This is a genomic window from Pseudomonas umsongensis (assembly GCF_012647205.1).
Classification (GTDB): Bacteria; Pseudomonadota; Gammaproteobacteria; order Pseudomonadales; family Pseudomonadaceae; genus Aquipseudomonas; species Aquipseudomonas umsongensis.
In genome coordinates this window covers 5,825,446-5,939,359 of record NZ_CP051487.1, presented here as the reverse complement: position 1 = coordinate 5,939,359, position 113,914 = coordinate 5,825,446, and the positions used below count along the sequence as shown (strand labels likewise).

General features: G+C 59.0%; 102 protein-coding genes, 5 tRNA genes, 3 rRNA genes and 1 pseudogene (1 of these 111 cut by a window edge). 54 read left to right on the top strand and 57 right to left on the bottom strand.

Annotated features, from left to right (window positions below):
* Positions 1–27 precede the first annotated feature (27 nt).
* Positions 28–104, top strand: a tRNA-Pro gene (locus HGP31_RS26860).
* Positions 105–299: 195 nt separating this feature from the next.
* Here HGP31_RS26860 and HGP31_RS26855 read toward each other — a convergent pair.
* Genes HGP31_RS26855 through HGP31_RS26840 form a run of 4 tightly spaced genes read right to left on the bottom strand, consistent with a single transcriptional unit; the run spans position 300 to position 3,035 of the window.
* A complete protein-coding gene (locus HGP31_RS26855; protein WP_020798623.1) occupies positions 300–1,598 on the bottom strand; it encodes an NAD(P)/FAD-dependent oxidoreductase in 1,299 nt (432 codons plus the stop codon).
* 60 nt (positions 1,599–1,658) lie between these two features.
* Positions 1,659–1,832, bottom strand: a complete 174-nt coding sequence (locus HGP31_RS26850) for a DUF3094 family protein (protein ID WP_020798622.1) — start codon at positions 1,830–1,832, stop codon at positions 1,659–1,661.
* A gap of 52 nt (positions 1,833–1,884) precedes the next feature.
* Positions 1,885–2,412, bottom strand: coding sequence for an MOSC domain-containing protein (locus HGP31_RS26845; protein WP_033039503.1), 528 nt, complete (start codon positions 2,410–2,412; stop codon positions 1,885–1,887).
* Positions 2,409–3,035 carry a DUF1780 domain-containing protein gene (locus HGP31_RS26840; protein ID WP_003228301.1) on the bottom strand — a complete coding sequence of 209 codons (627 nt, stop codon included), beginning with the start codon at positions 3,033–3,035 and terminating at the stop codon, positions 2,409–2,411. Before HGP31_RS26840 ends, HGP31_RS26845 begins: the two co-directional genes overlap by 4 nt.
* Positions 3,036–3,256: 221 nt before the next feature.
* On the opposite strand from HGP31_RS26840, the gene HGP31_RS26835 reads away from it, so the two are divergent.
* From HGP31_RS26835 to HGP31_RS26825, 3 genes are read left to right on the top strand one after another with little or no spacing between them, the layout of a single operon-like run.
* Entirely contained in the window at positions 3,257–4,624 is a 1,368-nt protein-coding gene (locus HGP31_RS26835; protein ID WP_020798620.1) for an aromatic acid/H+ symport family MFS transporter, read from the top strand.
* Positions 4,621–5,838, top strand: a complete 1,218-nt coding sequence (locus HGP31_RS26830) for a benzoate/H(+) symporter BenE family transporter (protein ID WP_020798619.1) — start codon at positions 4,621–4,623, stop codon at positions 5,836–5,838. Before HGP31_RS26835 ends, HGP31_RS26830 begins: the two co-directional genes overlap by 4 nt.
* 17 nt (positions 5,839–5,855) lie before the next feature.
* Positions 5,856–7,124 carry an OprD family porin gene (locus HGP31_RS26825; RefSeq protein ID WP_020798618.1) on the top strand — a complete coding sequence of 423 codons (1,269 nt, stop codon included), beginning with the start codon at positions 5,856–5,858 and terminating at the stop codon, positions 7,122–7,124.
* Between the two features lie 13 nt (positions 7,125–7,137).
* Here HGP31_RS26825 and HGP31_RS26820 read toward each other — a convergent pair whose 3' ends face one another.
* The gene (locus tag HGP31_RS26820) at positions 7,138–7,380 is read right to left on the bottom strand and encodes a DUF2790 domain-containing protein (protein WP_033039509.1); all 243 of its coding nucleotides are present in this window, start codon (positions 7,378–7,380) and stop codon (positions 7,138–7,140) included.
* Between the two features lie 120 nt (positions 7,381–7,500).
* On the opposite strand from HGP31_RS26820, the gene HGP31_RS26815 reads away from it, so the two are divergent.
* Entirely contained in the window at positions 7,501–8,433 is a 933-nt protein-coding gene (locus tag HGP31_RS26815) for a LysR family transcriptional regulator (protein ID WP_020798616.1), read from the top strand.
* Positions 8,434–8,509: 76 nt separating this feature from the next.
* A complete protein-coding gene (locus HGP31_RS26810) occupies positions 8,510–9,199 on the top strand; it encodes an energy-coupling factor ABC transporter permease (RefSeq protein WP_020798615.1) in 690 nt (229 codons plus the stop codon).
* 20 nt (positions 9,200–9,219) lie between these two features.
* On the opposite strand, the gene HGP31_RS26805 is transcribed toward HGP31_RS26810, so the two are convergent.
* On the bottom strand, positions 9,220–9,561 hold the full coding sequence (locus HGP31_RS26805) for a hypothetical protein (protein ID WP_020798614.1): 342 nt from the start codon (positions 9,559–9,561) through the stop codon (positions 9,220–9,222).
* Between the two features lie 180 nt (positions 9,562–9,741).
* On the opposite strand from HGP31_RS26805, the gene HGP31_RS26800 reads away from it, so the two are divergent.
* Genes HGP31_RS26800 through HGP31_RS26780 form a run of 5 tightly spaced genes read left to right on the top strand, consistent with a single transcriptional unit; the run spans position 9,742 to position 14,757 of the window.
* A complete protein-coding gene (locus tag HGP31_RS26800; protein WP_168758961.1) occupies positions 9,742–11,202 on the top strand; it encodes a cytochrome c oxidase subunit II in 1,461 nt (486 codons plus the stop codon).
* Between the two features lie 48 nt (positions 11,203–11,250).
* Positions 11,251–13,026: a cytochrome c oxidase subunit I gene (gene ctaD, locus HGP31_RS26795; RefSeq protein ID WP_168759234.1), complete on the top strand. Its 1,776-nt coding sequence runs from the start codon at positions 11,251–11,253 to the stop codon at positions 13,024–13,026.
* Entirely contained in the window at positions 13,023–13,715 is a 693-nt protein-coding gene (locus tag HGP31_RS26790; RefSeq protein ID WP_168758960.1) for a cytochrome c oxidase subunit 3, read from the top strand. The genes ctaD and HGP31_RS26790 overlap by 4 nt, the downstream gene beginning before the upstream one ends.
* 6 nt (positions 13,716–13,721) lie before the next feature.
* Entirely contained in the window at positions 13,722–14,426 is a 705-nt protein-coding gene (locus HGP31_RS26785; protein ID WP_033039518.1) for a heme-copper oxidase subunit III family protein, read from the top strand.
* Positions 14,427–14,439: 13 nt separating this feature from the next.
* Entirely contained in the window at positions 14,440–14,757 is a 318-nt protein-coding gene (locus tag HGP31_RS26780) for a cytochrome C oxidase subunit IV family protein (RefSeq protein WP_168759233.1), read from the top strand.
* 21 nt (positions 14,758–14,778) lie between these two features.
* Here the strand turns inward: HGP31_RS26780 and HGP31_RS26775 are convergent, their stop codons facing one another.
* The 5 genes from HGP31_RS26775 to HGP31_RS26755 all read right to left on the bottom strand — a co-directional run bounded on the left by HGP31_RS26775 (position 14,779) and on the right by HGP31_RS26755 (position 18,466).
* Positions 14,779–15,339 (bottom strand): hypothetical protein, encoded by a 561-nt coding sequence (locus HGP31_RS26775; protein WP_020798607.1) that lies wholly within the window; start codon positions 15,337–15,339, stop codon positions 14,779–14,781.
* Between the two features lie 218 nt (positions 15,340–15,557).
* Positions 15,558–15,758, bottom strand: coding sequence for a DNA gyrase inhibitor YacG (gene yacG, locus HGP31_RS26770; protein ID WP_020798606.1), 201 nt, complete (start codon positions 15,756–15,758; stop codon positions 15,558–15,560).
* Positions 15,755–16,378 (bottom strand): dephospho-CoA kinase, encoded by a 624-nt coding sequence (coaE, locus tag HGP31_RS26765; RefSeq protein ID WP_033039521.1) that lies wholly within the window; start codon positions 16,376–16,378, stop codon positions 15,755–15,757. Before coaE ends, yacG begins: the two co-directional genes overlap by 4 nt.
* Complete coding sequence (locus tag HGP31_RS26760; RefSeq protein WP_168758959.1) at positions 16,375–17,247, bottom strand: prepilin peptidase; 873 nt, start codon at positions 17,245–17,247, stop codon at positions 16,375–16,377. The genes coaE and HGP31_RS26760 overlap by 4 nt, the downstream gene beginning before the upstream one ends.
* Position 17,248: 1 nt before the next feature.
* Positions 17,249–18,466: a type II secretion system F family protein gene (locus HGP31_RS26755; protein ID WP_168758958.1), complete on the bottom strand. Its 1,218-nt coding sequence runs from the start codon at positions 18,464–18,466 to the stop codon at positions 17,249–17,251.
* Positions 18,467–18,778: 312 nt separating this feature from the next.
* Here HGP31_RS26755 and HGP31_RS26750 point away from each other — a divergent pair, with 312 nt between their 5' ends.
* A complete protein-coding gene (locus HGP31_RS26750) occupies positions 18,779–19,198 on the top strand; it encodes a pilin (protein WP_020798602.1) in 420 nt (139 codons plus the stop codon).
* Positions 19,199–19,509: 311 nt separating this feature from the next.
* Positions 19,510–19,863 carry a BON domain-containing protein gene (locus tag HGP31_RS26745; protein WP_168758957.1) on the top strand — a complete coding sequence of 118 codons (354 nt, stop codon included), beginning with the start codon at positions 19,510–19,512 and terminating at the stop codon, positions 19,861–19,863.
* 162 nt (positions 19,864–20,025) lie between these two features.
* On the opposite strand, the gene HGP31_RS26740 is transcribed toward HGP31_RS26745, so the two are convergent.
* The 14 genes from HGP31_RS26740 to dksA form a co-directional block, all read right to left on the bottom strand.
* Entirely contained in the window at positions 20,026–22,980 is a 2,955-nt protein-coding gene (locus HGP31_RS26740) for a DUF748 domain-containing protein (RefSeq protein WP_168758956.1), read from the bottom strand.
* Between the two features lie 93 nt (positions 22,981–23,073).
* Positions 23,074–24,090, bottom strand: a complete 1,017-nt coding sequence (locus HGP31_RS26735) for a class I SAM-dependent rRNA methyltransferase (RefSeq protein ID WP_168758955.1) — start codon at positions 24,088–24,090, stop codon at positions 23,074–23,076.
* A gap of 169 nt (positions 24,091–24,259) precedes the next feature.
* Entirely contained in the window at positions 24,260–25,129 is an 870-nt protein-coding gene (locus HGP31_RS26730; RefSeq protein WP_033039530.1) for an oxygenase MpaB family protein, read from the bottom strand.
* Positions 25,130–25,166: 37 nt separating this feature from the next.
* Complete coding sequence (gene acs / locus HGP31_RS26725; RefSeq protein WP_020798597.1) at positions 25,167–27,104, bottom strand: acetate--CoA ligase; 1,938 nt, start codon at positions 27,102–27,104, stop codon at positions 25,167–25,169.
* 160 nt (positions 27,105–27,264) lie between these two features.
* Positions 27,265–28,929, bottom strand: coding sequence for a glucose-6-phosphate isomerase (gene pgi / locus HGP31_RS26720; RefSeq protein ID WP_020798596.1), 1,665 nt, complete (start codon positions 28,927–28,929; stop codon positions 27,265–27,267).
* Positions 28,930–29,150: 221 nt separating this feature from the next.
* On the bottom strand, positions 29,151–30,011 hold the full coding sequence (gene panC / locus HGP31_RS26715; protein WP_020798595.1) for a pantoate--beta-alanine ligase: 861 nt from the start codon (positions 30,009–30,011) through the stop codon (positions 29,151–29,153).
* Positions 30,008–30,808, bottom strand: coding sequence for a 3-methyl-2-oxobutanoate hydroxymethyltransferase (panB, locus tag HGP31_RS26710; RefSeq protein ID WP_020798594.1), 801 nt, complete (start codon positions 30,806–30,808; stop codon positions 30,008–30,010). Before panB ends, panC begins: the two co-directional genes overlap by 4 nt.
* 365 nt (positions 30,809–31,173) lie before the next feature.
* The gene (folK, locus tag HGP31_RS26705; protein ID WP_020798593.1) at positions 31,174–31,659 is read right to left on the bottom strand and encodes a 2-amino-4-hydroxy-6-hydroxymethyldihydropteridine diphosphokinase; all 486 of its coding nucleotides are present in this window, start codon (positions 31,657–31,659) and stop codon (positions 31,174–31,176) included.
* 3 nt (positions 31,660–31,662) lie between these two features.
* Positions 31,663–33,063 carry a polynucleotide adenylyltransferase PcnB gene (locus HGP31_RS26700; protein ID WP_020798592.1) on the bottom strand — a complete coding sequence of 467 codons (1,401 nt, stop codon included), beginning with the start codon at positions 33,061–33,063 and terminating at the stop codon, positions 31,663–31,665.
* A gap of 699 nt (positions 33,064–33,762) precedes the next feature.
* Complete coding sequence (locus HGP31_RS26695) at positions 33,763–35,202, bottom strand: sigma-54-dependent transcriptional regulator (RefSeq protein WP_020798591.1); 1,440 nt, start codon at positions 35,200–35,202, stop codon at positions 33,763–33,765.
* A 22-nt stretch (positions 35,203–35,224) separates the two neighbouring features.
* Complete coding sequence (locus HGP31_RS26690; protein WP_162276369.1) at positions 35,225–38,179, bottom strand: sensor histidine kinase; 2,955 nt, start codon at positions 38,177–38,179, stop codon at positions 35,225–35,227.
* Positions 38,163–38,339, bottom strand: a complete 177-nt coding sequence (locus HGP31_RS26685) for a hypothetical protein (protein ID WP_003176118.1) — start codon at positions 38,337–38,339, stop codon at positions 38,163–38,165. The genes HGP31_RS26690 and HGP31_RS26685 overlap by 17 nt, the downstream gene beginning before the upstream one ends.
* Positions 38,340–38,416: 77 nt before the next feature.
* Positions 38,417–39,313, bottom strand: a complete 897-nt coding sequence (gluQRS, locus tag HGP31_RS26680) for a tRNA glutamyl-Q(34) synthetase GluQRS (protein WP_168758954.1) — start codon at positions 39,311–39,313, stop codon at positions 38,417–38,419.
* 202 nt (positions 39,314–39,515) lie between these two features.
* The gene (gene dksA, locus HGP31_RS26675; protein WP_008058386.1) at positions 39,516–39,959 is read right to left on the bottom strand and encodes an RNA polymerase-binding protein DksA; all 444 of its coding nucleotides are present in this window, start codon (positions 39,957–39,959) and stop codon (positions 39,516–39,518) included.
* Positions 39,960–40,292: 333 nt separating this feature from the next.
* On the opposite strand from dksA, the gene HGP31_RS26670 reads away from it, so the two are divergent.
* Complete coding sequence (locus HGP31_RS26670; RefSeq protein ID WP_020798588.1) at positions 40,293–41,465, top strand: pyridoxal phosphate-dependent aminotransferase; 1,173 nt, start codon at positions 40,293–40,295, stop codon at positions 41,463–41,465.
* Positions 41,465–42,178 (top strand): DNA/RNA nuclease SfsA, encoded by a 714-nt coding sequence (gene sfsA / locus HGP31_RS26665; RefSeq protein ID WP_020798587.1) that lies wholly within the window; start codon positions 41,465–41,467, stop codon positions 42,176–42,178. The genes HGP31_RS26670 and sfsA overlap by 1 nt, the downstream gene beginning before the upstream one ends.
* On the opposite strand, the gene HGP31_RS26660 is transcribed toward sfsA, so the two are convergent.
* The 5 genes from HGP31_RS26660 to HGP31_RS26640 all read right to left on the bottom strand — a co-directional run bounded on the left by HGP31_RS26660 (position 42,175) and on the right by HGP31_RS26640 (position 46,137).
* Positions 42,175–42,492 carry a Rieske (2Fe-2S) protein gene (locus tag HGP31_RS26660; RefSeq protein WP_020798586.1) on the bottom strand — a complete coding sequence of 106 codons (318 nt, stop codon included), beginning with the start codon at positions 42,490–42,492 and terminating at the stop codon, positions 42,175–42,177. The genes sfsA and HGP31_RS26660 overlap by 4 nt on opposite strands.
* Before the next feature lie 312 nt (positions 42,493–42,804).
* Positions 42,805–43,614: a Crp/Fnr family transcriptional regulator gene (locus HGP31_RS26655; protein WP_020798585.1), complete on the bottom strand. Its 810-nt coding sequence runs from the start codon at positions 43,612–43,614 to the stop codon at positions 42,805–42,807.
* A 16-nt stretch (positions 43,615–43,630) separates the two neighbouring features.
* On the bottom strand, positions 43,631–43,903 hold the full coding sequence (locus tag HGP31_RS26650; protein WP_007971093.1) for a TfoX/Sxy family protein: 273 nt from the start codon (positions 43,901–43,903) through the stop codon (positions 43,631–43,633).
* Between the two features lie 242 nt (positions 43,904–44,145).
* The gene (locus HGP31_RS26645) at positions 44,146–44,490 is read right to left on the bottom strand and encodes a pentapeptide repeat-containing protein (protein ID WP_020798584.1); all 345 of its coding nucleotides are present in this window, start codon (positions 44,488–44,490) and stop codon (positions 44,146–44,148) included.
* A 90-nt stretch (positions 44,491–44,580) separates the two neighbouring features.
* Positions 44,581–46,137 carry a bifunctional aminoglycoside phosphotransferase/ATP-binding protein gene (locus HGP31_RS26640; RefSeq protein WP_033044038.1) on the bottom strand — a complete coding sequence of 519 codons (1,557 nt, stop codon included), beginning with the start codon at positions 46,135–46,137 and terminating at the stop codon, positions 44,581–44,583.
* A gap of 115 nt (positions 46,138–46,252) precedes the next feature.
* Between HGP31_RS26640 and mrcB the strand changes: the two genes are divergently transcribed.
* From mrcB to HGP31_RS26625, 3 genes are read left to right on the top strand one after another with little or no spacing between them, the layout of a single operon-like run.
* Positions 46,253–48,577 (top strand): penicillin-binding protein 1B, encoded by a 2,325-nt coding sequence (gene mrcB / locus HGP31_RS26635; RefSeq protein ID WP_033044039.1) that lies wholly within the window; start codon positions 46,253–46,255, stop codon positions 48,575–48,577.
* 16 nt (positions 48,578–48,593) lie between these two features.
* Positions 48,594–49,343 carry a tetratricopeptide repeat protein gene (locus HGP31_RS26630; protein ID WP_020798581.1) on the top strand — a complete coding sequence of 250 codons (750 nt, stop codon included), beginning with the start codon at positions 48,594–48,596 and terminating at the stop codon, positions 49,341–49,343.
* A complete protein-coding gene (locus HGP31_RS26625; protein WP_020798580.1) occupies positions 49,343–49,678 on the top strand; it encodes a YqcC family protein in 336 nt (111 codons plus the stop codon). The genes HGP31_RS26630 and HGP31_RS26625 overlap by 1 nt, the downstream gene beginning before the upstream one ends.
* Positions 49,679–49,776: 98 nt before the next feature.
* Here the strand turns inward: HGP31_RS26625 and HGP31_RS26620 are convergent, their stop codons facing one another.
* Entirely contained in the window at positions 49,777–50,199 is a 423-nt protein-coding gene (locus HGP31_RS26620) for a DUF4124 domain-containing protein (protein ID WP_168758953.1), read from the bottom strand.
* Positions 50,200–50,599: 400 nt separating this feature from the next.
* On the opposite strand from HGP31_RS26620, the gene HGP31_RS26615 reads away from it, so the two are divergent.
* The 14 genes from HGP31_RS26615 (at position 50,600) to HGP31_RS26550 (ending at position 66,002) form a co-directional block, all read left to right on the top strand.
* Positions 50,600–52,324: an acetolactate synthase 3 large subunit gene (locus HGP31_RS26615; protein WP_020798578.1), complete on the top strand. Its 1,725-nt coding sequence runs from the start codon at positions 50,600–50,602 to the stop codon at positions 52,322–52,324.
* A 2-nt stretch (positions 52,325–52,326) separates the two neighbouring features.
* Complete coding sequence (ilvN, locus tag HGP31_RS26610; RefSeq protein ID WP_003176102.1) at positions 52,327–52,818, top strand: acetolactate synthase small subunit; 492 nt, start codon at positions 52,327–52,329, stop codon at positions 52,816–52,818.
* Between the two features lie 45 nt (positions 52,819–52,863).
* Entirely contained in the window at positions 52,864–53,880 is a 1,017-nt protein-coding gene (gene ilvC / locus HGP31_RS26605; RefSeq protein WP_007909969.1) for a ketol-acid reductoisomerase, read from the top strand.
* A 144-nt stretch (positions 53,881–54,024) separates the two neighbouring features.
* Positions 54,025–54,882 (top strand): CDP-diacylglycerol--serine O-phosphatidyltransferase, encoded by an 858-nt coding sequence (gene pssA / locus HGP31_RS26600; RefSeq protein ID WP_020798577.1) that lies wholly within the window; start codon positions 54,025–54,027, stop codon positions 54,880–54,882.
* Between the two features lie 63 nt (positions 54,883–54,945).
* Positions 54,946–55,959: a protein-methionine-sulfoxide reductase catalytic subunit MsrP gene (msrP, locus tag HGP31_RS26595; RefSeq protein ID WP_168758952.1), complete on the top strand. Its 1,014-nt coding sequence runs from the start codon at positions 54,946–54,948 to the stop codon at positions 55,957–55,959.
* A complete protein-coding gene (msrQ, locus tag HGP31_RS26590) occupies positions 55,959–56,579 on the top strand; it encodes a protein-methionine-sulfoxide reductase heme-binding subunit MsrQ (RefSeq protein WP_042955491.1) in 621 nt (206 codons plus the stop codon). Before msrP ends, msrQ begins: the two co-directional genes overlap by 1 nt.
* 486 nt (positions 56,580–57,065) lie before the next feature.
* Positions 57,066–58,602 (top strand): 16S ribosomal RNA (locus HGP31_RS26585).
* An 81-nt stretch (positions 58,603–58,683) separates the two neighbouring features.
* A tRNA-Ile gene (locus HGP31_RS26580) sits at positions 58,684–58,760 on the top strand.
* A 28-nt stretch (positions 58,761–58,788) separates the two neighbouring features.
* Positions 58,789–58,864, top strand: a tRNA-Ala gene (locus HGP31_RS26575).
* Between the two features lie 245 nt (positions 58,865–59,109).
* Positions 59,110–62,003: ribosomal RNA gene (locus HGP31_RS26570) — 23S ribosomal RNA — on the top strand.
* Positions 62,004–62,171: 168 nt separating this feature from the next.
* Positions 62,172–62,287: ribosomal RNA gene (rrf, locus tag HGP31_RS26565) — 5S ribosomal RNA — on the top strand.
* The 16S, 23S and 5S rRNA genes sit together here with 2 tRNA genes alongside, the layout of an rRNA operon.
* Positions 62,288–62,436: 149 nt before the next feature.
* A complete protein-coding gene (locus HGP31_RS26560) occupies positions 62,437–63,096 on the top strand; it encodes a paraquat-inducible protein A (protein ID WP_020799716.1) in 660 nt (219 codons plus the stop codon).
* On the top strand, positions 63,083–63,706 hold the full coding sequence (locus tag HGP31_RS26555; RefSeq protein WP_020799717.1) for a paraquat-inducible protein A: 624 nt from the start codon (positions 63,083–63,085) through the stop codon (positions 63,704–63,706). The genes HGP31_RS26560 and HGP31_RS26555 overlap by 14 nt, the downstream gene beginning before the upstream one ends.
* Positions 63,699–66,002 (top strand): PqiB family protein, encoded by a 2,304-nt coding sequence (locus HGP31_RS26550; protein WP_168758951.1) that lies wholly within the window; start codon positions 63,699–63,701, stop codon positions 66,000–66,002. The genes HGP31_RS26555 and HGP31_RS26550 overlap by 8 nt, the downstream gene beginning before the upstream one ends.
* 184 nt (positions 66,003–66,186) lie before the next feature.
* Here HGP31_RS26550 and mksF read toward each other — a convergent pair whose 3' ends face one another.
* From mksF to mksB, 3 genes are read right to left on the bottom strand one after another with little or no spacing between them, the layout of a single operon-like run.
* Entirely contained in the window at positions 66,187–69,027 is a 2,841-nt protein-coding gene (gene mksF / locus HGP31_RS26545; protein ID WP_168758950.1) for an Mks condensin complex protein MksF, read from the bottom strand.
* Positions 69,024–69,725 carry an Mks condensin complex protein MksE gene (mksE, locus tag HGP31_RS26540; RefSeq protein WP_020799720.1) on the bottom strand — a complete coding sequence of 234 codons (702 nt, stop codon included), beginning with the start codon at positions 69,723–69,725 and terminating at the stop codon, positions 69,024–69,026. Before mksE ends, mksF begins: the two co-directional genes overlap by 4 nt.
* The gene (gene mksB / locus HGP31_RS26535) at positions 69,715–70,992 is read right to left on the bottom strand and encodes an Mks condensin complex protein MksB (protein ID WP_162276381.1); all 1,278 of its coding nucleotides are present in this window, start codon (positions 70,990–70,992) and stop codon (positions 69,715–69,717) included. Before mksB ends, mksE begins: the two co-directional genes overlap by 11 nt.
* A 236-nt stretch (positions 70,993–71,228) precedes the next feature.
* On the opposite strand from mksB, the gene HGP31_RS26530 reads away from it, so the two are divergent.
* Positions 71,229–71,969 (top strand): energy transducer TonB, encoded by a 741-nt coding sequence (locus tag HGP31_RS26530; protein WP_168759232.1) that lies wholly within the window; start codon positions 71,229–71,231, stop codon positions 71,967–71,969.
* On the top strand, positions 71,962–72,414 hold the full coding sequence (gene rimI / locus HGP31_RS26525) for a ribosomal protein S18-alanine N-acetyltransferase (protein ID WP_007978046.1): 453 nt from the start codon (positions 71,962–71,964) through the stop codon (positions 72,412–72,414). Before HGP31_RS26530 ends, rimI begins: the two co-directional genes overlap by 8 nt.
* 48 nt (positions 72,415–72,462) lie before the next feature.
* On the opposite strand, the gene HGP31_RS26520 is transcribed toward rimI, so the two are convergent.
* The gene (locus HGP31_RS26520; RefSeq protein ID WP_033039044.1) at positions 72,463–72,867 is read right to left on the bottom strand and encodes a hypothetical protein; all 405 of its coding nucleotides are present in this window, start codon (positions 72,865–72,867) and stop codon (positions 72,463–72,465) included.
* A 167-nt stretch (positions 72,868–73,034) separates the two neighbouring features.
* Here HGP31_RS26520 and can point away from each other — a divergent pair, with 167 nt between their 5' ends.
* The gene (can, locus tag HGP31_RS26515) at positions 73,035–73,679 is read left to right on the top strand and encodes a carbonate dehydratase (RefSeq protein ID WP_008055619.1); all 645 of its coding nucleotides are present in this window, start codon (positions 73,035–73,037) and stop codon (positions 73,677–73,679) included.
* Between the two features lie 82 nt (positions 73,680–73,761).
* Here can and HGP31_RS26510 read toward each other — a convergent pair whose 3' ends face one another.
* From HGP31_RS26510 to HGP31_RS26500, 3 genes are all read right to left on the bottom strand, one after another.
* Positions 73,762–74,934, bottom strand: coding sequence for a hypothetical protein (locus HGP31_RS26510; RefSeq protein ID WP_168758949.1), 1,173 nt, complete (start codon positions 74,932–74,934; stop codon positions 73,762–73,764).
* 150 nt (positions 74,935–75,084) lie between these two features.
* Positions 75,085–75,405, bottom strand: a complete 321-nt coding sequence (locus HGP31_RS26505; RefSeq protein ID WP_168758948.1) for a hypothetical protein — start codon at positions 75,403–75,405, stop codon at positions 75,085–75,087.
* 167 nt (positions 75,406–75,572) lie between these two features.
* On the bottom strand, positions 75,573–76,991 hold the full coding sequence (locus HGP31_RS26500; protein WP_033039034.1) for a short-chain fatty acid transporter: 1,419 nt from the start codon (positions 76,989–76,991) through the stop codon (positions 75,573–75,575).
* 200 nt (positions 76,992–77,191) lie between these two features.
* Here HGP31_RS26500 and HGP31_RS26495 point away from each other — a divergent pair, with 200 nt between their 5' ends.
* The 4 genes and pseudogenes from HGP31_RS26495 to ddlA all read left to right on the top strand — a co-directional run bounded on the left by HGP31_RS26495 (position 77,192) and on the right by ddlA (position 81,132).
* Entirely contained in the window at positions 77,192–78,505 is a 1,314-nt protein-coding gene (locus tag HGP31_RS26495; protein WP_042955697.1) for an MFS transporter, read from the top strand.
* 128 nt (positions 78,506–78,633) lie between these two features.
* Positions 78,634–79,410 (top strand): annotated as a pseudogene (locus tag HGP31_RS31065) (PAS domain-containing protein); the annotation flags it as partial.
* Positions 79,390–79,950, top strand: coding sequence for a methyl-accepting chemotaxis protein (locus HGP31_RS31060; RefSeq protein ID WP_420850702.1), 561 nt, complete (start codon positions 79,390–79,392; stop codon positions 79,948–79,950). The pseudogene HGP31_RS31065 and the gene HGP31_RS31060, both read left to right, overlap by 21 nt.
* 87 nt (positions 79,951–80,037) lie before the next feature.
* On the top strand, positions 80,038–81,132 hold the full coding sequence (gene ddlA / locus HGP31_RS26485) for a D-alanine--D-alanine ligase (RefSeq protein WP_020799729.1): 1,095 nt from the start codon (positions 80,038–80,040) through the stop codon (positions 81,130–81,132).
* Between the two features lie 51 nt (positions 81,133–81,183).
* Here the strand turns inward: ddlA and ggt are convergent, their stop codons facing one another.
* Complete coding sequence (gene ggt / locus HGP31_RS26480; RefSeq protein WP_168758947.1) at positions 81,184–83,016, bottom strand: gamma-glutamyltransferase; 1,833 nt, start codon at positions 83,014–83,016, stop codon at positions 81,184–81,186.
* 154 nt (positions 83,017–83,170) lie between these two features.
* Between ggt and HGP31_RS26475 the strand changes: the two genes are divergently transcribed.
* On the top strand, positions 83,171–84,280 hold the full coding sequence (locus tag HGP31_RS26475; protein WP_168758946.1) for a DUF2817 domain-containing protein: 1,110 nt from the start codon (positions 83,171–83,173) through the stop codon (positions 84,278–84,280).
* Between the two features lie 182 nt (positions 84,281–84,462).
* On the opposite strand, the gene HGP31_RS26470 is transcribed toward HGP31_RS26475, so the two are convergent.
* A tRNA-Met gene (locus HGP31_RS26470) sits at positions 84,463–84,539 on the bottom strand.
* Between the two features lie 242 nt (positions 84,540–84,781).
* On the opposite strand from HGP31_RS26470, the gene HGP31_RS26465 reads away from it, so the two are divergent.
* Positions 84,782–85,999, top strand: coding sequence for an MFS transporter (locus HGP31_RS26465; protein WP_168758945.1), 1,218 nt, complete (start codon positions 84,782–84,784; stop codon positions 85,997–85,999).
* A gap of 100 nt (positions 86,000–86,099) precedes the next feature.
* A complete protein-coding gene (locus HGP31_RS26460) occupies positions 86,100–88,301 on the top strand; it encodes an OsmC domain/YcaO domain-containing protein (RefSeq protein ID WP_020799733.1) in 2,202 nt (733 codons plus the stop codon).
* Between the two features lie 64 nt (positions 88,302–88,365).
* Here the strand turns inward: HGP31_RS26460 and ychF are convergent, their stop codons facing one another.
* From ychF to HGP31_RS26420, 8 genes are all read right to left on the bottom strand, one after another.
* A complete protein-coding gene (gene ychF / locus HGP31_RS26455) occupies positions 88,366–89,466 on the bottom strand; it encodes a redox-regulated ATPase YchF (protein ID WP_168758944.1) in 1,101 nt (366 codons plus the stop codon).
* A gap of 22 nt (positions 89,467–89,488) precedes the next feature.
* Complete coding sequence (pth, locus tag HGP31_RS26450) at positions 89,489–90,073, bottom strand: aminoacyl-tRNA hydrolase (protein WP_020799735.1); 585 nt, start codon at positions 90,071–90,073, stop codon at positions 89,489–89,491.
* A gap of 169 nt (positions 90,074–90,242) precedes the next feature.
* Entirely contained in the window at positions 90,243–90,842 is a 600-nt protein-coding gene (locus HGP31_RS26445) for a 50S ribosomal protein L25/general stress protein Ctc (protein WP_007981839.1), read from the bottom strand.
* A 142-nt stretch (positions 90,843–90,984) separates the two neighbouring features.
* Positions 90,985–91,926 carry a ribose-phosphate pyrophosphokinase gene (locus HGP31_RS26440; RefSeq protein ID WP_003171603.1) on the bottom strand — a complete coding sequence of 314 codons (942 nt, stop codon included), beginning with the start codon at positions 91,924–91,926 and terminating at the stop codon, positions 90,985–90,987.
* Between the two features lie 45 nt (positions 91,927–91,971).
* A tRNA-Gln gene (locus HGP31_RS26435) sits at positions 91,972–92,046 on the bottom strand.
* A gap of 37 nt (positions 92,047–92,083) precedes the next feature.
* Positions 92,084–92,935 (bottom strand): 4-(cytidine 5'-diphospho)-2-C-methyl-D-erythritol kinase, encoded by an 852-nt coding sequence (gene ispE, locus HGP31_RS26430; protein ID WP_168758943.1) that lies wholly within the window; start codon positions 92,933–92,935, stop codon positions 92,084–92,086.
* 1 nt (position 92,936) lies between these two features.
* Positions 92,937–93,554, bottom strand: coding sequence for a lipoprotein insertase outer membrane protein LolB (gene lolB / locus HGP31_RS26425; RefSeq protein ID WP_033041357.1), 618 nt, complete (start codon positions 93,552–93,554; stop codon positions 92,937–92,939).
* A gap of 4 nt (positions 93,555–93,558) precedes the next feature.
* Positions 93,559–95,283 (bottom strand): tetratricopeptide repeat protein, encoded by a 1,725-nt coding sequence (locus HGP31_RS26420; RefSeq protein WP_033041358.1) that lies wholly within the window; start codon positions 95,281–95,283, stop codon positions 93,559–93,561.
* A 314-nt stretch (positions 95,284–95,597) separates the two neighbouring features.
* Between HGP31_RS26420 and hemA the strand changes: the two genes are divergently transcribed.
* The 6 genes from hemA (at position 95,598) to HGP31_RS26390 (ending at position 100,966) form a co-directional block, all read left to right on the top strand.
* Positions 95,598–96,887, top strand: a complete 1,290-nt coding sequence (gene hemA / locus HGP31_RS26415) for a glutamyl-tRNA reductase (RefSeq protein ID WP_020799740.1) — start codon at positions 95,598–95,600, stop codon at positions 96,885–96,887.
* A complete protein-coding gene (gene prfA / locus HGP31_RS26410; RefSeq protein WP_020799741.1) occupies positions 96,884–97,966 on the top strand; it encodes a peptide chain release factor 1 in 1,083 nt (360 codons plus the stop codon). The genes hemA and prfA overlap by 4 nt, the downstream gene beginning before the upstream one ends.
* Positions 97,967–98,797, top strand: a complete 831-nt coding sequence (gene prmC, locus HGP31_RS26405; protein WP_083349750.1) for a peptide chain release factor N(5)-glutamine methyltransferase — start codon at positions 97,967–97,969, stop codon at positions 98,795–98,797.
* Positions 98,791–99,546, top strand: coding sequence for a molybdopterin-synthase adenylyltransferase MoeB (locus HGP31_RS26400; protein WP_020799743.1), 756 nt, complete (start codon positions 98,791–98,793; stop codon positions 99,544–99,546). The genes prmC and HGP31_RS26400 overlap by 7 nt, the downstream gene beginning before the upstream one ends.
* Entirely contained in the window at positions 99,539–100,330 is a 792-nt protein-coding gene (murI, locus tag HGP31_RS26395; RefSeq protein WP_033044016.1) for a glutamate racemase, read from the top strand. Before HGP31_RS26400 ends, murI begins: the two co-directional genes overlap by 8 nt.
* 117 nt (positions 100,331–100,447) lie before the next feature.
* Positions 100,448–100,966, top strand: a complete 519-nt coding sequence (locus tag HGP31_RS26390) for an acyloxyacyl hydrolase (RefSeq protein WP_020799745.1) — start codon at positions 100,448–100,450, stop codon at positions 100,964–100,966.
* Between the two features lie 60 nt (positions 100,967–101,026).
* Here HGP31_RS26390 and HGP31_RS26385 read toward each other — a convergent pair whose 3' ends face one another.
* The 6 genes from HGP31_RS26385 to HGP31_RS26360 form a co-directional block, all read right to left on the bottom strand.
* Entirely contained in the window at positions 101,027–101,332 is a 306-nt protein-coding gene (locus HGP31_RS26385; RefSeq protein ID WP_033044015.1) for a YkgJ family cysteine cluster protein, read from the bottom strand.
* An 85-nt stretch (positions 101,333–101,417) separates the two neighbouring features.
* Positions 101,418–102,200: an SDR family NAD(P)-dependent oxidoreductase gene (locus tag HGP31_RS26380; RefSeq protein WP_020799748.1), complete on the bottom strand. Its 783-nt coding sequence runs from the start codon at positions 102,198–102,200 to the stop codon at positions 101,418–101,420.
* A gap of 72 nt (positions 102,201–102,272) precedes the next feature.
* Positions 102,273–103,718 carry a deoxyribodipyrimidine photo-lyase gene (gene phrB / locus HGP31_RS26375; RefSeq protein ID WP_033044014.1) on the bottom strand — a complete coding sequence of 482 codons (1,446 nt, stop codon included), beginning with the start codon at positions 103,716–103,718 and terminating at the stop codon, positions 102,273–102,275.
* Between the two features lie 34 nt (positions 103,719–103,752).
* Positions 103,753–104,694 (bottom strand): MerR family transcriptional regulator, encoded by a 942-nt coding sequence (locus HGP31_RS26370; RefSeq protein WP_033044013.1) that lies wholly within the window; start codon positions 104,692–104,694, stop codon positions 103,753–103,755.
* Positions 104,694–105,653, bottom strand: a complete 960-nt coding sequence (locus HGP31_RS26365; RefSeq protein WP_033044012.1) for a YbgA family protein — start codon at positions 105,651–105,653, stop codon at positions 104,694–104,696. Before HGP31_RS26365 ends, HGP31_RS26370 begins: the two co-directional genes overlap by 1 nt.
* Before the next feature lie 148 nt (positions 105,654–105,801).
* A complete protein-coding gene (locus HGP31_RS26360; RefSeq protein WP_033044011.1) occupies positions 105,802–106,788 on the bottom strand; it encodes an NAD(P)/FAD-dependent oxidoreductase in 987 nt (328 codons plus the stop codon).
* Between the two features lie 198 nt (positions 106,789–106,986).
* Between HGP31_RS26360 and HGP31_RS26355 the strand changes: the two genes are divergently transcribed.
* Both HGP31_RS26355 and hemH read left to right on the top strand, forming a co-directional pair.
* Complete coding sequence (locus tag HGP31_RS26355; protein WP_033044010.1) at positions 106,987–107,889, top strand: TIGR01777 family oxidoreductase; 903 nt, start codon at positions 106,987–106,989, stop codon at positions 107,887–107,889.
* Between the two features lie 13 nt (positions 107,890–107,902).
* Positions 107,903–108,928 (top strand): ferrochelatase, encoded by a 1,026-nt coding sequence (gene hemH / locus HGP31_RS26350; protein ID WP_168758942.1) that lies wholly within the window; start codon positions 107,903–107,905, stop codon positions 108,926–108,928.
* A gap of 97 nt (positions 108,929–109,025) precedes the next feature.
* Here the strand turns inward: hemH and HGP31_RS26345 are convergent, their stop codons facing one another.
* Both HGP31_RS26345 and upp read right to left on the bottom strand, forming a co-directional pair.
* Positions 109,026–110,300 (bottom strand): uracil-xanthine permease family protein, encoded by a 1,275-nt coding sequence (locus HGP31_RS26345; RefSeq protein ID WP_020799756.1) that lies wholly within the window; start codon positions 110,298–110,300, stop codon positions 109,026–109,028.
* A 2-nt stretch (positions 110,301–110,302) separates the two neighbouring features.
* A complete protein-coding gene (gene upp / locus HGP31_RS26340; RefSeq protein WP_008060213.1) occupies positions 110,303–110,941 on the bottom strand; it encodes a uracil phosphoribosyltransferase in 639 nt (212 codons plus the stop codon).
* Between the two features lie 162 nt (positions 110,942–111,103).
* Here upp and HGP31_RS26335 point away from each other — a divergent pair, with 162 nt between their 5' ends.
* The 4 genes from HGP31_RS26335 to HGP31_RS26320 all read left to right on the top strand — a co-directional run bounded on the left by HGP31_RS26335 (position 111,104) and on the right by HGP31_RS26320 (position 112,991).
* Positions 111,104–111,661 (top strand): hypoxanthine-guanine phosphoribosyltransferase, encoded by a 558-nt coding sequence (locus HGP31_RS26335; RefSeq protein WP_168758941.1) that lies wholly within the window; start codon positions 111,104–111,106, stop codon positions 111,659–111,661.
* 3 nt (positions 111,662–111,664) lie between these two features.
* The gene (locus HGP31_RS26330) at positions 111,665–112,138 is read left to right on the top strand and encodes a WbuC family cupin fold metalloprotein (RefSeq protein WP_168758940.1); all 474 of its coding nucleotides are present in this window, start codon (positions 111,665–111,667) and stop codon (positions 112,136–112,138) included.
* A gap of 16 nt (positions 112,139–112,154) precedes the next feature.
* On the top strand, positions 112,155–112,640 hold the full coding sequence (locus HGP31_RS26325) for a hypothetical protein (RefSeq protein WP_020799760.1): 486 nt from the start codon (positions 112,155–112,157) through the stop codon (positions 112,638–112,640).
* Positions 112,641–112,703: 63 nt separating this feature from the next.
* Positions 112,704–112,991, top strand: a complete 288-nt coding sequence (locus HGP31_RS26320) for a PA4642 family protein (RefSeq protein WP_008060216.1) — start codon at positions 112,704–112,706, stop codon at positions 112,989–112,991.
* Between the two features lie 87 nt (positions 112,992–113,078).
* On the opposite strand, the gene mqo is transcribed toward HGP31_RS26320, so the two are convergent.
* Positions 113,079–113,914: the 3' portion of a malate dehydrogenase (quinone) gene (gene mqo, locus HGP31_RS26315; protein WP_168758939.1), read on the bottom strand. 673 nt of this gene lie beyond the right edge of the window; the window shows 836 of its 1,509 coding nt (coding positions 674–1,509); its start codon lies beyond the right edge, outside the window — the gene reads right to left on this strand; the stop codon is at positions 113,079–113,081.

Here is a 113,914-nt window from a genome sequence, read left to right as displayed (position 1 = left end):
CGCCTTTCAAAGGTGCCTTTTTTTTACCGGGGTATAGCGCAGTCCGGTAGCGCGCCTGCTTTGGGAGCAGGATGTCAGGAGTTCGAATCCCCTTACCCCGACCATATTAAAAATCCTCGTATCGAAAGATACGGGGATTTTTTTTGCCTGCTAATTGCTTGCCGCGGATCAACTGTAGGAGCAGCCGGTCGACGCTCGAATGCTCGCGAAGATCGTTAACGAAAACGCAGCGTTTCTGGTTTAACGCGGCGCTCTCAGGTTCTTCGCGAGCATGCTCGCTCCTACAGAAAGCAGCTTGATCAGTGCAATTTCAGGCGCGGCTCTGTCCCGCGTCCAATCTTGCTGCCCAGCATCAGCATCGCCGTTCGAAATGGCCCGTATAGCGCCATCTGGTGCATGCGGTACAGCGACACGTAGAACATCCGCGCCAGCCAACCTTCCAGCATGACGCTACCCGTCAGGTTACCCATCAAGTTACCCACAGCCGAAAAACGCGACAGCGAGATCAGCGATCCGTAATCGGTGTACTTGTAAGAAGGCAGAGGCTTGCCTTCGATCCGCAGTTTCAGTGACTTGGCGAGCAACGACGCCTGTTGATGCGCCGCCTGGGCGCGTGGCGGCACATTGCGATCAGTGCCCGGTTGCGGGCAGGCCGCGCAGTCACCGAAGGCGAAGATGTTCTCGTCACGAGTGGTTTGCAGGGTCGGCAGCACTTGCAGTTGATTGATGCGGTTGGTTTCGAGGCCATCGATGTCCTTGAGGAACCCTGGCGCACGAATCCCGGCGGCCCAGACTTTCAAGCTGGCGTTGATCACTTTGCCATCTACGGTGATCAGGCTGTCGGCCGTCACCTCGCTGACGGCGGCGTTGGTCATGACATTGACCCCGAGTTTTTCCAGGGTTTTATGCACCGGGCCGCCGATTCGTTCCGGCAGGGCCGGTAGCACGCGAGGCCCGGCTTCGATCAGGGTGATGTGCATGTTTTCCGGTTTGATCCGATCCAGGCCATAAGCCGCCAGTTCATGGGCTGCGTTATGCAGTTCGGCGGCCAGTTCGACCCCGGTGGCACCGGCACCGACAATGGCGACACTGATCTGCTCGACCTTGTCGGTCTGCCCCGCATGGGCGCGCAGGTAGTGGTTGAGCAACTGCTGATGGAAGCGCTCGGCCTGTTTGCGGGTATCCAGGAACAGACAGTGCTGCGCTGCACCCTGGGTGCCGAAATCGTTGGTGGTGCTGCCGACGGAAATCACCAACGAGTCGTAAGGCACTTCCCGGGCAGGCACCAGTTCCAGGCCGGCGTCATCATAAGTGGCGGCCAACTGGATTTTTTTATTGGCGCGATCAAGCCCGCTCATGCGCCCCAGTTGGAATTGGAAGTGGTTCCATTTTGCCTGGGCTACATAGTTGAGTTCGTCTTCGGACGAGTTCAACGACCCGGCCGCGACCTCGTGCAACAGCGGTTTCCATATGTGGGTCAGGTTCGCGTCGACCAGCATCACGCTGGCCGTGCCGCGTTTGCCCAGAGTCTTACCCAGACGGGTAGCCAACTCCAGACCGCCGGCGCCGCCGCCAACGATGACAATACGATGAGTCATGGGGATATCTCGCAAGGCTAAAAGAAATCGGTGCAATTACCCGAGCGAGCGCCAAGCAGCTCATAGCGTCAGGTAACTGATAAGTCGGCTCAACAGGCCCAGGCCAATGGTCACTGCCAATACCAGCACAAGGAGCATCCACGGCCGGAAAGGCCGGCGCTCGACTTGGTGTTGGGACAGTTGCAGATACGCTTCGACATGCTTTTGGTCTTCGGGGTTCAGGCGGCTGGTCATAAAAGGCCTCGTCAGGTAGACGTTGCTGAAGGTGAAGAAGCTACAGGCAGACTCAACGAACGTTGAACGGAGCATAGCCGCTGTCAGTTAGGGGCTCGACGCTCACCCTGTCGTCCAGGCGAATGATGCCACTTTGTAGCACTCGGGCGGTGATTCCGCCATGCCCGCGCACGGCCTGAAAGGTCCCCGGGCCCAGGTTGTTCTGCAGGCGTGCGCAGGGCTGGCACCAGCCAGTGGTTTCGAAAATCGCCTGGCCGATGCGGAAACGCCGGCCCTTGAGGCTGAACAAGTTGATGCCACTGATAACGAGGTTGCGCCGCAAATCTTCAGGCTTGACCGGTTGATCGTCCGGGCGGCCCATCAGCGAACTGATCACTGCCAGATGCTCCCACTGAATCAGCGTCACCTGCCGCGCATTGCGCACGCCGGGGCGGGCGCGATCGCCCGTCAAGCCGGCCTCCAGTCGCGCTTCCACGGCCTCCAGTTCGATCATTGGCACGTGACGTTCCGGGCGCACGCCAATCCAGCGTACGCGGCCGATCTGCGGTACTTCGGCAATCAGTTCCTGCAATGGGCTCACAGGCTGATCCCGACGTCGAACACGATGCTGCGTCCCAGGTTGCTGCGCAGGAAATCCGGCGCATCGGGATGAGCGAACAGCACGCGGGCGAAGGTCGGGCCCACCAGTGACAGCGAGCGCCAGCCCTGGCGCAGGTATTCGGTGGGCGGTGGGAAATGACTGTTGAGGTCCAGCACTTCACGCTTGAGGCTGGCGAAGGCAATGATGTCAAGCTCGCCCAGGTCCATGCCGCGCTCTTTGTAGTTGTGTGCTTTTTTGCGCAAGGTCGGCGCCAGCCGCAACAAGAACTCGTTGGCCGGTATGCGGCGGGGCTTGGCTTCGCGCCGTACCAGCTGGCTCAGGGAGAACGCACTGCGCCGCCTCTGCAATTCGTCGCGCCATTCATCATTGAGGCGTCGGCCCTCGTCGAGCACGAAGAACACCTCGAAATTGGCGTCGCGAAACAACACGTCCGGCGGTTCTCCCGCCGGAGCAAATTCGTCGGCCCGGTAGGGAATGTTCAAGCCTTGCAGCAGGCGTTGGCAGACCCAACGCTCGCGCTCCCATTTGCGGGCATTGGACAGGAACGCGTTGGCTTGCTCGGCCGCAATGGTCAGCAGGCGTAAGTAATCTGAATCATCCATACGCCCAAGCTTAGCGCTCAAATGCGATTGTAAAGAAGACAGTTTATCGGAGAGGGGCAATTGCGCGCGCCTCCCAGCCCGGTTCAGGGCGCTGCACAAAACGGATAGTGGTCTGCGCGATGCGGATATTGACCCGAGCCTGTTGACTCTACCCTCGGCTGTACGGACGTGAGCCGTGCTTCCGCTGCTCCTGAAAAAAACAACAACAAGAGATGAATGCCATGCGCAAGATCGACGTACATGAGGTTATCGACAATGCTCGGTTCAACCGCTTCCACTGGATGGTGCTGTTCTGGTGTGCCCTGATCATCATTTTCGACGGTTACGATCTGGTGATCTACGGCGTGGTCTTGCCGATGCTGATGAAAGAGTGGGGGCTCAGCCCTCTGCAAGCGGGGGCGTTGGGCAGCTATGCACTGTTCGGCATGATGTTCGGTGCGCTGTTCTTCGGTCCGCTGTCGGACAGGATCGGCCGCAAGAAAGCCATCACGATCTGCGTGATGCTCTTCAGTGGTTTCACCGTGCTCAACGGGTTCGCCCGAAACCCCACTGAGTTTGGTCTTTGCCGCTTCATTGCCGGACTGGGCATTGGTGGCGTGATGCCCAATGTCGTGGCGTTGATGAACGAATACGCGCCGAAAAAAATCCGTAGCACCCTGGTAGCGATCATGTTCAGCGGCTACTCGGTGGGCGGCATGCTGTCCGCCGGCCTGGGTATAGTGCTGATCCCGAGTTTCGGCTGGCAGTCGGTGTTCTATGTGGCGGTCCTGCCGTTGCTGCTGTTGCCGCTGATCATGTATTTCCTGCCCGAGTCAGTGGGGTTCATGCTGCGCCAGGGGCGCAATGACGAAGCTCGCAACATTCTCCAGCGGATCGACCCGGCCTACGTCGCAGAGGCCGATGACCAGTTGCACATGAGTGAAGTGAAGGGCACCGGGACCCCGGTGTTGCAGTTGTTCCGCGAGGGCCGTGCACTGCGTACGTTGATGTTGTGGCTGGCGTTTTTCTGCTGCCTGCTGATGGTCTACGCCTTGAGCTCCTGGCTGCCGAAACTGATGGCCAACGCCGGTTACAGCCTGGGCTCGAGCCTGTCGTTCCTGCTGGTGCTGAATTTCGGCGCGATCTTCGGCGCAGTTGGCGGCGGTGTGCTGGGTGACAAGCTCAATCTGCCGCGTGTGCTATCGGTGTTCTTTGCCATGGCGGCGGTGTCGATCACCCTGTTGGGCTTCAATAGTCCGATGCCGGTGTTGTACTTGCTGATCGCTGTCGCGGGTGCCACCACCATCGGCTCGCAGATTCTGCTTTACGCCTGCGCTGCCCAGTTCTACTCAATGAACATTCGGTCCACCGGTCTTGGCTGGGCTTCGGGCATCGGGCGCAATGGTGCGATCGTCGGACCACTGCTGGGTGGCGCTTTGCTCGGGATCAGCCTGCCGCTACAACTGAACTTCATGGCGTTTGCTTTGCCTGGTGCGATTGCCGCCATTGCCATGACGGTGTTCGCCATCAGCAGTCGGCGCAGTGCCCGACAATCCCTGTTGGATGATCAGCAGGGCTCGTCTGGCGGAGCTGTCGGCGAGGCTTCATGAAAACCTTGCTGCGGGATTTTTCCCTGTCTGCGGCCGTCGCCGGGTTCATCGCCACCGTGATTTCCTACGCCGGCCCCCTGGTGATTATTTTCCAGGCCGCCGAGGCAGCGCACCTGTCGCGCGAAGTGCTGTCGTCGTGGGTCTGGGCGATTTCCATCGGCAGCGCCGTGCTTGGCATCGGTCTGAGTTTGCGTTACCGCGTGCCGGTGATCATCGCGTGGTCGGCACCCGGTTCGGCGTTGCTCGTGGCGCTGTTGCCAGGGATCTCCTTGCCGGAAGCGGTGGGCGCCTATCTGGTCAGCAGCCTGATCATTTTCCTGGTCGGGGTGTCGGGGGCGTTCGACCGGATCATCGGCAAGCTGCCGGCAGCGGTGGCGGCAGCGATGCTGGCGGGGATTCTGTTCAGCTTCGGCACCGGGTTGTTTGTCTCGTTGCAGGGTAAGCCGTTGCTGGTGCTGGCGATGTTTGCCACGTACCTGATCTGCAAACGACTGATGCCGCGTTATGCGGTGCTGATGGTCCTGCTGGTGGGCTGCTCGATGGCATTGCTCGCCGGAGATCTGCATGGCGAGGCGTTGGTCGTCGGTATGGCCACGCCGGTGTGGATCACTCCGGCGTTCAGCCTCAGCGCGACGCTGAACATCGCCTTGCCGCTGGTGATGGTGGCGCTGACTGGCCAGTTCGTTCCTGGCATGGCGGTGCTGCGCGCCAGTGGTTACGCCACGCCATCGGGCCCGATCATCGCCAGCAGCGCATTGGGCACGGCCCTGCTGGCACCGTTCGGTTGCCACGGGCTGAACCTGGCAGCGATTACCGCGGCTATTTGCACTGGCCGCGAAGCCAACGAAGACCCTGGCAAGCGTTACGTGGCCGGGGTGATGGGTGGTCTGTGTTACCTGGTGCTGGGGATCTTCGGCGCCACCCTGGTCTCACTGTTTTCGGCATTCCCCAAGGAACTGATCGCGGCCCTCGCCGGATTGGCGCTGTTCGCTGCGATTGCTGGAGCGCTAGCGGGCGCGATGGCGGTGCCAACCGATCGCGAAGCCGCGCTGGTGACCTTTCTCACCACAGCCTCGGGTATGTCGCTGTTTGGGTTGTCCGCGGCTTTTTGGGGACTGATTTTCGGCATGGCCACCCACTTGATATTGAACGCCCGCCGCTCCGTCTCGCGCAGTGAGTCCACTGCAGAAGCACTTCAACCTGTCGATCAATAAAAATAAGAGAAAAAACGATGAAACAGATTCTCCCAACAACCGGTTCAGTGTTGTCCATGGCTGTCGTCTCGAGTTTCTCCACCGGCACGATGGCCGCCGAGAGTGGTTTTATCGAAGACACCACGGCCACCTTGCAAGCGCGCAATTACTACTTCAGCCGGGACTATTCCGACATCGTCGGGGCCAATCAACAATCGAAGGCCGAGGAATGGGCGCAGGGATTCATTCTCAACGTCAAATCCGGTTATACCCAGGGCACCGTCGGCTTCGGCGTGGATGTCATCGGCCTGCTCGGCCTCAAGCTCGACAGCAGCCCGGACCGGGTCAATACCGGTTTGCTGCCAGTGCAGGATGACGGGCGTGCGGCGAACGATTACAGCCGCCTGGAGGGCGCCTTGAAGGTGCGCTACTCCAAAACCGAACTGAAGGCGGGTGAATTGCAACCCAACCTGCCGGTGCTGGTGTTCAGTGATATCCGGCTGCTACCGCCCAGCTATCAGGGGGCAAGTATCAGCTCCAATGAGATCAATGGCCTGACATTGCAGGCCGGCCATTTGATTTCGACCAGCCTGCGCAACGAAGCCGGTGACGAAAAGATGCAAGCCATGCTCGGCCATGTGCCGCAGCGTCAAGTCAGCAGTGACGGTTTCAACTTTGCCGGGGCCGATTACGCCTTCAACGATAAACGCAGCTCGGTCAGCGCCTGGTACGGGCAGCTGGAAGATATCTACAACCAGCGCTTCCTGGGGCTCAAGCACAGCCAGCCGACGGGCGACTGGATATTGGGGGCGAACCTCGGCTACTTCGATTCGCGCGAGGACGGCAAGAAATTGCTGGGCAACATCGACAATCAGGCATTCTTTTCGCTGCTGTCGGCCAAGCGTGGCGGTCACACTTTTTATGTCGGCTATCAGGGCATGTTCGGAGACAGTGCCTTCCCGCGGGTATTTGCCAACATTTCGCCCTTGGGCAACGAAGTACCGACCTACGAGTTTGCCTCCACCGACGAGCGCTCCTGGCAGGCGCGTTATGACTATGACTTTGCGGCTCTGGGAGTACCGGGGTTGACCAGCACCCTGCGCTACATCAGCGGCAACAATGTCGATACCGGCAAGGGCTATGAGGGAAAGGATCGTGAGCGTGACCTGGACATCGGCTATGTGCTGCAGAGCGGCAGCCTCAAGGGCCTCGGTATCCGTGTGCGCAATGCAATGGCGCGTTCCAACTACCGCAGTGATATCGATGAAAACCGCTTGATCCTGAGTTACACCTGGACGCTGCTCTAATTGCCAAGGTGGATCACAGGCTGCTGGTGCAATCACCGATGACGTTGTACGTCACGCGGCGGGTCTGGCCCTGATGATCGATATAGACCATGGTCGCTGGTACAACCCCGCAGGCGGTCGCAGTGTCTGACACCGAAACCACCTTGGCGATGTCCAGCGGCTGCGCCGGGTTGTACAGGACAGCGAGGGGCTCGTTTTCAGCGGCCATGGCCGAGGTGGCGACGAGGGTCAGAAACAGGCTGATCAAGGTTTTCATTATGGCGAGTTCCATGTGGATTCGATGGGTAAAGTCTAGTCTTTGCCACCGCTGGATAAAGGGGCGAACGCCTGATACAGCCTTACATGAAACGTAACAGTCACCCAGCCTGGAGGGCTCATGGATTTGCTTAACAACTTGCGCGTGTTCGTCCGTGTCGTCGACTGCGCAAGTTTCACCGCCGCGGCCGATGCGTTGGAGTTGTCCACCGCGCAAGTCTCGCGCCTGGTCGCGGACTTGGAGCAGCATGTGCAAGCCCGCCTGCTGCAGCGCACCACACGGCGCTTGAGCCTGACCGAGGCCGGCGAGCGATTCCTGCTGCGCAGTCGTCTGATACTTGAGGAAATGGAGGAGGCGACCGCAGAGGCTCGCGGTGCGCATCTCAAGCCAAGCGGTCGGTTGCGGGTGCATAGCATGAACGGCCTGGGGGTGCTGATCACGCCGCTGATTGCTCGCTACAGCGAGCTTTATCCCGATGTGGTGTTCGAGCTAACCCTGTCGCAGCGCAATCCCGATCCGTTGGAGGAAGGGCACGACGTGGTGATTTCGACTGCCCACGAACTGGCCGATTCGCAATTGGTCGCCCAGGCCGTCGGGCAGTTCTACAGCGTGCCCTGTGCTTCCCCGCAATACCTGCAACGCCGGGGTGTGCCGGACCATCCGCGGGTGCTGGACGATCATCAGTGCTTGCGCATGCTCGACCCGTTGTACAGCGATCAGTGGGTGTTTCAGGACGAGGAGGGCGAGCATGCGGTCAGCCCGTCCAGGACTTTTCAGTGCAATGTTGCCGAGTCGATGGTCAAGGCTTCGGAAGCCGGCATGGGCATCAGCCTGATTCCGTTCTACACCGCCACGCGGCCCTTGAGCGATGGCACCTTGTTGCGTTTGCTACCGGACTATCGGCCGCGTCAACGCAATGTGTATGCGGTGTATCCGTCGCGACGCTTTCTCGATGCCAAAGTTCGTACGTGGGTGGATTTTCTCAAGGCTGAGCTGCCCAAGCTGTTCGCCGAACATGAAGCGGTGATTAACGATCCCCGGCATTGGGCATGAAATCGAGGGGGCGGCAAAGGGCGGTGTAGACTGAAGGCCTGTTCTCTATTGGCAAGCCAAGGGAGTGTGTCCTGTCATGATCGGTGCCGAGTTGCTGTCACCTGAAACCCTCACGGTGGGGTGGCTGATCTATGTGCCGGTGCTGATCTGGGCCGTTGCGCGAGTGTCCTGGGTCGAGCTGTTCAGCGACAGCCGTCGCCAGCACTTGCTGTTCGGCACGGTGTTTGCGCTCTTTGCGTTGTGGCTGGTGCGGCGCGATTTCGATACCGGCGTGTCTTATCACTTCATCGGCATGACCGCGGTGACGCTGTTGCTCGACTGGCCGCTGGCGATCGTCGGTGGATTGGTGGCGCAGACGGGACTGGTGCTGCTGGGCCGTCAGGACCTTGTGGCCATGGGGGTCAATGGCGCGCTGTTTATTTTATTGCCAGTGTTGATCACCGAATGCTGTGCGATTCTGGTGGAGCGCGCGCAGCCCAGAAATCCCTTCGTGTACATCTTCGTTTCCGGTTTTTTCGCCGCAGCCCTTACAGCGTTGCTGTGCCTGGTGCTATCGCTGACATTGTTGTGGTACGACGAGCGTTTTGCCATGCCTTACTGGCTCGAAGACTTCATCGGCTACCTGTGGCTGCTCATTTTTCCGGAGGCGTTCATCAACGGCATGGTGGTCAGCGCGCTGGTGGTGTTCTCACCCGAGTGGCTCGAAACTTTCAATCGCACGCGCTACCTCTCGGCGCCCTGGAAGGACGACGATCCCAAGTCTTGAGTCCTTTCAAATCCGCCGTTTCAATCGATCAATTGATCAATCAGAACCACGTTGGAATAGATCAGGCTGCCATCGCTCGCCCGGTGTCCGACCAGATGGAACTGACCACGCTCGTAGTGCAAATACACGCGCATCTGACAGTCGGACAAGGGGCCGTAACCCTCTGGCAAGACCAGGTTCAATGTGTCCATGTCGACATCGACCATGACTTCTTTCAACCCAGGGGTCTTCTGCAAGCGTTCTTCCGCTTCCTCCAGCCGTAGATGAAGAGGGCCGTCGACGTAAAAACGTATCTCACCTATTGGTTCGGATTTTTGGTCGGCGCTGGGTTTCCACCTGCCTTCGAGCGTCAGGTCACTCATGACGAATCCTCCATCGGGGCTGCTGGACTGCAATTGAGTATAGCCGCCAACCGGGTTTCGCTTGCCGACCTATACTTTGCAATGACTTTACCACCACGGGTGGTAGTTGCCTGTCGTGCCTGGACGTCAGTGGCGATGCTTGCGCATAACCAACGAACAACAGGAATAGGATGAAGAGAAATGGCGATAGCAATTATCTTGATTCTAATCGTTATTGCCTCAGTGCTCTTTCATGTACTAGCGCCTTGGCATGCAGCACCGCCCGCTTCCAACTGGGGATCAATAGACACCACACTGTTCATTACTTTGATCATTAGCGGAATATTTTTCATCGCCATTACGGTATTCATGGCAGTCGCCATAATGCGGTATCGCCATAAGGAAGGCGCCAGGGCGCACTACCAGCCGGAAAGTAAAAAGTTGGAGTTCTGGTTGATTGTAGTGACCTCGATCGGTATCGCCGCCATGTTGGCGCCAGGCCTGGTTGTCTACAACGAGTTCATCCGGGTGCCGAAAGAGGCTTATGAACTTGAAGTCGTTGCTCAACAGTGGCAGTGGACCTATCGTTTTCCCGGGCAGGATGGGAAGCTGGGTAGGTCGGATATCAAGTTTGTCGATGCCATCAATCCCCTCGGCATTGATCCCAAGGACCCTGCCGGACAGGACGATATACTTATAAAAAATAATGAAATCCGATTGCCGCTGAATAGGCCGGTAAAAGTCTTACTTCGTTCTAAAGATGTGTTGCATGATTTCTATATCCCGCAAATTCGCAGCAAGATGGATATGGTGCCAGGGATGGTGTCTTACTTCTGGTTTACTCCAACTAAAACCGGCAAATATGAGGTCCTGTGCGCTGAGTTTTGTGGCGTAGGCCATTACAACATGCGCGGCCAGATGATCGTGGAGGAGCAGGGCGCCTTTGATCAATGGCTGAGCGGCCAACCGACCTTTGCGCAGACCTTGGTGAGCACAGCGAAACCAGGTCAGGACAGCGTGCTGGAAAAAGGTCGCCAGTTGGTCGAACAATACGGCTGCAGTGCCTGCCATAGCCAGGATGGCAGTACCCGTCTTGGTCCGACCTGGAAGGGGCTGTACGGTCGCACAGAGCAGTTTGCCGACGGCAGCAGTGCGCTGGTCGATGAGGCTTACCTGAAAGAGTCGATTCTCAAACCGCAGGCCCGTCTGGTGCAGGGCTACCCGCCGGTGATGGTGGCCTATACTCTCAATGACGATGAGCTGACGGCTGTCGTCGCCCTGATCAAATCACTGGGCGGCGCGCAGCAGGAACCTTCTGCCAGCGAAAAGCTGGCCAGGGGGGACGACTTGGCGACTCAGGGGCAGCGGCTATCCGAGTCGCTCGGCTGTCTGGCCTGCCACAGCGTCGATGGCAGCAAGGGTGTCGGCCCCAGCTGGCAGGGCCTGTATGACTCGACAGTGACGCTTGCCGACGGATCGAGTATCAAGGTCGACGAGGGTTATCTAAAGGATTCGATCCTCAATCCCGGCGCCAGGATCGTCAAAGGCTATGCCGCCGTCATGCCGGCCTTTACGCCGACTGATCAGGAGTTGAACGCACTGATCGCCCTTATCAAATCCAAAGCCAATGCCGATGCGAGCAAGGCGCAACCAGGGAAGTAGCCGTAAACAGCCAGGAATGCACTGAAACTTCGACAGGAGGATGACGTGATGGCTTATGCGGAGCAAGCCGAAACAGAAGCACTGCACGAACCCAAGAGTTTCCTGACCAAATACATCTGGAGTCAGGACCACAAGGTCATCGCCGTCCAGTATTCCTTGACGGCGCTGTTCGTGGGGCTTATCGCCGTGGTGTTGTCCGGCTTGATGCGCATGCAGATAGGCTTCCCCGGCAGTTTGGCGTTCATGGATGCCAGTACTTACTATCAGGCGATGACCATGCACGGCATGATCATGGTCATTTACTTGCTGACGGCCTTGTTTCTGGGGGGCTTCGGTAACTATCTGATCCCGTTGATGGTGGGCGCCCGCGACATGGTCTTCCCCTACGTCAACATGCTCAGTTACTGGTTCTACCTGTTGGCGGTAGTGGTGTTGCTTTCCAGTTTCTTTGTCCCGGGCGGCGCCACCGGTTCGGGCTGGACGCTTTATCCGCCGCAGTCGATCAGCCAGGGCACACCTGGGTTCGAGTGGGGCATCGTGCTGATGCTCATCTCATTGGCGATCTTTATTGTCGCCGCCACCATGGGTGGATTGAACTATGTCACCACGGTGTTGCAGGCGCGCACGCACGGTATGACGTTGTTTCGCATGCCGCTTTCGGTGTGGGGCATCTTCATGGCATCGATCATGGCCTTGCTGGCGTTCCCGGCGTTGTTTGTCAGTGCGGTCATGATGCTGTTCGACAAACTCCTGGGCACCAGTTTCTTCATGCCGGCGATGGTCTCGCTGGGGCAGCAACTCGATCACCAGGGCGGCAGCCCGATATTGTTCCAGCACCTGTTCTGGTTCTTCGGCCATCCGGAGGTCTACATCGTTGCGCTCCCCGCGTTTGGCCTGGTCTCCGACCTGATCAGCACCCATGCGCGTAAAAATATCTTCGGTTATCGAATGATGGTGTGGGCCATCATTGCGATCGGCGTACTCAGCTTTGTGGTCTGGGCGCACCATATGTATGTCAGCGGCATGAACCCCTACTTTGGCTTTTTCTTCGCCGTCACCACCTTGATCATCGCCGTGCCGACGGCACTGAAAGTCTACAATTGGGTACTGACCCTGTGGCGGGGCGACATCCATCTCACCGTACCGATGCTGTTCGCCCTGGCCTTTATCGTCACCTTCCTGGTCGGCGGCCTGACCGGATTGTTCCTGGGTAATGTGATCGTCGATATTCCGCTCTCGGACACCTATTTCGTCGTCGCCCACTTCCATATGGTCATGGGGGTCGCACCGGTGTTGGTGGTGTTCGGCGGCATTTACCATTGGTTCCCGAAAGTCACCGGGCGCATGTTTAACGACACCTTGGGCAAGTTGCATTTCTGGATAACTTTTCTGGGCACCTACGCGATCTTTTTCCCTATGCACTATCTGGGCTTCCAGGGGATGCCGCGCCGCTACTACGCCTATGACAACTACGCGTTCATTCCACAGTCGGCGCACGAGTTGAATGCCTTCATTACGGTGGTTGCATTGACCGTCGGTGTTTCCCAACTGCTGTTCGTGTTCAACATGGCCTGGAGTGTATTCAAGGGTAAACCCGCAGGCAGTAACCCCTGGGGCGCGGCCAGTCTGGAATGGCAAACACCGGACACACCGCCGGTACACGGTAACTGGGGCGAGAAACTGCCAGTCGTGCATCGTTGGCCCTATGACTACAGCGTGCCAGGGATAGACCAGGATTTCGTGCCGCAAACGGTCTCCGCCGAGGAACTGGAGCACATGCGGCAACGCAGCGAGGGCACCAGGATAGCGGACGTCAAGACATGAACAGACTGCTATTGAGAAATGCCGATGGCGCTGACCCCGGCGGCAGTTGGAATCGCGATCCTGAAGGTATTCAGGCCGGCGAGGGTGCCGATAGAAGCCACGTTACAAAAACCGGCCTGCGCCTGTTTCTGGCAGTAGTGAGCTCGCTGTTCTTTCTCTTCCTGCTCGCCTTTATCGCCCGCTCGCAAATGGCCGACTGGCTACCCCTGACAGAGCCCATGGCGCCGTTGGCCAATCCTTGGCAATTGTGGGTGAATTCGGCTTTTCTGGTATTGAGTTGCATCTCTCTGCAGTGGTCGCGCATGGCCGCCCGCCGGGTTCGAATGGACGCAACGGTCATTGCTTTTGTAGTAGGGGGAGGATTTGCCATTGCCTTTCTGGCGGGGCAACTCTGGGTCTGGCAGCAGTTCGTCGCCTGGGGCTACTTTGTCGCCAGTAACCCAGCCAACAGTTTTTTCTACCTGCTGACTGGCGTGCACGGCCTCCACCTGTTGGGCGGGTTGGTGGCCTGGGGCAGGACCGTCGGCAAGTTCCTGCGTCAGGTGCCGTTGCCGCAACTCAGCGCCAGCGTAGAGCTCTGTGCCATCTATTGGCACTACCTATTGGGTCTTTGGTTCGTGCTGTTCGCGCTACTGACCAGCACGCCGCAAACCTATGAAACCATCGCCAGACTCTGCGGCCTGAGGTGAAAAATCATGGCAGCGCATCCACAAGCCCCAGTCGAGTCGGATCCAACAAGCCCGTTGCCTGCACCGGGATGGCAGGGCATCGCCAGCGACTGGGCCTCGGATAAAGACGCCTTCAAACAGGTCCCCTGGGGCAAGGCGATGATGTGGATATTCCTGCTGAGCGACACGTTCATATTCACCTGTTTCTTGACCGGCTACATGTCGGTACGCATGACCATCACCGACGCCTGGCCCAATCCCAGTGAAGTGTTTGCATTGACGATCGGCGGTAGGGAAATCCCGCTTATCCTGATCGCCATCATGACTTTTGTGCTGATCAGTAGCAGCGGCACCATGGCCATGGCCGTCAATTTCGCCTATCGCCGTGATCGCGTGAAAACCACGGCCCTGATGCTGGCGACCGCTGCCTTGGGGGTGACCTTCGTCGGCATGCAGGCCTTTGAATGGAGCAAGCTCATCGCAGAAGGGGTGCGCCCTTGGGGAAACCCCATGGGGGCGGCGCAATTTGGTGCCAGCTTTTTCATGATTACCGGTTTTCACGGACTGCATGTATCCATCGGCGCCATCTACCTCAGCATTGTGGCGATGAAGGTATTGCGCGGAGATTATGAGCGCTCCGGCAACTATCAGAATGTCGAGATAGCCGGGCTTTATTGGCACTTCGTGGATTTGGTGTGGGTGTTTATTTTTGCTTTCTTCTATTTATGGTAGAGGAGCGCGGATGATGGCGCATGCTCAAGGTCAGCAACATCCAATCAGTTTGTACCTGAAAATTTGGGGGCTGTTATTTGTCCTCAGCACACTCTCGTACCTTGTCGACTATTTCCATTTTCACGGCTATCTCAGGTGGGCCCTGATTATTACGTTCATGTTGTTGAAGGCAGGCTTGATCGTCTCCATCTTCATGCACATGGCTTGGGAACGGTTGGCACTGGTCTACGCCATATTGGTGCCACCGTTGTGTCTGCTGGTACTCGTCGGACTGATGGCCACCGAGGCAGACTATGTTTTCCTCAGTCGGGTCATCTTCTTTGGCCAATAAGCGGCCATCAGTCTTCGGCAGTTAACCTGATATCACTCGCTTGAACTGATGCCATTTGTGCTGCCAGGCTACTGTCCAGTGGGGTGCTGCCGCTCCCGTGCCAGCGATTTCCAGCATGGGATGATGTCCGATGACCTGGTCCAGTACCGTTTCCTGATTCGGCTCAACATCCACGAAGAAGATGTGCTTGCCCTCATGCACCGCCTGCTTGAAATTGCGGAAGTGAGAGTTCGGCACCTGGAATCCAAAGAAGCCGCCTTCCCAGATGCAGAAGCCCAAAACAACCACGGCAAGGAAGACGAAGGGTGTCCAGCCTGCGGCGGATTCGGTCCAGCCCATCCAATAGGCGCCACCCAGGACCACTGCTGCGAGTGGGATACCGACCACCGCACCAATCTCACCAGAGTGAACGGCGTCCTGTTCCATTAACGAGCTGATTTCGTGGAGGTGATGTTGTTCAACATCAGCAACCTGTTCACTGAGCACATGAATTTGTTCGGAATTGATGCCGCTGGCTTCCAGCTCATTTTCAACGGCTTCAAGATCGTCGAGATTGTCACTGATGTAATAGTGTCGATTCATGCCACACCTCCCATCTCGTGTTGGCGGTGAACCTCCTTTGTCCTGCAGCCAATAACCGAGATTTTGCCGTCGGTAACGGTACCCGTGGGGAACGTTGCACATTCATGCAATTCGAGAGAAGTATAGCATTCGCTAATAAGCCGGATTTCGGGGCGCAAGCTCTAAAAGTCAAGGCCTGGCTCACTCCCTGGCACAGGCCAGGCCCCTGATGATCCGGATCAGTGGCGCGGGTCGAAATCGCCGCTGAACATTTCGTCCTCGGCATCCGGGGCCACTGGAATCTTGTGCTCTTCCGACGCCCAGGCGCCCAGGTCGATCAGCTTGCACCGGTCCGAGCAGAACGGCCGGAATTTGCTCTCGGGGCTCCATTCGACAGGGGCACCACAGGTTGGGCATTCGACGGTTGAAATCTGGCTCATGACTGGCCTCCACGCAAAGTAAGGTAAAAGTGATGCAGGCGTTCGACCTCGCTGTGCAGCCAGGCGAGGTCGCGGTCGTTGACCACTACGTCGTCGGCATGGCTTAGGCGATCCTGACGGCTGGACTGGGCCTTGAGTATCGCCTGGACCTGCTGTTCGCTGGTCTGGTCACGCCGCAGGGTGCGTTCGATCTGCAGCTGTTCGGGGGCATCGATCACCAGGACCCGTTGGGTCATGGCGTACTGGCCGGATTCAATCAGCAGTGGCGAAACCAGGATCGCGTAAGGTGATTTTGCCAGCGCCAGGTGATGGGCAATCTCTTCGGCGATCAGCGGATGCAACAAGGCTTCCAGCCAGAGGCGTTGCTCCGGTACTTCGAAGATCAGTTTACGCAACGCGGCGCGGTCCAGTTGCCCATCGGCTTGCAACACCCCCGGACCGAAGTGTTCGGCAATCTTTGCCAGCGCGGGCCGACCGGGTTCCACCACCCAGCGAGCGGCATGATCGGCATCGACCGCATGCACGCCCAGGTCGATGAAATGTTGGGCCGCCGCACTTTTGCCGCTGCCAATGCCGCCGGTCAAGCCGAGAATCCAGGGTTTTTCCACAGGGTTATTCATTTCAGACCGACAAACTGCCAATAGAAGGCGGTTATTTGACCACCCCAGAGCAAGGCAATCCAGCCGGCAATGGCCAGATAGGGGCCAAAAGGGATAGGCGTCGCTGTTTGTGCCTTGCGAAGGCGCAGGTAAATCGCGCCGATGATCGCACCCGCCAGGGATGACAAGACGATCGTCAGCGGCAGGATCTGCCAACCGCCCCAGGCGCCAAACATCGCCAGCAGCTTGAAATCCCCATGCCCCATGCCGTCCTTGCCGGTGATCAGCTTGAACACCCAGAACACCGTCCACAGCGCCATGTAGCCGGCAATTGCACCCCATAACGCTTCAGGCAATGGGACGAACAGATCGAGGCTGTTGACGATCAGCCCCAGCCACATCAGCGGTAGCACCAGTACATCGGGCAATAGTTGATGCTCGACGTCGATCAGGCTCATGGCCAGCAAGCCCCAGGTCAGGAGCATTGCCATGCCGGCTTGCCAGCCGAAGCCGAAGTGCCAGGCAATGAACGCCGACAGGAGGGCGCAGGCCAGCTCAGTCAATGGATAGCGTTTGCTGATCGGCGTTGCGCAGGCGGAACAGCGCCCGCGCAGGAACATGAAGCTGAACACTGGAATGTTTTCCCAGGCGCGAATCCGGTGGCCGCAATGTGGGCACTGGGAATGCGGCAGCATCAAATTGAAAGTCGGCAGCGACGTTTCGCCGGGCAGCCCGAGGATCTCATGGGCCTGCACGCGCCACTCGCGCTCAAGCATCTTCGGCAGGCGCCACACCAGTACGTTGAGGAAGCTGCCGACCAGCAGGCCGACCACCCCGGCGATGACGACGAAAGCCAGTGGGTAGTGGGTAAGCATATCGTTCAAGGGCATGTCAGATCGCTGAGCCGAGTTGGAAGATGGGCAGGTACATTGCGACCACCAGGCCGCCGACAATAACACCCAGCACCACCATGATGAACGGTTCCATCAGGGTGGTGAGGGAGTCGACCACATTGTCGACCTCGTCTTCGTAGAAACCTGCCACCTTGTCGAGCATGTCGTCGAGTGCGCCCGACTCCTCGCCTATGGCGGTCATCTGAATGGCCATATTCGGGAAAATACCGGAAGTGCGCATGGAAAAATTCAGCTGCATACCCGTCGCAACGTCCTGTCGGATGCGCAACACCGCGCGTTTGAACACGATGTTGCCGGTGGCGCCGGCCACCGATTCCAAGGCCTCGACCAGCGGCACGCCAGCGGCGAAGGTCGTCGACAGCGTGCGGGCGAAACGGGCCACGGCGGACTTGTACATCAAGGTCCCGACCAGCGGCAGTTTCAGCAGCCAGGTGTCCATTCGGTCACGAAAACCTTGCGAGGTTTTCAGGGCATGGCGTACAGCGAAAGCAGCCGTGACCAGTACGCCCAGCAGCATCCACCACCATGCTTGCATGAATTGCGACAGGTCGATGACCATCAAGGTAAAGGACGGCAATTGAGCGCCAAAGCCCTTGAACACCGATTCGAATTGCGGCACCACCTCGACCAGCAGGATGCCAGTCACGATGATCGCAACACACACCACGATCAGCGGGTAGGTCATGGCTTTCCTGATTTTCGCCTTGAGACTTTCGCTTTTCTCCTTGTAGGTCGCCACCCGTTCCAGCAGCGTGTCCAGCGCGCCAGCCTGCTCCCCGGCGTCTACCAGGTTGCAGTACAACTCATCGAAATATTGCGGTTTTTTACGCAGGGCGGTGGCGAAGCTATTGCCCGCCGCCACTTCCTGTTTCACCTCATCAACGAGCTTGCGCATGGCCGGGTTATCGAAGCCTTCACCGATGATGTCGAAAGACAGCAACAACGGCACGCCGGCTTTCATCATGGTTGCCATTTGCCGGGTGAAGAGGGCGATGTCCTGGGCCTTGATACGTTTGCCCAGATTGAAAATCGACGTGGTTTTCCTGCGCACCTTGCCGGGGTTGATGCCCTGCTTGCGCAATTTCGTCCTGATCATTGCCGGGTTCTGGGCGCTCAATTCGCCCGTCACCTTCGTACCTTTCCTGTCTGTGCCTTCCCAGGTGTACACACTGGTTCTTGCTGCCTTGACTGCCATGTTCAGTCCTTGCTGACCCGGTTATAACCGCCGTTGCATTGATTGCAATCGACCGCCTCATAGATCGTGAATGTGCCGATGCGTTCCTCGGGGTTCCGGGCGCAAGCAATTGAAGACTTATAGCCTAGTCAAGCGGGGGAACAAAACCTGCGGTCTTGAGGTGACAAAAAGTGTCAGATAGTGCGTTTTCTGGGGCTAGGAAGGGCTTCGTGGCAACGATTGGACCCCGGAATAGGGCACGCCGGGCTTGGCATGGGCTGTGCTGCAGCAGGTGCAGATCATGAGATTTCGACTCATGCACGGAGGCTGTCATTGAATAATCAAAAAGGCTTTACCCTGATCGAGTTGCTGATAGTCGTGGCGATCATCGGGATCCTGGCGACGTTTGCGATCCCTGCTTACTCCAAGTACCAGGCGCGGGCCAAGGTCACGGCAGGTCTTGCCGAGATTTCAGCATTGAAGGTGGCGTTTGAAGACTTGATGAACCAAGGAACAGATCCGGACCTGACGCAGGTGGGAGGCTCCGCCACCACGTCCAACTGCGCCACGACCGCAGTGGGCAAAGCAGCAGAAGGTACTGGCACAATTGGTTGCACAATCCTCAATGCTCCGGCGCAGGTGTTGAATAAAACCATTACCTTGACCCGCTCGTTGACTGGCTGGACGTGCACCACCGGTGTCGAACAGGAGTACGCGCCGAAAGGCTGCAAGGGCGTTGAGCCAAAAGCCTGATCCATACGCTTGTTGCCCCGATACCCCGCTCAGTGCGGGGTATTTTTTTGCTCGCCGTTCAGAAATTTCGAGTAATTGAGAAAACTTCCAAAAATTCATGGCCTTAGGCCTTCTTCAAAACCCGCAACTTGCATGTAGATAATTTCCAACTCATGCATTTTGCATGATTGTGAAAAATGACTGATTTTATAAGTTATTGATTTATAAGTAATTGTTGTTTGTTTCAAAGTTGGCACAGCGTTCGCAATATCTCTGGTAACCCTGCTGACACGCTAACCAGCAGACTTTCCAGAAAAACAGGAGTTACTCGTATGAAGAAGTTCGCTATTGCTGCCGCTACTGCTACCGCGTTGACCCTGACGATGGCCAACGCTGCATTTGCCCAGGCTCAGGCCACACAAGCACCCATGATGCTGGCCGCCGGTGAAGTCACCGAAGCGAAAGAGGATGTTTCCGATACCTGGATCACTACCAAAGTCAAAGCAGACCTGGTCACCGAAAAAGGCATCCCAGGTACCGATATCAAAGTAGAAACCAACAAAGGCGTTGTGTCCCTGTCGTCCACCGTTGCGGTAACGGACGCGCAGAAAGCCACTGCAGTGGCAATCACCAAGAAAATCAAAGGCGTCAAGGCGGTCTCCGCTGACGGCCTGAAAGCCGAATAAGGCAAGACTTCTCGCCTGGACTGGGAGAAGGCGCGGCAGACGGGCTGAGTCATACGTCTGCCGCAACCTGGTAGTTCATGCGACCGGCCACAAGGATGTGGCCATTACAGGCCCTGGCATTCGTGTCGGGGCCTGTTCTATTCAAGGCAAAAGACGTTTAGTTCACTCGGCGTCCAGATGCAGGGGCGTAACGACCTTGCCGTCTTTTTCCGCTTCGCCCAACTGGGCATCGATGAAGTACACACGGTCATCGGCGAGCTGGCCTTTATCGACCAGATAGTCCTTGATGCTGCTGGCGCGTTCCTGGCCCAGCTCACGCAACAGCACTTCGCTGGAACTCCAGAACTGGATCACCTGCTCGCGCATTTTCGCGGTGCGTTCTTCTTTGCCCAGGTCTTTCCATTCAGCAGGTGGCTGGACCTTCAGGCGTGTGCGGTAGATCCCTTCCAGCAGCGGACCTTTCTCGCTATCGGGTACCTCCAGCAAATTTGCCTTGGCCGGAACCTTGTCGCCACGGCGCTGGAGCATTTTGTAGTAGTTGTACTGATATTCCCGTTCCAGGCGTTGCTCGGCGAGCAACGGGCCATCACTGCTCTTGGCGGCAGTGCCTTCGATTTCCAGGCGCAGGGCCGGACGTTCCTTCAGGGCTTGGGACAGTTTGACCAGTGCCGCTTCAGCGTCCTTGTTCAGTTCGCTTGACCCCGGGGCGAATGCCACGGTACCCAGGTCTTGCGAACCACCACCGGCCACCAGGCCACCAATGAGTTTGAACGGCGCGGCAGCGGCCTTGACGATCAGGTTGCGCAGGGTCTGCCAGACAATCGGCATCACGCTGAACTGTGGATTGTTCAGGTCACCGCTGACCGGCAGTTCAATGGAAATCTTGCCATCGACATCCTTGAGCAAGGCGATGGCCAGTTTCAATGGCAGGCTCACGGCGTCCGGGCTGTCGACCTTTTCGCCCAGTTGCAACTGTTCGACCACCACTTTGTTCTCAGCCTTGAGCTGGCCCTTGACGATCACGTAATGCAAATCGAGGTTGAGTCGGCCCTTGCGGATGCGATAACCGGCGAACTTGCCGGAGTAGGGGGTTAATGTGGTCAGTTCCACACGTTTGAAGCTGGTGGCGATGTCGAGGCTGGCCATCGGGTCGAACGGGTTGACCGCGCCTTTGATGGTCACTGGTGCATAGCGGTCAACCTTGCCTTTGATGTCGACACTGGCCGGTTTCGCCTGACGGCTGTCGATGGTGCCGATCGAACCGTTGAGCTGTTGAATGGCGGTGGCGAAGTTCGGGGTCAGGCTGAAGTCGGCGAAGTTCGCAGAACCGTCGTTGATGGCGATGCCGCCGATGTGGATGCCCAGGGGCTTGTCCTTGCTGGCGGTGGGTTTGGCGGCGGCGGGCTTGGCGCCGGCGTCGGCCGGTTGCGGGATCAGCAGGTCATCGATGTTGGTGGTCCGGTCATCGTTGATCATGAAGCGCGCATAGGGTTGCAACAGATTGATCTTGTCGATCGACAGGCTGTCGCCGTGTTGGTAGTTCAGGCCTTCTACCACCAATTGTTGCCACTTGAGAAAGTCGCGGGTTTTCAGGGTGTCGAGGGTATGCAATTGATCGACCTGGGCGCGGCCGGTGACGCTGAGCGCCAGCGGATCGGTGCTTTTCAGGTTGACCGCCAGATCGCTGCCGAGCATGCCACTGCGCAGTTCCAGGCGAATGAACGGGCTGATGTAGGACTGGGCGACGCGCAGGTCGATGTCCTTGGTTTGTACGTTGAGTCGGGCGCTGACCGGGGCCAGGTTGACCTCGCCATCGGCCGTGAGCTTGCCCTGTTTGCCTACGCCGGTGTCGAGCTTGAGGAGGAAGGGCGAGCCATTGAGACTGTCGAACTTCTGCAAGTCGAGATTCAGCGGGCTAAGTTCCAGTTCCACCGCAGGTTGTGCTTTGCGGTCCGCCAGATGCACTTTGTAATCGCGCAATTGCACATCATTGAGAAGCACTTGCCACGGTTTGCCTGGCGTCGCGGGTTCGGGTTTCGGCGAATCGGCCGCCGCCGGGGTGCTCGGCGGTTCGGCGTTGGCCTTGGCCGCTGGTTTGGACGGTTGGCTGGCGAACAGTTTCTGCCAGTCGAGTTGCCCGTCGGCTTCCAGGGCTGCCCAGGTTTCCAGCTTGTGGCTGCGGATCTTGCCGACCACCACTTGTTGCTTTGCCAGGTCGACAGTGGTTTCGCTGATGTCCAGGCGTTCGAGTCTCGCCAGCGGCCGTCCATCCGGGGCCTTGATCGCGAAGGGGGCGATACTGACCGCGACATTGTTTAGCAGCAGTTCGGTTTGCTTGGACAGGTTGAGTTTGTAATCGGTACTGAGGCTGACTACGCCGCTTTCGAGGTCCAGCGGCACGGCGTCGCGCACATAGGGCCAGAAAGCTTTCATCTTGCCGTCGGTGATTTTCAGCTTACCTTCGGAGGCGAGGGGGATCAGGCTGAAGTTGCCGATCCAGTCGATCTGACCGCCGTTGGGACCAATTGCCACCAGCGTCATGTCGGCACTGTCTTCCGGCAGGGTGCTGAGGTTCTTGAGTTCGAAATCGAGCTTGTCGTAGAGGAATTCGATGGCTTCGCTGGGGCGTGCATCCTTGAAGTGCAGCGATCCGTCCACCAGTTTGATGCGGTCGATGCGCAGCGGGAATGGCTTGGCGTCAGGGTCGACGGGTGTCGGTTCGCTGGTCGGCAATTTGAACAACCCGATCAGGTTGAGCTTGCCGTCCTTGCCGAAGAGCACCTCGGTCTTGGATTTTTCCAGCTCGATATCCGACAGGTGCAGCGCTTTGGTCCAGAGGCTGTCGAGTTGCAGGTTGGCGTACAGGCGCTCGAAGCCGACCTGCTCCTTTCCGGGCTCGCCAATGTTCAGGCCCCAAAGGGTTACTTCAAGGCTGAACGGGTTGAGTTCGATCCGTTGGATCGTGGCGGGCGTCGTGGCGTAGTTGGCCAGTTGCTGGTTGGCAACGCGCAACGCGATGCCGGGCAAAATGAGAAAGCCCAGCAGACTGTAGAGGGCCAGAGCAGTCAACAAGGCGCCGATGGCGCGAATCAATCCTTTGTACATGTATGGCTTCATCTGTCTGGATCGGAGTGCCTTGGAGTATGGCACGCGATTTCGGTTCCGAAGCCCTTACATCGAGCGGGATTTATCTGAAAACAACGGCGACTTTCAGAACTGCAGAATCAGGGTTTTCAGCGGGGGCTGCTGGTCCATCGACGGGAAGTCATCGCCGGGTTTCATGACTGTCCACTCCCGTACCGGCCGGCCAGCCTTCTCGGCGCAACGCAAGACCTGCTCGCGCCAGTCGTCCATGCTGACTTTTGCCAGGTTGTTGCAGCAGATCAGCGCGCCATTGTCAGCGGTGGTCAGCAATGCCGGCTTGAGCAGGCTCTGGTAGTCGCGAAGCAGGTCGACGGTACCAAAGGCACTCTTGGCCCAGGCAGGGGGATCGAGCAGCACCAGGTCGTACTGGCGCTGTTCCAGGCGTTGATAGCTCGGCAATTTCTGCCCACGACGCTGGCTGACAGGCAGGCCGGCCAACTGGCGAATGGCCGGGAAGTAGTCGGACTGGATGAACTCCATGGTTGGCAGTTGCGGGTTGAGCAAGCCATTCTCGCGCCCGACCGCCAGGTTGCCTTCGGCGAAATCCAGGTTGCACACCTGGCTGGCGCCACCGGCTGCGGCGCTGAGGCCGACCCCGCAGGTGTAGGCGAACAGGTTCAGCACGCGCTTGTTCTTGCTGTGCTCCTTGACCCAGCCACGGGTGTTGCGCAGGTCGAGGAACAACAGCGGGTCTTGCCCGGCATGGCGCCCGCGTACCCGGTAATTCAAGCCCCACTCGTGGCCAACCAGGTCTTGCAGTGCGGCTTCTTCGGCGCGGTAGACGGTGTCTTCACGGTCGATGCGCGAGTTGCCGCGGGAGCGGTCGTTATAGACCAGCAGGGTTTCCAGCCCCAGGTATTGATTGACGATTTCATGCAAGTGCAGCAACGCCTCGCGGTCCAGCGACTGATGGAAGCTTTGCACCATCAGTTGTGGGCCATAGCGGTCGATCGTCAGCCCCCCGGCGCCTTCCTGGCTGCCATGGAACAGGCGATAGCAGTCGGTGCCCTGGCTGTGCAACTCGGCCAGCAGGTCCTGGCGATGTTCAAGGGCGGCGCGCAGCGCCTGATTCAAGGAAGACATGCTGGGCGCCTACAGGAGGAATTGGGCGCGGGAGTTTAACAGCTTGAGCGCAGTAACACTTGTAGGAGCGAGCATGCTCCGGGCGGCGTTCCGACGATGATCGTCAACGATGACGCTGGGTGCCTGACACTCCGCGCAGTATTCAAGTCCATCGCGAGCATGCTCGCTCCTACGACAGGCCCATACGCCGTTTCGCACGATGCACCGAGCCATTACGCACCGCCCAGCGCAGCATCGGCGCACTGCGATTGACACTGGCGCGGATCAGTTTGCGTTGCAGCGGCCCCTGGCTCACACCGAGCATGTCACTGGCCCAATCCGGCAGCAGGTCGATCCCGGCCTGCATCATCAACCCGCCGAAAGGCCGGGCTAAACGGCTGGGGGAGGGAGCGTTCAACAACAGGCGAAGTACTTCACGACTGCGCTCGTCGCACAACAGTTGCGGGCGAACGCGCTCAAGATAAGCGGCAATTTCCTGCCGGGAGCGCGGCACGTCACGGGCGCCCAGGCGCTCGGCGACTAACGCGATCTCTGCGTAATAACGATCCTGATCGGCCAGGGACAGCTGCGGATTTCGATAACGCAGGTGCGCTGCTAGGAAGTTGCTGACCTCGGCGACGTGCACCCAGGTCAGCAGGTCGGGATCGCTGGCGGCATAGAGCCGGCCATCGGGCGCGGTGCCGGTGATTTGCAGGTGGATGGTGCGCACCTTTTCGATCAGCCAGTCGGCGTCCTGTCGTGAGCCGAAGGTGGTGCCGGAGATGAATTGCCCGGTGCGGCGCAAGCGACCGAGCATATCCTCGCGGAAATTCGAATGGTCCCACACACCGGCCAAGGCCAGCGGGTGCAGCGCTTGCAGCATCAGGGCGCTGATACCGCCGATCAACATGCTGCTGAAGTCGCCGTGGACTTGCCAGCTCACTGAATCCGGTCCGAACAGCCCAGGATCGCCCTTGGGGTTTTCCAGGTCGAGCTTGCCCAGGGACAGGCCGGTCAGGCTCATGATCTGGGTTTCGATACGGCTGCGAATGAATTCCATGGTGTCCCGGTGATTTTCCGTAGGCGGCGGCAGTACGTTATTGGTTCAGGCGCTTGTCGATCAAGCCCTGGACCACGCTCGGGTCGGCCAGGGTCGAGGTATCTCCCAGGCTGTCCAGTTCGTTACAGGCAATCTTACGCAGAATGCGCCGCATGATCTTGCCCGAACGGGTTTTCGGCAAGGCCGGCGCCCATTGGATCAGGTCGGGCTTGGCGAAGCTGCCAATCTCCTTGCTGACGTGGGCCAGCAAGGTTTTCTTCAGTTCTTCGTTGGGCTCGACGCCGTTCATGGGAGTGACGAAGGCGTAGATGCCCTGGCCCTTGACGTCATGGGGGTAACCGACCACGGCGGCTTCGGCGATGCTGTCGTGCAGCACCAGGGCGCTCTCCACTTCGGCAGTGCCGATGCGGTGCCCGGAGACATTGATGACGTCGTCGATGCGCCCGGTGATCCAGTAGTCACCGTCTTCGTCGCGGCGGGCGCCATCGCCGGTGAAATAGTAGCCGGGGTAGGGCTTGAAGTATGTGTCGACCATCCGTTGCGGATCGCCATAGACGCTGCGGATCTGCGCTGGCCAGCTTGATTTCAGGGCGAGCACGCCGCTCCCGGCGCCTTTGATTTCCTTGCCATGTTCGTCCAGTAACACCGGCTGCACGCCGAACATCGGTTGTGTCGCGCAGCCTGGTTTGATCCGTTGCGCACTGACCAGCGGGCTGAGCATGATGCCGCCGGTTTCGGTCTGCCACCAGGTATCGACAATTGGGCAGCGTTGTTCGCCGACGACATTGAAGTACCACTCCCACGCTTCCGGATTGATCGGCTCACCGACGGTGCCGAGCAATCTGAGGCTGGAGCGGGACGTTTCCTGCAACGGTTCTGCGCCCTCGCGCATTAGAGCGCGCAATGCGGTGGGGGCGGTGTAGAAGATATTCACTTTGTGCTTGTCGATCACCTGCCAGAACCTCGAGGTGCTCGGGTAGCTCGGCACGCCTTCGAAGATCAGGGTGGTGGCGCCATTGGCCAGGGGCCCGTAGACGATGTAGCTGTGGCCAGTGACCCAGCCGACATCGGCGGTGCACCAGAAAACTTCGCCATCGCGGTAGTCCAGGACATATTTGAAGGTCATTGCCGCTTGCAGCAGGTAGCCCCCCGTCGTGTGCAGCACGCCTTTGGGTTTACCGGTGCTGCCGGAGGTGTAGAGGATGAACAGCGGGTCTTCGGCGTCCATCGGCTCGGGCGGGCAGTCGTCGCCGACGTCACGCAGTGCCTGGTGATACCAGAGATCCCGGCCCTCGACCCAGTTCACCGGGTTCTGGGTCCGTTCCACCACGACCACGGTGCTGACATCCGGGCAGCTTTGCAGCGCCTTGTCGACATTGTGCTTGAGCGGCACGAACTTGCCTCCGCGCACGCCTTCATCGGCGGTAATCACTGTGCGACAGTCGGCGTCGAGGATCCGGTCGCGCAACGAATCCGGCGAGAAGCCACCGAACACCACCGAATGCACTGCACCGATGCGTGAGCAGGCGAGCATGGCGTAGGCGGCTTCAGGGATCATCGGCATGTAGATGCATACACGATCGCCTTTCTTCACGCCACGGCTCTTGAGCACGTTGGCCAGGCGGCAGACGTAATGGTGAAGCTTCTTGTAGGTGATTTGCGTGGATTCGGCGGGGTCGTCGCCTTCCCAGATGATCGCGGTCTGATCGCCGCGTGTTGCCAGGTGACGGTCGATGCAGTTGTAGCTGACGTTCAGCCTGGCGCCGGCAAACCAATGGGCTTCACCGGTTTTCAGATCGTAGCGCTGGACGGTTTGCCACGGTGTGCTCCAGTCGAGGAAGCGGGTGGCTTGTTCGGCCCAGAAGGTGCTGGGGTGCTCGATGGATTCGCGGTACAGGCGGTGATAGTCGTCCTGACTCAATTGTGCAGCCCGGCGCACGGCATCGGCTTTGGGGAACGTGCTGATATCGAACATGACGGTTCCTTCTTCTTGTTTTGAGGACAAGAGGGGAGCTGCGCGACCCTCGTAGGAGCTGCCGAAGGCTGCGATCTTTTGACTTTGCTTTTAGAAGATCAAAAGATCGCAGCCTGCGGCAGCTCCTACAAGGTTAGTTCCCCGCAGGAACGGTGTCAGATCAACCGCGGTGACGCCCGCGGAAGTAGTTGATCAAGCCCTGGGTAGACGCGTCGTCAGCCGGGGTTTCTTCGCTGCCGACCAGGCGGTTGTAGACGCCTTTGCCCAGCTCCTTGCCCAACTCCACACCCCATTGGTCGAAGGCGTTGATGCCCCAGATCACGCTTTGTACGAAGACTTTGTGCTCGTACATCGCCACCAGCGCACCCAGGCGCCGCGGGCTGATACGCTCGACCACCAGGGTATTGCTCGGACGGTTGCCCGGGATCACCTTGTGCGGCGCAAGGCTCTGCACCTGTTCTTCGCTCATGCCTTTGTCACGCAGCTCGGCCTGGGCTTCGGCCAGTGTCTTGCCGAGCATCAGCGCCTGGCTTTGCGACAGGCAGTTGGCATACAGCCACTGGTGGTGGTCGGCCACCGGGTTGAAGCTGACGATCGGCACGATGAAGTCGGCCGGGATCAGTTGGGTGCCCTGGTGCAGCAACTGGTGGTAAGCGTGCTGGCCGTTGCAGCCTACACCGCCCCAGATCACCGGGCCGGTATCGGTGCTGACGGGCGTACCGTCCTGGCGCACGCTCTTGCCATTGGATTCCATGTCCAGCTGTTGCAGGTGCTTGGTAATGTTCCGCAGGTAGTGGTCGTACGGCAGGATCGCGTGGCTTTGCGCACCCCAGAAATTGCCGTACCAGACGCCGAGCAGGGCCAGCAGCACCGGCATGTTCTGTTCGAAAGGGGTGTTGAGGAAGTGCTGGTCCATGGTGTAGGCACCGGACAGCAGTTCCTTGAAGTTCGACATGCCAATGGCCAGGGCGATCGGCAGGCCGATGGCCGACCACAGCGAGTAACGCCCGCCGACCCAGTCCCACATCGGGAAGATGTTTTCTTCGCGGATGCCGAACGCCACGGCGGCAGCGTTGTTGCTCGATACCGCAATGAAGTGGCGATGCAACTCGGCTTCCGAACCACCTTGGGCCAGGTACCAGGCGCGTGCGGCCTGGGCGTTTTTCAGGGTTTCGAGGGTGTTGAAGGATTTCGACGAGACGATGAACAAGGTGGTCTCGGCGCGCAGTTTCAGCGCCAGTTCGTGGAACTCACTGCCATCGATGTTCGCCAGGTAGTGGCAGCGCACGCCTTTCTGGGCATAGGCCAGCAGGGCTTCGGACACCAGCTCGGGGCCGAGGAACGAACCGCCGATGCCGATGTTGACCACGTCAGTGATCGGCTTTTCGGAGTAGCCGCGCCACAGGCCGTCGTGGATGCGGCCCACCAGGTCAGTGATCTGGTTCAGCACCTTGTGCACTTCAGGCATCACGTTGACGCCGTTGACCGACAACTTGTCGCCAACCGGGCGACGCAGGGCGGTGTGCAGGGCGGGGCGTCCTTCGGAGGCATTGACGATTTCGCCATCGAACAGCGCCTTGATCGCGCCCTTGAGGTCGACTTCGTCGGCCAGGCCTACCAGCAGGTCACGGGTCTGGGCGTTGATCAGGTTTTTCGAATAGTCGAGAAACAGGCCGCAGCTACTGAGAGTGAATTGGGTAAAACGCTGCGGGTCGGCGTTGAACGCCTCGCGCATGTTGAAATCCTGCATGGCCTGGCGGTGGTCTTTCAACGCTTGCCAGGCGGGCAGGGCGGTCACGTCGTGGGGGGTGCGGTAGTACGCCATCGCTGCGGGTTTCCTTTTACTTGAACTGCCTTTAAGACACTGAAAATACCGGAATGTCCTGACCACCGTCTGAGTGGTATCCGGTTAGCCTGCGTGCACACGATTAAATAGCGCAGGCCGGTAACAGTAAACCCAGAGAGACGATCTGTCTTGGCTTTGTCGGACCTGCGACCGGTACTTTTTTATACCGGCGCAGTCGTGGGGGCGTTGTGGGGGGGAATTCAGGCGGGGGTGTCGAGGTTCAGGTGCAAATTGTCAATCAAGCGCGTCGTCCCCAGGAACGCCGCCACCAGGATGACCAGGTCGCGATCTTCCGGGGTTGCCGGGCGCAGGCTCATACCATGACGAATTTCCAGGTAGTCGGGGCGCAGGCCCGCCGCTTCGAGTTGTTGCAGCTTGGTGCGGATCAGGGCCGGGTAATCACGCTCACCCTGCCTGATCGCTTCGGCGATCTCGCTCAGCGTGCGATACACCACCGGTGCCACGGCGCGCTGGTCTTCGGTGAGGAAGCCATTGCGCGATGACAGTGCCAGGCCATCGGCCGCCCGTACCGTCGGCTCGCCGATGATCTGGATCGGCATGTTCAGGTCATGCACCAGCGCGCGAATGACCGCCAGTTGCTGGAAGTCTTTCTGGCCGAAGATCGCCAGGTCCGGCTGGACCATGTTGAACAGCTTGCTGACCACCGTTGCCACACCTTCGAAATGCCCTGGACGGCTGGCGCCGCACAGGCCTTCGGAAAGTTGCGGGACGCTGACGCGGGTCTGTCCGGCCATGCCGTCGGGGTACATCTCTTCAACGGTTGGCGCGAACAGCAGGTCGCAGCCCGCTTCAAGGAGTTTTTCCTGATCGGCGGCGAGGGTGCGCGGGTATTTGTCGAGGTCTTCGCCGGCACCGAACTGCAACGGGTTGACGAAAATGCTCGCAACCACGAAATCCACCCGTTGGGTGGCCTTGGTGATCAGTGCGACATGACCGCTGTGCAGGTTGCCCATGGTTGGCACGAAGCCGATGCGCTTGCCTTCACCGCGGGCACGGGCCACGGCGGCCCGTAGTTCGCGGACGGTTTTGACGGTGTTCATGCAGAGAATCCATGTTCGGTGCCAGGGAAAGTCGACGCCTTGACTTCGCTGACATAGGCGCTCAAGGCGGCCTGAATACTGGTTTGGCCGGTCATGAAGTTTTTCACGAACTTGGGGACGCGACCGGTAATGGACAGGCCCAGCATGTCATGCAGCACGAGTACCTGGCCGTCGGTGTGGTGGCCGGCGCCAATCCCGATGACCGGAATGTTCACGGCCTGGGTGATTTCTGCGGCCAGTTCGCTGGGCACGCATTCGAGCAGCAACATCGCCGCGCCGGCCTGCTCCAGGGCAATGGCATCGGCACGCATCTGCCGCGCCTGGTTTTCATTGCGACCCTGGACCTTGTAGCCACCGAGGATGTTCACCGATTGCGGGGTCAGGCCCATGTGGGCACAGACCGGAACGCCTCGTTCCGCCAGCAGGCGGATCGAGTCCGCCAACCACAATGCGCCTTCGACCTTGATCATGTGAGCGCCGGACTGCATCAGCAGGGCGCTGTTGGTCATGGTCTGTTCCGTGGTGGCGTAGGCCATGAAGGGCAAGTCGGCAAGGATCAAGGCGTCGGTGTTACCGCGTTTGACGGCCGCCACGTGGTAAGCCATTTCGGCGGTGGTCACTGGCAGGGTGCTGTCATGACCTTGCAGAACCATGCCGAGGGAGTCGCCCACCAGCAGCACTTCGACACCGGCCTGGTTGCAGGCGTGGGCGAAGGTTGCGTCATAGCAGGTCAGCATGGTGATTTTTTCACCTTTGTGCTTGAGACCTTGCAGAGTGGTCAGGGTGATGGCTGGCATGAAAAGTTCCTCATTCAGGCGCTGTGGAAACTACTGCGAGTAACGCGCGTGATTCTTCGTTAAATACAGGCGCACGGTCTTCTGTCGTGCTTTTAAGGCCTGGATTGCGCCCTTGATGCCGTGATGGCGGCAGCGGGACGCCTATAGTCGTGAGGAGAACGTGGGAAGTCAATTGCGTGTGTTACCGCATTGTTACGAGGAGGGTGTTACCGATGGGACTGATGCGTTTCAGCAGCCTTGGACCTTTTGTTCGACGCAAATCAATGTGGGAGCGGGCTTGCTCGCGAATACGGTGTGTCATACAAAATTGATCTCGACTGACACACCGCATTCGCGAGCAAGCCCGCTCCCACAGGGGGTTTGTGTCAATTTGTAGCCAGGCGTTCCAGGCCGACGAACGGGCACGCATTGAGCAATTCTGCCAGGCTGCGGCCATCAGCCAGGCGCAGATCCACAGGGGCCAATTCTGCCAATGGATAGAGCACAAAGGCCCGCTCGTGCATATGGTAATGCGGGACTTTGAGGCGAGGCTCGTCAATCAGGCGGTCACCGAACAGCAGGATGTCGAGATCCAGGGTGCGCGGCCCCCAGCGCTCAAGGCGCTCGCGGCCTTGGTCGTTTTCAATGGATTGCAAGGCGTCCAGCAGCTCAAGCGGTGCCAGAGTGCTGTCGAGAGCGGCAACCGCGTTGGTGTAGCGCGGTTGGCCAGGGAGCAACGAATCGCTTTGATAGAAGGCTGAAACCCCGACCAGTTCCGATTGCGGCAACTGTGCCAGCGCCAGGGTGGCGCTGCGCAGCTGTTCGGCGGGGTCAACGAGGTTGCTGCCCATGCCGATGTAGATGCGTTCCATGGATTACTCGCCCGTGGTGCTCGAAGCGTCTGCTGAACGCTTGCGCTTGGCGCCGCCGCTGCGACGACGTTTGCGTGGGCCGCCGGTGCCGTCGTCCTTGCCACTGAGGTCGCGAATCATGTCGCGCCGCTCACTGTCGTTGGCGTCCTGGTAGTCCGTCCACCATTCGCCCAGGCCATCGGTCTGCTCGCCCGCGCTTTCGCGTAGTAGCAGGAAGTCGTAGCCGGCGCGGAATCGCGGATTGTCCAGCAGCAGGTCGGCACGTTTGCCGCTGCGCCGTGGCAGGCGCTCCTGCATGTCCCAGATCTCGCGGATCGGCATGGTGAAGCGTTTCGGGATCGCGATGCGCTGGCACTGCTCGGCAATCAGTTCGTGAGCCGCTTCCTGCATCGCCGGAATTGGCGGCATGCCACGGTCCTGCAGGCGCAATACGCGCGCCGGCAGGGCAGGCCAGAGCAGGGCGGCAAACAGGAACGCCGGGGTCACCGGTTTGTTCTGCTTGATACGCAGGTCGGTGTTGATCAGGGCTTCGCTGATCAGGGTATGGGTATAGGTCGGGTTGTATTCCAGTGCCTCGGCGCTCGCCGGGAACAGTGGATCGAACAATTGCAGGTCGACCAGCATTTCAAAAGTGTCAGCGGCGTGACCGGACAGGAACAGCTTGAGCACTTCTTCGAACAAGCGGGCTGACGGGATCTCGCGCAGCATGGGGGCCAGCTCGCGGATAGGCGTGGCGCTGTGTTTTTCGATGCCGAAATTCAGCTTGGCGGCAAAACGCACGGCCCGCAGCATCCGCACCGGATCTTCCTGGTAGCGCTGCTTGGGGTCGCCAATCAAGCGGATCAGTTGGTTGCGAATGTCGTGTACGCCGTTGGCGTAATCGAGAATGCGTTCGCTGACCGGGTCGTAATACAGGGCGTTGATGGTGAAGTCGCGACGTTGGGCGTCTTCTTCCAGGGTCCCGTAGACGTTATCGCGCAGGATGCGCCCGCTTTCGTTGCGCGAAGATTGATTGGTGTCTTCCTCTTCGTCGTTTTGCGGGTGATTGGCGCGGAAGGTCGCGACTTCGATGATTTCGCGGCCAAAGTGGATGTGTACCAGTTTGAACCGGCGGCCGATGATCCGTGCATTACGGAATTCTGCCCGTACCTGTTCGGGTGTGGCACTGGTGGCGACGTCAAAGTCTTTCGGCGTGATGCCGAGCAGCATGTCTCGCACACAGCCGCCGACCAGATAGGCCTGGTACCCGGCGCCCTGTAGGCGTTCGACGATGTTCACCGCGTAACGGCTGAATTGCGCCTTTTGCAGCGAATGTTGACCGCTGTTGAGCACTTCAGGCGTGCTGCGAATGTGTTGCGTACGACGCAGGGGAGTACGGAATGACTGGAACAGCTTCTTCAGCATGGGATGCACTGTTTGAAGGAATGTTCGGCCAAAACGAAGAATGACCGCATGATGGGCGGGGATTCTAGCATTTAGTCGGGGGATGGTGTAGGACACAGCAGATTTGAGGTGTAGGCAGGTTTCCAAATCGCAGAAACCACAAGGGGAGCCGAAGCTCCCCAAGAAGTAGTTGCATGCTCTATTTTTGTTATTGGTTTCGGGCTTCTTGTTTTTGTTGAGTGCCCTTGTCATGAAGCTTTCCTTCATGACCCTCCCAATCGGGAGCCAAGAGCAAACGGATTGCTTTGGTCGCTGTGCTGCAGTGATCTTGCGATCCAACCAGTTCAGGCTCTGTCTTAAGACAGTTTTTTGTTGTTCTCGGCCTGGTCGTGGGGCAAGCCCCAAATACAACGCCTCTCCAAAAGAATCAGTTAGCTGCGCCTCTCGCCGTCTTGTTTTTATTGTGCGTGAGTCGATTCGTCTTATTTTTATTGTGTTGTTCGTTGCTTGTTATTGTTCTTGTACCAAACATATAGCAGGGTGCGTGCCAACTTTTGCGAACCCCAGTAAAACAAGGGGTTAGGTGCGTCGAGGGGGTCAACAAGGGCCAAAAAAAACCGGGGCTTCGTTACCGTAAGCCCCGGTTCTGTTACGTGAAAAACCTGAGGTAACAGTTTTTTCACAAAATCATGTGTTACCCGCACATGAGACAGGCGGCGTTCAGCTCTCGCTTGGTACCCCAGTCTTTCGCCGCGGGATGCCCAGGCGCTGACGGCGTTCCCACAGGCACTTGCGACTGACCCCCAGTTTGCGCGCCAGTTCGGTTTCGGTCATGTGATCCTGATGCTCGAGCACGAAGTGCTGGAAGTAGTCTTCCAGGGACAGGTCTTCGGTCGGCTCATGGTTATTGTTGCCGGCGTTGCTGCCACCTTGTTGCGGAGGCAGGCCGATGAACTCGTCGTCTTCCAGGTCGCCCAGTTCGATGTCGATGCCCAGCAGCTCGGCGGAAATTTCCGGGCTCTCGCACAGGATGACGGCGCGCTCGACCGCGTTTTCCAGCTCGCGAACGTTGCCTGGCCACGAGTAATGACGAATGGCTTGCTCGGCGTCCGGGGCGAACTTCAGGTCTGTCCGGTTGATTCGTGCGCTTTGGCGCGCCAGGAACGCATTGGCGATTTCATTGACGTCCGCGCCACGCTCGCGCAGGGCTGGCAGTTTCAGGGCAATCACGTGAAGCCGGTAATACAAGTCTTCACGGAACTGGCCGATCTTCGCCAGGCTCTTGAGATCGCGGTGGGTTGCAGCAATCAGGCGCACATCGACTTTCTGCGACTGGACCGAACCCACTCGGCGAATTTCACCTTCCTGCAGCACGCGCAGCAGGCGCGCCTGGGCTTCCAGTGGCAGCTCACCGATTTCATCGAGGAACAAGGTGCCTCCGTCCGCCGCTTCCACAAGGCCGGCACGTCCAGCGCTGGCGCCAGTGAATGCGCCTTTCTCGTGGCCGAACAGTTCGGACTCGATCAGGCTTTCCGGAATGGCTGCGCAGTTCACCGAAATCATCGGCGCCTTGGCCCGCCTGGAAAGGTTGTGCAGGGCGCGCGCCACCAGTTCTTTACCAGTGCCGGACTCGCCCTGGATCAGCACATTGGAGTCCGTCGGCGCGACTTTGCGGATCTTGCCATACAGGTCCTGCATCGGTGGGCACGAGCCGATGATGCCGATTTCACCGTTACTGTTGTCGCTACCGGCTTTGGCGGCAGCGTTGGCGACTTTGCCAACGACCGGTTCGCCGCTGGCTTGCGCCGTTTGCCGGTCACGCAGGATGCGCGCGACGGCCTGGAGCATTTCGTCGTGGTCGAAAGGCTTGGCGATGTAATCCACCGCGCCCATTTTCATCGAATCCACCGCCGAGCGCAGGCTGGCATAGCTGGTCATGATCAGCACCGGAGTGCCCTGGCCAAGCTTGATCAACTCGGTACCCGGCGCGCCCGGCAGGCGCAGGTCACTGACGATCAGGTCGAACGTGTTAATGGTGAAGCGTTCTTGTGCTTCCTGCACTGAACCGGCTTCGCTGACCTGGTACTGGTTACGTTCCAGCAGGCGGCGCAAGGCGGAGCGGATAATGGTTTCGTCTTCGACGATCAAAATGTGCGGCATTGATTCGATACTCTCGACGGTCTCAGTTCACAGCGGACGTCGCTTCGACATGACGCGGTAAGGTCACCCGGATACGGGTGCCGCGTTGGCTCTGAACATCAGCCGGGCTGTCGATGGTGATTTGTCCATAATGCTCTTCAACGATGGAATAGACCAGTGCAAGGCCCAGGCCGGTACCTTCACCCGGGTCCTTGGTGGTGAAGAAGGGTTCGAACAATCGATCCATGATGCTCGATGGAATGCCGCTGCCTTCGTCCTCCACGATCAAGTCGACCGTGTGTTCGCCGGCTTCGCTCTTGACCCGCACCGCGCTGCCGGGAGGCGAGGCGTCGCGGGCGTTTGAGAGCAGGTTGATCAATACCTGGGCGAGCCGCTGCGGATCGCCTTCGACCCAGTGGTCGGGATCGCACAGGTTATAGAACTGCACTTCGAAATTGCGCCGGTTCAGGGCCAGCAGGCCGATGGCGTCCTGGGCCACTTCCGCCAGACAGACGGGCTCGTCGCTGTGCTGGTGGCTGCCGGCATGGGCAAAGCTCATCAGCGACTGGACGATGCGCGAGACGCGCTTGGTCTGTTCGAGGATCTGCCCGCTGATTTCCTTGAGTTCGCCGTCTTCCTCGCGCTCTTCGCGCAGGTTCTGCGCCAGGCAGGCGATACCGGTGATCGGGTTGCCGATTTCGTGGGCCACGCCCGCGGCCAGGCGACCGATGCTGGCCAGGCGCTCGGAGTGCACCAGTTTGTCTTCGAGCATCTGGGTTTCGGTCAGGTCTTCCACCAGCAGCACCAGGCCACTGTTGCCCGGTGCGAGGGGTTCGTCGATCGCCGCTTTGTGCAGGTTCAGCCAGCGGGTCTGGCCGTCAAGGGCCAGGTGCTGTTTGTGCAAATGCTCATCCGGGACATTGATGAAGCCTTGCAGCAATTCTTTCCATGGATCGGCAATGGTGCTCAGGCGCGAACCGACCACGCGCTGCGCGGCGATGCCGGTCAACTCCTCCATGGCTTTGTTCCACATGAGGATTTCCTGATCCTTGGCCAGCGAGCAGACGCCCATCGGCAATTCCTGCAGGGTCTGGCGGTGATAGCGGCGCAGGGCATCGAGTTCGGCGGCCAGGCCGGTCAGGCGCGAATGGTAATCCTCGAGGCGGCTTTCGATGAAGTGGATGTCCTCGGTGACATAGTTTTCGCCGCCGGCCTTGTAGGGCAGGAACGTCTCGACCATGTCCTGGGCCACGCTTGGCCCCATCAGGCCGGACAAATTGGCTTCGATCCGGTCGCGCAAGCGGCGCAAGGCGTACGGTCGACGCTCGTCGAAGGGCAGGTAGAGATCGCGCAGGGCTTGTTCGACTTCCTTCTGCGCAGCCTTGGCTCCCAGCGGTTTGGCCAGCTGAGTGGCGAATTCCTGGGGCGAGGCGGCGTGCAGCTCCCGGCGTTGCGGGCGGCGCACGTTGTCCACGGCACAGGCTTCGGCGGCGCTGGCCTCTTCAGTGCTGGCATTGGTGAACAGCGAAATCAGGGTGAACATCAGTACGTTGGCGGCCAGGGAGGCGATCGCAGCCATGTGCCAACTGGTGTCGTCGAGCACGTAGATCATGTTCAACAACGGTATGTAGAAGCCCTGCAGGTTGCCGACCAGCGGTAGCAACATGGTCACCAGCCACACCAGGATCCCCGCCAGCAGCCCGGCGATGAAGCCGCGACGGTTGGCGGTCGGCCAATACAGGACCGACAGCACGCCCGGCAGGAACTGCAGCGTGGCCACGAAGGCGACGATGCCGAGGTTGGCCAGGTCCTGCTCCGCACCCAGCAGCAGGTAGAAACCGTAGCCGGCCATGATGATGGCGACGATCAGGGCGCGACGGGTCCACTTCAACCAACGGTAGATGTTGCCTTCAGCCGGTGGCTGGTACAGCGGCAGCACCAGGTGGTTCAAGGCCATGCCCGACAGGGCCAGGGTGGTGACGATGATCAGGCCGCTGGCCGCAGACAGGCCGCCGACATAGGCCAGCAGTGCCAGGGCCTTGCTGTTGGCCGCGATGCCGATGCCCAGGGTGAAATATTCCGGGTTGGTGGTGGCGCCGAGTTTCAGGCCGGCCCAGAGAATCAGCGGCACTGCCAGGCTCATCAGCAGCAGGAACAGCGGCAAGCCCCAGCTCGCGCTGACCAGCGAGCGCGGATTGAGGTTTTCGGTGAAGGTCATGTGGTACATGTGCGGCATGACGATCGCCGAAGCGAAGAACACCAGCAACAGCGTGCGCCAAGGGCCTTCCTGCAGTGGCGTGTGCAGCGCGGCCAGGGCGGTCTGGTTTTGCAGCAGCCACAACTCCAGTTGTTGCGGGCCGTCGAAAACGCCATACAGCGCATAGAGGCCGACGCCGCCGAGGGCGATCAGCTTGATCACCGACTCGAAGGCGATCGCGAACACCAGGCCTTCATGTTTTTCCCGGGTGGCGATGTGCCGGGAGCCGAAGAAAATCGTGAACAGCGTGATCAGTGCGCAGAAACTCAGCGCCACGCGATGCTGTACCGGCTCGCGGGTGAGGATGCCGATGGAGTCGGCGACTGCCTGGATCTGCAGCGCCAGCAGGGGCAATACCCCGACCAGCATGAAAATCGTGGTCAGCGCGCCGGCCCAGGTGCTGCGAAAGCGGAACGCGAACAGATCGGCCAGGGATGACAGCTGATAGGTTCGGGTGATCTTCAGGATTGGATACAGCAGCACCGGCGCCAGCAGAAACGCGCCGGAAACACCCAGGTAGCTGGACAGGAAGCCGTAGCCATACTGATAGGCCAGGCCCACGGTGCCATAAAATGCCCAGGCACTGGCGTAGACCCCCAGGGACAAGGTGTACGTCAGCGGGTGGCGAATGATCGCCCGCGGGATCATGCCCCGTTCGCTGACCCAGGCTACGCCGAACAGCACCGCCAGGTACGCGGCGCTGATCAGGATCATCTGGGTCAGGCTAAAGCTCATCGGCATCTTTTTGGCTCTGCAGGATGAAGGTCACGACGATCAGGATCAGCCAGAGCAGATAAGGGCGATACCAGGCGCCAGTGGCGTCGATCCACCAATCCATGATGGCCGGGGAAAACAGATAAATCCCCACTACCAGGAGCAGGACCAAGCGATAGATGTACATCCCGGCCTCTCTTTTTTATGCCCGTGCCCGAAAACGTGCGGCGATGGTAACGGATGGGCGCGCCACTGCAAGCACGATCACTGTAGCTGCGCCTCGGGCAGGCTCAGTGTGCGCGGGATCAACCGGGCATCCCAGTGGGCAATGCCCCAATCCAGCACTTCCCGTGGCGTGGCGTAGGCCAGTTCGGCACCGGGGTTTTGTCCCAGGGCGCGCAAGGCTCGCAACAACAACGGCGTAGCCTGATCTGCGGTGAGCGGCGGCGAACGGTAGGACTTGCCGAGTTTGTTGCCATCGGGCTGGGTGATCAGCGGGATGTGCAAGTAGCGCGGCTGGCGCAGGCCGAGAAGCTCCTGCAGGTAGAGCTGGCGCGGCGTGGAATCGAGCAGGTCGGCACCGCGCACGATGTCGGTGATGCCTTGCCAGGCATCGTCCAGCACCACCGCCAGTTGATAAGCATAGAGCCCGTCGCGCCGGCGAATCACGAAATCACCGACATCCCGGCCCAGATGCTGGTGAAACTCGCCTTGCACCCGATCAATGAAGTGGTAATCAAGTTCGGGGACGCGAATGCGAATGGCGGCATCTTCGGTGCCGTGTCCGGCATTGCGGCACAACCCCGGATAGATGCCGTGGTACGGCTCCAGTTGTTTGCGCGAGCAGGTACAGGCGTAGGCCAGGCCCTGGCTGAACAGGCGATCGAGCACTTGGGCATAGGCACCGTGACGGTCGCTCTGGCGCACCATCTGGCCATCCCACTCGAAACCATAGCTCTCCAGTGCCTTGAGGATTGCGGCCTGAGCGCCGGGCTCTTCGCGGGGCGGGTCGAGATCCTCCATGCGCATCAACCAGCGCCCACCCACCGAGCGCGCGTCGAGGTACGAGGCCAATGCAGCAACCAGCGAGCCGAAGTGCAGGTGACCACTGGGCGTGGGGGCGAAGCGGCCGATGTAGGTGGGGGAGGTGATGGCGGTCATGAATGCAATGTTACGTTGTCCGGTCGTGCGCAAGTCCCATGTGGGAGCGAGCCTGCTCGCGAAAGCTGAGTGTCAGCCTGCATCAATATTGGGCCTGGAAGCCCCTTCGCGAGCAGGCTCGCTCCCACAGGTTTCCTGTCGAAGCATACGTCAGAAACAAAAACGGAGCGTTCGCACGCTCCGTTCTTTACTCAAGTCGATATTACTTGCCGACTTGCTTTTCCTTGATTTCCGCCAGTGTCTTGCAGTCGATGCACAGGTCAGCGGTAGGGCGTGCTTCAAGACGCTTGACGCCGATCTCGATGCCGCAGGACTCACACCAGCCGTACTCTTCGTCTTCGATCAACTGAAGCGTCTTGTCGATCTTCTTGATCAACTTGCGCTCACGATCGCGGGCTCGAAGCTCGAGAGCGAACTCTTCTTCCTGGCTGGCACGGTCTGCCGGGTCAGGGAAGTTGGCCGCTTCGTCCTTCATGTGGTCCACAGTCTTGTCGACACCTTCCATCAGCTCTTTTTTCCACTGATTCAGAACCTTGGTGAAGTGTTTGCGCATGGGCTCGCCCATGTACTCTTCGCCAGCTTTCTGAACATAGGGCTCGAAGCCGCTGATCGCCTGATTCGCTTGTTGCTTTGCTTGGGTGGACATGAAATAGACCGCCTCTACTCTTGTAATCCATCTGCGCAGGATTGCTCCATCACCGGCACCTGCCGGCCCTGCGGCTGCAAGCGGGCGAACTTACCAGATCAAATCAGACCGCGCTACTCCCGGATGTCGAGGCCGCGGCCTGCGGCGCTTTCAAATGATGGCAAAGCGTTGCCTGGTGGCTCTGGAACCCTGCTCAATTAATGATTTTAGTCAAACCCCGGGCACTCGCTCAGTTCGTTTGTGCCTGGGTCATAAGGCCTCTGACCGCTTTAGGTTCTCGCTCGTTCCTGCGCTTGGGTAGAATTGGTTCTTTTCCCTGTTGAAGGAAGGCCAATGGCTCAGTCCTACAGTGCCCGCAGTCGCGCAATCGAACCTTTCCATGTCATGGCGTTGCTCGCGCGGGCCAATGAGTTGCAGGCTGCAGGTCACGATGTGATCCACCTGGAAATCGGCGAACCGGATTTCACAACCGCCGAGCCGATCATCCGCGCCGGACAGGCGGCACTGGAGGGGGGCAAGACGCGTTACACCGCCGCGCGCGGAATCCCCGAGCTGCGCGAGGCTATTGCGGGCTTTTATCAGCAGCGTCATGGCTTGAACATCGACCCGCGACGCATCCTCATCACGCCCGGCGGTTCCGGTGCGTTGCTGCTGGCCAGTGCCTTGTTGGTCGATCCGGGCAAGCACTGGCTGCTCGCCGACCCGGGTTACCCGTGCAACCGGCACTTCCTGCGCCTGGTGGAAGGCGCCGCGCAGCTAGTCCCGGTGGGGCCGGACGTGCGTTATCAACTGACGCCGGATCTGATTGAGCGGCATTGGGACCAGGACAGTGTGGGCGCACTGGTGGCCTCACCGGCCAACCCGACCGGTACGATCCTCACTCGCGACGAGCTGGCGCAACTGTCCCAGGCCATCAAACAGCGCCACGGTCACCTGGTGGTGGACGAGATTTACCACGGCCTGACCTACGGCACCGATGCGGCCAGCGTGCTGGAAGTCGACGACAGCGCCTTTGTGCTGAATAGTTTTTCTAAATATTTCGGCATGACCGGCTGGCGTCTTGGCTGGCTGGTAGCGCCGGATGCGGCGGTGAGTGAGCTGGAAAAGCTCGCGCAAAACCTCTATATCAGCGCGCCTAGCATGGCCCAGCACGCGGCGTTGGCCTGTTTTGAACCGGCGACCATCGCGATCTTGGAAGAGCGTCGCGCCGAATTTGGTCGTCGTCGCGACTACCTGCTGCCTGCCTTGAGAGCGCTTGGTTTCGGTATCGCCGTCGAGCCGGAAGGCGCGTTCTACCTGTATGCCGATATCAGCAAGTTCGGCGGCGATGCCTTCGCGTTCTGCCGTCATTTCCTCGAAACCGAGCATGTCGCGATTACGCCCGGGCTGGACTTCGGCCGGTATCAGGCCGGGCATCATGTGCGGTTTGCCTACACCCAAAACCTTGAGCGCTTGCAGGAAGCGGTGGAGCGTATCGGGCGTGGCTTGCGGAGCTGGCAAGGCTGATGCGTTTTCATCCCCCACTCGAAGAAGGTCGGCTGATTCGCCGCTACAAGCGTTTTCTCGCCGATATCGAAACCGTCGATGGTGAGTTGCTGACTATTCATTGCCCTAACACGGGCTCGATGCTCAATTGTCAGGTCGAAGGCGGGCAGGTCTGGTTCAGTCGCTCCAATGACCCCAAGCGCAAGTTGCCCGGCACCTGGGAAGTCGGCGAAACCCCGCAAGGGCGCTTGTTCTGCGTGAATACCGGGCGGGCCAATGGCTTGATCGAAGAGGCGTTGCGAGCGGGGGTGATCACCGAGTTGAACGGCTTCACCGAGCTCAAGCGCGAAGTCGCTTACGGTCAGGAAAGCAGTCGCATCGATTTCCGCCTCGAGTACCCGAGCGGGCACGCGTACGTGGAAGTAAAAAGTGTCACCCTGGGCTATGAAGGCACGGCTGTGGCGGCGTTCCCCGATGCGGTGACCCAGCGCGGGGCCAAGCATTTGCGGGAGTTGGCCCATCTGGCTCGGGACGGGATTCGTGCGGTGCAATTGTATTGCGTCAATCTCAGCGGCATCGAAGCGGTGCGTCCGGCGCAAGAAATCGATTCAGCCTACGCACAGGCCTTGCGTGAGGCCGTGGCGTGCGGGGTTGAAGTGTTGGCCTACGGTGTTCGCCTGACCCATGAGGAGATGGTGGTGGACCGGCGTCTTGAAGTATTGCTCGGCGGTTAGAGGCTGACCCAGATGCCTTGTGCGTCTTCGCGACAATCGACACGGGTCAGCGATTGTCCTGCGCAAGGGCCGGCGACACATTCGCCGTCCTCGATCAGGAACAGGGCGCCATGGGTGGCGCACTGGATCAGGCTGTTACTGGGGTCGAGGAATTGGTCAGGGGTCCATTCGAGTCCGACGCCACGGTGCGGGCAGCGATTGATGTAGACGTAGACCTGGCCACCCCGGCGTACGGCGAACAACTTCTGGCCGTCGAGGTTGAAACCGCGGCTGCTGGCGTCGGCCAGTTCAATGCCGGTACACAGAAATTTCATGCTGATCCTCAGGTCGCAAGCACTGACCAAATAGCTGAGTTGCCCAATGCAAACCCGTTTCAGATGCTCAGGATACTGGCTGCAGCGTTGCGCGACTTTCCCGCGGGCAAAAAAAGACCCGGCAAGAGCCGGGTCAAATAACCGTGATTAGCCTGATGAGGAGATAATCTGAGAGTCCGAACCAAGGGCTTTTCAGAATATCTGACCAGTCTCGCGACCAGTTGTGATAATCATATCGATTCTCATTACCAAGTCAACAGGTGATTTCCATTTACCTGATTCCTGTCGCACGATGGTTCCAAGTCCTTGTATTCACTGAGCTCTGCCTGTCGTTTTCAGTGCACTCAACTGTGTAACCTGTTTATTCAGCAGGTCGATACGCCGGGCCATGCTCTCTATCAGGCTGTTAGCAATCTTCGGATTGCTCTGGGTAAGGCTCAAGAACTGATCCTTGGGAATGCGCATGAGGGTGCAGGGTTCACTGGTGATGACCGTTGCGTTGCGTTTCTCCCCGGTAAACACGGCCATGGCGCCGAAAATCTCATCCTTGGGCACGTCGCCCACCTTCACCCCATCGACAAACGCTTCGGCATGGCCGTCGATGATCACGAACACATGGTCCGCCTCATCGCCCTGATGGATCAGGATTTCGCCGCTGGCAACTCGCTGGAAGCCGTTGGTGGCGCGAAACTCCGGTTGCTTGAGGCGCGCCACGGCATCGGACAGCAGGGCGGTCTGGCCCGCCATGTACTGCAGGAACAGCTCCGAGCGGGTCGGGTCGGCATAGATGTGCTGGAACACCTGCGATCGAAGGTAGGGTGTCAGCGCCAGGGGCGTCTTGCTGCACAAGCGACAGCGCGGCAATCCCGCGTCCTGGCGCAGGCCGATCAGATCGCCATGCTGCAGGTAGAACAGTGCGCGATCGTCGATGCATCCATGTAGCCGGCCGTCATCCAGCATGAACAGTTGATCGGCGGGCAAAACGGCGGCCAGGTCGTCGATGGCGGAAAATTCGACGGCGGGCCCACTCGGTGTCAAACCCTGCAACAGCCGGGCGGGAATGTTCTGCAGGCGAGTGATCAGTGTTTCGGCGTAGGCCGGTTGTTCCCCAAGTAAGTACATGGCGAGCGGTACTCGTTCAATTCTTGTGGCGTGACGAGATGGCTTCGAGTTGTTTGTTCAAGGCTTCCTTGCGTTCGGCGGGGATGTCATTCCAGTGCACGTCCATCAAGGCGCCTTCGATCGCGTACAACAACACCTTGGACGCCCGGAACCCGCGCGTGCGCACGGCTCGATAAGCATCCACCGCCCCCAGGCGACGCAAGTCCGAGGCGCTGTGGATGCCCACGGCATGCAGCCATTGCGCCGACGTCTTGCCAAGATTCTTCAGGTGTTGCAGTTCATCATTCATCAAGCCTCCTTGCGATGGCCGAATGGTGCATGGGCAAGCTTCTGAGGAGTGTAGCCATCAGTAGGAAAAGCGTGATTGTTTGCTCGTTTTTGACGCAAAAGCTTCTAAGAGGCAGCTGGCTGTGATGCTGCCAAAAGCAAGGAAAAGGTGAGAAAAGCGATCAATTTGCCAAATTTTCAGGCAATACTGCCCAAAATTCAGCGCAATGTCGGGGCGCTGGACTTGTCAATTCAGACTGGCGGTCAGCGGGTGCGATAACGCAGGCGCGTACCGAAGTTCATCGACATCAGGATTTCGTCCGCGCTCAGCTCCACTGGAAAATAGGCGCCGGAAATCTGTGCGTGGGCCAGGCTCGCACCTTCGAGCGAAGCATTGCGAAAATCGATGCCGCGCAGATCGGCGGAGCGAAAATAGGCGTCGGTGAAGTCGATGCCCTCGGCGTTGAGTTCGCGCAGGTCGAGGCCGCGGAAATCACCACCGATCATGTCGATAGGCCCCTGTTTGGGGCGCTCTTTGTTAAAACCGGTGATGTCGTCTTTATGCAGCAAGGCATACAGCGGGGAGTCGAGCAGTTTCGGCTGGCTCATGTCACGTCACCTGTTGGATTTATGACGCCAGTATAGTGCCACTGTTTGAAGGCCGTGAAGCCGGATCAGGCTTCACGGCTCAAATGCTCCTTACAGGCCGGGCAGGCGCTGGCGAATCTGTTCTACGACTGTGTCGAGGGTTCCGCTTTCGTTGGTCTGCACGCGTTTGCTGCAGAGGATTTCTGCGGGCGTCAATGCTTCACGACTGGCTTGCTGGGCTTCGATTACGGCCAGGGTGGCGTCGGACGGATCCTTTTTGTCTGCCTGGCGCAGGGCCAGCCAACTCTCGATCACCGCTTGTGGTGCATTGCAGTCAAGGATCAGGAAAGGCGCGCCGGTCGCTTCGGCCACTTTCGCCGCCTTGTCGCGCTGTTCATGCTTGAGGTAGGTGGCATCGACCACCACCGGGAACCCGGCGTGCAGGATCAGCCCGGCAATTTCATGCAAGCGCTGGTAGGTCGCGACACTGGCATCGGCACTATAAATGCCGGCTTGCAGGTCATTGGCGACGGTTTGCTCGCCGAACAGGCGTTTGCGTTCGACATCGGAGCGCAGGCGAATCGCCCCCAGTGCTTCGACCAGGCGCATGGCCACGTGGCTTTTGCCAACGGCGGAAACGCCGTGGGTGATGGCCATGAAGGGGGACGGGATGGTGCTGTAGCTTTCCGCCAGGTTGGCGTAGTTGCGGTATTGGCGCAGTGCCGTGGCGCGCTGCACCGCAGTGGCCTCGGCCGGCATGCTGAACAAGGTGACCTTGGCGCGCACCAATGCTCGGTAGGCTTTATAGAAGTTCAGCAGTTCCAGACCCTGGTAATCGCCGGTCAGCTCCAGGTATTGGCTGATGAATCGACGTGCCAGGCACTTCAGGCCGCGGTCTTCCAGGTCCATCGCCAGGAAGGCGGTGTCGGCGTACACGTCGGTGAAGCGGAACGGTTCGTTGAACTCGATGCAGTCGAAGATCACCACGCGGCCGTCGATCACGGTAGCGTTGCCCAAATGGATGTCGCCGTGGCATTCGCGAATGAAGCCCTCTGCCTTGCGTTGGGCAAACAGTGGCTTGAGACGTTCGAAGCTGCTTTCAGCCCAGGCCAGCAGGGCGTCCAGTTGCAGCAGATCGGCCTTGTCGCTGAGGAAGGGGCGAATCTGCTCGAAGTTCTGTCGTACAGGGGCCATGACGCTGTCTGCGGTCCCGGCTTCGTGTTCTGCCGGCACTCGCGGTGCGTCCAGATGGAAGCGGGCGATCTGTTCGGCCATCTGGTCGATGTGCGCCGGCGTCAGTTCGCCATTGGCTTGCAGAGTGCTGAGCAATCCGTCCTGGTCAAACTGGCGCATTTTCAGCGCGTACTCGATGGCTGGACCCTCGCCGCCCAGTTGCGGTGCTTCGGCGCTACCGGTGATCGGTAACACTTCGAGATAAAGATCCTGGGTCAGGCGCTGGTTCAGGCGCAGCTCTTCTGCGCAGAAGTGCTTCCGAGCCTCGAGGGTGGTGAAGTCGAGGAAGCCGAAGTTCATCGGCTTCTTCACTTTATAAGCAAAGGGGCCGGTAAGCACGACCCAGGAAATGTGGGTCTCGATGACCTTGAATCCATCTACAGGATGCGGGTAGAGGGCCGGGTTTTGCAGGGCGGCGATCAGGGACTGGCTCACAGGCGATCCTTAAGAGTCGGAAAAAATTCAGGTCGTCATTATGGCGTCTAGCCAGCCTAACGCAAACTCGCGGGCCTCCTGTTGACTATGAATAAAGTGCGTATAATCCGCCGCCATGACTCGTACTCGATCCCCCCGTACCCCAAAGAATCCCCCCTCCAGAGGCCTGCGGCCCTGGCTTGGCTGGGCCCTTAAACTCAGCCTGGTCGGCCTTGTGGTGCTGGCCGGGTTCGCCGTTTACCTCGATGCCATCGTGCAGGAGAAGTTCTCCGGTAAGCGCTGGATGATTCCGGCCAAGGTCTACGCACGTCCGCTCGAGCTGTTCGTCGGACAAAAGTTGAGCAGGGACGATTTTCTCACCGAGCTCGATGCCTTGGGTTATCGCCGTGAAAGCGTGGCCAACGGTCCGGGCGCGGCTTCCGTCAACGGCAATACCGTCGATCTGAATACCCGTGGCTTCCAGTTCTATGAAGGCATGGAGCAAGCGCAACCGGTGCGTGTGCGCTTCTCGGGCGACTACGTGGCCGAGCTGTCGGCGGCCAAGGGTTCGAAACTGTCGGTGGTGCGTCTGGAACCGCTGCTGATCGGTGGCCTGTACCCGAAAAACCTCGAAGACCGGATCCTGATCAAGATCGATCAGGTGCCGCCGTATTTGCTCGAGACCCTGGTCGCGGTCGAGGACCGTGACTTCTATCACCACTTTGGTGTCTCGCCGAAGTCGATTGCCCGGGCGATCTGGGTCAACGGCTCGTCGGGTCGCATGCGTCAGGGGGGAAGTACCCTGACCCAGCAGCTGGTCAAGAACTTCTACCTGACCAACGAGCGCAGCCTGACCCGCAAACTGACCGAAGCCATGATGGCGTTGCTGTTGGAACTGCACTACGACAAGCGTGAGATCCTTGAGGCTTACCTCAACGAAGTGTTTATCGGTCAGGACGGTCAACGCGCGGTGCACGGTTTCGGCCTGGCCAGCCAGTTCTTCTTCAGTCAGCCTCTGGCCGAGCTCAAGCTGCATCAGGTGGCCTTGCTGGTCGGCATGGTCAAGGGGCCGTCCTCCTACAACCCGCGCCGGTATCCGGAGCGTGCACTTGAGCGGCGTAACCTGGTGCTCGATGTGCTGCAGGAGCAGGGTGTCGCCACGGCGGAGCAAGTCGAAGCGGCGAAAAAAATGCCGTTGGGCGTGACCAAGCGCGGCAGTCTGGCGGACAGCTCGTTCCCTGGCTTCCTTGACCTGGTCAAGCGCCAGCTGCGTGAAGACTACCGCGACGAAGACTTGACCGAGGAGGGGCTGCGGATCTTCACCAGCTTCGATCCGATCCTGCAGATGAAGGCCGAAGCGTCGGTCAACGACACGTTCAAGCGCCTGTCCGGTCGCAAGGGCTCGGATGAGGTCGAGGCGGCGATGGTGGTGACCAATCCGGAAACCGGCGAGGTGCAGGCCATGATCGGCAGTCGCCAGGCCAGCTTTGCCGGTTTCAACCGGGCGCTGGACGCGGTGCGGCCGATCGGCTCGTTGATCAAGCCGGCGGTTTACCTGACGGCGCTGGAAAAACCGAGCCAGTACACATTGACCAGTTGGCTGTCGGACGACTACTTCTCGGTCAAGGGCGCCGACGGCCAGGTCTGGAAACCGCAGAACTATGATCGCCGTTCCCACGGCACGGTCTTCCTTTACCAAGGGCTGGCGCACTCCTACAACTTGTCGACCGCACGCCTGGGCCTGGCCGTGGGTGTGCCGAATGTCCTCAAGACTCTTGGGCGCCTGGGTGTCAGTCGCGAGTTTCCGGCCTTCCCGTCGATGTTGCTGGGCGCTGGCGGTATGACCCCGATCGAAGTGGCGACCATGTACCAGACGCTCGCCAATGGCGGTTTCAATACGCCGATGCGCGGGATCCGTAGCGTCCTGACGGCGGAAGGCGAGCCGCTCAAGCGTTATCCGTTCCAGATCCAGCAGCGTTTCGACCCCGCGTCGATCTACCTGATCCAGAGCGCCATGCAGCGCGTGATGCGTGAAGGTACCGGCAGCTCGGTCTACAACGTGTTGCCAAAGACCTTGACCCTGGCCGGCAAGACCGGCACCAGTAACGACTCGCGAGACAGTTGGTTCGCAGGTTTCAGTCAGGACTTGCTGGCGGTGGTCTGGTTGGGACGCGACGACAACGGCAAGACACCGTTCACGGGTGCCACCGGTGCGTTGCAGGTCTGGACCAGCTTCATGCGCAAGGCCGACCCGTTGCCGCTGGACATGCCGCAGCCGGATAATATCGTTCAGGCCTGGGTCGATTCGCGAACCGGCCAAGGCTCCGACGCCGGTTGCCCCGGCGCCGTGCAGATGCCGTATATTCGCGGCAGCGAACCGCCTCCCGGTCCCGCTTGTGGTGGCGAAAGCCCGATCAACGGTGAAACGGTGATGGATTGGGTCAAGGGCTGGATGAATTAAGCAAAGAGGGTTTCAAGTGAACAAGTGGTTGATTCCAGCGATTACCGCCGTGGCTTTGCTCAGCGGTTGTTCTTCGGTACAGCGCGGCTCGATTCCGGTGGTGGACTCCGGCACCAAGGTCTCCAATAGCGAGCGCGTATCGGCGAACGGCGGCTACCGTCAGACGACGGTAAAGCGTCCTGTGCAACCCCAGGCCCAGGAGATTCCACAAGGCGATACTGGTGTTGTCGTGATGGTGCCGGGTGGTGGTGCGGTGACGTCGGCACCGATCAGCACGACTCCGATTACTCCGGGACCAATAACCCCGGGCCCGATTACGCCCGGGCCGATCGATACGTCGCCGGTTCAGTCCGCACCGGTCAATCAAGGCAGCTACAGCATGCCCTCGACACCGAGCGGGATTCCGTCGGCCACTTCCGGTGGCTTGTCCGCCGACGAGCAACTGGACGGGCCGGTGCTGGCATTATTAACCACCGCTCAGCAGCAACAGGCCGGCGGCGATCTCAATGGCGCTTCTTCCAGCCTCGAGCGCGCCCAGCGTGTCGCCCCGCGTGAGCCGCAAGTGCTCTATCGCCTGGCGCAGGTGCGCATGGCCCAAGGTGATGCGCCGCAGGCCGAGCAATTTGCTCGCCGTGGCCTGACCTTCGCCAACGGGCGTCCGGCACTGCAGGCCAGCCTTTGGGAGCTGATTGCCCAAGCGCGCGAGAAGCAGGGTGATTCGGCGGGCGCCGCTTTGGCTCGCCAGAAAGCCAAGGTTACTTCGTGATGGATGTACGGTTTCCGAAGATTGCCGATCAACTGCTGCTGATCGAACGCGAATTGCGGGTGCAAGGGTGGTGGGACGAGGTCGCGCCATCCGCTGAAGCGCTGTCCAGCGTCGAGCCGTTTTCAGTTGATACGCTGGACTTCGAGCAGTGGCTGCAATGGATCTTCCTGCCGCGCATGAAAGCAATCCTGGAGCAGGATCTGCCCTTGCCGAATGCATCGGGGATTCAGGAGATGGCTGAAATGGTCTTCGCCCAGCGCAATGTCCAGGGCAAGGATCGGCAGCTGCAGGCTTTGCTCAAAGAGTTCGATCAACTAATCACCGCCTCGCGCTGAGCTGCGATCCCCTGTAGGAGCTGTCGAGTGCAACGAGGCTGCGATCTTTTGATCTTGCTTTCAAAAAAAGATCGCAGCCTCGTTGCACTCGACAGCTCCTACATGCAGTTATCCGCAATCTGCCTTTGCGTTTCATCGATGCGCTCCTGACGCTGGGAGCCATCAATACGCCGCATCTGGCCATCCACTTCCTCTCTTAAACGCGGATTATTCTGCAATTGCGCCAGATTGGTTCGCGCCTGTTCGCAGAAAGCCTTCAGCTGGTTCTGTTGCTCGCTCACCTGCTTCTTCACCGACTTGTCGATCGCCTGTTGGTCGCCAATGGCCCCGTTTTGTGCGCCAGTGCCCGACCTGCCAGGCTTTGGGGCGGGCGTGACGATGGTAGTGGCAGGCTGATCCCGAGGCGGTTGAGCATCGAAATGGGTAACGCCCTGGGCGTCGACCCACTGGTAAATCTGCGCGGCCATGCACATCGGGCTAAGGGCGAGCATCAGGCCGGCGATGAGGAAGTGCGTACGCATGCCAATTCCTTGTCAAAAGTTGCGCAATTGAAGCTAACACGCAGGGGGTTTACAGGTTTTTTCTTGCGTTCTCATGTGGTTAGTAGAATAAAGCTCATAGACGACTTGACTTGCAAGGGATGAAACAGAAGAATCCAAAGTCCGCTGTAGAGGGACTGCCAGAAGCAGACCCACTCGGCAGATCATGAGGCGCACATCCGCGCCGACCTGTTACACCCGCAACGCGTTACCTCGCGCTGGGTGGGAAAGGCCCGCAACACTTGGGACGATCCCAATACTTGCTCAGTCAGTGCTGACGTAGTCGGCGACCACCGTCGCTCATGCTCTGCTGGGAAGTAAACCTATTAAGACCCGTCCCCCTTTTCGTGGACGGTATTCTGGCGTTTTAGAGGTGAACAACGTGGAGCTTTTATCTGGCGGTGAGATGCTCGTCCGCTTTTTGCGCGACGAAGGCGTCAAATATATCTACGGGTACCCGGGTGGTGCTCTTCTTCATGTCTATGATGCCTTGTTCAAAGAACCGGAAGTGACTCACATCCTGGTTCGTCACGAGCAGGCCGCGACCCATATGGCTGACGGCTACGCCCGTGCCACCGGTAAAGCCGGCGTGGTACTGGTGACCTCCGGCCCGGGCGCGACCAACGCCATCACCGGTATCGCCACGGCCTACATGGACTCCATTCCGATGGTGGTGATTTCTGGCCAGGTGCCTAGCACCATGGTCGGTACCGACGCCTTCCAGGAAACCGACATGATCGGTATCTCCCGGCCGATCGTGAAACACAGCTTCATGATCAAGCATGCGTCGGAAATCCCGGAAGTCATGAAGAAGGCGTTCTACCTGGCGCAATCCGGTCGTCCTGGTCCGGTCGTTGTCGACATTCCGAAAGACATGACCAACCCGGCCGAGAAGTTCGAATACGTCTTCCCGAAAAAAGCCAAGCTGCGCTCCTACAGCCCGGCCGTTCGCGGCCACTCGGGGCAAATCCGCAAGGCGGCAGAAATGCTCCTGGCGGCCAAGCGGCCTGTGCTGTATTCGGGCGGTGGCGTCATCCTGGGTGGTGGTTCCGCGCCGCTCACCGAGTTGGCGAAGATGCTCAACCTGCCAGTGACCAACACCCTGATGGGCCTGGGCGGTTACCCTGGTACCGACCGTCAGTTCATCGGCATGCTGGGTATGCACGGCAGTTACACCGCCAACCTGGCGATGCACCATGCTGACGTGATCCTGGCCGTCGGCGCACGCTTCGACGACCGCGTCATCAACGGTGCATCGAAGTTCTGCCCGAACGCCAAGATCATTCACATCGACATCGACCCGGCATCGATCTCCAAGACCATCAAGGCCGATGTGCCTATCGTGGGTCCGGTCGAGAGCGTCCTGACCGAAATGGTCGCGATCCTCAAGGAAATCGGCGAGACCCCGAACAAGGAGTCCGTGGCCAGCTGGTGGAAGCAGATCGACGAGTGGCGCGGTGACCGCGGCCTGTTCCCTTATGACAAGGGCGACGGCAGTGTCATCAAGCCGCAGGCGGTGATTGAAACCCTGTGCGAAGTGACCAAGGGCGATGCCTTTGTAGCCTCCGACGTGGGTCAGCACCAGATGTTCGCGGCGCAGTACTACAAGTTCAACAAGCCGAACCGCTGGATCAACTCCGGTGGCCTGGGCACGATGGGCTTCGGTTTCCCTGCGGCCATGGGTATCAAGTTGAGCTTTCCGGATGATGACGTCGCCTGCGTAACGGGCGAGGGCAGCATCCAGATGAACATTCAGGAATTGTCGACCTGCCTGCAATACGGTTTGCCGGTCAAGATCGTCATCCTGAACAACGGTGTACTGGGCATGGTTCGCCAATGGCAGGACATGAGCTACGGCAGCCGTCACTCTCATTCCTACATGGAATCGCTGCCTGATTTCGTCAAGCTGGCGGAGGCCTATGGCCACGTTGGCGTGCGCATCACTGATTCGAAAGATTTGAAGTCGAAGATGGAAGAGGCGTTCGCCATGAAAGATCGCCTGGTGGTAATCGATATTTCGGTCGACACCAGCGAGCACGTCTATCCGATGCAGATCAAAGACGGCTCCATGCGCGATATGTGGCTGAGCAAGACGGAGCGTACTTAATCATGCGGCACATTATTTCCTTGCTTCTGGAAAACGAACCTGGCGCTTTGTCTCGTGTTGTCGGCCTGTTCTCGCAGCGCAACTACAACATCGAAAGCCTGACCGTGGCCCCCACCGAAGACCCGACCCTGTCGCGTCTGACGCTGACCACTGTCGGGCACGATGAAGTCATCGAGCAGATCACCAAGAACCTGAACAAGCTGATCGAAGTGGTCAAATTGGTCGACCTGTCGGAAAGTGCTCACATCGAGCGCGAACTGATGCTGGTCAAGGTCAAGGCCACCGGCGCCCAGCGCGCCGAGATCAAGCGCACCACCGATATTTACCGTGGACAGATCGTCGATGTCAGTGCCAGCGTATATACCGTTCAATTGACCGGTACCAGCGACAAGCTCGACAGCTTCATCCAGTCCATTGGCACCGCCTCGATCCTGGAGACCGTCCGCAGTGGCGTCACCGGTATTGCCCGCGGCGACAAAGTACTCAGCATCTAAACCAAATTAGCGAATGGCCTGAACGGCCTGATATAGGGGAAATTCATGAAAGTTTTCTACGATAAAGACTGCGACCTGTCGATCATCCAGGGCAAGAAAGTTGCCATCATCGGTTACGGCTCCCAAGGCCACGCTCAAGCGTGCAACCTGAAAGATTCCGGCGTTGACGTGACTGTTGGCCTGCGCAAAGGCTCGGCCACTGTTGCCAAGGCTGAAGCCCACGGCCTGAAAGTGACTGACGTTGCTTCCGCTGTTGCTGCTGCCGACCTGGTCATGATCCTGACCCCGGACGAGTTCCAGTCTTCCCTGTACAAGAACGAAATCGAGCCGAACATCAAGAAAGGCGCCACCCTGGCCTTCTCCCACGGTTTCGCGATCCACTACAACCAGGTTGTGCCGCGCGCTGACCTCGACGTGATCATGATCGCGCCGAAGGCACCAGGTCATACCGTACGTTCCGAGTTCGTCAAAGGCGGCGGTATCCCTGACCTGATCGCGATCTACCAGGACGCATCCGGCAACGCTAAAAACGTAGCACTGTCCTACGCTGCTGGCGTGGGTGGCGGTCGTACCGGCATCATCGAAACCACCTTCAAGGACGAGACTGAAACCGACCTGTTCGGCGAACAAGCCGTTCTGTGCGGCGGTACCGTTGAACTGGTAAAAGCTGGTTTCGAAACCCTGGTTGAAGCTGGCTACGCGCCGGAAATGGCCTACTTCGAATGCCTGCACGAACTGAAGCTGATCGTGGACCTCATGTACGAAGGCGGTATCGCCAACATGAACTACTCGATCTCCAACAACGCCGAGTACGGCGAGTACGTGACTGGCCCGGAAGTGATCAACGCCGAATCCCGTCAGGCCATGCGCAACGCCCTGAAACGCATTCAGGACGGCGAATACGCGAAGATGTTCATCAGCGAAGGCGCTACCGGCTATCCTTCGATGACCGCCAAGCGTCGTAATAACGCCGCGCACGGTATCGAAGTCATTGGCGAGCAACTGCGCTCCATGATGCCTTGGATCGGTGCCAACAAGATCGTCGACAAAGCCAAGAACTAAGTCGATTACTTGTACGAAAAACGCGGCTTAGGCCGCGTTTTTTCGTTTGGGTGATCGGTTCTGGTATAAAGCTGCATCGTTTGCGGTCGAACCGTCGTCCCAGACACCTGTCGAAACTTTCCACCCCGTTGCAAGGTAATGTCCATGAGCGAACGTCCCGAAGAGCCAAAGCAGGCTTCTGACGCCGAAAGCCTTCTGCCCATCGATGAGCACATCGAAGAAGGGCATGACGCTGACGGCCGTAAAGTCCGGCATCGTGGTATCTATCTTCTGCCGAATCTGTTCACCACTGCGAATCTCTTCGCAGGGTTCTATTCCATCATCAACTCGATGAGCGCCCAGAGTGCCTTGAGTGCCGGCGATTCGATTGGTGCGAGCAAGTATTTTGCGTTCGCCGCCATCGCGATTTTCGTGGCGATGGTGCTCGACGGCCTTGACGGCCGCGTTGCCCGCATGACCAATACCCAGAGCGCCTTTGGCGCCGAGTACGACTCGCTGTCGGACATGGTCGCCTTTGGCGTGGCGCCGGCGTTGCTCGCCTTCGGCTGGGCGCTTGGTGACATGGGCAAGGTCGGCTGGATGGTCGCCTTCATCTATGTCGCGGGTGCGGCGTTGCGCCTGGCACGGTTCAACACCCAGGTCGGTACTGCCGACAAGCGTTATTTCATCGGTCTCGCCAGCCCGGCTGCGGCGGGAGTCGTAGCCGGTATTGTCTGGGCGTTCAGTGATTACGGCATCCAGGGTTCCAAGATGTCCTTCCTGGTTGCGCTGATGGTGGCGGCGGCTGGCATGCTGATGGTCAGCAACATCAAGTACAACAGCTTCAAGGAGCTGGACCTGAAAGGGCGCGTTCCGTTTGTGGCGATCCTTGCTGTGGTGTTGGTGTTTGCCGTCGTATTCAGTGATCCGCCGCGCATCCTGCTCCTGGTGTTCCTCGCCTACGCCGCATCTGGTCCAGTGCAATACCTGTTACATCTTCGTCGGCGTAAAAGCGCCGAGTGATGTAATTTCCCTCATACTCCGCAGTCTGTTGGTGCGCCTGTTCTCCAATGCTGCGGAGTAGCCATGCTGATCAAAGTCCCAAAAGCGTCCGACTGCCATGAGTCGGACGTCACGCCTGAATCTCTCTATCTTTCTCGACGCAATGTATTGGGTGCTGCCGTAACCGGATTGGCGGTGAGCAGTCTGCCGCGGTGGGCGGTGGCCGATGAAGCGGCGCGATACCCGGGTGTCGAGCCTGGCAAGGCACCCTCCTGGTTTGGCGAAAAGCTTCCCTCGATTCGATGGGGTGCCGTCAGCGTGAAGGATGAGGCGATCACACCGTTCAAGGACGCGACGCATTACAACAACTTCTATGAGTTCGGCACTGACAAGGGTGACCCGGCTGCCAACGCCGGTGCGCTGAAAACCGAACCCTGGAGCGTGGTCGTGGACGGGGAGGTGGGTCAGCCTGGGCGGTATGCTCTGGAAGACTTCATGAAGCCTTATCAGTTGGAAGAGCGCATTTACCGTTTGCGCTGCGTTGAGGCGTGGTCGATGGTGATTCCATGGATCGGCTTCCCCATTTCGGCGCTGCTTGGCCAGGTAGAGCCCACGTCAAGCGCCAAATTCATACGCTTCGAAACCCTGCAGGATCCAAAGAGCATGCCTGGACAGCGGTCCGGGTTCGCCTTGATCGACTGGCCTTATGTAGAAGGGCTGCGATTGGATGAAGCCATGAACCCGCTGGCAATACTGGCGGTGGGGATGTACGGGCGTGAGTTGCCGAACCAGAACGGGGCGCCTTTGCGTTTGGTCGTGCCATGGAAGTACGGGTTTAAAAGCATCAAGTCCATCGTGCGGATAAGCCTGGTGAGCGAACAGCCTAAAACCACTTGGCAGAGTATTGCCGCGGATGAATACGGTTTCTACGCGAACGTGAATCCTACGGTTGACCACCCGCGCTGGACCCAGGCTCGCGAGCGCCGACTGCCGAGCGGCCTGTTCAAGCCCAATGTGCGTGACACGCTGATATTCAACGGTTATGCGGATGAAGTCGCTTCTTTATATGCAGGGCTCGATTTGCGGAAGAATTATTGATGCGATATCCGCTCTGGCGTACAGCGGTTTTCATTTGTGCAATGGTGTGGCCGCTGCTTTGGTTGTACCAGGCCTGGCAGGATGCGCTGGGGCCTGATCCCGGCAAGGTGCTGGTTGATCGGTTGGGGTTAGGGGCGCTTGTGCTGTTGCTCATCACGCTCAGTATGACGCCGCTGCAAAAGCTCACGGGTTGGGCGGTGTGGATAGCGGTCCGGCGGCAATTGGGATTGTGGTGTTTCGCTTACGTGGTTCTGCACTTGAGCGCCTACCTGGCGTTCATCCTTGGATTTGACTGGTCGCAGCTAGGTGTCGAATTGCGCAAGCGACCGTACATCATTGTCGGGGCATTGGGTTTTTTGTGTTTGCTGTCGTTGGCTTGCACGTCCAATCGATACAGCCAACGACGTATGGGAGTTCTTTGGAAGAAGCTGCATCGCTTGGCTTATCTGGTTCTCGTGCTCGGATTGCTGCATATGCTCTGGATCGTGCGCGCCGATGTTAAGGAGTGGTCGATCTATGCATCTATAGGCGCATTGCTGTTAGTGCTCAGGCTACCGCCGCTGGCTCGTCGAATCCCGCGCCTGATCGCTAAAAAGGGTACTTCTGCCAAAAAGGCGTAATTAGTGGTTGACGGCAGATTCTGGAAGCCTATAATTCGCCCCACTTCCGGCGCAGTCGAAACGGAAAACTCCTTGGTAAACAATGAGTTACGCAGTTTTCGGCAGCAGGTTGCTTCAGTTCGTCGAAGCGCCAAGGAAGTTGAAAAAGAGGTGTTGACAGCAGCGTGTAACGCTGTAGAATTCGCCTCCCGCTGATGAGAGATCTGAAGCGCAAGTGGTTGAAGTTGTTAAGGATTCCTTGAAAACTTCTGAAAAATACCACTTGACAGCAAATGAGGCTGCTGTAGAATGCGCGCCTCGGTTGAGACGAAAGATCTTAACCAACCGCTCTTTAACAACTGAATCAAGCAATTCGTGTGGGTGCTTGTGGAGTCAGACTGCTAGTCAACAGATTATCAGCATCACAAGTTACTCCGCGAGAAATCAAAGATGTAACCAACGATTGCTGAGCCAAGTTTAGGGTTTTCTCAAAACCCAAAGATGTTTGAACTGAAGAGTTTGATCATGGCTCAGATTGAACGCTGGCGGCAGGCCTAACACATGCAAGTCGAGCGGATGAAGAGAGCTTGCTCTCTGATTCAGCGGCGGACGGGTGAGTAATGCCTAGGAATCTGCCTGGTAGTGGGGGACAACGTCTCGAAAGGGACGCTAATACCGCATACGTCCTACGGGAGAAAGCAGGGGACCTTCGGGCCTTGCGCTATCAGATGAGCCTAGGTCGGATTAGCTAGTTGGTGAGGTAATGGCTCACCAAGGCGACGATCCGTAACTGGTCTGAGAGGATGATCAGTCACACTGGAACTGAGACACGGTCCAGACTCCTACGGGAGGCAGCAGTGGGGAATATTGGACAATGGGCGAAAGCCTGATCCAGCCATGCCGCGTGTGTGAAGAAGGTCTTCGGATTGTAAAGCACTTTAAGTTGGGAGGAAGGGCAGTAAATTAATACTTTGCTGTTTTGACGTTACCGACAGAATAAGCACCGGCTAACTCTGTGCCAGCAGCCGCGGTAATACAGAGGGTGCAAGCGTTAATCGGAATTACTGGGCGTAAAGCGCGCGTAGGTGGTTTGTTAAGTTGGATGTGAAATCCCCGGGCTCAACCTGGGAACTGCATTCAAAACTGACAAGCTAGAGTATGGTAGAGGGTGGTGGAATTTCCTGTGTAGCGGTGAAATGCGTAGATATAGGAAGGAACACCAGTGGCGAAGGCGACCACCTGGACTGATACTGACACTGAGGTGCGAAAGCGTGGGGAGCAAACAGGATTAGATACCCTGGTAGTCCACGCCGTAAACGATGTCAACTAGCCGTTGGGAGCCTTGAGCTCTTAGTGGCGCAGCTAACGCATTAAGTTGACCGCCTGGGGAGTACGGCCGCAAGGTTAAAACTCAAATGAATTGACGGGGGCCCGCACAAGCGGTGGAGCATGTGGTTTAATTCGAAGCAACGCGAAGAACCTTACCAGGCCTTGACATCCAATGAACTTTCCAGAGATGGATTGGTGCCTTCGGGAACATTGAGACAGGTGCTGCATGGCTGTCGTCAGCTCGTGTCGTGAGATGTTGGGTTAAGTCCCGTAACGAGCGCAACCCTTGTCCTTAGTTACCAGCACGTAATGGTGGGCACTCTAAGGAGACTGCCGGTGACAAACCGGAGGAAGGTGGGGATGACGTCAAGTCATCATGGCCCTTACGGCCTGGGCTACACACGTGCTACAATGGTCGGTACAGAGGGTTGCCAAGCCGCGAGGTGGAGCTAATCCCATAAAACCGATCGTAGTCCGGATCGCAGTCTGCAACTCGACTGCGTGAAGTCGGAATCGCTAGTAATCGCGAATCAGAATGTCGCGGTGAATACGTTCCCGGGCCTTGTACACACCGCCCGTCACACCATGGGAGTGGGTTGCACCAGAAGTAGCTAGTCTAACCTTCGGGAGGACGGTTACCACGGTGTGATTCATGACTGGGGTGAAGTCGTAACAAGGTAGCCGTAGGGGAACCTGCGGCTGGATCACCTCCTTAATCGACGACTCAGCTGCTCCATGAGCTCCCACACGAATTGCTTGATTCATTGAAGAAGACGAAAAGAAGCAGCCCGAAATTGGGTCTGTAGCTCAGTTGGTTAGAGCGCACCCCTGATAAGGGTGAGGTCGGCAGTTCGAATCTGCCCAGACCCACCAATTTTGTGTGGGAAACCTGTAGGAATACGGGGCCATAGCTCAGCTGGGAGAGCGCCTGCCTTGCACGCAGGAGGTCAGCGGTTCGATCCCGCTTGGCTCCACCACTACTGCTTCTTATTGTATAAAGCTTAGAAATGAGCATTCCATCGATGATGGTGAATGTTGATTTCTAGTCTTTGACTAGTTCGTTCTTTAAAAATTTGGGTATGTGATAGAAAGATAGACTGAACGTTACTTTCACTGGTAACGGATCAGGCTAAGGTAAAATTTGTGAGTTCTCTTAGTTGAGAAATTCGAATTTTCGGCGAATGTCGTCTTCACAGTATAACCAGATTGCTTGGGGTTATATGGTCAAGTGAAGAAGCGCATACGGTGGATGCCTTGGCAGTCAGAGGCGATGAAAGACGTGGTAGCCTGCGAAAAGCTTCGGGGAGTCGGCAAACAGACTTTGATCCGGAGATGTCTGAATGGGGGAACCCAGCCATCATAAGATGGTTATCTTGTACTGAATACATAGGTGCAAGAGGCGAACCAGGGGAACTGAAACATCTAAGTACCCTGAGGAAAAGAAATCAACCGAGATTCCCTTAGTAGTGGCGAGCGAACGGGGACTAGCCCTTAAGTGGCTTTGAGATTAGCGGAACGCTCTGGAAAGTGCGGCCATAGTGGGTGATAGCCCTGTACGCGAAAATCTCTTAGTCATGAAATCGAGTAGGACGGAGCACGAGAAACTTTGTCTGAATATGGGGGGACCATCCTCCAAGGCTAAATACTACTGACTGACCGATAGTGAACTAGTACCGTGAGGGAAAGGCGAAAAGAACCCCGGAGAGGGGAGTGAAATAGATCCTGAAACCGTATGCGTACAAGCAGTGGGAGCCCACTTTGTTGGGTGACTGCGTACCTTTTGTATAATGGGTCAGCGACTTATTTTCAGTGGCGAGCTTAACCGAATAGGGGAGGCGTAGCGAAAGCGAGTCTTAATAGGGCGTCTAGTCGCTGGGAATAGACCCGAAACCGGGCGATCTATCCATGGGCAGGTTGAAGGTTAGGTAACACTGACTGGAGGACCGAACCGACTACCGTTGAAAAGTTAGCGGATGACCTGTGGATCGGAGTGAAAGGCTAATCAAGCTCGGAGATAGCTGGTTCTCCTCGAAAGCTATTTAGGTAGCGCCTCATGTATCACTGTAGGGGGTAGAGCACTGTTTCGGCTAGGGGGTCATCCCGACTTACCAAACCGATGCAAACTCCGAATACCTACAAGTGCCGAGCATGGGAGACACACGGCGGGTGCTAACGTCCGTCGTGAAAAGGGAAACAACCCAGACCGTCAGCTAAGGTCCCAAAGTTATGGTTAAGTGGGAAACGATGTGGGAAGGCTTAGACAGCTAGGAGGTTGGCTTAGAAGCAGCCACCCTTTAAAGAAAGCGTAATAGCTCACTAGTCGAGTCGGCCTGCGCGGAAGATGTAACGGGGCTCAAACCATACACCGAAGCTACGGGTATCACCTTCGGGTGATGCGGTAGAGGAGCGTTCTGTAAGCCTGTGAAGGTGAGTTGAGAAGCTTGCTGGAGGTATCAGAAGTGCGAATGCTGACATGAGTAACGACAATGGGTGTGAAAAACACCCACGCCGAAAGACCAAGGTTTCCTGCGCAACGTTAATCGACGCAGGGTTAGTCGGTCCCTAAGGCGAGGCTGAAAAGCGTAGTCGATGGAAAACAGGTTAATATTCCTGTACTTCTGGTTATTGCGATGGAGGGACGGAGAAGGCTAGGCCAGCTTGGCGTTGGTTGTCCAAGTTTAAGGTGGTAGGCTGGAATCTTAGGTAAATCCGGGATTCCAAGGCCGAGAGCTGATGACGAGTTACCTTTCAGGTGACGAAGTGGTTGATGCCATGCTTCCAAGAAAAGCTTCTAAGCTTCAGATAACCAGGAACCGTACCCCAAACCGACACAGGTGGTTGGGTAGAGAATACCAAGGCGCTTGAGAGAACTCGGGTGAAGGAACTAGGCAAAATGGCACCGTAACTTCGGGAGAAGGTGCGCCGGTGAGGGTGAAGGACTTGCTCCGTAAGCCCACGCCGGTCGAAGATACCAGGCCGCTGCGACTGTTTATTAAAAACACAGCACTCTGCAAACACGAAAGTGGACGTATAGGGTGTGACGCCTGCCCGGTGCCGGAAGGTTAATTGATGGGGTTAGCTAACGCGAAGCTCTTGATCGAAGCCCCGGTAAACGGCGGCCGTAACTATAACGGTCCTAAGGTAGCGAAATTCCTTGTCGGGTAAGTTCCGACCTGCACGAATGGCGTAACGATGGCGGCGCTGTCTCCACCCGAGACTCAGTGAAATTGAAATCGCTGTGAAGATGCAGTGTATCCGCGGCTAGACGGAAAGACCCCGTGAACCTTTACTATAGCTTTGCACTGGACTTTGAATTTGCTTGTGTAGGATAGGTGGGAGGCTTTGAAGCGTGGACGCCAGTTCGCGTGGAGCCATCCTTGAAATACCACCCTGGCAACTTTGAGGTTCTAACTCAGGTCCGTTATCCGGATCGAGGACAGTGTATGGTGGGTAGTTTGACTGGGGCGGTCTCCTCCTAAAGAGTAACGGAGGAGTACGAAGGTGCGCTCAGACCGGTCGGAAATCGGTCGTAGAGTATAAAGGCAAAAGCGCGCTTGACTGCGAGACAGACACGTCGAGCAGGTACGAAAGTAGGTCTTAGTGATCCGGTGGTTCTGTATGGAAGGGCCATCGCTCAACGGATAAAAGGTACTCCGGGGATAACAGGCTGATACCGCCCAAGAGTTCATATCGACGGCGGTGTTTGGCACCTCGATGTCGGCTCATCACATCCTGGGGCTGAAGCCGGTCCCAAGGGTATGGCTGTTCGCCATTTAAAGTGGTACGCGAGCTGGGTTTAGAACGTCGTGAGACAGTTCGGTCCCTATCTGCCGTGGACGTTTGAGATTTGAGAGGGGCTGCTCCTAGTACGAGAGGACCGGAGTGGACGAACCTCTGGTGTTCCGGTTGTCACGCCAGTGGCATTGCCGGGTAGCTATGTTCGGAATAGATAACCGCTGAAAGCATCTAAGCGGGAAACTAGCCTCAAGATGAGATCTCACTGGGACCTTGAGTCCCCTGAAGGGCCGTCGAAGACTACGACGTTGATAGGTTGGGTGTGTAAGCGCTGTGAGGCGTTGAGCTAACCAATACTAATTGCCCGTGAGGCTTGACCATATAACACCCAAGCAATTTGATGCTCCTAGTTGAAAAGACGAAAGAGACCAGATTGCGGTGTGTGAAGACGAAACGAACCGAAAGTTCGAAGTTCACAAAACACCGAAGCTATCACATACCCAATTTGCTGATGCGAGGCCATTTGGTCACGACTCAGTACCCGAATTTCTTGACGACCATAGAGCGTTGGAACCACCTGATCCCATCCCGAACTCAGAAGTGAAACGATGCATCGCCGATGGTAGTGTGGGGTTTCCCCATGTGAGAGTAGGTCATCGTCAAGATTAAAATCCGAAACCCCTATCTGCGTATGCAGGTAGGGGTTTTGTCTTTTGCCGAAAGAAAATCACACTGATTCGTGCACAAATTGGCACAGTTATTTTCGATTCAGGGCACTAGAATAGGCCCAACCTTTTCGGAGTCAGAGCGTTATATGCCAGATCCGGTTGACGCCTCAAGGCTGTCAGAATTACCGCTGAACGATTTGGTGGCGTGCCACGAGTGCGACTTGCTGATGCGCAAGCCCAAGCTCGATCATGGTGAGAAAGCCCTGTGTCCGCGATGTGGTTACGAGCTCTATGCTCATCGATACAACGTCGTACAGCGCAGTCTCGCCCTGGTTATCGCGGCATTGCTGTTGTACATCCCGGCGAACTTTTTACCCATCATGCAACTCAACCTGCTTGGGCAATCGTCGCAAGACACTGTCTGGAGCGGGGTTGTCGGGCTTTTCGATACAGGCATGCAAAGCGTTTCAGTCATTGTGTTCCTGTGCAGCATGGCGATTCCGCTGCTCAAGCTGCTCTGCCAACTGGTCGTGTTGCTGAGTATCCGATTTAACGTCGGACGTAGCTACGGCTTGCTGCTTTACCGTATTTACCACCATTTACGGGACTGGGGGATGCTTGAGGTTTACCTCATGGGCGTACTGGTCGCGATCGTCAAGCTGGCAGATATGGCAGCAATGACCATTGGTCTTGGCTTGGCGTGCTTCATTGGATTGTTGTTGGTCCAGGTCTGGCTGGAGGTAGTGATGTCTCCTCACCAGATCTGGCAGGCTTTATCAGGAGAGGATGCCCATGCGGGCGATTGATGCAGGCATTCTGATTTGCGCCGAATGCCATGAATTGAACAAGCAGGAAGCTGATGTCGACGATCAGGTCTGCACTCGGTGCGGCGCACTGGTGCATGCCCGCCGTCCCAACAGTGTGGCGCGGACCTGGGCGTTGCTGATCACCGCCGCCATTCTTTACATACCGGCCAATGTGCTGCCGATCATGACCGTGAGCTCCCTGGGCAAGGGTGATCCCAGCACCATCATGTCCGGAGTGATCCAACTGGTTCAGCACGGCATGATTCCCATTGCCGCAGTGGTATTTATCGCCAGCATTGTGGTGCCCACGTTCAAACTGGTGGGGATCGCCTTGCTGCTGTTTTCCGTACAGCGCCACCAGCCACTCTCGGCCCGCCAGCGCATATGGATGTACCGCTTTATCGAGTTCATCGGCCGCTGGTCGATGCTCGATATCTTTGTAATCGCCATCCTGGTGGCGCTCGTGAATTTTGGCCGGCTGGCCACCATTGAAGCTGATCTGGGCGCCATTGCGTTCGCCAGCGTGGTGATTCTGACGATGCTTGCCGCAGTAACTTTCGATCCCCGACTGATTTGGGATAACACGGAGTCGGACGACGACCATGACTGATCTGCCTACAGCTAAAATCCGACCGGCTTCGAACTGGTCGGCTATCTGGGTATTGCCCCTGATTGCCCTGATCATTGGTGGCTGGCTCGGCTGGCGTGCCTACACCGAAACCGGCATCGAGATTCAGGTTCGTTTCGAAAGCGGTGAAGGCATCCAGGCCAACAAGACCGAAGTCGTCTACAAAGGCATGCCGGTCGGCAAGGTGAAAACCCTCAAGCTTGATGATGAAGGCAGTTCCAAAGGGGTGATCGCGACCGTTGAGATGAACAAGGACGTGGAGCAATACCTGCGCACCAGCACGCGCTTCTGGCTGGTCAAACCGAGTGTGACGCTGGCCGGTATTACCGGGCTGGAGACGCTGGTCTCGGGTAACTATGTCGCAATCAGCCCGGGTGAGGGCGAGCCTGCCCGCAAGTTCAAGGCCCTGGCACAGGAGCCACCGCTGTCGGACGCCCAACCCGGCCTGCACCTCACGATCAAGGCTGATCGCCTGGGCTCGCTGAACCGTGGCAGCCCGGTGTTCTACAAGCAGATCAAGGTCGGGCAGATCAAGAGCTACGTGCTCTCCGAGGACCAGAGTACTGTCGAGCTCAAGGTCTTCATCGAGCCGACGTACGCCAAGCTCGTGCGCAAACACACGCGTTTCTGGAACGCCAGCGGCATCAGCATCGATGCCAACCTGTCCGGTGTAAAAGTTCGCAGTGAATCCCTAGCCAGTATTGTTGCTGGTGGTATTGCGTTTGCCACTCCTGAAAATCGCAAGGACAGCCCGCCTACCGATCCGAGCCTGCCGTTCCGCCTTTATGAGGACTTCGATGCGGCTGCCGCCGGGATCAAGGTCAAGGTCAAGCTAAGCGACTTCGAAGGCTTGCAGGCGGGCCGTACGCCGGTGATGTATAAAGGTATTCAGGTCGGCACCCTCAAGGCCCTCAAGGTCGATCCCGATTTGTCCGGCGCCAGCGCCGAGTTGACCCTGGACCCGCTGGCCGAGGATTACCTGGTCGATGGCACCCAGTTCTGGGTGGTCAAGCCGTCGATTTCCCTGGCGGGCATTACCGGCCTGGAAGCATTGGTCAAGGGTAACTACATCGCCGTGCGTCCTGGGGACAAAGGCGCCGCGCCGCAACGTGAGTTTGTCGCACGGCCCAAGGCGCCGCCGCTGGATTTGCGTGCACCGGGCCTGCACCTGGTGTTGTTCACCGATAACCTCGGTTCGCTGGAAGTGGGCAGCCCGGTACTCTACAAGCAGGTCAAGGTGGGTTCGGTACAGAGCTATCAGTTTTCGCGCAAAAAGAAACAGCTGGTGATCGGGGTCCATATCGAGAAGGAATACGAAGACCTGGTCAACGCTTCCACGCGGTTCTGGAACGCCAGTGGCATCACCTTGACCGGTGGCCTGACTGGCGGGATCCAGGTCAAGAGTGAATCGTTGCAAAGCCTGATGGCTGGCGGCATCGCCTTCGAAACACCGGAGGCCAAGGCACCCTTGCAGAAGCGCATCCCGCGTTTCCGCCTGTTCGCCAGCCATGAGCTAGCCAACCAGAAAGGCGCGGTGATCACCATCAAGGTTGACCGTGCCGATGGCCTGCGCACTGGCACGCCCATCCGCTTCAAGGGGCTGGATGTCGGCAAGATCGAAGACGTTGACCTGAGTGACGATCTGCAGTCGGTGCTGCTGACTGCGCGGATCGATGAAGTCCCGGAGCGCATCGCTCGTGTCGGCAGTCAGTTCTGGGTGGTCAAGCCCGAGTTGGGGCTGATCAAGACGTCGAACCTGGAAACATTGGTTACCGGGCAATACATCGAGGTGCAACCGGCAGCGAAGAACCTGGGCCCGCAGAAGAATTTCGTGGCGCTGGCCAATCCCCCGGAAACTGCCAAGCAGGAAGCTGGTTTGAGCCTGACGTTGAGCGCTCCTCGTCGTGGTTCGCTGAAGGCTGGGGTTCCGGTGACTTATCGAGAAATCACCGTGGGCAAGGTGACGGGTTATGAGTTGGGCCAGACGGCCGATCGTGTGTTGATCCGCATCCTGATCGAGCCCAAGTACGCGCCATTGGTCCGCAGCGGCACGCGGTTCTGGAACACCAGCGGTTTTGACTTTGATGTGGGTCTGTTCAGAGGGGCGACAGTGCGTACTGAATCGCTTGAGACGATGATCCAGGGCGGTGTCGCCTTTGCTACGCCGGATGGTGATCGCATGGGCACCCCCGCGCGACCGGAGCAGACATTCCCGCTGTTCGACAAGTTCGAAGAGGAATGGCTGACCTGGGCGCCGAAGATTCCGCTCGGCAAGTAGTGTATTGGCGGCTGTTATGCCGCCTTCGCGAGCAGGCTCGCTCCCACAGTGGTCAGCGTCGTTCACATATTTTGTGTACGCCACGGACTAAATGTGGGAGCGAGCCTGCTCGCGAAGAACCTCTCCAAATAAAAAGGCCGCAATCCATTGGATCGCGGCCTTTTTATTACCTTCGATTCAAGTCTCAGACCGCATCCAGCTCCGGCTCATCCGCTTCAACGTTCACAGTCGCCTTCACCTCGTCGTGACGACGAATGTACTTCCAATCATCCTCATCAATGTAGATGCCAGCCGGGCCGCTACCACCTTCCAGGTCGATGGCGACACTGGCGCAGACCTGTGGCTTCACACTGGCCAGGATGGGCACGAAGCCCAGTTGTAGACTGGTCTCCAGCAACGCCGCCTGGTTTTTCTCGTCGATGTCCGCCGCCTCGTCGAGGTAGTACGGCAAGCGCACACGTCCGGCCAGGTCGCGGTCCATCAAGTGCAGCAACAAATACATGTTGGTCAGCGCCTTGATGGTCATGGTGGTGCCGTTGGACGCGGCGCCGTCGATGTCGGTGTGGATAACCGGCGATCCGTTGACCTTTGTGATCTCGAACGCCAGTTCGAACAAGTCCTTGAGGCCGAGCTGGTTGTGGTTTGCCGCCACCAGCCGCGCCAGGTATTCCTTGGCCTCTTCGTTCTTGTTGTCCTGCTCGGCGCTCTGGCTCAGGTCGAAGACGGACAGGGTCTCGCCTTCTTCGTACTGGCCGGCGCTGTGGATGATCTGGTCGATGTGCTTGAGTGCTTCCTTGTTCGGCGCCAGTACGATGCGGAAGCTTTGCAGGTTGGACACCTGACGTTTGTTGATCTCGCGGTTGAACAGCGCCAACTGGTGCTCGAGGCTGTCGTAGTCGCTGCGGATGTTGCGCAGGGTCCGGGCGATGTCGGTAACAGCCGCACGCCGGGCCTTGCCGAGGGTCAGGGCTTCGTCGGTACGGTGTGCGTAGGCGTTGATCAGCAGTTGCAGGCGACGTTCCATATCGTCTTCGCTGTCGAACTTGGCCACGCCCTTGAGGCGCACCTGGGCGTACAGCGCCTCGATCTGGCCATCGGCACGCAACAGGCCTTGCCAGCTGTCCTGATAGTCGTTGAGCAACGGCAGCAGGTTGTCCATCGAATCGTCGACCGGATCCATGAACGGCGTGCCGAACGGCAGATCCGCCGGCAACAACTGACGGCGGCGCAGGGCGTCGTCGAGGGTGCGTTGCTTGGCTTCCATGTCACCGATCTGCCGGCCGACCAGTTGCAGCTTGGCGGACAGTTGCTGGACGCGTTCGGTGAAAGCATCGCTGGAGCGCTTCAATTCGTCCTGGGCGGCTTCCATCTGCGCCAGCTGCTCCAGCTTGTCGCCCTCTTCGGCGCTCAGGGTTTGCGCGCGACGGAAGTCTTCCAAGGCTTTCTGGGCATCCAGCACCTGCTGGTACAGCGCTTCGGTCCGGGTCTTGCTCGCGGCGCGGTCGGCGGCCACGGCTTGCTGGGTTTTCAGTTGCTTGAGTTCTTTTTCCAGTCGCTCTTTCTGGTCGCGCAGCGCGGCACGGTCAGCCAGGGCTTGCAGGGCCGGGGGCTCGATGTGCGAGATGTCGATGGACAGGCCCGGTACTTCGAAGCGCTCGCCTTTGAAACCGTCGAGGATCAGCTCTACGGATTTGACCCAGTCGCCGTTGTCGTCGAGGGTAATGCCGTGCTCGCCCAGCGGCAGGCTGAACAGTGCGCTGTTGAACAGGCGCATCAGGCGCTCGACGTCCTGCTGCGAGAATTCTTCGCGCAGGCGGGCGTAGCTGTTGTTGTCGGCGTGGTCGAGTTGTTGCTTGACCGACTTCAGGCGTTTTTCCAGCTCACGCAGGCGTTCTTCCAGGTCCTCGGCACTGAATTGCCGCGACTGCGCCAAGGCACCTGCCAGCTCATCGTGGGCGTCCTTGGCCGCGAGCAGTTGTTGCTCGAGCACCTTGACGTCTTCGACCAGGGCAAAACGATGCTTGAGCACCGCCAGCTCGCCGAGCCAGCGCTGGATGCCAGTGATTTCCCGCTCCAGGCGCATCAGCTCCTGGGTGCCGCCACGCTGATCGTTCTGCAGGGCGTCCTGCTCGTGGCGATAGTGCTCGGCCTGGATGGTCAGCTCTTCCTTGCGGGCACTGGCGTAGTCCGACCAAGTGCCGAGCAGGGAGTCGAGCAGCGGCGAGAGGCGGTGCAGCTTGCCGCGCAGGATATCGCGCTGTTTCACGCCGTTGGCGAGGGCTTCGACCAGGGGACCGGCTGCCACCAGCGATTGGTAGTCCTGTTCCATGCGTCGTACGTCGCGGAAAGCTTCTTCGCACGCGGCGATGTAGTCGACGCTACCGGAACGCAGGCTGTGCTCGAAGGCGTCGAGGAACAGTTGCTTGAGCTTGGCCGCGGTGATTTCGCGCATGTGCAGCAGGTTGATGAACAGCGCGCGGAAGGTCTTCAGGCTCTGTTCGCTGGTAGAGCGCAGGGGGATCAGTGTCAGGTCCAGCGGGATCGAGGTGTGTCCACCGACCAGCAAGCGCCGCAATTCATCGGGCTTGAGTTCGTAGGCTTTGAGGCCTTCGCGCTCAAGGTTGCTGAACAACTCCTTCTGGCGCAGGCAGGTGTCGTTTTTCTGGTAGTGGGCCAGGTCCAGCCGGCCGGCGTAGGCAAAGAACTGGTGACCGAAGCCGCCACCCGGACCGCGTCCGACCACGCCGATCACGTGGGGGCCATGGGGCAGGTTCACCTCCACCAGGATGTAGCTGGTGTCGGAGGCGAAATAGAAGCGCCGGGATTGCTCCAGGCTGTACTTGCCGAAGCTCATGTCCGACATGCGTGCCAGGATCGGGAACTGCAGCGCATTGATCGAAGCGGATTTACCGAGGTTGTTCGCGCCGTAGACCGACAGCGGCTCTTCCAGCGGGAACAGGCCGAGGGTGTAGCCGGCGGTGTTCAAAAGGGCAAAGCGGCGGATGCCGTAGCGTTCCTTGATCATGCGTCGAGCTCCTGTTCTTCGGCAATGGCGCGGGCCAGGGCGTCTTCTTCGCTTTCATCTGCAAACTCTGCCAAGTCGAGCGGGTCGTCGGTCTGCAGTAGTTTTTCATCGCTGTCTTCATCGATCAGCACCGGAGCCGGCAGCGGCAGTACGCTGTGCAGGCTGGCCGCCAGGTCACGGTCCTGTTGCACCGATAGGCACACATCGAGGAAACGGTGCATCGGCGGCAGGAAACGGTACACGCCGTTTTCTTCGCCGGCGAAGCCGAGTTGGGTCATGCGGCGCATGATTTTTTCTTCCAGCTCATCCTGGGTCTGTACTTCGGCCTGGATGAACAGGTCGCGGTACTTTTCCAGCAGCGATGGCAGTTCATCGCGACCCAGGCTGCCGCCGTCGAGCACGGCGACCGGGTCGCGGCCCTGATCGGCCAGGTGCTCGACAAGGATGAAGGTGAACAGCGCCAGACGCTGCGCGGTCTTATTCACCGCCGCGGCGGCCAGGTCCGGTACGAAATAGTAGAAACCACGGGTGTCGCAGACCAGTTCAAACCCCAGGGCCTTGAACAGCGTGCGGTACTGGTCCTGGAAGTTCGACAGCTGCGCATACAGCTCAGGATCGCGGCGGCTGACGTGGTAGCCCTTGAACAGCTCGCGAAAGATCGGTGCCAGTTGGGACAGTTCGGAAAGATCAAGATGCATGGGGGATGCTCGCAGAATTCTCGGTAGGGTCATCGCCGACCGAGAGCAGGGCGAAGGAGCGCAGGCTGACCTGGTGCTCGTGTGTGTGGTAGTCGCGACGTTCCAGGCGTTCGCGCTTGAAGCGTTTTTCCCGGGACAGTCGCGAGAACCAGTACAGCAATTCGTCGGTGGCACCGTCCGGCTCTTGCTCCAGCAGCCAGGTCATCAGGTCCGGCATCGGCAGGGCGTCTTCGCAGCGTTCGAGCATCTCCCGAACCGTGCGTGGCGCACGTGGAGCTTCGCCTTTCTGGGTTTTGTGGGCCTTGGGGAAGCGCGCCGGTTTCGGTTCGAAGCGGGCCAGGGCATAAACGTAGGCCTCGACCTGGCTGGCGCTGCCGAGGAAGGTGCTTTGCGGGCGTGTGAACAACGGCATTGCCGCCTGCGGCACGGCATCGATGCCTTTTCGGCGAATGGCGGACAGGGCCAGGGCCGCGCCACGGGTGACAGCGTTGTGGCGACGTGCCTCTTCACGCAGCGGCAGCAATAGTTCGCGCGCGTGACGCAGGGTCAACTGGGCGCTGGTCTGCATTTCAAGGATACGCGCGTGAGTGCGCAGCAACATGTCGTCATCGACCAGGTGGCCGAGGCGTTGCTGCTCGGAGAGCATCTTCAGCAGCACGGTTTCAACCTTGCGCACGCCTTGTTCGAAAGCGCCGTCGGCGTTCACCAGATCAATCATCGGCTCGACGTATTCGTCCCAGGTCGCCAGCACTTCAGCGTAACGCTGGCGCAATGGAATCTGTCGGTCGCTGGTTTTCGCCCTTTCGGCGACGGCCACCAGTGCTTGTTCGTCGTTATCGAGTTTTTTCAGTACATCGCGAACTCGCATGTCGAGCAGGCGAAGCTGGCGGGCCAGGTCGTTGCCGTCGCGGATGTCGAAGGCGTCCTGGATGTAGCCGGCCAGGCGCTCGAGATGGCGCAGATAGGCTTCGATTTCCAGGCACAGGCCCAAACGGTGTTCACGGCGCAGGTAGGCGAGGAAGTCGTGAATTTGCGCATTGAGCTCGAAACGGTTCGGGCTTTTCGCCACCGGAACCAGAATATCGAGGCGAATCCACACGTCCAGCAGGCTGGTGATGTCCTGCGGCGTACTGTCGAGTTGCTGGGCGGCCAGTTGCGTGCGCAGTTCGTTGAGGCTCAGGGTGCCTTGGTCGAAATGCTCGCACAGTGGCTCCAGAAGTGCCCAGTGTTCAGCGAGGGCGCGCAAGACGCGCTTGGGTTCGATCATCGGAATGGCCGGCTGGTTGGCGAATAAAAGCCGCGATTGTACTGCATCAGGCACGATGCGATTCACTCTCGGGACGGGCTGTCGCCATTTTTCACAAGTGGAAAGATTATCGGTGCAGTCTATCGATCAACAGCGGGCGATCTTGCGCGAAGGGCGGTAGAATCGGCGCACTTTAGTTATCCACAAGTGGCCGACCTTTGCTTATCGAGTCCCGTCGTCGCGCTTATTTGAACGCCATGCAGGTGGTCAACTGGTTGCCGCGCACCGAATTGCCCTTTGCCGCCCCGTCGCGGCCCGAGCTGCTGGAGCCGCCCGAAGCGCTGGTCGAGGCTCCCGTGGCGCCTGTGCCGGTGGTCGAGACGCCCGTCGTGCCTACGGTAAAACCCGCCGAGCGGGTGAAGGTCGAGGTGCCGCGGCCATCGCTGGCCAGCACGCGCACTGGCGCAAAACCTGCGGCCGAGGAGGCGCCGGTGGTCGCCAGGGTCGCGCCGGTGCCGCCGCCGCGCTTTGCCCTGCAACTGCTGCGAGCCGGCCGCTGCCTGCTGCTGGTGGAGTTACCCACAGGTGAATCCTTCCAGGCACGCGACCCTGCTTATCTGCTGCTCAAGGACATGCTGCGAGCCGCCGGTCTGCCGGACAGCCCGCAGATCATCGGCGAGCCAGTACGCTGGCCGCTGCTGGTGCGTGGGACGATGGACCAGGGCCCGGAGGCCGCCCGTGACTTTGTGCAAGGTTTCCTCTCGGTGCGCATGGAAGAAGTGCCATGCGCCTGCCTTTGGCTGATCGGCCTGCCCGCGGTGCGGTTTGCCGGTGAAGCGGACTCTGATGCGTTCAACCGCGAATTGCAGATTGAGGGCCTGGGCTCGGCGTGGGCGGTACCGGGCCTGGAATTGTTAATGGAAGAGCCACAGCGCAAGGCCGCCGTGTGGCAAGCCATGCGTCGGCTGATGGCGCGTTGGAAAGAATCGAATGAGTGACGCTGTATCGTTCCGCCCGATGACCGAGGCGGACCTGGAAACTGTTCTGAAGATCGAGTATGCGGCCTACAGCCATCCCTGGACCCGCGGGATTTTTCTCGATGGCCTGGGCAAGTATCAGATCTGGCTGATGTTCGAAGGTCAGCAGCAGGTGGGCCATGGGGTGGTGCAGATCATTCTTGACGAGGCGCATCTGCTCAACATTACCGTCAAGCCGGAAAACCAGGGCCGAGGCCTGGGTTTGACCTTGCTGGAACATTTGATGTCGATCGCCTACAAGGCCGATGCCCGGGAATGCTTCCTGGAAGTGCGCGACAGCAATACCGCGGCGTTCAAGCTGTATGAGCGTTACGGTTTCAACGAGATCGGACGTCGACGGGATTACTACCCGGCGGTGGGTGGGCGCGAAGATGCGGTGGTCATGGCCTGTACATTGGTGGATTGATCACCATCGTTTTGGTTGAACGCCGATTCCTGCGGCAGCTCCTACAGATCAGCGTTTCTTGTCCAGCGGATCGCTCTGCGCCATCTCTGCCTCGTCCAACCCGTTGCCCCCACCAATCTCGTCTTCATCGACAATGCTCAAGTCCCAATCGGCCTGATCACCTTCACCCAATTCCTGGGCATCCCGCGCACCGTCCTCACGGATGAGTGTTTCCGAGGTCAGGTCATCATCGGTCGATTCATGATCATCGGTCGATGCACCCGTCATGCCGGCTTCACGCACGCGTTCTTCAGGTATCAGCTGCTTGCGTTCCTTGTGTGGCAATTCATCGCCGATTTTTGCGCTGGGTTCTTCCGTGTCGAAATCCAGCTCATGCACCGAGCCCATGCGATCTTCGTTATCATCGATGGGTTCCGGTTGCACCGCATCGTACGGACGTCGTGAATCAGTCATGGCAATTCCTCATACTGTTAGCCTTATAGAGTGGACCCACTGGGTTGCAGGGAATTCCACCGGCATGGAGCGCCATGAACGGGCAGCGGCGGGCATTTGCATAACGCGCGTGACCCCGACGGACGGTTGTCTGTCAAAGCAGCGCACCATTATCGAGGCTTCATTGCATGAACGAATTACAAGATCTGATTGATAACAACGAGCGCTGGGCCGACGCGATCACCAAAGAAGATCCTGACTTCTTCGCCAAGCTGGCTCGTCAACAAACGCCGGAGTACCTGTGGATCGGCTGTTCCGATGCGCGGGTGCCGGCCAACGAGATCGTCGGCATGCTGCCGGGCGATCTGTTCGTGCACCGCAACGTGGCCAACGTGGTGTTGCATACGGATCTCAACTGCCTGTCGGTGATCCAGTACGCGGTCGACGTACTCAAGGTCAAGCATATCCTCGTGACCGGCCACTATGGCTGTGGCGGCGTGCGCGCCTCGATGCAGGACCGTCAGTTCGGCCTGATCGACGGTTGGCTGCGTTCGATTCGCGATCTCTACTACGAGAAACGTGAAGAACTCGCCAAATTGGCCACCGAAGAGGAGCAGGTCGACCGCCTCTGCGAGCTCAACGTGATTCAGCAAGTGGCCAACGTCGCCCATACCAGCATTGTGCAAAATGCCTGGCACCGCGGGCAGAACCTGTCGATTCACGGTTGCATCTACGGCATCAAGGACGGTCGCTGGAAAAGCCTGAACACCACGATCAGCGGTTTCGAGCAATTGCCACCGCAGTATCGACTGCGTCCGGTCGAGAAGCTTTAAGCCTGCTCAGCAGACGCTTTGCCGACGCCAGTGTTGCAAAAACATCTGGTCGTCGGCGCTCTCCGTCAGTTGACTCGTCAGCCTATAGCGCGGGCGCGGGTATCGCCGGGGCTGGCGCTGGCACCTTGAGCAATTTGAGCTGGGCCTTGATCGATGCTGTCGCACATTTGCCTGCGGCCTGTGCGGGGGTCAGCTTGCGGATCGAGGTGTAGAACAGCGCACAGGTTTTATCGGCCTGGGCCACTTGCCAGGTCTGGGTGCAGCTTTTCAGCTCGATATCGGGATTGGTGTCCGTTTCACGGCCCATAGCGGCCTGCCAGCAAGCGGCACTCAAATCCTGGCCCATGACTTTCAGGCCCGCTGTATCGGCTTGGGCCTGGGCGTCTTTGCCGGTGTAGCTGGCTGGATCGGCGGCGTACCAGATGTAGCTGGGATGGTTGGCGCCCAATAGCGGTACTTTTACTCCGTCGACCGGGCTGATTGTCACCAGGCTCAACACATTCACGGTTGGCCCGTACTGCTGCTTGACCCAGTTGCGCACCGGTGCACCGAAGGCAACCGTTGGCAAGGCCGCGCCGCTGGAATGTACCGTCACCTGCTTGACCATGCTGGTCTGGTAGTCCTTGAAGTAGTCGTAGACGCCTTCCAGATCCTTGCCTGCGTTCGAAGGCGCGGCAATCGGGGCGATATCGATAATGGTTTGGTAGCCCGGTAGCTGCTCGGGTGTGACGCCATTGATGGTCAGCAGCGTGGCCCAGCGATCCGTGGTGGCCGACTTCAGGTAATCCTGGGCCTGGGTCAGCGAATAATCGGGTGGGAAGTGCAGCAGCTCGACGCTTCTGCGGTTTTCCAGGGCCATGCCCAGTGGCAGGAAAAAATGCCAGTTATAGGCCCACTTGCCGTCGGCATTCAGTTTGCTCGCACCGTTGTAGGCCAGCTCGCCGGCGTCAAGCAGTGCTGCCAGGGGTTTTTCATAGCGCCTGGGCACGCCCGTGATTTCGGCATGGAGTTGACCGTTTTCGGTTTTGACCAGGACCTTGGCCTCGCTATAGCCATCGCGCTGCACGCTTTGCGTCAGGTAGTGCTCGACGGTCTGCTCCAGCGTCCAGTTGCGAAAGCAGATCACGTTGCAGTTGTTGGGATAGGCGAACAAACGTTTGACGCGTTCGGTGCTGCCCAGCTTCAGGGCGATATCGGCGTGGGCAGCGGTGCTCAGGGTAAAGGCCGCGAGGGTGAGGCCTGCGAGTCTTAACATGCTCAGATCCTTTTCAGCGTGGTCGCGATACGAAGATGCACGTCATACTGGATCAACACAATGATGCAGAAAACCAGGCCTCAAGCACTTTTTTTCGAAGCGTGCGATCCAGCCCGCGATCAGTGTTTGCGGGGGAGTGAGGTCAGGCGATCACAACAGGCGTAGCGCCAATTGGCCGCCGGCACGCAAGTACTCGACCTGTGCGGTAACCGCATCCTTGACGATAGCCTCACCGGTATCGCTCAGCCTGGCTTTTTTGGCATCGAGGACGGCGCTTTGCAGTAACTGCATGGCGACATCCATCGCTTTCTGAAAGGCCGTCACATTGTTGTGCTGGCCAAATTCGCGGACAACGGCGTCCATGCGGCGATCGGCATCGTCTCGCAGGGCCCTGTACTCAACCACCGAGACGTTACCGTCCTGGTAAATTTCATTGATCAACTCTTCCAGTGTCTTGGATATCGGTGTCATCGGATCTTCCTTGGGTTTTTGGTGATTGATACTCCGGGACAGGTTAATTCAAGGAAGCTGGTTGCGAGAGTCAGGGCTTGCCGTTGGATTGGGTGGGACAACGCTGCGCGTTTTGTAAGAAAAACGCGCAGTCTCAGGTCGCGCTGACCCTCGCTGTAGCCGCTTCCCTATGGCATCACCGGCGGCGTATACGCCAGCGTCGTTCCGAGTGCCCACAGCAGCACCAGCACCAGTGGTGTGTGCACCAGCAATTGCACGAACGAGAAGCCGATCAGGTCCCGCGCCTTCAATCCCAGCACGCCCAGCAGCGGCAGCATGTAGAACGGGTTGATCAGGTTGGGCAGCGCTTCGGCGGCGTTGTAGATCTGCACGGCCCAGCCCAGGTGGTAGTTCAAGTCGTTCGCCACTTGCATCACATACGGTGCTTCGATGATCCATTTACCGCCGCCGGACGGAATGAAGAAGCCGAGGATCGCCGAGTACACGCCCATCAGCAGGGCATAGGTGTCATGGGAGGCAATGCTCACGAAGAAGGTCGAGATGTGGTGGGCGAGGGTCTGCGCGTCGGCGCCCTTGACCGTGGTCATCAGTGCGGCGATCGAACCGTACAGTGGGAACTGGATCAGCACGCCGGTGGTGGTCGGCACCGCGCGGGCCACCGCGTCGAGGAAGCTGCGCGGGCGCCAGTGCAACAGGGCACCGAGCATGATGAACAGGAAGTTGTAGGTGTTGAGACCGGAAATCGCGCTGATCGCAGGTTTGGTGGAAAACTCATGGAACAGCCACCCAGCCGCCAGCAGCACCAACAGGATGGTCAGCAGCGGGCTGTGTTCCAGCCATTCTCCGGGACGGGTGCGTGGTTGCAGTGGTGGCAGGTTGAAACTCGGGTCGACGCCACAGGCCTGGGCGTCTCGCGCCGTGTGCGGGCCGGGGGCAGTGGCGTAGGCGATGATCAGCGAGATGACGATCAAGGCCAGCAACATGACGCCCGACTGCCAGAGAAAGATCGTTTGGGTGAACGGAATCACCCCGGTAATCGACAGGATCGACGGCGGCAGGCTGGCCGGGTTGGCCTGCAACTGCGCAGCAGACGAAGACAGGCCCAGGGCCCACACCGCGCCCAACCCCAGGTACGCGGCTGCACCCGCGGCGCGATAGTCCATCTTAAGGTCGGTACGGCGGGCAAGGGCTCGCACCAGCAAGCCGCCAAACACCAGTGACAAACCCCAGTTAAGCAGCGACGCGACCATGGAAATCAGGGCCACCCAGGCCACCGCGGAGCGCCCGTTTTTCGGCAACTTCGCCAGGCGATCGATCAGCTTCACCGCCGGTGGCGAGCTGGCGACCACATAACCGCCGATCACCACGAACGCCATTTGCATGGTGAACGGGATCAGGCTCCAGAAGCCGTCACCAAAGGCCATGGCCGCATCAGTCGGCTTGGCGCCCATGGCCATGGTGGCCACGGCGACAATGATCACCGCCAGGGCGGCAAATACCCAGGAGTCGGGGAACCAGCGTTCGGCAAAGCTTGAACAGCGCAGGGCAAAGCGGGCGGAGCGGGTATCTTCGATATCAGCGGCCACGGGACTACCTCGAATTTTTATGTTTGTTGTGGTCTTCGGGGCAGCATAGGCCCCTCTGGACAGACGCCAACCTTAATTCAAACGAGTGTTTTTTGCGGCGCTGATTTAGGCCTATGGGACTTTGGTCTAACGGGTTGTCCGTCGGCGCGTTTGCGTAGACCATGGGCGCCTTGGTTTTTGCCTGTGCCAGAGTTCTTTTCATGACTGCCAATATAGATCCACGTCCGCTGCCATTCAGCCGCTCGGACTACAAGACCCTGGGGCTCGCGGCTCTCGGTGGCGCGCTGGAAATCTACGACTTCATCATCTTCGTATTTTTCGCCCTGACCTTGAGCCAGCTGTTTTTCCCGCCCGAAATGCCTGAGTGGCTGCGGCTTCTGCAAAGCTTTGGCATCTTCGTCACCGGGTACCTGGCGCGGCCCCTGGGTGGGATCCTGATGGCGCATTTCGCCGACAGTCTGGGTCGCAAGAAGGTGTTCAGCCTGAGCATCCTGATGATGGCGCTGCCGTGCCTGCTCATCGGAATCATGCCGACCTACGCGCAGATCGGTTATTTCGCGCCACTGCTGCTGTTGGCCCTGCGCGTCCTCCAGGGCGCGGCGGTGGGTGGCGAGGTGCCGAGCGCCTGGGTATTCGTAGCGGAACACGCGCCAGTCGGCCATCGCGGCTACGCCCTGGGCTTCCTGCAGGCGGGGCTGACCTTTGGTTATTTGCTTGGCGCCCTGACGGCAACCTTCCTGGCGCAGACTTTTACTCCAGCGGAAATCCTCGATCACGCCTGGCGTTATCCTTTCCTGCTGGGCGGGGTGTTTGGCGTGATTGGCGTCTGGTTGCGGCGCTGGCTCAGCGAAACGCCGGTGTTCATGGCCATGCAAGCCCGGCGCGAGGCAGCCATCGAGTTGCCGTTACGGGCAGTCCTGCGTGAACATCGCCTGGCCCTGCTGCCAGCGATGATTCTCACCTGCGTGCTGACATCAGCGGTGGTGGTGTTCGTGGTCATCACCCCGACCATGATGCAAAAAACCTTCGGCATGACCGCCAGCCACACCTTCGCCCTGAGCGCATTGGGCATCGTGTTTCTGAACATTGGCTGCGTGCTCGCCGGTCTGCTGGTCGATCGCATCGGCGCCTGGCGTACCGTCATGCTTTATAGCCTGTTGCTGCCACTGGGTATCGGCGTGCTCTACACCTGCCTGATCAGCGGTGGCAACTGGGTCGGCCTGGCCTACGCGGTGGCTGGACTGAGTTGCGGAGTAGTGGGCGCGGTGCCATCGGTGATGGTCAGCCTGTTCCCGGCGCGGATTCGCGTCTCGGGTATTTCCTTCACCTACAACATCGCCTACGCCGCCTGGGCGAGCATCACGCCCTTGCTGTTGATCGGCCTGATGCCATGGAGCCCCTGGATCTGCGTGATTTTTTGCGCGGTGATGGGGGCGGTGGGTGTGGGCAGTGCGGCGTATTTCGGCTCGCGGGCACCGGGAGTCGCCGGTTGCCCAGCCGCCGGTACAGCGTGATAGGCAGGGACGATTGGCGCGGTTTCATTATATTTGTAGGACAATCCTCAAGCGCTCTTCAGAAAATCCCTGCAAGGCCGATGGCTAGGCTCTAAGTCGCTTTCTATTCCAGTCCATCGGTGCGTCCCATGTTCAATAAACGCTTGAAGCAGGAGCTGTCGGCTCTTCGCGAAGAACTCTCCAGCCTGCAGCAAGTGAAGGAAAGCCTGGAAAGCGAGATGCTCGTGCTGACCCTCGATATTGACGGGAGGGTGCAGTCGGTCAACCAGAACTTCCTCGGCGAGATGCACTACAAGAGCAACGAGCTGATCGGCCGGCACATCGAAGAGATCGTTCCGGATCATGTGAAAAACGACGAATTCCAACTACGTTTCAAGACCGCACTGAGTCGGGGCGAGCACTTTGCCGGTGCCGTGCGTCTGTTGCGTGGCACTGGCCAGGAAGCCTGGTTGCGTTCAATTGTGCAGCCCGTGCGCACGGCAGACGGGCGGATCAAGCATTTTTCGATTTTCTCCAGCGACCTGACCCGCACCATCGAGGCCTCCCGTGAGCATGAAAACCTGATCGGTGCACTGGTGCGTTCGACAGCGGTGATCGAGTTCGACCTCAATGGCAATGTGCTGACCGCCAACGAGCGCTTTCTCAGTGGCATGGGCTACAGCCTGGCGCAGATCAAGGGCAAGCATCACCGTACTTTTTGCTTTCCCGAGGACTACAACAGCGCCGAATACCAGGCGTTCTGGCGCCGTCTGAACACCGGAGAGTTCGTGGCCGAACGTTTCAAGCGCGTCGACAGCCACGGTCGTACAGTCTGGCTGGAGGCCTCCTACAACCCGGTGACCGATGCCAACAATAAACTCTACAAAGTGGTGAAATTCGCCACGGTGATCACCGATCAGGTCAACCAGGAGCAAGCGGTGGCCGAAGCGGCCAACATTGCCTACGGCACCTCGCAGCAAACCGATCAAAGCGCCCAGCGCGGCAACGCCGTGGTGACGCAGGCGGTGGATGTGATGCGTGACCTGGCCAGGCACATGCAAACCGCTGTCGATGGCATCGAAGCCTTGAATGAGCAATCACTGGTAATTGGCACCATCGTCAAGACCATCAGCGGGATTGCCGAACAAACCAACCTGCTGGCGCTCAATGCGGCCATCGAAGCGGCCCGTGCCGGTGAGCAGGGACGAGGTTTTGCCGTGGTGGCGGACGAGGTTCGGCAACTGGCTTCGCGCACCAGCCAGGCCACCGACGAGATTGTCCTCGTGGTGCGGCAAAACCAGGACATGGCGCGCAACGCCGTGGCCCTGATGGCCGACGGCAAGCTCCAGGCGGAACAGGGTCTGGCGCTGGCGGCGGAAGCAGGCTCGGTGATCGTCGAGATCCAGGATGGCGCGCAGAAAGTGGTCAATGCAGTGGGGCAGTTTGCCAATCAGTTGGCGAGCTGACTCCCTGCGAGCCGCTGGACGGCAGGACCTTGCAGTCGTAACGTGGCGGCTACCCAGGTTGCAAGCCATCCACGATGAGGTCAGGCAATGAGTAAACTGCGTGTGGGCGTTATTTTCGGGGGCCGCTCGACCGAGCACGAGGTGTCGCTGCAGTCGGCGAAAAACATTGTCGATGCACTGGATCGCTCGCGCTTCGAGCCGGTGTTGATCGGCATCGACAAGCAAGGCCATTGGCACCTCAACGACCCCTCGAACTTCCTGCTGAACCAGGAAAATCCGGCCCTGATCGCGCTCAATCAATCCAATCGCGAATTGGCCGTGGTTCCAGGCAAGGCCCACCAGCAATTGGTGGAAACCGCCGGTGCCGATCTGTTGGGTCACGTCGACGTGATATTCCCCATCGTCCACGGCACCCTTGGCGAAGACGGTTGCCTGCAGGGATTGCTGCGCATGGCCGACCTGCCGTTTGTCGGTTCCGATGTGCTGGGTTCGGCGGTCTGCATGGACAAGGACATCAGCAAGCGCCTGTTGCGTGATGCCGGCCTGGCCGTCACGCCGTTCGTCACCCTGACCCGCGCCAGCGCCGCGCGCACAGGCTTTGCCGAGGTCAGCGGCAAGCTCGGCCTGCCGCTGTTCGTCAAGCCGGCCAACCAGGGTTCTTCCGTCGGTGTGAGCAAGGTGAGCGACGAAGCCGAATATGCGGCGGCAGTCGAGCTGGCTTTGAGCTTCGATGAAAAAGTGCTGATCGAGTCGGCGGTCAAGGGCCGAGAGATCGAATGTGCGGTGCTTGGCAACGAAGACGCCATCGCCAGCGGCTGTGGCGAGATCGTGGTGCACAGTGGCTTCTATTCCTACGACAGCAAGTACATCGACGACAAAGCTGCTGAAGTCGTGGTGCCGGCCAATATCAGCGTCGAGTCCAGCGAACGCATTCGCGCGATGGCGGTCGAGGCGTTCCAGCTGCTCGGCTGTTCCGGGCTGGCGCGCGTCGATGTATTTTTGACTGACAGTGGCGAAGTCCTGATCAATGAAATCAACTCCCTGCCAGGCTTCACCCGCATCAGCATGTACCCGAAACTGTGGCAGGCAGCGGGGATGACCTACAGTGAACTGGTCACGCGGCTGATCGAATTGGCGCTGGAAAAACACCAGGCTCGACGGGCGTTGAAAATCAGTCGTTGAGGAAAATGGGCCTGCCTTCGCCCAGGCAGGCCCCTTCACGCTGCAAGCGACTCAATCCCCCAACGTTTCCCCCTCCCGCCGAGGATCAGCCCCACCGGCCAGCGACGCCTTCCCCTGTGCATCCTTGACCCGGACAATCGCCTGGGTGCCGCTGGTCATGTCGATTTCGTTGACGCGGTGGCCCTTGTCCTTGAGTGCCTGGATTAGCGCCGGGCTGAACTGGCCGCTCTCCAGTTCGGTCGGGCCATTTCGGCTGCCGAAGTTGGGCAGGTTGATGGCTGCCTGTGTATCGAGGTTCCAGTCGAGCAGGCCGACGGTGGTTTTGGCCACGTATTCGATGATTTGTGAGCCGCCGGGAGAGCCGAGGCTGGCGACGAATTCGCCACTCTGGCGGTCGAAGATCAGCGTTGGGGCCATGGACGAGCGCGGACGCTTGCCGGGTTCGACGCGGTTGGCGACTTTCTGGCCGTTCTCTTCGGGAATGAACGAGAAGTCGGTCATCTCGTTGTTGAGCAGGAAGCCCTGGACCATCACATGCGAGCCGAAAGCGGATTCGATGGTGGTGGTCATCGACACCGCGCCGCCCTGGTCATCGACCGCCACCACTTGCGAGGTGGAGATGCGCAGGGGGGAGCGGTCTGGCGCGTAGGCGACCTGGATGCCCGGTGGCGTGCCGGGCTTGGCCGTGTCCATGCTGTGCTCGCCGACCAGCGCCGCCCGGCTGGCCAGGTAAGCCGGGTCGATCAAGCCCTTGACGGGCACTGGCACGAAGTCCGAGTCGGCCACGTACTGCGCGCGATCGGCATAGGCCAGGCGCTCGACTTCGCTGATCAGGTGCACGGCCTCGGCGGTTGGTTCGAGGCCAGCGGCTGTGCTGGCTTTCACCGGTTGCATCGGCGCCAGGGCCCAACGCTTGTCGCTTGTCTCCAGGGCTTGCAGCGTGCCGAGGATCTGCGCCATGGCGATCCCGCCCGATGAGGGGGGCGGCATGCCACAGACCTGCCAGCGCTTGTAGTCGGTGCACAAAGGCGCGCGTTCCTTGGCGCTGTAGTTGACCAGGTCGCTCAGCGACAGGCTGCCCGGGTTGGCGTGACCCTGGACCTTGGCCACGATCTCTTGTGCGATAGGCCCTTTGTACAAGGCATCCGGTCCTTCCTTGGCGATGCGTTGCAAGGCGGCAGCCAAGGGCGGATTCTTCAACAGGGTGCCGCTGGCTTTCGGGCTGCCATCGGCATTCAGGAAGTAGGCCGTCATTTCCGCAGAGCGCTTTATGGACGAATCCGCAGCGATCAACCGATGCAGGCGAGGCGAGATGACAAAGCCTTGATCGGCCAATTCGATGGCGGGCTCGAACAGCTGCGCCCATGGCAAACGACCGTGTTTGCGATGGGCCAGCTCAAGGGCTCGCAACACCCCGGGAGTTCCCACCGAGCGCCCGCCAATCTGTGCCTGGGTGAAGGGCATCGGCTGGCCATCGGCCTGCAGGAACAGTTTCTCGGTGGCACCGGCCGGTGCGGTTTCGCGCCCGTCGTAGGCGCGCACGGATTGGCCATCCCAGAGCACGATCAACGCGCCGCCACCGATGCCCGAGGACTGCGGTTCGACCAGCGTCAGAACCGCTTGCATGGCAATGGCGGCATCGATGGCCGAACCGCCCCGACGCAGCATCTCGCGCCCGGCTTCGGCTGCCAATGGGTTGGCGGCTGCGGCCATGTGGCGTGAAGCGTGTCGGGTCTGCAGGTCGGCGCGATAACCGGACGCGCTTTCCGGTGCCGTGGGCAGCGTCGGGGCGGACGCGTTGTGGCAGGCGCCAAGGGTCAGCGCGGTGATGATCAGCGCGAGCGCTGGCAGGCGCGCGCGACTCGAGTGGGAGGCTGGAAACATGGGGGCACTCCGTCCGTGGGATAAATATACCGGGGACTGTATCGGTGACCTCGCAGTGACGCAAACCAGCTCCCGTGGTCGCTCTTCATCAATCGACGGATTTTCTGTAGGGTCATTGCCAGCGATCACCCCACTAGACCCACAAGAGGCAGCCATGCACAGCGAGTTTCCAACCCAGCCCAGCTACCGTTCCCAGCGCGAACAATTCCTGGCGGCGGCAACCGCGGCCGGTGCGACGCTGAGCGAGTATCCCCATCCTCTCAAGGGGCCATCAGGCGAGGCCTTGGGCACCGATGTAGCGGTACTCGGCGATCCTGGCGCTAAACGCCTGCTGATCGCGCTGAGCGGTACTCACGGGGTCGAGGGCTTCTATGGCTCGGGTTGCCAGATCAAGTGGCTGCAGGAGCTCGGTAAGCGCTCATTGCCTACGGATGTCGCCGTGGTGATGATTCATGCGATCAATCCCTGGGGCATGGCGTGGCTGCGTCGGGTCAATGAAGACAACATCGACCTGAACCGCAATCACCTGGACTTCGATCGTGCGCTGCCGGATAACCAGGCTTATGACGCGCTGCATGAAATTTATGCCTGCACGCAGTTGCGCGGGCCTGAGCGAGATCGGGCCGATGCCTTGCTGGATGAGCAAATCCGCCTCCACGGATGGCCCGCGGTCATGTCGATTGTCGAAGGTGGCCAGCATGCGCACCCGGACGGATTGTTCTACGGTGGGGTGGCCCCCAGTTGGTCGAATCGCACATTGCAGCAGATTATGCAAAAGCACGTGGCCCATGCTGACGTCGCCCTGTGTTTCGACTTGCACACCGGGGCCGGGGAGTATGGGCATCCGATGTTGTTGACGATCACCGAAGCGGCTTATCCGGCGCTGGCCGATGCCCAGGCAATTTACGGTCCGTGGCTCTACACGTTGCACACCGGCGCCGACACCCTGAGCGAAACCGGTGTTGCAGCCACTGCGACCGGCTACACCTCGCAGGCGTTGCTCAATGCGCTGCCGCAGGTGCGGTTGATGCCGTTCGTGATCGAGTGCGGGACTTATCCGGGGCCGGACGTCCATCGACATCTGCGCGATGACCACTGGTTGCATCTGCACGGTAATGTCCACGATGCGCAGGGGCGAGAGATCAAGTTGAATCTGCTTGAACAGTTCTATCCGGCCGATAGCGATTGGCAGGCCATGGTCTGGCTGCGTACCTGGCAGATCTGGGAGCGGGCGTTGTCGGCGCTACCGGCGATTCGTTGCTGATGATGACGATGATGGTGTAGGAGCGAGCATGCTCGCGATGGACTCAAATGCACCGCGGGGGAACCTGACTCCCCGCGTTATCGTTCAAGTCCATCGCGAGCATGCTCGCTCCTACAAGGGAGCAGCCATTTTCTTGAGGCATAAAAAAACGGCTTACCTTTCGGTAAGCCGTTTTTAGCACTTGGTGGCTACACAGGGACTTGAACCCCGGACCCCAGCATTATGAATGCTATGCTCTAACCAACTGAGCTATGTAGCCAAGATGGCGCGCATTATTCACCGGTAATGCAGATGCGTCAAGCGTAAATTTAAAATATTTCTCTACACTTTCAACCGCTTATCTTCCTGAGCCGAAAAAACGGGGCGGAGGAGGGTATCGATCGAGTGGAAATCTGCCCAATACCGAGGTCGTTAGCAGGCTAAGGGGATGGCGCTGCCGCAACGAAAAATGGCACATTGACGCACCTGCCCGTGTGCACCCCTCTGTTTTTCGGAAATTTCATGGCTATCAGCAACGTTCAGCCCGCCACTGCGGCGGCGTCCGCGCCTTCACAAAGCAGCCCCCTGGTCATGCGCATCATCGGCGCGGTGGCACTGGCGCACCTGATCAACGACCTGATTCAATCGGTGCTGCCGTCGATCTACCCGATGCTCAAGGCCAACTATGGCCTGACGTTCACCCAGGTCGGCCTGATCACCCTGACCTTCCAGCTGACCGCTTCGCTGCTGCAACCCTGGGTCGGCTACCACACTGACCGCCATCCCAAGCCCTGGCTGTTGCCAGCCGGTACGGTCTGCACTTTGATCGGCATCGTGATGATGTCGGTGGTCGGCAACTTCCCGCTGATTCTGCTGGCGGCGGGCTTGATCGGCATTGGCTCCTCGACCTTTCACCCGGAAGCTTCTCGCGTGGCGCGGCTGGCCTCGGGGGGGCGGTTTGGCCTGGCACAATCGACCTTCCAGGTCGGGGGCAACGCGGGCTCGGCGTTCGGTCCGTTGCTGGCGGCGGCGATCATCATCCCTTACGGCCAAGGGAATGTGGCCTGGTTCGGCTTGTTCGCGGTGTTTGCACTGTTCGTGCTGTACCGGATCAGTCGCTGGTACGCCAACCACTTGAACCTGTTCAAGCTCAAGCAGGGCCAGGCAGCGACCCACGGCCTGTCCAAGGGGCGGGTGACCAGCGCGCTGGTGGTGCTCGGGCTGCTGGTGTTCTCCAAATACTTCTACATGTCCAGCCTCACCAGTTATTTCACCTTCTACCTGATAGAGAAGTTCGACCTGTCGGTGGCCAGTTCGCAGCTGCACCTGTTCCTGTTTCTCGGTGCGGTGGCCGCGGGGACCTTCTTCGGCGGGCCCATCGGCGACAAAATCGGGCGCAAGGCGGTGATCTGGTTCTCGATCCTGGGCGTTGCGCCGTTCACATTGCTGCTGCCGCATGTGGACCTGTTCTGGACCACTGTCCTGAGTGTAGTCATCGGCTTCATCCTCGCCTCAGCCTTCTCGGCCATCGTGGTGTACGCCCAGGAGCTGGTGCCAGGCAATGTCGGGATGATTGCCGGGGTGTTCTTCGGCCTGATGTTCGGCTTCGGTGGGATTGGCGCGGCGCTGCTGGGCCACCTGGCGGACATACACGGCATCGAATACGTGTACTTCCTGTGTTCATTCCTGCCGTTATTGGGTGTATTGGCGATTTTCCTGCCACGCTCCAAAAAGGCCTGATCACCTGCCACTAAGCCGTTAGCGCGAGCTTGCACAAGACTTCCGGCTGAAAAGCCGGATAATGGCGGCCATTCGTTTGCTCGCTATTGTGGTATCCCGCATGGAAATCAAGGTCAATTTTCTCGACAACCTTCGACTTGAAGCCAAGTTCGATGACTTCACCGTGGTGGCCGACCAGCCTATCCGCTATAAGGGCGATGGCTCGGCACCGGGTCCGTTCGACTACTTCCTGGCTTCGTCGGCGTTGTGTGCGGCTTACTTTGTGAAGTTGTACTGCGACACTCGCAATATCCCTACCGAAAACATCCGACTGTCGCAGAACAACATCGTCGACCCGGAAAACCGCTACAACCAGATTTTCAAAATTCAGGTCGAGTTGCCGGCAGATATCTCCGACAAAGACCGTCAGGGCATCTTGCGCTCCATCGACCGCTGCACCGTCAAAAAGGTGGTGCAGGCCGGGCCTGAGTTCGTGATTGAAGAGGTGGAGAACCTGGATGCCGACGCCCAGGCGTTGCTGATGCCGGCTTCCATTTCAGGTTCAGGGGCGGGCACCTACATCGTGGGCAAAGACCTGCCGCTGGAACAGACCATTGCCAACATGTCGGGCATTCTGGCCGACCTGGGCATGAAGATCGAAATCGCTTCGTGGCGCAATATCGTGCCCAATGTATGGTCGCTGCATATCCGCGATGCGCACTCGCCTATGTGCTTTACCAATGGCAAGGGCGCGACCAAAGAGGGCGCGTTGGCGTCGGCCTTGGGCGAGTTCATCGAGCGGTTGAACTGTAACTTCTTCTACAACGATCAGTTCTGGGGAGAGGACATCGCCAATGCGGCGTTTGTACACTACCCGAACGAACGCTGGTTCCAGCCTGGCCCTAAAGATGAACTGCCGCCGGAGATTCTCGACGCCTACTGCCTGCGGGTTTACAACCGCGATGGCGAGTTGCGTGGCTCGCATCTGATCGACACCAACTCGGGCAACGAAGAGCGCGGCATCTGTTCGCTGCCGTATGTACGCCAGTCAGACGGCGAGGTGGTGTATTTCCCCTCCAACCTGATCGAAAACCTGTACCTGAGCAATGGCATGAGCGCCGGTAATACGCTGGCCGAAGCGCAGGTGCAGTGCTTGTCGGAAATCTTCGAGCGCGCGGTAAAGCGCGAAATCATCGAAGGTGAATTTGCCCTGCCGGATGTGCCGGCCGACGTGCTGGCGAAATACCCCGCGATACTGGCCGGTATCCAGGCGCTGGAAGAGCAGGGGTTCCCTGTGTTGGTGAAGGATGCGTCCCTGGGGGGCGAGTTCCCGGTAATGTGCGTCACCTTGATGAACCCGCGTACCGGTGGTGTATTCGCCTCGTTCGGCGCGCACCCGAGCCTGGAAGTGGCGCTGGAACGCAGCCTGACGGAGTTGTTGCAGGGCCGCAGCTTCGAAGGCCTCAATGACTTGCCCCTGCCGACCTTTGAAGGCCATGCGGTGACTGAGCCTAACAACTTCGTCGAGCACTTCATCGATTCGAGCGGCGTGGTGTCGTGGCGCTTCTTCAGTGCCCAGTCCGATTACGAATTCGTGGAGTGGGACTTCTCCGGCCAGGGTGAAAACTCCAATGCCGAGGAAGCCGCGACCTTGTTCGGCATTCTCGAAGGCATGGGCAAAGAAGTGTACATGGCGGTGTATGAGCACATCGGCGCGACGGCCTGCCGCATTCTGGTGCCGGATTACTCGGAAATTTATCCGGTTGACGACCTGATCTGGGATAACACCAACAAAGCGCTGTTTTTCCGTGAGGACATCCTCAATCTGCACAGCCTGGACAAGGCCGGCCTGAAGTCACTGCTCAAGCGTCTGGAAGACAGCGAGCTGGATGACTACACCGACATCACCACCTTGATCGGCATCGAATTCGACGACAATACCGTCTGGGGTCAGTTGACGATCCTGGAGTTGAAGTTGTTGCTCAATCTCGTCTTGCAGAAATTTGAAGAGGCCAAGGAGCTGGTGGAAATGTTCCTCCAGTACAACGACAACACGGTCGAGCGCGGCTTGTTCTACCAGGCCGTGAACGTGGTGCTGGAGATGGAACTGGACGAGGACCTGGAGCTGGCCGATTACGAGGCCAACTTCCGCCGGATGTTCGGCAACGAGCGCATGGACGCCGCGATCGGCTCCGTGAACGGCAGCGTGCGCTTCTTCGGCTTGACGCCTACCAGCATGAAGCTGGAAGGCCTCGACAGGCATCTGCGACTGATCGAGAGCTACAAGAAACTGCACGCGGCGCGCGCGAAGGTGACGGGCTAACCCCGTTTAAAGCGCCCACAAAAAAAGCACCCCAGGGTGCTTTTTTTGTTAATGGTTGCGAACGTCAGACGTTGAAGCGGAAGTGCATCACGTCGCCGTCCTTGACGATGTAATCCTTGCCTTCCAGGCGCCATTTGCCTGCTTCCTTGGTACCGGCTTCACCCTTGTACTGGATGAAGTCGTTGTAGGCGATCACTTCGGCGCGGATGAAGCCCTTTTCGAAGTCGGTATGGATCACGCCTGCAGCTTGTGGTGCGGTAGCACCGACTCGCACGGTCCAGGCGCGGACTTCTTCGACACCGGCGGTGAAGTAAGTCTGCAGGTGCAGCATTTCGTAGCCAGCGCGGATCACGCGGTTCAGGCCAGGCTCTTCGAGGCCCAGGGCTTCGAGGAACATGTCTTTCTCTTCACCGTCATCGAGCTCGGCGATTTCCGCTTCGATCTTGTTGCACACCGGAACAACCATGGCGCCTTCTTCTTCGGCGATGGCCTTGACCACGTCCAGGTGCGGGTTGTTCTCGAAACCGTCTTCAGCGACGTTGGCGATGTACATGACCGGCTTGGTGGTCAGCAGGTGGAAGCCCTTGATCACCGCCTTCTCGTCGGTGCCCATGTTCTTCATCAGGCTGCGCGCCGGCTTGCCTTCGGTGAAGTGAGCGATCAGTTGCTCCAGCAGGCCTTTCTGGACCACTGCGTCCTTGTCGCCGCCCTTGGCGTTGCGCGCGACTTTCTGCAGTTGCTTCTCGCAGCTGTCGAGGTCGGCGAAGATCAGTTCCAGGTCGATGATTTCGATATCGCGTTTCGGGTCGACGCTGTTGGAGACGTGAATCACGTTCTCGTCTTCGAAGCAGCGGACCACGTGGGCGATGGCATCGGTTTCACGGATGTTGGCCAAAAACTTGTTGCCCAGGCCTTCACCTTTCGACGCGCCGGCCACGAGACCTGCGATGTCGACGAATTCCATGGTGGTCGGCAGGATGCGCTTTGGATTGACGATTTCCGCCAGGGCCTGCAGGCGCGGATCCGGCATCGGCACGATACCGCTGTTGGGCTCGATGGTGCAGAAAGGGAAGTTCTCGGCCGCGATACCGGATTTGGTCAGGGCGTTGAACAGGGTGGACTTGCCGACGTTAGGCAGGCCGACGATGCCGCAATTGAATCCCATGGTGTTTCCCCTCGGGTAAAAGTCAGGCCTTCTGGCTGTGCAGGTTTTTCATCGCGCGGTTCCATTCACCGGCGAGGATATCCGGCAGCACGCCGAGGGCAAAGTCGATGCTGGCATCGAGTTTTTCCTGTTCGGCGCGTGGCGCACGACCCAGGACGAAATTTGAAACCATGCTGGCGACGCCCGGGTGACCGATGCCAAGCCGCAGGCGGTGGAAAGTGTTCTGATTGCCCAGTTGCGCAATGATGTCGCGCAAACCGTTATGACCGCCATGGCCGCCGCCCACTTTGAGTTTGGCAACGCCCGGAGGCAGATCGAGTTCGTCGTGTGCCACGAGGATTTCTTCAGGCTTGATGCGGAAGAAACCTGCAAGGGCCGCCACGGCCTGGCCGCTACGGTTCATGTACGTGGTGGGAATCAGCAGACGAACATCCTGACCCTGATGCGAAAAGCGCCCGGTCAGGCCGAAATATTTGCGGTCCGCCACAAGGTTCACACCTTGTGCGTTCGCGATGCGCTCAACAAAAAGGGCCCCTGCGTTATGCCGGGTCTGTTCGTATTCAGCGCCTGGATTTCCCAAGCCAACGATCAGTTTAATGGCAGTCACGATAGGGGCCCTTCATTGGAGTGGTGGATAACATCGCCGCAATCAGGGAGTGCGGCGAAAGTGGACGAAAAATGCTCATTTACCATGATGTAAACTCCGCGTTCTCGCCCGCTTTCTCGCTACGCTCTAGTCCGCGATGTTTCCGGTCACTCCGGCAACGCAGAGTAAATTACTCTGCAGCGCCTTCTGCAGCTTCTGGAGCAACACGTGGAGCGTGGACGTTGGCAACAGCCTTGTCATCGCCGTGTGCCAGAGCAACAAACTCAACGCCTTTAGGGGCTTTGAGGTCGGACAGGTGAATGATCGAACCGATTTCAGCGTCAGCCAGGTCGACTTCGATGAACTCAGGCAGATCTTTCGGCAGGCAGGAAACTTCGATCTCGGCAACAACGTGCGAGATTTCGCCGCCTTTCTTGGTCGGTGCTTCTTCGTTGATGAAGTGCACTGGAACGATAGCGGTCAGCTTCTGGCCGGCAACTACGCGTACGAAGTCAGCGTGCATCACGTGGCCTTTGGCCGGGTGACGTTGCAGAGCTTTGATTACGACGTTTTGCTTGGTGCCACCAACGTTCAGCTCGATGATGTGGCTGTAAGCCGCTTCGTTTTCGAGCAGTTTGGCAACTTCTTTGGCCAGCATGCTGATGGATTCAGGGGCTTTGTCGCCACCGTAAACTACAGCTGGAACCAGGCTTGCGAGACGACGCAGGCGGCGGCTCGCACCTTTCCCCAGGTCGGAACGCACTTCAGCATTCAGAGTAAAATCGTTCATGTTGTATCTCCAAAATAACCACACTCGCCCCAGCGTTTGCGACCAGCGCTAAAGGCGATATGGGCAAAAAAGCCCCGCCCCGACAGGAATGCCGGGGCGGGGCGCTTTTCGTCAACGAGACATTTCGAGAAGGGCAGGGCCCTTAACGGAACATCGCGCTGATCGATTCTTCATTGCTGATGCGGCGAACCGCTTCGGCAACAACCGGTGCGATATCCAGTTGACGGATACGTGCACAGGCTTGTGCTGCAGCGGACAGCGGGATGGTGTTAGTGACCACCAGCTCGTCCAGCACGGAATTTTCGATATTCTCGATGGCCCGACCCGACAGCACAGGGTGTGTGCAGTAGGCAAAGACCTTGGCTGCGCCATGCTCTTTCAGGGCCTTGGCCGCGTGGCACAGAGTGCCAGCGGTATCGACCATGTCATCGACCAGGATGCAGGTACGCCCTTCGACATCACCGATGATATGCATCACTTCAGAGTGATTGGCTTTCTCACGGCGTTTGTCGATGATCCCGAGATCCACGCCCAGGGATTTGGCAACAGCTCGTGCACGCACGACGCCACCAATGTCCGGGGACACAATCATCAGGTTCTCGAAGCGCTGATCTTCGATGTCATCCACCAGAACCGGGGAGCCGTAGATGTTATCTACCGGAATATCGAAGAAGCCCTGAATCTGGTCAGCATGCAGATCAACCGTGAGAACACGGTCGATGCCGACTACGGTGAGCATGTCAGCAACGACTTTCGCGCTGATGGCCACACGTGCGGAACGCGGACGGCGATCCTGACGGGCATAACCAAAATAAGGAATAACAGCAGTGATACGAGTAGCCGAGGAGCGGCGGAAGGCGTCAGCCATCACTACCAGTTCCATCAGGTTATCGTTGGTCGGAGCGCAAGTCGGCTGAATAATGAAGACGTCTTTACCGCGAACGTTTTCATTGATCTCGGCTGTAATTTCGCCGTCGGAAAATTTACCGACAGAGATGTCACCGAGAGGGATATGCAGCTGACGTACGACACGCCGAGCCAGATCGGGGTTAGCGTTCCCCGTAAAGACCATCATCTTGGACACGCGCAGTACCTAGAGGCTGAGGGTAACCTGGATGAGTATAGAAAATGGCAGGGGCGGCTGGATTCGAACCAACGCATGGCAGGATCAAAACCTGCTGCCTTACCGCTTGGCGACGCCCCTGTATCTGTTGCTTTCAAGTGCCGGGCACTTGATTCCTTTAGAGCAGACTTTGCAGCTTGCGATGCAACATCGAAACGTTGCTTCCTTTCGCTACAAACCCTGTAAGGGTCTCTGTCAGAAGGGCCGAGACTTTATCAGCTTCAGCTTTGCTTGGGAAGCCCCCAAACACACAACTTCCAGTTCCGGTGAGTTTTGCCTCGGTAAAATTACCTAACAAATTCAATGCGTTACGTACCTCTGGATAACGCCTTGCTACCACCGGCAAGCAGTCATTTCGACTGTTTCCCTTGGGAACGGGGCGCACTTTAATGGGAGGAGTGTTACGTGTCAACAACGGATCTGAAAAAATTTCTGCCGTACTTACAGAGACTTGCGGCACCAGCACGAGATACCAGGGTTCCTCCGGGTCGACAGGGGTCAGTTTCTCGCCCACGCCCTCGGCGAAAGCCGCATGGCCGCGCACGAAAACCGGGACATCGGCGCCCAGCGTCAAGCCCAGCGCGGCCAGCCGATCCTCGTCCCAACCCAGTTGCCAGAGGTGATTGAGGCCGAGCAGGGTGGTGGCGGCATTCGAACTGCCGCCGCCGATGCCGCCGCCCATGGGCAGGACTTTATCGATCCAGATATCAATACCGAGCGAGCAGCCGGATTGCGCCTGAAGTTTTTTCGCGGCCTTGACGATCAAGTTACTGTCGTGGGGGACGCCTTCGAACTCGGTGTGCAGGCAAATGACACCGTCGTCGCGCACGGCAAAGGTGATTTCGTCGCCGTAGTCGAGAAATTGAAACAGCGTCTGTAGCTCATGGTAGCCGTCTTCACGGCGACCCAGAATGTGCAGCATCAAATTGAGTTTGGCCGGCGACGGCAGGGTCAGGCGATTGGCTGGCATGTCATTGCCCCAATTTGCGTGGTTGCCAGGCCTTGATCACCAGCGTGACATCCAGGTCGGTGCCGTGCAGTTTGATCCGCTCGGGCAACCAGTAACCATTCTGCTCGGTGTAGGCCGTGTACTCGACCTGCCAGCCGTCCTGTTCGAGGTTAGCCAGGCGGCTGTCGCCATCGAGCGTCAGGCGGCTTTTGCTGTCCGGTGCGGGGAGCCCGCGGACCCACCAGGCCAGGTTGGAAACCGGCAGCTTCCAGCCCAGCTGTTCTTCAAGCAGGGCATCCGGGGAAGGCGCTTCGTAGCGTCCCTGGTTAGCGACCTCCAGGGAAACCTTGCCCGGACGCCCGGTCAGGCGCGCTGCACCGCGACCCAATGGGCCCGAGAGGCGGATGTCGTAGTATTCCTGGCGTTGCAGCCAGAACAGCGTGCCGCTGCCGGAATCCTTGGGCGCGCGGATGCCGATCTTGCCGTCGATCTGCCAGCCATCAAGACTCGCAAGTTGCAGTTTGTGCTCGCGCCATTGCGCTGGGTTGCCGTGGCCCACGACCGATTCGCGGGCAGTGAAACCCGCACAGCCGGCGAGCAGGGCGATAAAACTGAATACGATGAGGTGGCGCAAAAACATAATCTTAAAGAGTCTCTGATCCGGTCAGGCGCTTGATGGTACTGCGCAGGGTAGGGCTGTCGGGCTGATCCTTGAGGAACTTGCCCCAGATTTGCCGCGCTTCGCGTTGCTTGCCATTGGCCCACAGGACTTCACCGAGGTGGGCGGCGACTTCCTGGTCGGGGAAGCGCTCCAGGGCCTGGCGCAGCAGGCGCTCGGCTTCGTCGAGATTGCCCATGCGGTAGTTCACCCAGCCGAGGCTGTCGAGAACCGCCGGGTCTTCCGGAGTGATCCGGTGCGCTTGCTCGATCAGCGCCTTGGCTTCGGCGTACCGCGTCGTGCGGTCAGACAGGGTATAACCGAGGGCGTTCAATGCCATGGCATTGTCTGGATCGCGCTTGATGATCAGGCGCAGGTCTTTTTCCATTTGTGCCAGGTCATTGCGTTTTTCCGCCTGCATGGCACGGGTATAGAGCAGATTCAGGTCGTCCGGGTATTTTTGCAGCGCTTGCTCCAGGACTTTCCAGGCCTTGTCCCCCTGTTTGTTGGCGGACAGGGTTTCGGCTTCGATCAGGTACAACTGGATCGCATAATCCGGTTGCTCATCGCGCTCTGCCGCCAGCTTGCGCTGGGCTTCGGCAGTCTTGCCGTTATTCATCAGAATGTCGGCCTGACGCAGTTGTGCAGGCAAATAGTCGTTACCCGGGCCGACCTGGTCGTACTCGATCAGCGCGCCTTGGGGATCGTTACGTTCTTCAGCAATGCGCCCAAGGTTCAGGTGCGCCGAGTCGACATGGCTGTCACGGGCGATCAGGTCTTCAAGGTAGCCCTTGGCCTCGTCCCAGGCTTTGGCCTCCAGGCAGACGAGCGCCAGGGAATAACGCAGGTCGTCGTCTTCGGGGTATTGCTGCACCAGGCTTGAGAACTCGGCCTTGGCATCATCCATGCGGTCCTGTTCAACCAGCATGCGCGCGTAAGTCAGGCGAAGGCGCTTGTCATCCGGATACTTCTTGATGCCTTTTTGCAGCAGGGGCAAGGCTTCGTCGCCGCGATCAAGGGACTGCAGCAAGCGTGCGCGCAGCAGGATGGGGGCGATTTCTCCATCGTCCGGCGGATTGTCTTCCAGCAGGGTCAGTGCGCCTTTGGTGTCGCCATCCTGTTGCAGCAGCAAAGCCTTGCCGAAAATCAGCTGGCCGTTGTTCGGGTGGCGCTGCAGCAAACGGTCAAAACTTTTCATCAGGCCATTGCGCGTGTCCTGGTCGGTATCGGCCGCGGACAGAGCGAGGAAGTCGAAATGGGTATCGCCCTTGCCCTGCAGCACTTTCTCCATGTAGACCATGGAATCGTCATAGCGCCCGGCGCGTGCCAACTGCACGGCGGCGGCCCGCTGGGCCTCAAGGTCGTCCGGCGCGTTTTTGGCCCAGATCAGTGCCGTGTCCAGGGCGGCCTGGTCGGCGCCCAGGTACTCGGCAATGCGGAATGCCCGCTCGGAGATGCCCGGATCCTGGGTATTGATGGCCTGGGTCACGTAGTTGTCCAGGGCGATGTCGAAACGATTGCGCTGGCCAGCCAGCTCCGCACTCAGCAGGCTGAAGACGGTGTCTTCGCTGAATGAACTGTAGACCTTGGGCTTTTCAGGGGCCGGGGTGGAGTCTTCGACCGGCGACGGGTCATCCGTCGACACGGGAGCCAAGGCCTGGCAGCCGCTGAGAAAGACGAGGGCGAGGAGCAACGCGGAAGATCTATTCATATAGGAAGAGGACGACTAACCTGCGGTCGGATCATCATGACACAAGCCTTCGGTCAAACATAACCGGCCCCGGCAATTTACCGTCACACCCCATGCCCGGCCCCACCCTGTAGGAGCTGCCGCAGGCTGCGATCTTTTGATTTTGCTTTTTCAAGATCAAAAGATCGCAGCCTGCGGCAGCTCCTACAAAGGCTGAAACGAGAATGGATCGCAGGTCGGGATACCGCCTACCAGGCCAATAGATATCGAGTAGTTGTTCTGAATCTGGCGAAGTAGGACAATTGCCGGCTTCACGTCACCACCAGCGACTTTGAATGGCCTTCCTTGCACTCGGTATTAACCACAAGACTGCTTCAGTAGACGTCCGCGAGCGCGTGGCCTTTACCCCTGAACAGCTGGTCGAGGCCTTGCAGCAGCTCTGCCGACTCACCGACAGCCGCGAAGCTGCGATCCTCTCCACCTGCAATCGCAGCGAACTCTATATAGAGCAGGATCACCTGTCGGCGGATACCGTGCTGCGCTGGCTGGCCGAATATCATCATTTGAGCCTCGATGAGCTGCGTGCGAGCGCTTATGTGCACGAAGACGATGCGGCAGTTCGTCACATGATGCGAGTCGCCTCCGGGCTTGATTCGCTGGTGTTGGGCGAGCCGCAGATCCTCGGCCAGATGAAGTCGGCCTACGCCGTGGCTCGCGAGGCCGGCACCGTCGGACCGTTACTCGGGCGCTTGTTCCAGGCGACGTTCAATGCGGCCAAGCAAGTGCGCACCGACACCGCCATTGGCGAGAACCCGGTGTCCGTGGCGTTTGCCGCGGTCAGCCTGGCCAAACAGATTTTCAGTGACCTGCAACGTAGCCAGGCCTTGCTGATCGGTGCCGGCGAGACCATTACACTGGTCGCCCGCCATCTGCACGACCTGGGTGTGAAGCGTATCGTGGTGGCCAACCGCACGCTGGAGCGCGCGAGTATTCTGGCCGAGCAGTTTGGCGCCCATGCGGTGCTGCTATCGGACATTCCAGCAGAGTTGGTGCGCAGCGACATTGTCATCAGTTCCACGGCGAGTCAGTTGCCGATCCTTGGCAAAGGTGCTGTTGAGAGCGCCTTGAAACTGCGCAAGCACAAACCGATCTTCATGGTCGATATTGCCGTTCCGCGGGATATCGAGCCAGAAGTCGGCGAATTGGACGACGTATACCTCTACAGCGTCGACGATCTCCACGAAGTGGTCGCCGAGAACCTCAAGAGTCGCCAGGGTGCAGCCCAGGCGGCGGAAGAGATGGTCTCGGTGGGCGCCGAAGACTTCATGGTGCGCCTGCGTGAGTTGGCGGCGGTGGACGTGCTCAAGGCCTATCGTCAACAGAGCGAGCGCCTGCGCGACGAAGAATTGCAAAAGGCCCAGCGTCTGCTGGCCAATGGCAGCAGCCCCGAGGAGGTGCTGGTGCAACTGGCACGCGGCCTGACCAATAAACTCTTGCACGCACCGAGCGTGCAATTGAAAAAGCTCTCTGCCGAAGGTCGCCTCGATGCGCTGGCGATGGCCCAGGAACTCTTTGCCCTCGGTGAGGGCTCATCGGAAAGCTTTTCGGATAAGAAACCGCAATGAAAGCGTCACTGCTCAATAAGCTGGACATCCTCCAGGACCGTTTCGAGGAATTGACCGCCTTGCTTGGCGATGGCGAGGTCATTTCCGATCAGAACAAGTTCCGTGCCTATTCCAAGGAATACGCGGAAGTCGAGCCGATCGTCGAAACCTACAAACAGTTGCTCAAGGTGCAGGGTGACCTCGAAGGCGCCCAGGCGCTGCTCAAGGATAGCGACCCGGACATGCGCGAGATGGCCGTGGAAGAAGTCCGCGAAGCCAAGGAGCGCCTGGTCGAGCTCGAAGCCAACCTGCAACGCATGTTGCTGCCCAAGGACCCGAATGACGGGCGCAACGTATTCCTCGAAATCCGCGCCGGCACCGGCGGTGACGAGGCGGCGATTTTCTCTGGCGACTTGTTCCGCATGTACTCGCGTTACGCCGAGCGTCGCGGCTGGCGGGTGGAGATCCTCTCGGAAAACGAGGGTGAACACGGCGGCTATAAGGAAGTGATTGCGCGAGTCGAAGGCGACAACGTCTATGGCAAGCTGAAGTTCGAGTCCGGCGCCCACCGCGTGCAACGGGTGCCGGCGACCGAGTCCCAGGGACGCATCCACACGTCGGCCTGCACCGTGGCGGTGTTGCCCGAGCCGGACGAGCAGGAAGCGATCGAGATCAACCCGGCAGACCTGCGCATCGATACCTACCGCTCCTCCGGTGCGGGCGGTCAGCACGTGAACAAGACCGATTCGGCGATCCGCATCACACACTTGCCGTCCGGTATTGTCGTGGAGTGCCAGGAAGAGCGTTCGCAGCACAAGAACCGTGCGCGGGCGATGTCCTGGCTGTCGGCCAAGCTCAATGACCAGCAAACCAGTGCCGCCGCCAATGCCATCGCCAGTGAGCGCAAGCTGCTGGTGGGCTCGGGGGACCGCTCCGAACGTATCCGTACCTACAACTTTGCCCAGGGCCGGGTGACCGACCACCGGGTGAACCTGACGCTGTATTCGCTCGACGAAATCCTCGCCGGGGGCGTCGATGCCGTGATCGAGCCGTTGCTGGCCGAGTACCAGGCCGATCAACTGGCCGCGATAGGTGAGTAAATGACGATCATTGCCAGTTTGTTGCGTGCAGCCGATCTGCCCGACTCGCCCACGGCGCGCCTGGATGCCGAACTGTTGCTGGCGGCTGCGCTGGGCAAGTCCCGCAGCTTCCTGCACACCTGGCCGGAACGCATCGTGCCGAGCGAAGCGGCGTTGACCTTCGCCGAGTATTTGCAGCGCCGCCGCAGCGGTGAACCGGTGGCGTACATTCTTGGCCAGCAAGGTTTCTGGAAGCTCGACCTGGAAGTTGCGCCGCACACGCTGATCCCGCGGCCAGACACCGAGTTGCTGGTGGAGGCCGCGTTGGAGCTGTTGCCGGCCACCCCCGCCAACGTACTCGACCTGGGCACTGGCAGTGGCGCGATTGCCTTGGCCCTGGCCAGCGAGCGTCCGGCCTGGAGCGTCACTGCCGTGGATCGCGTGCTGGAAGCCGTAGCCCTGGCCGAACGCAATCGCCAACGCCTGCATCTGAATAACGCCAAGGTACTGAGCAGCCATTGGTTCAGCGCCCTGGAAGGTCAACGTTTTCAACTGATCATCAGTAACCCGCCCTACATTGCAGCCACCGACCCGCACCTGGTCGAGGGCGATGTGCGTTTTGAACCGGCCAGCGCCCTGGTGGCCGGTGTCGACGGGCTTGATGATCTGCGTCTGATCGTCGCCCAGGCGCCGGACCATCTCGACACGGGCGGCTGGCTGATGCTCGAGCATGGTTACGATCAGGCCGAGGCCGTCCGCGATTTGCTGTTGACCCGCGGTTTCGAGCAAGTTCACAGCCGCACCGATCTGGGCGGTCACCAACGCATCAGTCTGGGGCGCCTGCCGTGCTGAATGATCAGGAGTTGCTGCGTTACAGTCGGCAGATTCTGCTGCAACACATCGATATCGACGGCCAGTTGCGGCTCAAGGACAGCCGAGTATTGATCGTCGGCCTCGGTGGCCTTGGTGCGCCGGTGGCGCTGTACCTCGCCGCCGCAGGGGTTGGCGAATTACATCTGGCGGATTTCGACACGGTCGACCTGACCAACTTGCAGCGCCAGATCATTCACGACACCGACAGCGTCGGCATGGGCAAAGTCGATTCGGCAATCAAGCGCCTGACGGCGATCAACCCCGAAATCCGCTTGATCGCTCATCGTGCAGCGCTCGATGAAGATTCCCTGGCCGCTACTGTCGCCGCCGTAGACCTGGTCCTGGATTGCTCGGACAATTTCTCCACCCGTGAAGCGGTCAACGCGGCTTGCGTGAGCGCCAGCAAGCCGCTGGTCAGCGGCGCGGCGATTCGCCTTGAAGGGCAATTGTCGGTGTTCGATCCGCGTCGAGCAGAAAGCCCGTGCTACCACTGTCTATATGGGCACGGCAGCGAAGCTGAATTGACCTGCAGTGAGGCCGGGGTGGTCGGGCCGTTGGTGGGATTGGTCGGCAGCCTGCAAGCGCTTGAAGCGTTGAAGTTGCTGGCCGGATTCGGCGAGCCGCTGGTAGGGCGCCTGCTGCTGATCGACGCCTTGGGTTCGCGCTTTCGCGAATTGCGAGTCAAGCGAGATCCGGGTTGCAGCGTCTGTGGGCCCAAGCATGCGTGAAGCGCCGATTGGCGTATTCGACTCCGGTGTCGGCGGGCTTTCGGTGCTAGCCGAGATCCAGCGTTTGTTGCCTGACGAATCCCTGTTGTATGTCGCCGATTGCGGGAACATTCCCTACGGCGAGAAAACCCCGGAATTTATCCAGCAGCGTTGCAGCGTCATGGCCGAGTTTTTTCAACGCCAGGGCGCCAAGGCCCTTGTCCTGGCCTGCAACACCGCCACTGTCGCCGGTGTTGCCGACTTGCGTCGCGATTACCCGCAATGGCCCATCGTCGGCATGGAGCCCGCCGTCAAGCCGGCCGCTGCCGCTACCCGCAGTGGCGTGGTCGGAGTGCTGGCCACGACGGGAACCCTGCAGAGCGCCAAGTTCGCCGCGTTGCTCGACCGCTTCGCCACCGACGTTCGAGTGATCACCCAACCTTGCCCGGGGTTGGTCGAGTTGATCGAAAAAGGCGACTTGCACAGTCCCGTCCTGCACCAGCTGCTGGAGCGTTACGTCCAGCCGCTGCTTGCCGAGGGTGCCGACACCATCATCCTGGGCTGCACCCATTACCCTTTCCTCAAGCCCTTGCTCAAACAGATGATCCCCGACGACATCAGCCTGATCGATACAGGTGCGGCGGTTGCGCGTCAGCTTCAGCGCTTGCTCGCCGAGCGCGAATTACTGGCCGCCGGGCCTGCTCGTGCTGCGCAATTCTGGACGAGCGCCGATCCTGTTCATTTCACAAATATATTGCCGATACTGTGGAATAACGCTGGTGTTGTGCGAAGCTTTGAAGAGTAAGCAAATTCTGGGCAGAGGAAGAATTTGGGCTGAACTTCTGAATAACCGTCGACTTCTATAGCTGTGAACGTAGATCAATAAAATACCGAACGTAATCGTTGGGATAAGGATGTTTCTATGAAGCGACTATTTTGTTTGGCCGCGATTGCGGCTGCATTGATGGGGCACAGTTTCACTGCGCAAGCAGCAGGCGTGGAGTTCGGAGTCGGTCAGACCGGCGAATCAACCATGACTTATCGATTGGGCATGCAATTCGATTGGGACAAGAGTTGGTGGCAGAGCGACGTGGGTCGTTTAACCGGTTACTGGAGCGGCGCCTACACCTATTGGGATGGCGACGAGACCACCAGCAATCACAGCCTTTCATTTTCGCCAGTGTTTGTTTACGAGTTCGCCGGTCAGAGCGTTAAGCCTTACGTCGAGCTCGGGTTTGGCGTGGCGGTGTTCGCCAGTACTGAAGTCGAAAGCAATGAACTGGGCAGCGCGTTTCAGTTCGAGGATCGCTTAGGTGTGGGCCTGCGCTTTGCCGGTGGGCATGAAGTCGGAATTCGCGCGACGCACTATTCCAATGCCGGGATTACCAGCCCGAACGATGGTATAGAAAGTTACGCGCTGCATTACACGATGCCGTTGTAAGGATCACTGTCTGAGCAACATACCCTGTGGGAGCTAGCCTGCTGGCTCCCACATTGAGTTTCAGCGATACGCCGTCGAAATCCCTTGGCGCTCTTCGATGCATTCCGCCGCCCCCATCTCGAATTCCCTGCAGATCAGCGGGCGTTTTTCGTAGATGGTGCACATCATCGTGTTGCGATCCAGCGCGGCACACCAGCCGTCGTCCAGGCGCAACATGACCTCTCCACCCCAGTCATCGGTGTCGATGAATCGCTCGGGCACGCCGGTATCGGTGATCAGCATGACTTCGAGCTGGCAGCAGCAGGCTGCACAAGTCGAGCAGGTCACCGCGGGGGTGGCGATTTGTAGGTGAGGGATGTTTTTCATGGCGCGCAGTGTAAGGCAGTCAGCCGGCACCGTGTGAAAGCTCTGACGGACGCTCAGTCGCTGGCATCCGCTGCAAGTCTTTCGATCACAACTGATCCATGATTGGCGGGCTGCTGCGAACCATGCGTTTGCCAATCGCCAGCTTCGTCCGGTCGAGCATTTTCGGTAGCGGCCATAGGGTGGACATGAGCATCCCCGGCAGCGCGATCTCCAGTGGTCGGCTCCTGATTTCGTGGAAGATGTGCTGCGCAGCTTTCCCTGCCTTCCAGGAGAGTGGCATGGGTAAATCATTTTTCCCGTTCAGTGTCGTCTGGACGAACCCGGGATTGACCATTGTGACTTCGATCCCTTCCGGTGCGAGGTCGATGCGCAGGGATTCGAACAGGTAACGCATCCCGGCTTTCGAGCCGCGATAAGTTTCGGCGCGGGGCAGTGGCAGGTAAGTCACCGAGCTGGCCAGGCCCACCAGGTGCGGTGCGGTACCAGCGCGCAGCAATGGCAACGCGGCTTCGATGCAGAAGCTGCTGGCGAGCAGGTTGGTGCGCACCACATGCTCGATGATCGAGGCGTCGAACTGCTTGCCATCCACGTATTCGCAGGTGCCCGCGTTAAGGATCACGGTGTCCAGAGAGCCCCAGTCCCGAGCAATCCGTTCGCCGATTTCACGTACTGTCTGGCTGTTGGTCAAGTCACCAGCGACCACCAATACTTTTCCGGGGTAACGCAGGGACAAGACTTTCAGTGGGGCCAGCGAGCGGGCGCTAACAGCCAGGTGGGCACCGCTCTTGAGTATTTCTTCAGCCAGCGCGGCGCCAATGCCGTTACTCGCACCGGTCAACCAGTATCGTCGTGGAGGGGTAAGATTCATCCCATTCTCCTTTGCAGAAAGCCAGTCGCCCGGCCAAATTCCATCTGGTGTTCATAGAGACGCTGCAGGAGGTTATTCATGGAGGCTCCCGGCAGTCTGCCGCGACGGCAGATTCTTGAAGGCAGCCAGGGCGCGGGCGCGGGAGGTGCTCAGGTCGACGATCGGCGCCGGATAACCTGCCACGCCGAACAAACCGCCAAGATGCGCCGGGTTATGCACAGCCTTTTTATCGAGCCCCGACAGTTGCGGGAGCCAGTGCTTGATGAACAAGCCTTCGGCGTCGAATTTTTCCGACTGGCTCAGCGGGTTGAAGATACGGAAATAAGGCGCCGAATCGGTGCCGGTGGACGAACTCCATTGCCAGCCGCCGTTGTTCGCGGCCAGGTCGCCGTCGATCAGGTGGCGCATGAAAAAGCGTTCGCCCTCGCGCCAGTCGATCAGCAGGTTCTTGGTCAGGAACATCGCCACCACCATGCGCAGGCGATTGTGCATCCAGCCGGTTTCCAGCAGTTGGCGCATGGCTGCGTCGATGATCGGCAAACCGGTGCGGCCCTGCTGCCAGGCGGCCAGTTCTTCAGGGGCGTTGCGCCACGCCAGGGCTTCGGTTTCCGGGCGAAAGGCACGGTGACGAGAAACCCGCGGGTAGCCCACCAGGATGTGTTTGTAGAACTCGCGCCACAGCAGTTCATTGATCCAGGTGATGGCGCCGACCTTGCCGCTTTCGAACTCGCCCTGGTTGCTTTGCAGCGCGGCATGCAGGCACTGGCGGGGCGAAATCACCCCGGCGGCCAGATAGGCCGAGAGCTGGCTGGTGCCGGGTTTTGCCGGAAAGTCGCGCTCGCTCTGGTAGTAGTCGATCTGTATGTCGGTAAAACTGTCGAGACGGCGCCGGGCTTCGTCTTCACCGGCCGGCCACAGCTCACGCAGGCTCTCCGGGGGGGCGTCGAACCCTTCGACCTGCGTCGGGATGGCGTCGCTGGCAATATTCAGTGCGGTTTGCGCCAGTGGTGTGCGTACCAGGCTGGGCAGTGAATGATGCAGTCGTTCATAACAGACTTTGCGGAACTGACTGAAGACCTGAAAGTAACTACCGGTTTTGGTCAGCACACTGCCGGGCTTGAATAGCAGTTGGTCGAGATAGTCATGGACCTCGATGCCTTCGGCTTTCAGGGCCTGGGCTACCGCTGCATCGCGGCGGGTTTCGTGGATGCCGTATTCCTCGTTGAGATGCACCGCATCGATCTGCAATTGCCGGCACAACTCGAGCAGCACTGCCGGTGCGTCATCCCAGCGTGGGGCATGGCGGATCAGCAGGGGAATGTTCAACTGGCCCAGCGCACCACTCAACGCCTGCAGGTTGCGCAGCCAGAAGTCCACTTTGCAGGGGGCATCATCATGTTCGCGCCATTGCTCCGGGCTCAATAGATACACCGCCACGGTCGGGCCACGGGCTGCCGCGGCCGAGAGGGCGGTGTTGTCATGCAGGCGCAGGTCGCTGCGCAGCCAGATCAATTGCATTGTTGTGTTCGCCCGTTTCATTGAACAAACGCCATTAGATGAGCCCGCGTTGAACGAGTGCCTGGTGCGCCGCCAAGGGGCTGTCGGCCAGGTACAGGTCACTGATTTCGGAAGTTATTGCGCACAACTCGGTGTGGTGGATGCACACCGTCGCTCCGACGATCATTTTTGGGCAACTGAGGCTGTTTAAAAGTTTCGGCAATGTTGAAAGTTTTATGGCTTTGCTGGAATAAAGCAGTACGCCCCGTGCTTGCAGAAGATCGACAGCCAGCGCAAGTTCACCGGCGGGCAATGGCCAGTCAAACACTTGCACCGGGCAATCGGCACTGCTGATCAACCAGGCCGTGAGCCACACGTGAGGTTCGAGTGGCAGATCCGATTGATTGATCAGCAGCAGTGGCGCGCCGTGTAACTGGCGGTTGTTGTGGTAGAGGCGCGCGCCAAATTTGCTTCTGAGCCAGGAGTAAAAAAATCCTCGCTCCATTTGCGTGCCGAACTGGCCTTGCCAGCGTTGTTCCAGCTCCGCCAGCAGGGGCATGAGTAACTGCTCGCACAGGGTGCGCGGCGGGTACAACGCCATGGCTTGGTTGATGGTGTCGTCCAGGGGGCGTTCGGTCAGCTGCGTGACGGCGGTGAACAGGGTATTGCGCAACACTTGCCAATCGTTTTCAACGAGTTCGCTGAAAGCCTGCGGCGTGTCGAGCAGTTGCTTGACCTGGCTGACGGCCACGCCGCGGTTGAGCCAGGTGAGAATCGTCAGAATACGTTGGACATGTTCAGCCGAGAACAGCCGGTGCCCCTTGGGCGTGCGGTGCGGCACGATCAGGCCGTAACGACGTTCCCAGGCTCGCAGTGTCACGGCGTTCACCCCAGTCTGCCGGGCAACTTCGCGAATCGGCAGCCAGCCATCATCCAGGGCCTTCTTGAAGTCGGCACCAAAGTCTTCGCTGGCGCTGCTGTCGAGTCGGGATTTCATTAGATTGCATTTCGCAGGCTGAGATTTTCCGGGTGAGGTTGCAGGTACGCCTGCTGATCGATGTACGGGTCGGGATGCTGGCGAAAGTGATGCTTGAGCAACGTCAGCGGCACCACCAGCGGCACGATGCCTTGGCGGTATTGCCCGATGAGGTTTTGCACCTCTTTCTTGTCCTCGGCGCTGATGGCTTTTTTCAGGTAACCGCAGAGGTGCTGCAAGACATTGGTGTGGGTGCGGCGGGTTGCGCATTGCTTCAGGGCCGCCATCAACAGGCTGAAGTAGCGTGGTCCGAGCTCTTTCGGGTCGGTCTGCCCCATGTTGCCCAGCAAATTGCCGAGCGTTTTGTATTGCACCGGGTTGTGGGCCATCAGCAGGTACTTGTAGCGCGAGTGAAATGTTGTCAATCCACGGCGACTCAGGCCTTCGTGCAACAACTGTTGCCAGGCGCTGTAGGCGAATACACGTGTGATAAAGTTTTCTCGCAGCACCGGGTCGTTCAGCCGACCGTCTTCTTCCACCGGCAAGTCTCCTTGCTGGGCACAGAACGCTTGGGCGTAGATGCCCCGTCCACCACCCTTCTGCGGTGCGCCATTGACGTGGTAGACCTTGACCCGCTCCAGGCCGCAGGAAGGGGATTGCTGCATGAAGATGTAACCGCAGATATCGTCAAGTTCCGCCGCCATGTGCCGACCATAGTCCGCCAGCGGCCGGGTGACGTTGATCTCGCGGTCGACAGTGCCGACGGCCTGAGGTGCGTCCGCATCCCCTACCAGGCGGATTGGCTGGCGCGGAGTACCCAGGCCAATGGCGACTTCAGGGCAGATCGGGACAAAATCGAAATAGTCGCTGAGGACCTGGCTGCACAGGCGCGATGCCTTGTGCCCGCCGTTGTAGCGCACGTCAAAACCCATCAGGCAGGCGCTGATGGCGATTTTCGGTTTGGCAGGGGGCAGGGGCATCGAACACCTCGGAATCTAAAACTGTACAGGGCTGAAAGTCTGTACAACATAGGTTCATCATAGATTCAAAGGTGTACAAGTCAAATTGTTTGTATAGGTTTTTCATCAGCTCCTACAGTTACCAGCCATCAGCTCGGATTGATGCAGTTCACTGCAAGTGTGCATGCAGGCGTCGGGCGGCTTCCTGGCCGCTGAGCCAGGCACCTTCGACGCGTCCGGAAAGGCACCAGTCGCCGCACGCATACAGCCCCAGGTCCGCATCGGCCAGGGTGCCCCACTCATGGCTGCTGGCAGGGCGGGCATAGAGCCAGCGGTGGGCCAGGCTGAAGCTGGGCGCGGGCATGGCATCGTGCAACAACTCGGCGAACGCGCCGTGCAATTGCTCGATCACTGCTTCTTTGGGCAAGTCGATATGCTGGCGACTCCAGGTACTGTTGGCGTGCAGCACCCAGGTGTCGAGGGTGTTGTCGCGCCCTGGTTTGCTGCGATTACGAGCCAGCCAGTCAATCGGACTGTCCTGCACGAAGCAGCCTTCCATTGGTGTTTCCAGGGGCGTCTCGAACGCCAGTGCAACGGCCCAGGTAGGGTCCATTTTTACCCCGGCGGCGGCGCCAGCGAGTTTTGGCGCGGAGGCCAGCAGCGCGGTTGCCTGGGGTGCCGGGGTGGCGATGACCACATGGCTGAACGGACCATGGGTGAAGCCTTCGGCATCCTGCAGGTGCCAGTGTTCTTCGCCGCGATACACCTCGGTGATCCGGCAGGCGAAATGCACTTCCAGGTCGCCCAGCAGGGATCGGGTGATGGCGCTCATCCGCGGGGTGCCAACCCAGCGCGTCTGCTCGTCCGGCGACAGATCGAGCCGGCCACCATGGAAGGTGTATAGCTGCGGTGTCCATTCGGCGACCCAGCCACGGGCCTGCCAGCGCTGGACTTCGGTGACAAAACGACGGTCGCGGGCGGTGAAATATTGCGCGCCCATGTCCAGGGCACCCGCATCGCTGCGCTTGCTCGACATGCGTCCGCCACTGCCGCGGCTTTTATCGAAAAGTTGCACGACATACCCCAGGTCGGTCAGGGCTTGTGCGGCTGAGAGTCCGGCAATGCCGGTGCCGATGATTGCGATAGGTACAGTCATAAGGGCCTCGTTTACCTGTCTGTACAGACTACGCCGGGGTTGAAACCTGTACAATATTGTTTTTTGGTATAACTTTCAGCGTTCTCGTTCTGACAGCTTGGCCTATTGTTAAACACAGAGCCTACCCGATACCAAAAGATCCCTTGCTTATAAAAATAGACTAGTGATCAGGGTAAAACGCCACGCGAGGAAGAAGTCATGCACATATTGCTGACCGGCGGTACTGGTTTGATAGGACGTCAGCTCTGCCGGCACTGGTTGAGTCAAGGGCATCGCCTTACCGTCTGGAGCCGCACGCCTGCAAAGGTCGCCAAGATCTGTGGCGCCCAAGTGCGCGGCATCGGGCGGCTTGAAGAAATCGGACAAGACCCGCTCGACGCCATCGTCAATCTGGCCGGTGCCCCCATTGCCGATCGCCCATGGACCCACAAACGCAAAGCCCTGTTGTGGAGTAGCCGCATCACCCTGACTGAAACCCTGCTGGCATGGCTCGAAAGCCGTGAACAGAAGCCGCCGGTCCTGATTTCTGGGTCCGCGGTCGGTTGGTATGGCGATGGCGGTGAGCGCGAACTGACTGAGGATTCACCACCGGTCATCGATGACTTTGCCAGTCAGTTATGCATTGCCTGGGAGGAAACTGCCCAGCGCGCCGAAGGTTTGGGCATTCGCGTGATTTTCATTCGTACCGGGCTGGTGTTGTCGGCAGAGGGCGGCTTTTTGTCACGTCTGTTGATACCGTTCAAACTGGGGCTGGGCGGGCCTATCGGCAGTGGCCGGCAGTGGATGCCGTGGATCCATATCAACGATCAAATCGCCCTGATTGATTTTCTTCTGCACCGGCAAAGCGCCAGTGGTCCTTATAATGCCTGCGCGCCCAAACCGGTGCGCAACCGAGAGTTCGCCAAGACGTTGGGCAGCGTGCTGCACCGCCCGACGTTCATGCCCATGCCGGCCCTGGCATTAAAGGTAGGCCTGGGTGAATTGTCATTGTTGTTGCTGGGCGGCCAGAAGGCAGTACCGGCTCGCTTGCTGGAAGCGGGATTCACTTTCCAGTTCACTGATTTGCGCGCGGCCCTGGACGACCTTTCCAGCCGCCTTTGAAATAGGACGTTGCATGACCGATCACGCGTTGCTTCTGGTCAACCTGGGCTCACCGGCCTCCACTTCGGTGGCGGATGTGCGCAGTTACCTCAATCAATTTTTGATGGACCCGTATGTGATCGACCTGGCATGGCCGGTGCGACGCTTGCTGGTTTCGCTGATCCTGATCAAGCGCCCCGAGCAGTCGGCGCATGCCTACGCGTCGATCTGGTGGGACGAGGGTTCGCCATTGGTGGTTCTCAGCCGTCGCCTGCAGCAGGTCATGACTGAGCAGTGGCATCACGGCCCGGTGGAATTGGCGATGCGTTATGGCGAGCCATCGATTGAATCGACGTTGGTACGCCTGGCGGCCCAGGGTCACAGGAAGATCACTCTCGCACCCCTTTATCCACAGTTCGCCGACAGCACCGTGACCACGGTGATCGAGGAGGCCAAGCGAGTGGTGCGCGAGAAGCGGCTGGATGTGCAGTTTTCGATTCTCCAGCCGTTCTACGATCAACCGGAATACCTCAACGCGCTGGTGGCCAGCGCCAAGCCGTATTTGCTGCAGGGTTACGATCACCTGTTGTTGAGCTTCCATGGATTACCGGAGCGGCACCTGAGCAAGATCGACCCTACCGGTCACCATTGCTTCAAAAGCGCTGATTGCTGCCAGACCGCTTCGCCAGAAGTTTTGGCGACCTGCTACCGCGCCCAATGCCTGCGCACGGCATCCGAATTCGCCAAACGCATGGGATTGCCGGACGGCAAATGGTCGGTGTCGTTCCAGTCGCGCCTTGGGCGCGCCAAGTGGATTGAACCCTACACCGAGGCTCGCCTGGATGAGCTTGGCAAAAGCGGCGTGAAAAAGGTGCTGGTGATGTGCCCGGCGTTCGTGGCCGATTGCATCGAGACGCTGGAAGAAATCGGTGATCGGGGGCTGGAGCAGTTCCGCGAAGCGGGAGGGGAGGAGTTGGTGCTGGTGCCGTGCCTCAACGATGATCCGCAGTGGGCGAAGGCGTTGAGTGCGTTGTGCGAACGAGCACCGCTGGTGCTTTAAAAGCTTCGCGAGCAGGCTCGCTCCCACAATAGATCTCCTCTGTGGGAGCGAGCCTGCTCGCGAAAGCTATTTCATCGACGGTGATGAACTCAAGCCATTACAACAGCGGATCTTGCGCTTTCTTGTGCTTCCAGCTGTCATTGCCCGGCAGGATCAGGTTCAGCGCAATCGCCACCACCGCGCACAGCGCGATGCCTTTGAGGCCGAAATCGTCCGGGCCAGTGCCCGTGCCGACCAGTACGCCGCCAATACCGAATACCAGGGTCACCGAGACGATCACCAAATTGCGTGCTTCGCCCAGGTCGATCTTGTGGCGAATCAGGGTGTTCATCCCCACGGCCGCAATCGAGCCGAACAACAGGCAAAGAATCCCGCCCATCACGGGTACCGGAATGCTTTGCAGCAGCGCACCGAATTTGCCGATGAACGCCAGGCTGATGGCGAAGATCGCCGCCCAGGTCATGATTTTCGGATTGTAGTTCTTGGTCAGCATCACCGCGCCCGTCACTTCGGCATAGGTGGTGTTGGGCGGACCGCCGAACAGGCCGGCGGCGGTGGTGGCAATGCCATCGCCCAACAGGGTGCGATGCAGGCCAGGCTTCTTCAGGTAATCGCGACCGGTCACGCTACCCACGGCGATCACGCCGCCAATGTGCTCGATGGCTGGGGCCAGGGCTACCGGAACGATGAACAGGATCGCCTGCCAGTTGAATTCTGGCGCGGTGAAGTGGGGAATGGCGAACCATGGTGCAGCGGCAATTTTCGCGGTATCGACCACGCCAAAGTAGAACGACATGGCAAACCCGACGAAGACGCCGGAAATGATCGGCACCAGGCGGAAAATGCCTTTGCCGAACACTGCGACGATCAAGGTGGTCAGCAACGCCGGCATCGAGATCAGCATCGCCGTCTGGTAATGAATCAGTTCACTACCGTCACCGGCCTTGCCCATCGCCATGTTGGCGGCGATCGGCGCCATGGCCAGGCCGATGGAGATGATCACCGGGCCAATCACCACCGGTGGCAGCAGGCGGTCGATGAAGCCGGTGCCTTTGATTTTCACTGCCAGGCCGAGGAACGTATAGACAAAACCGGCCGCCATCACGCCGCCCATGGTCGCAGCGAGGCCGAATTGGCCCTTGGCGAGAATGATCGGAGTGATGAACGCGAAGCTCGATGCCAGGAACACCGGCACCTGGCGCCCGGTGACGACCTGGAACAGAATCGTCCCCAGGCCTGCGGTGAACAGTGCCACGTTGGGGTCGAGCCCCGTGATCAGCGGCATCAACACCAGGGCGCCGAAGGCCACGAACAGCATCTGGGCGCCAGACAGCACCGTGCGCCAGAGCGGATCGTTGAACTCTTGCTGCATGCTCACGCGTCCTTCTGCTTGGTGCCGAAGATCTTGTCGCCAGCATCGCCCAGGCCCGGGATGATGTAACCGTGTTCGTTGAGTTTCTGGTCAATGGACGCGGTGTAGATGATCACGTCCGGGTGAGCTTTCTCGACCACGGCGATACCTTCTGGTGCAGCGACAAGGACCATGGCGCGAATGTCCTTGCAACCGGCTTTTTTCAGCAGGTCGATGGTGGCAACCATCGAGCCGCCGGTGGCGAGCATCGGGTCGATGATCATTGCCAGGCGTTCGTCGATTTCCGGCACCAGCTTCTCGAGGTAGGTGTGGGCTTCGAGGGTTTCCTCGTTGCGGGCCACGCCCACGGCGCTGACTTTGGCGCCCGGGATCAGGCTCAGCACGCCTTCGAGCATGCCGATACCGGCACGCAGGATCGGCACGACGGTAATTTTCTTGCCGGCGATTTTCTCGACCGACACGGTGCCGCACCAACCTTCGATATCGTAGGTTTCCAACGGCAGGTCTTTGGTGGCTTCATAGGTCAGCAGGGCGCCGACTTCCTGAGCGAGCTCGCGGAAATTCTTCGTGCTGATGTCTGCGCGGCGCATTAGGCCAAGTTTGTGACGGATCAGCGGGTGGCGGATCTCGAGGATGGGCATGGGAAAGGCTCCGGCGGCGGGCAAAAAAACCGGGCTAGATTAATCTATCCGAGGGTGATGTCCTATAGACATAGAGTACGTTAGTCCACAATCGCTTGATCTGGCCTCACTTGATGCGTACCTTTGCCGACTTTTCCGAAACTGCCCCCCCTGGAGAGCGCCATGTCCGCTGATCTCGAGCATATCCGTCAAATCATGCGAGAGGCTGACTGCCTGTACACCGAAGCTGAAGTCGAGGCGGCCATCGCCCGCATCGGTGCACAAATCAACGAACAATTGGCGGACAGCAATCCGGTGGTGTTCTGCGTGATGAACGGCGGGTTGATTTTCTCCGGCAAACTGCTCACCCATCTGCAATTCCCGCTGGAAGCCTCCTACCTGCACGCCACCCGCTATCGCAACGAAACCAGCGGCGGCGAGCTGTTCTGGAAAGCCAAGCCTGAAGTGTCGTTCATCGACCGTGACGTGCTGATCATCGACGATATCCTTGACGAAGGTCACACCCTGGGTGCCATCATCGACTTCTGCAAGCACGCTGGCGCGCGTAAAGTGCACACTGCCGTGCTGATCGACAAAGACCACGACCGCAAGGCTCGTCCGGACCTGAAGGCGGATTTCGTCGGTTTGCCTTGCATCGACCGTTACATCTTCGGCTACGGCATGGACTACAAAGGCTACTGGCGCAACGCCAACGGGATTTTTGCCGTTAAAGGAATGTAAGACATGACCTCGCCTCGCTTTCTTGACCACACCCTGTTCGCCGAATTGGCCGAGAAAGCGGCGGCCAACCCTCGTGGACGCCAGCATCACAACTTCCACCAGATGGAAGACGCCTGCCATCGCATGGCCGTGGGCTTGCAACCCTCGACGTATATCCCGCCTCATCGGCACCTGGGCGACAACAAGGCTGAAACCTTGCTGGTGCTCAAGGGGCGGCTGGGCGTATTGATCTTCGATGAGTCGGGCGCAGTCCTGAGCAAGACGGTCCTGCAGGCCGGTGGCGACTGTGTCGGCGTGGACTTGCCTACGGGCGTGTTCCACGGGCTGGTGGTGCTCGAAGCCGATAGCCTGATGTTCGAGTGCAAGGCGGGTCCCTATCGCCCGGTGGGCGAAGGTGAGTTGGCGTACTGGGCGCCACGTGAAGGCGAACCCGGTGTTGCCGAGTATCAGGCCTGGATGCGCGCACAGTTCGATTGATCACTTGGAGCTTTTCATGAACCTGTTGATCCGCTGCTGCGCCGCCCTGTTGCTGACCCTCAGCCTGCCCTTGGCCGCCGCCCCCGCGCCAATGCACGCTCAATTCCTGCCGCCGGATGACTTGGCCCTGCGTGATGCGCAACCAGAGCAGCAACAACTGCTGCAAGTCACCGAGTATTCGGTGGTGGTCGGCAGTCAGCGTCAGTCCAGCCAGCAGCCGATCCCCGTCACTTCGCCGTTGCTGATCCGCCTCAAGGGCAAATCCTTGAACAAGGGGGCGACCATCAGTCAGGTGCTGGTCAATTTCGATGGCGAAAGCAAAAGCCTGAAAAAACCGCTCTACGACGACAAGAGCAAGACGCTGACGCTTTATTACCCGCAGGCTCAATACCGGGTGATCATGGATTTGTTGCGCAACGACACGGTGTATTGCCAGTTTCTCAGCTATGCCAACGGCCACATCTGGGCCGATCTGCACACCGGGGCTGTTCGTCCGCGTTGAGCCAGGCGCCCGCGCAGGGGTAAACTGCCCGCCCCGTGAAATGTCTGCGAGCTGGAGTCGGCAATGCGTAAAGATAAGAAACAAGTGATTGGTGACGAGATCGGCGATGAGCAGATCAAGTTGTTCCTCGATTTCGAACCGGTCGACGCGACTTCTCCGTCCCTGCACAAGCTGATCAAGGCGTACCGTGGTCTGCGGATCGACGATTTCGAGCGTTTCCTGACGTTCTTCGTCGAGGCCGGTTATGACGTGAACGGCAAGGACGAGCATGGCAATGACTTCGTTGCCTTGATCCAGGATCAACGCAATGCGCCGGAATACATCGAGCTGATCGAAAAGGCCCGTGGCTGATCTATCTGTGGCGAGGGGATAAATCCCCCCGACATAAAAAAACGCCCCGCCATCAATGATGGACGGGGCGTTTTTCATGGGGTCGGATCAAGCGTAGCTTTCAGTCTCGCTGCTGGCTTCAACCAGTTCCAGGGCGACGTTGTTCTGCGTGTTGATCTTGCGATACAGCGCCGCGTCGGTTTCCAGGACTTTCTCCCGCGCCGGGAAGATCTCTGCCAGCTTGGCAGCCCATTCACCCTTGGCTTTGCCTGGGAAGCATTTTTCGATCAGTTCCAACATGATCGAAACCGTCACCGAAGCACCTGGCGAGGCGCCGAGCAGGGCGGCAAGGGAGCCGTCCTTGGCCGCGACCAGTTCGGTACCGAATTGCAGGACGCCGCCTTTTTTCGGGTCTTTCTTGATGATCTGCACCCGTTGGCCGGCCACTTCCAGGCGCCAGTCTTCGGCTTTCGCTTCGGGGTAGAAGCGACGCAGGGACTCCAGGCGCTGCTCCATCGACTGCATCACTTCGCTGACCAGGTACTTGGTCAGGTCCATGTTGTTTTTTGCCACCGCCAGCATCGGGCCGATGTTGCCAGCGCGAACCGACATCGGCAGGTCCATGAAGGAGCCGTGCTTGAGGAACTTGGTGGTGAAACCGGCGTATGGTCCGAACAGCAGGGATTTCTTGCCGTCGACGACGCGGGTGTCCAGGTGTGGGACAGACATCGGTGGCGAGCCCACGGCAGCCTGGCTGTAGACCTTGGCCTGGTGATGCTTGACCACTTCCGGGTTGTCGCAACGCAGCCATTGGCCACTGATGGGGAAACCGCCGAAGCCTTTGCTCTCTTCGATGCCCGAAGCCTGCAACAGAGGCAATGCCGCGCCACCCGCACCGAGGAAGACGAACTTGGCGTCGACTTCACGGCTGTTGCCGCTGTTGA

Coding starts and splice junctions, on each gene's coding strand:
- HGP31_RS26855 (WP_020798623.1), bottom strand. CDS start 1,598: ATGACTCATCGTATTGTCATCGTTGGCGGCGGCGCCGGCGGTCTGGAG.
- HGP31_RS26850 (WP_020798622.1), bottom strand. CDS start 1,832: ATGACCAGCCGCCTGAACCCCGAAGACCAAAAGCATGTCGAAGCGTAT.
- HGP31_RS26840 (WP_003228301.1), bottom strand. CDS start 3,035: ATGGATGATTCAGATTACTTACGCCTGCTGACCATTGCGGCCGAGCAA.
- HGP31_RS26835 (WP_020798620.1), top strand. CDS start 3,257: ATGCGCAAGATCGACGTACATGAGGTTATCGACAATGCTCGGTTCAAC.
- HGP31_RS26830 (WP_020798619.1), top strand. CDS start 4,621: ATGAAAACCTTGCTGCGGGATTTTTCCCTGTCTGCGGCCGTCGCCGGG.
- HGP31_RS26825 (WP_020798618.1), top strand. CDS start 5,856: ATGAAACAGATTCTCCCAACAACCGGTTCAGTGTTGTCCATGGCTGTC.
- HGP31_RS26820 (WP_033039509.1), bottom strand. CDS start 7,380: ATGAAAACCTTGATCAGCCTGTTTCTGACCCTCGTCGCCACCTCGGCC.
- HGP31_RS26815 (WP_020798616.1), top strand. CDS start 7,501: ATGGATTTGCTTAACAACTTGCGCGTGTTCGTCCGTGTCGTCGACTGC.
- HGP31_RS26810 (WP_020798615.1), top strand. CDS start 8,510: ATGATCGGTGCCGAGTTGCTGTCACCTGAAACCCTCACGGTGGGGTGG.
- HGP31_RS26805 (WP_020798614.1), bottom strand. CDS start 9,561: ATGAGTGACCTGACGCTCGAAGGCAGGTGGAAACCCAGCGCCGACCAA.
- HGP31_RS26800 (WP_168758961.1), top strand. CDS start 9,742: ATGGCGATAGCAATTATCTTGATTCTAATCGTTATTGCCTCAGTGCTC.
- ctaD (WP_168759234.1), top strand. CDS start 11,251: ATGGCTTATGCGGAGCAAGCCGAAACAGAAGCACTGCACGAACCCAAG.
- HGP31_RS26790 (WP_168758960.1), top strand. CDS start 13,023: ATGAACAGACTGCTATTGAGAAATGCCGATGGCGCTGACCCCGGCGGC.
- HGP31_RS26785 (WP_033039518.1), top strand. CDS start 13,722: ATGGCAGCGCATCCACAAGCCCCAGTCGAGTCGGATCCAACAAGCCCG.
- HGP31_RS26780 (WP_168759233.1), top strand. CDS start 14,440: ATGGCGCATGCTCAAGGTCAGCAACATCCAATCAGTTTGTACCTGAAA.
- HGP31_RS26775 (WP_020798607.1), bottom strand. CDS start 15,339: ATGAATCGACACTATTACATCAGTGACAATCTCGACGATCTTGAAGCC.
- yacG (WP_020798606.1), bottom strand. CDS start 15,758: ATGAGCCAGATTTCAACCGTCGAATGCCCAACCTGTGGTGCCCCTGTC.
- coaE (WP_033039521.1), bottom strand. CDS start 16,378: ATGAATAACCCTGTGGAAAAACCCTGGATTCTCGGCTTGACCGGCGGC.
- HGP31_RS26760 (WP_168758959.1), bottom strand. CDS start 17,247: ATGCCCTTGAACGATATGCTTACCCACTACCCACTGGCTTTCGTCGTC.
- HGP31_RS26755 (WP_168758958.1), bottom strand. CDS start 18,466: ATGGCAGTCAAGGCAGCAAGAACCAGTGTGTACACCTGGGAAGGCACA.
- HGP31_RS26745 (WP_168758957.1), top strand. CDS start 19,510: ATGAAGAAGTTCGCTATTGCTGCCGCTACTGCTACCGCGTTGACCCTG.
- HGP31_RS26740 (WP_168758956.1), bottom strand. CDS start 22,980: ATGAAGCCATACATGTACAAAGGATTGATTCGCGCCATCGGCGCCTTG.
- HGP31_RS26735 (WP_168758955.1), bottom strand. CDS start 24,090: ATGTCTTCCTTGAATCAGGCGCTGCGCGCCGCCCTTGAACATCGCCAG.
- HGP31_RS26730 (WP_033039530.1), bottom strand. CDS start 25,129: ATGGAATTCATTCGCAGCCGTATCGAAACCCAGATCATGAGCCTGACC.
- acs (WP_020798597.1), bottom strand. CDS start 27,104: ATGTTCGATATCAGCACGTTCCCCAAAGCCGATGCCGTGCGCCGGGCT.
- pgi (WP_020798596.1), bottom strand. CDS start 28,929: ATGGCGTACTACCGCACCCCCCACGACGTGACCGCCCTGCCCGCCTGG.
- panC (WP_020798595.1), bottom strand. CDS start 30,011: ATGAACACCGTCAAAACCGTCCGCGAACTACGGGCCGCCGTGGCCCGT.
- panB (WP_020798594.1), bottom strand. CDS start 30,808: ATGCCAGCCATCACCCTGACCACTCTGCAAGGTCTCAAGCACAAAGGT.
- folK (WP_020798593.1), bottom strand. CDS start 31,659: ATGGAACGCATCTACATCGGCATGGGCAGCAACCTCGTTGACCCCGCC.
- HGP31_RS26700 (WP_020798592.1), bottom strand. CDS start 33,063: ATGCTGAAGAAGCTGTTCCAGTCATTCCGTACTCCCCTGCGTCGTACG.
- HGP31_RS26695 (WP_020798591.1), bottom strand. CDS start 35,202: ATGCCGCACATTTTGATCGTCGAAGACGAAACCATTATCCGCTCCGCC.
- HGP31_RS26690 (WP_162276369.1), bottom strand. CDS start 38,179: ATGCCGATGAGCTTTAGCCTGACCCAGATGATCCTGATCAGCGCCGCG.
- HGP31_RS26685 (WP_003176118.1), bottom strand. CDS start 38,339: ATGTACATCTATCGCTTGGTCCTGCTCCTGGTAGTGGGGATTTATCTG.
- gluQRS (WP_168758954.1), bottom strand. CDS start 39,313: ATGACCGCCATCACCTCCCCCACCTACATCGGCCGCTTCGCCCCCACG.
- dksA (WP_008058386.1), bottom strand. CDS start 39,959: ATGTCCACCCAAGCAAAGCAACAAGCGAATCAGGCGATCAGCGGCTTC.
- HGP31_RS26670 (WP_020798588.1), top strand. CDS start 40,293: ATGGCTCAGTCCTACAGTGCCCGCAGTCGCGCAATCGAACCTTTCCAT.
- sfsA (WP_020798587.1), top strand. CDS start 41,465: ATGCGTTTTCATCCCCCACTCGAAGAAGGTCGGCTGATTCGCCGCTAC.
- HGP31_RS26660 (WP_020798586.1), bottom strand. CDS start 42,492: ATGAAATTTCTGTGTACCGGCATTGAACTGGCCGACGCCAGCAGCCGC.
- HGP31_RS26655 (WP_020798585.1), bottom strand. CDS start 43,614: ATGTACTTACTTGGGGAACAACCGGCCTACGCCGAAACACTGATCACT.
- HGP31_RS26650 (WP_007971093.1), bottom strand. CDS start 43,903: ATGAATGATGAACTGCAACACCTGAAGAATCTTGGCAAGACGTCGGCG.
- HGP31_RS26645 (WP_020798584.1), bottom strand. CDS start 44,490: ATGAGCCAGCCGAAACTGCTCGACTCCCCGCTGTATGCCTTGCTGCAT.
- mrcB (WP_033044039.1), top strand. CDS start 46,253: ATGACTCGTACTCGATCCCCCCGTACCCCAAAGAATCCCCCCTCCAGA.
- HGP31_RS26625 (WP_020798580.1), top strand. CDS start 49,343: ATGGATGTACGGTTTCCGAAGATTGCCGATCAACTGCTGCTGATCGAA.
- HGP31_RS26620 (WP_168758953.1), bottom strand. CDS start 50,199: ATGCGTACGCACTTCCTCATCGCCGGCCTGATGCTCGCCCTTAGCCCG.
- ilvN (WP_003176102.1), top strand. CDS start 52,327: ATGCGGCACATTATTTCCTTGCTTCTGGAAAACGAACCTGGCGCTTTG.
- ilvC (WP_007909969.1), top strand. CDS start 52,864: ATGAAAGTTTTCTACGATAAAGACTGCGACCTGTCGATCATCCAGGGC.
- pssA (WP_020798577.1), top strand. CDS start 54,025: ATGAGCGAACGTCCCGAAGAGCCAAAGCAGGCTTCTGACGCCGAAAGC.
- msrP (WP_168758952.1), top strand. CDS start 54,946: ATGCTGATCAAAGTCCCAAAAGCGTCCGACTGCCATGAGTCGGACGTC.
- msrQ (WP_042955491.1), top strand. CDS start 55,959: ATGCGATATCCGCTCTGGCGTACAGCGGTTTTCATTTGTGCAATGGTG.
- HGP31_RS26560 (WP_020799716.1), top strand. CDS start 62,437: ATGCCAGATCCGGTTGACGCCTCAAGGCTGTCAGAATTACCGCTGAAC.
- HGP31_RS26555 (WP_020799717.1), top strand. CDS start 63,083: ATGCGGGCGATTGATGCAGGCATTCTGATTTGCGCCGAATGCCATGAA.
- HGP31_RS26550 (WP_168758951.1), top strand. CDS start 63,699: ATGACTGATCTGCCTACAGCTAAAATCCGACCGGCTTCGAACTGGTCG.
- mksF (WP_168758950.1), bottom strand. CDS start 69,027: ATGATCAAGGAACGCTACGGCATCCGCCGCTTTGCCCTTTTGAACACC.
- mksE (WP_020799720.1), bottom strand. CDS start 69,725: ATGCATCTTGATCTTTCCGAACTGTCCCAACTGGCACCGATCTTTCGC.
- mksB (WP_162276381.1), bottom strand. CDS start 70,992: ATGATCGAACCCAAGCGCGTCTTGCGCGCCCTCGCTGAACACTGGGCA.
- HGP31_RS26530 (WP_168759232.1), top strand. CDS start 71,229: ATGCAGGTGGTCAACTGGTTGCCGCGCACCGAATTGCCCTTTGCCGCC.
- rimI (WP_007978046.1), top strand. CDS start 71,962: ATGAGTGACGCTGTATCGTTCCGCCCGATGACCGAGGCGGACCTGGAA.
- HGP31_RS26520 (WP_033039044.1), bottom strand. CDS start 72,867: ATGACTGATTCACGACGTCCGTACGATGCGGTGCAACCGGAACCCATC.
- can (WP_008055619.1), top strand. CDS start 73,035: ATGAACGAATTACAAGATCTGATTGATAACAACGAGCGCTGGGCCGAC.
- HGP31_RS26510 (WP_168758949.1), bottom strand. CDS start 74,934: ATGTTAAGACTCGCAGGCCTCACCCTCGCGGCCTTTACCCTGAGCACC.
- HGP31_RS26505 (WP_168758948.1), bottom strand. CDS start 75,405: ATGACACCGATATCCAAGACACTGGAAGAGTTGATCAATGAAATTTAC.
- HGP31_RS26495 (WP_042955697.1), top strand. CDS start 77,192: ATGACTGCCAATATAGATCCACGTCCGCTGCCATTCAGCCGCTCGGAC.
- ddlA (WP_020799729.1), top strand. CDS start 80,038: ATGAGTAAACTGCGTGTGGGCGTTATTTTCGGGGGCCGCTCGACCGAG.
- ggt (WP_168758947.1), bottom strand. CDS start 83,016: ATGTTTCCAGCCTCCCACTCGAGTCGCGCGCGCCTGCCAGCGCTCGCG.
- HGP31_RS26475 (WP_168758946.1), top strand. CDS start 83,171: ATGCACAGCGAGTTTCCAACCCAGCCCAGCTACCGTTCCCAGCGCGAA.
- HGP31_RS26465 (WP_168758945.1), top strand. CDS start 84,782: ATGGCTATCAGCAACGTTCAGCCCGCCACTGCGGCGGCGTCCGCGCCT.
- HGP31_RS26460 (WP_020799733.1), top strand. CDS start 86,100: ATGGAAATCAAGGTCAATTTTCTCGACAACCTTCGACTTGAAGCCAAG.
- ychF (WP_168758944.1), bottom strand. CDS start 89,466: ATGGGATTCAATTGCGGCATCGTCGGCCTGCCTAACGTCGGCAAGTCC.
- HGP31_RS26445 (WP_007981839.1), bottom strand. CDS start 90,842: ATGAACGATTTTACTCTGAATGCTGAAGTGCGTTCCGACCTGGGGAAA.
- ispE (WP_168758943.1), bottom strand. CDS start 92,935: ATGCCAGCCAATCGCCTGACCCTGCCGTCGCCGGCCAAACTCAATTTG.
- lolB (WP_033041357.1), bottom strand. CDS start 93,554: ATGTTTTTGCGCCACCTCATCGTATTCAGTTTTATCGCCCTGCTCGCC.
- HGP31_RS26420 (WP_033041358.1), bottom strand. CDS start 95,283: ATGAATAGATCTTCCGCGTTGCTCCTCGCCCTCGTCTTTCTCAGCGGC.
- hemA (WP_020799740.1), top strand. CDS start 95,598: ATGGCCTTCCTTGCACTCGGTATTAACCACAAGACTGCTTCAGTAGAC.
- prfA (WP_020799741.1), top strand. CDS start 96,884: ATGAAAGCGTCACTGCTCAATAAGCTGGACATCCTCCAGGACCGTTTC.
- prmC (WP_083349750.1), top strand. CDS start 97,967: ATGACGATCATTGCCAGTTTGTTGCGTGCAGCCGATCTGCCCGACTCG.
- murI (WP_033044016.1), top strand. CDS start 99,539: ATGCGTGAAGCGCCGATTGGCGTATTCGACTCCGGTGTCGGCGGGCTT.
- HGP31_RS26390 (WP_020799745.1), top strand. CDS start 100,448: ATGAAGCGACTATTTTGTTTGGCCGCGATTGCGGCTGCATTGATGGGG.
- HGP31_RS26385 (WP_033044015.1), bottom strand. CDS start 101,332: ATGAAAAACATCCCTCACCTACAAATCGCCACCCCCGCGGTGACCTGC.
- HGP31_RS26380 (WP_020799748.1), bottom strand. CDS start 102,200: ATGAATCTTACCCCTCCACGACGATACTGGTTGACCGGTGCGAGTAAC.
- phrB (WP_033044014.1), bottom strand. CDS start 103,718: ATGCAATTGATCTGGCTGCGCAGCGACCTGCGCCTGCATGACAACACC.
- HGP31_RS26370 (WP_033044013.1), bottom strand. CDS start 104,694: ATGAAATCCCGACTCGACAGCAGCGCCAGCGAAGACTTTGGTGCCGAC.
- HGP31_RS26365 (WP_033044012.1), bottom strand. CDS start 105,653: ATGCCCCTGCCCCCTGCCAAACCGAAAATCGCCATCAGCGCCTGCCTG.
- HGP31_RS26360 (WP_033044011.1), bottom strand. CDS start 106,788: ATGACTGTACCTATCGCAATCATCGGCACCGGCATTGCCGGACTCTCA.
- HGP31_RS26355 (WP_033044010.1), top strand. CDS start 106,987: ATGCACATATTGCTGACCGGCGGTACTGGTTTGATAGGACGTCAGCTC.
- hemH (WP_168758942.1), top strand. CDS start 107,903: ATGACCGATCACGCGTTGCTTCTGGTCAACCTGGGCTCACCGGCCTCC.
- HGP31_RS26345 (WP_020799756.1), bottom strand. CDS start 110,300: ATGCAGCAAGAGTTCAACGATCCGCTCTGGCGCACGGTGCTGTCTGGC.
- upp (WP_008060213.1), bottom strand. CDS start 110,941: ATGCCCATCCTCGAGATCCGCCACCCGCTGATCCGTCACAAACTTGGC.
- HGP31_RS26335 (WP_168758941.1), top strand. CDS start 111,104: ATGTCCGCTGATCTCGAGCATATCCGTCAAATCATGCGAGAGGCTGAC.
- HGP31_RS26330 (WP_168758940.1), top strand. CDS start 111,665: ATGACCTCGCCTCGCTTTCTTGACCACACCCTGTTCGCCGAATTGGCC.
- HGP31_RS26325 (WP_020799760.1), top strand. CDS start 112,155: ATGAACCTGTTGATCCGCTGCTGCGCCGCCCTGTTGCTGACCCTCAGC.
- HGP31_RS26320 (WP_008060216.1), top strand. CDS start 112,704: ATGCGTAAAGATAAGAAACAAGTGATTGGTGACGAGATCGGCGATGAG.